General features: G+C 68.1%; 94 protein-coding genes, 5 tRNA genes, 3 pseudogenes and 2 riboswitches. Of the genes and pseudogenes, 47 read left to right on the top strand and 55 right to left on the bottom strand.

Going from position 1 to position 100,477, the window contains the following annotated elements:
- Positions 1 to 96 precede the first annotated feature (96 nt).
- Positions 97 to 498, bottom strand: a pseudogene (locus EV655_RS16165) (IS5 family transposase); the annotation flags it as partial.
- A gap of 22 nt (positions 499 to 520) precedes the next feature.
- Here EV655_RS16165 and EV655_RS16160 point away from each other — a divergent pair.
- The 7 genes and pseudogenes from EV655_RS16160 to EV655_RS16130 all read left to right on the top strand — a co-directional run bounded on the left by EV655_RS16160 (position 521) and on the right by EV655_RS16130 (position 5,467).
- The gene (locus EV655_RS16160) at positions 521 to 1,477 is read left to right on the top strand and encodes an ATP-binding cassette domain-containing protein (protein WP_132546393.1); all 957 of its coding nucleotides are present in this window, start codon (positions 521 to 523) and stop codon (positions 1,475 to 1,477) included.
- A 210-nt stretch (positions 1,478 to 1,687) separates the two neighbouring features.
- Positions 1,688 to 1,891: pseudogene (locus tag EV655_RS16155) on the top strand (vitamin B12 dependent-methionine synthase activation domain-containing protein); the annotation flags it as partial.
- Between the two features lie 34 nt (positions 1,892 to 1,925).
- A riboswitch (cobalamin riboswitch) is annotated at positions 1,926 to 2,129 on the top strand.
- Positions 2,130 to 2,239: 110 nt separating this feature from the next.
- Entirely contained in the window at positions 2,240 to 2,461 is a 222-nt protein-coding gene (nrdH, locus tag EV655_RS16150) for a glutaredoxin-like protein NrdH (protein ID WP_132546391.1), read from the top strand.
- A gap of 32 nt (positions 2,462 to 2,493) precedes the next feature.
- Positions 2,494 to 2,601, top strand: a pseudogene (locus EV655_RS16145) (class 1b ribonucleoside-diphosphate reductase subunit beta); the annotation flags it as partial.
- A 20-nt stretch (positions 2,602 to 2,621) separates the two neighbouring features.
- Complete coding sequence (locus tag EV655_RS16140; RefSeq protein ID WP_132546390.1) at positions 2,622 to 4,634, top strand: ribonucleoside triphosphate reductase; 2,013 nt, start codon at positions 2,622 to 2,624, stop codon at positions 4,632 to 4,634.
- Between the two features lie 13 nt (positions 4,635 to 4,647).
- Entirely contained in the window at positions 4,648 to 4,848 is a 201-nt protein-coding gene (gene nrdD / locus EV655_RS16135; protein WP_132546389.1) for an anaerobic ribonucleoside-triphosphate reductase, read from the top strand.
- The gene (locus tag EV655_RS16130; RefSeq protein ID WP_132546388.1) at positions 4,841 to 5,467 is read left to right on the top strand and encodes an anaerobic ribonucleoside-triphosphate reductase activating protein; all 627 of its coding nucleotides are present in this window, start codon (positions 4,841 to 4,843) and stop codon (positions 5,465 to 5,467) included. The genes nrdD and EV655_RS16130 overlap by 8 nt, the downstream gene beginning before the upstream one ends.
- Here the strand turns inward: EV655_RS16130 and EV655_RS16125 are convergent.
- Positions 5,437 to 6,849: a short-chain fatty acyl-CoA regulator family protein gene (locus EV655_RS16125; RefSeq protein ID WP_132546387.1), complete on the bottom strand. Its 1,413-nt coding sequence runs from the start codon at positions 6,847 to 6,849 to the stop codon at positions 5,437 to 5,439. The genes EV655_RS16130 and EV655_RS16125 overlap by 31 nt on opposite strands.
- Before the next feature lie 169 nt (positions 6,850 to 7,018).
- Here EV655_RS16125 and EV655_RS16120 point away from each other — a divergent pair, with 169 nt between their 5' ends.
- The 5 genes from EV655_RS16120 to metE all read left to right on the top strand — a co-directional run bounded on the left by EV655_RS16120 (position 7,019) and on the right by metE (position 13,428).
- Positions 7,019 to 7,387, top strand: coding sequence for an acyl-CoA thioesterase (locus tag EV655_RS16120; protein WP_207901999.1), 369 nt, complete (start codon positions 7,019 to 7,021; stop codon positions 7,385 to 7,387).
- Positions 7,384 to 8,916: an MmgE/PrpD family protein gene (locus tag EV655_RS16115; protein ID WP_243645110.1), complete on the top strand. Its 1,533-nt coding sequence runs from the start codon at positions 7,384 to 7,386 to the stop codon at positions 8,914 to 8,916. Before EV655_RS16120 ends, EV655_RS16115 begins: the two co-directional genes overlap by 4 nt.
- 3 nt (positions 8,917 to 8,919) lie before the next feature.
- The gene (prpC, locus tag EV655_RS16110; RefSeq protein ID WP_132546385.1) at positions 8,920 to 10,092 is read left to right on the top strand and encodes a bifunctional 2-methylcitrate synthase/citrate synthase; all 1,173 of its coding nucleotides are present in this window, start codon (positions 8,920 to 8,922) and stop codon (positions 10,090 to 10,092) included.
- Positions 10,093 to 10,095: 3 nt separating this feature from the next.
- A complete protein-coding gene (gene prpB / locus EV655_RS16105) occupies positions 10,096 to 11,007 on the top strand; it encodes a methylisocitrate lyase (RefSeq protein WP_132546384.1) in 912 nt (303 codons plus the stop codon).
- A gap of 141 nt (positions 11,008 to 11,148) precedes the next feature.
- The gene (metE, locus tag EV655_RS16100; RefSeq protein WP_132546383.1) at positions 11,149 to 13,428 is read left to right on the top strand and encodes a 5-methyltetrahydropteroyltriglutamate--homocysteine S-methyltransferase; all 2,280 of its coding nucleotides are present in this window, start codon (positions 11,149 to 11,151) and stop codon (positions 13,426 to 13,428) included.
- Positions 13,429 to 13,485: 57 nt separating this feature from the next.
- Here metE and EV655_RS16095 read toward each other — a convergent pair whose 3' ends face one another.
- The 7 genes from EV655_RS16095 to EV655_RS16070 all read right to left on the bottom strand — a co-directional run bounded on the left by EV655_RS16095 (position 13,486) and on the right by EV655_RS16070 (position 22,487).
- Positions 13,486 to 14,616: a BLUF domain-containing protein gene (locus EV655_RS16095; protein ID WP_132546382.1), complete on the bottom strand. Its 1,131-nt coding sequence runs from the start codon at positions 14,614 to 14,616 to the stop codon at positions 13,486 to 13,488.
- 107 nt (positions 14,617 to 14,723) lie between these two features.
- Positions 14,724 to 14,933, bottom strand: a riboswitch (cobalamin riboswitch).
- Between the two features lie 95 nt (positions 14,934 to 15,028).
- Entirely contained in the window at positions 15,029 to 15,688 is a 660-nt protein-coding gene (locus EV655_RS18920; protein WP_243645109.1) for a beta/alpha barrel domain-containing protein, read from the bottom strand.
- A 66-nt stretch (positions 15,689 to 15,754) separates the two neighbouring features.
- Positions 15,755 to 16,348: an isocitrate lyase/phosphoenolpyruvate mutase family protein gene (locus tag EV655_RS19040; RefSeq protein ID WP_279389346.1), complete on the bottom strand. Its 594-nt coding sequence runs from the start codon at positions 16,346 to 16,348 to the stop codon at positions 15,755 to 15,757.
- 437 nt (positions 16,349 to 16,785) lie between these two features.
- Positions 16,786 to 19,827 (bottom strand): efflux RND transporter permease subunit, encoded by a 3,042-nt coding sequence (locus EV655_RS16085; protein WP_132546381.1) that lies wholly within the window; start codon positions 19,825 to 19,827, stop codon positions 16,786 to 16,788.
- Complete coding sequence (locus tag EV655_RS16080; RefSeq protein ID WP_132546380.1) at positions 19,824 to 20,870, bottom strand: efflux RND transporter periplasmic adaptor subunit; 1,047 nt, start codon at positions 20,868 to 20,870, stop codon at positions 19,824 to 19,826. The genes EV655_RS16085 and EV655_RS16080 overlap by 4 nt, the downstream gene beginning before the upstream one ends.
- On the bottom strand, positions 20,867 to 21,919 hold the full coding sequence (locus EV655_RS16075; protein ID WP_132546379.1) for an efflux RND transporter periplasmic adaptor subunit: 1,053 nt from the start codon (positions 21,917 to 21,919) through the stop codon (positions 20,867 to 20,869). Before EV655_RS16075 ends, EV655_RS16080 begins: the two co-directional genes overlap by 4 nt.
- A gap of 10 nt (positions 21,920 to 21,929) precedes the next feature.
- Positions 21,930 to 22,487 carry a TetR/AcrR family transcriptional regulator gene (locus EV655_RS16070; RefSeq protein WP_132546378.1) on the bottom strand — a complete coding sequence of 186 codons (558 nt, stop codon included), beginning with the start codon at positions 22,485 to 22,487 and terminating at the stop codon, positions 21,930 to 21,932.
- A 199-nt stretch (positions 22,488 to 22,686) separates the two neighbouring features.
- On the opposite strand from EV655_RS16070, the gene EV655_RS16065 reads away from it, so the two are divergent.
- Genes EV655_RS16065 through EV655_RS16055 form a run of 3 tightly spaced genes read left to right on the top strand, consistent with a single transcriptional unit; the run spans position 22,687 to position 27,568 of the window.
- Positions 22,687 to 23,679 carry an HlyD family secretion protein gene (locus EV655_RS16065; protein WP_132546377.1) on the top strand — a complete coding sequence of 331 codons (993 nt, stop codon included), beginning with the start codon at positions 22,687 to 22,689 and terminating at the stop codon, positions 23,677 to 23,679.
- A 19-nt stretch (positions 23,680 to 23,698) separates the two neighbouring features.
- The gene (gene rbbA / locus EV655_RS16060) at positions 23,699 to 26,443 is read left to right on the top strand and encodes a ribosome-associated ATPase/putative transporter RbbA (RefSeq protein WP_132546376.1); all 2,745 of its coding nucleotides are present in this window, start codon (positions 23,699 to 23,701) and stop codon (positions 26,441 to 26,443) included.
- On the top strand, positions 26,444 to 27,568 hold the full coding sequence (locus tag EV655_RS16055; RefSeq protein WP_132546375.1) for an ABC transporter permease: 1,125 nt from the start codon (positions 26,444 to 26,446) through the stop codon (positions 27,566 to 27,568). It begins immediately after the preceding gene.
- A gap of 53 nt (positions 27,569 to 27,621) precedes the next feature.
- On the opposite strand, the gene murJ is transcribed toward EV655_RS16055, so the two are convergent.
- Positions 27,622 to 28,998, bottom strand: coding sequence for a murein biosynthesis integral membrane protein MurJ (gene murJ, locus EV655_RS16050; RefSeq protein WP_243645107.1), 1,377 nt, complete (start codon positions 28,996 to 28,998; stop codon positions 27,622 to 27,624).
- 135 nt (positions 28,999 to 29,133) lie between these two features.
- Here murJ and EV655_RS16045 point away from each other — a divergent pair, with 135 nt between their 5' ends.
- From EV655_RS16045 to EV655_RS16020, 4 genes are all read left to right on the top strand, one after another.
- Positions 29,134 to 30,909 (top strand): SLC13 family permease, encoded by a 1,776-nt coding sequence (locus EV655_RS16045; RefSeq protein ID WP_132546374.1) that lies wholly within the window; start codon positions 29,134 to 29,136, stop codon positions 30,907 to 30,909.
- Positions 30,910 to 31,760: 851 nt separating this feature from the next.
- Positions 31,761 to 31,955, top strand: coding sequence for a hypothetical protein (locus EV655_RS16030; protein ID WP_132546372.1), 195 nt, complete (start codon positions 31,761 to 31,763; stop codon positions 31,953 to 31,955).
- Positions 31,956 to 32,147: 192 nt separating this feature from the next.
- A tRNA-Ser gene (locus tag EV655_RS16025) sits at positions 32,148 to 32,237 on the top strand.
- A gap of 388 nt (positions 32,238 to 32,625) precedes the next feature.
- The gene (locus EV655_RS16020; protein ID WP_132546371.1) at positions 32,626 to 33,462 is read left to right on the top strand and encodes a protein NO VEIN domain-containing protein; all 837 of its coding nucleotides are present in this window, start codon (positions 32,626 to 32,628) and stop codon (positions 33,460 to 33,462) included.
- 3 nt (positions 33,463 to 33,465) lie between these two features.
- Here EV655_RS16020 and EV655_RS16015 read toward each other — a convergent pair whose 3' ends face one another.
- From EV655_RS16015 to hisD, 14 genes are all read right to left on the bottom strand, one after another.
- Positions 33,466 to 33,846, bottom strand: coding sequence for a hypothetical protein (locus EV655_RS16015; protein WP_424511321.1), 381 nt, complete (start codon positions 33,844 to 33,846; stop codon positions 33,466 to 33,468).
- Positions 33,846 to 35,171, bottom strand: a complete 1,326-nt coding sequence (locus EV655_RS16010) for a recombinase family protein (RefSeq protein ID WP_132546369.1) — start codon at positions 35,169 to 35,171, stop codon at positions 33,846 to 33,848. The genes EV655_RS16015 and EV655_RS16010 overlap by 1 nt, the downstream gene beginning before the upstream one ends.
- Positions 35,171 to 35,626: a DUF2924 domain-containing protein gene (locus EV655_RS16005; RefSeq protein WP_132546368.1), complete on the bottom strand. Its 456-nt coding sequence runs from the start codon at positions 35,624 to 35,626 to the stop codon at positions 35,171 to 35,173. The genes EV655_RS16010 and EV655_RS16005 overlap by 1 nt, the downstream gene beginning before the upstream one ends.
- A gap of 488 nt (positions 35,627 to 36,114) precedes the next feature.
- Positions 36,115 to 36,189, bottom strand: a tRNA-Phe gene (locus tag EV655_RS15990).
- An 80-nt stretch (positions 36,190 to 36,269) separates the two neighbouring features.
- Positions 36,270 to 36,452 carry a DNA gyrase inhibitor YacG gene (locus EV655_RS15985; RefSeq protein ID WP_132546366.1) on the bottom strand — a complete coding sequence of 61 codons (183 nt, stop codon included), beginning with the start codon at positions 36,450 to 36,452 and terminating at the stop codon, positions 36,270 to 36,272.
- Positions 36,449 to 37,492, bottom strand: a complete 1,044-nt coding sequence (locus tag EV655_RS15980; protein ID WP_132546365.1) for a ribonuclease E/G — start codon at positions 37,490 to 37,492, stop codon at positions 36,449 to 36,451. The genes EV655_RS15985 and EV655_RS15980 overlap by 4 nt, the downstream gene beginning before the upstream one ends.
- Positions 37,489 to 38,067, bottom strand: coding sequence for a Maf family protein (locus tag EV655_RS15975; protein WP_132546364.1), 579 nt, complete (start codon positions 38,065 to 38,067; stop codon positions 37,489 to 37,491). The genes EV655_RS15980 and EV655_RS15975 overlap by 4 nt, the downstream gene beginning before the upstream one ends.
- Before the next feature lie 3 nt (positions 38,068 to 38,070).
- Positions 38,071 to 38,289, bottom strand: a complete 219-nt coding sequence (gene infA / locus EV655_RS15970) for a translation initiation factor IF-1 (protein ID WP_037209844.1) — start codon at positions 38,287 to 38,289, stop codon at positions 38,071 to 38,073.
- Positions 38,290 to 38,357: 68 nt separating this feature from the next.
- Positions 38,358 to 39,251, bottom strand: coding sequence for a carbon-nitrogen hydrolase family protein (locus EV655_RS15965; protein ID WP_132546363.1), 894 nt, complete (start codon positions 39,249 to 39,251; stop codon positions 38,358 to 38,360).
- A complete protein-coding gene (locus EV655_RS15960; RefSeq protein ID WP_132546362.1) occupies positions 39,248 to 39,835 on the bottom strand; it encodes a GNAT family N-acetyltransferase in 588 nt (195 codons plus the stop codon). Before EV655_RS15960 ends, EV655_RS15965 begins: the two co-directional genes overlap by 4 nt.
- Positions 39,832 to 40,227: a ketosteroid isomerase-related protein gene (locus EV655_RS15955; RefSeq protein ID WP_132546361.1), complete on the bottom strand. Its 396-nt coding sequence runs from the start codon at positions 40,225 to 40,227 to the stop codon at positions 39,832 to 39,834. Before EV655_RS15955 ends, EV655_RS15960 begins: the two co-directional genes overlap by 4 nt.
- Positions 40,224 to 40,691: an arsenate-mycothiol transferase ArsC gene (locus EV655_RS15950; RefSeq protein ID WP_132546360.1), complete on the bottom strand. Its 468-nt coding sequence runs from the start codon at positions 40,689 to 40,691 to the stop codon at positions 40,224 to 40,226. Before EV655_RS15950 ends, EV655_RS15955 begins: the two co-directional genes overlap by 4 nt.
- A 1-nt stretch (position 40,692) precedes the next feature.
- Complete coding sequence (locus EV655_RS15945; protein ID WP_132546359.1) at positions 40,693 to 41,178, bottom strand: UPF0262 family protein; 486 nt, start codon at positions 41,176 to 41,178, stop codon at positions 40,693 to 40,695.
- Entirely contained in the window at positions 41,175 to 42,485 is a 1,311-nt protein-coding gene (gene hisD, locus EV655_RS15940) for a histidinol dehydrogenase (RefSeq protein ID WP_132546358.1), read from the bottom strand. Before hisD ends, EV655_RS15945 begins: the two co-directional genes overlap by 4 nt.
- A gap of 228 nt (positions 42,486 to 42,713) precedes the next feature.
- Between hisD and EV655_RS15935 the strand changes: the two genes are divergently transcribed.
- Entirely contained in the window at positions 42,714 to 43,088 is a 375-nt protein-coding gene (locus EV655_RS15935) for a c-type cytochrome (protein ID WP_132546357.1), read from the top strand.
- A gap of 22 nt (positions 43,089 to 43,110) precedes the next feature.
- On the opposite strand, the gene EV655_RS15930 is transcribed toward EV655_RS15935, so the two are convergent.
- The 3 genes from EV655_RS15930 to EV655_RS18750 are packed head-to-tail and all read right to left on the bottom strand — an operon-like array spanning position 43,111 to position 45,019.
- On the bottom strand, positions 43,111 to 43,599 hold the full coding sequence (locus tag EV655_RS15930) for a DUF2948 family protein (RefSeq protein ID WP_132546356.1): 489 nt from the start codon (positions 43,597 to 43,599) through the stop codon (positions 43,111 to 43,113).
- Complete coding sequence (gene murA, locus EV655_RS15925; RefSeq protein WP_132546355.1) at positions 43,596 to 44,864, bottom strand: UDP-N-acetylglucosamine 1-carboxyvinyltransferase; 1,269 nt, start codon at positions 44,862 to 44,864, stop codon at positions 43,596 to 43,598. Before murA ends, EV655_RS15930 begins: the two co-directional genes overlap by 4 nt.
- On the bottom strand, positions 44,864 to 45,019 hold the full coding sequence (locus EV655_RS18750) for a hypothetical protein (RefSeq protein ID WP_165905375.1): 156 nt from the start codon (positions 45,017 to 45,019) through the stop codon (positions 44,864 to 44,866). The genes murA and EV655_RS18750 overlap by 1 nt, the downstream gene beginning before the upstream one ends.
- A gap of 88 nt (positions 45,020 to 45,107) precedes the next feature.
- On the opposite strand from EV655_RS18750, the gene EV655_RS15920 reads away from it, so the two are divergent.
- Positions 45,108 to 45,182: transfer RNA gene (locus EV655_RS15920), tRNA-Thr, on the top strand.
- A gap of 105 nt (positions 45,183 to 45,287) precedes the next feature.
- Here EV655_RS15920 and EV655_RS15915 read toward each other — a convergent pair.
- The 6 genes from EV655_RS15915 to EV655_RS15890 form a co-directional block, all read right to left on the bottom strand.
- Positions 45,288 to 47,183: an acyl-CoA synthetase gene (locus EV655_RS15915; protein ID WP_132546354.1), complete on the bottom strand. Its 1,896-nt coding sequence runs from the start codon at positions 47,181 to 47,183 to the stop codon at positions 45,288 to 45,290.
- A 138-nt stretch (positions 47,184 to 47,321) separates the two neighbouring features.
- Positions 47,322 to 47,750 carry a peptidoglycan-binding protein LysM gene (lysM, locus tag EV655_RS15910; protein WP_132546353.1) on the bottom strand — a complete coding sequence of 143 codons (429 nt, stop codon included), beginning with the start codon at positions 47,748 to 47,750 and terminating at the stop codon, positions 47,322 to 47,324.
- 81 nt (positions 47,751 to 47,831) lie between these two features.
- Entirely contained in the window at positions 47,832 to 49,625 is a 1,794-nt protein-coding gene (locus tag EV655_RS15905; protein ID WP_132546352.1) for an ABC transporter transmembrane domain-containing protein, read from the bottom strand.
- Between the two features lie 106 nt (positions 49,626 to 49,731).
- Positions 49,732 to 49,805 (bottom strand) — tRNA-Gly (locus EV655_RS15900).
- A 54-nt stretch (positions 49,806 to 49,859) separates the two neighbouring features.
- On the bottom strand, positions 49,860 to 50,078 hold the full coding sequence (locus EV655_RS15895) for a DUF1127 domain-containing protein (RefSeq protein WP_132546351.1): 219 nt from the start codon (positions 50,076 to 50,078) through the stop codon (positions 49,860 to 49,862).
- A gap of 116 nt (positions 50,079 to 50,194) precedes the next feature.
- Positions 50,195 to 51,319: a Gfo/Idh/MocA family protein gene (locus EV655_RS15890; protein WP_132546350.1), complete on the bottom strand. Its 1,125-nt coding sequence runs from the start codon at positions 51,317 to 51,319 to the stop codon at positions 50,195 to 50,197.
- An 85-nt stretch (positions 51,320 to 51,404) separates the two neighbouring features.
- On the opposite strand from EV655_RS15890, the gene EV655_RS15885 reads away from it, so the two are divergent.
- The 9 genes from EV655_RS15885 to iolB all read left to right on the top strand — a co-directional run bounded on the left by EV655_RS15885 (position 51,405) and on the right by iolB (position 61,684).
- Entirely contained in the window at positions 51,405 to 52,220 is an 816-nt protein-coding gene (locus EV655_RS15885) for a MurR/RpiR family transcriptional regulator (protein ID WP_132546349.1), read from the top strand.
- Between the two features lie 130 nt (positions 52,221 to 52,350).
- Entirely contained in the window at positions 52,351 to 53,265 is a 915-nt protein-coding gene (locus EV655_RS15880; protein WP_132546348.1) for a sugar ABC transporter substrate-binding protein, read from the top strand.
- Positions 53,266 to 53,333: 68 nt separating this feature from the next.
- Positions 53,334 to 54,443, top strand: coding sequence for an ABC transporter permease (locus EV655_RS15875; RefSeq protein ID WP_132546347.1), 1,110 nt, complete (start codon positions 53,334 to 53,336; stop codon positions 54,441 to 54,443).
- Position 54,444: 1 nt separating this feature from the next.
- Complete coding sequence (locus EV655_RS15870) at positions 54,445 to 55,239, top strand: ATP-binding cassette domain-containing protein (RefSeq protein ID WP_132546346.1); 795 nt, start codon at positions 54,445 to 54,447, stop codon at positions 55,237 to 55,239.
- Complete coding sequence (gene iolG, locus EV655_RS15865) at positions 55,236 to 56,237, top strand: inositol 2-dehydrogenase (RefSeq protein ID WP_132546345.1); 1,002 nt, start codon at positions 55,236 to 55,238, stop codon at positions 56,235 to 56,237. Before EV655_RS15870 ends, iolG begins: the two co-directional genes overlap by 4 nt.
- A complete protein-coding gene (locus EV655_RS15860) occupies positions 56,237 to 58,147 on the top strand; it encodes a bifunctional 5-dehydro-2-deoxygluconokinase/5-dehydro-2-deoxyphosphogluconate aldolase (RefSeq protein WP_132546344.1) in 1,911 nt (636 codons plus the stop codon). Before iolG ends, EV655_RS15860 begins: the two co-directional genes overlap by 1 nt.
- A complete protein-coding gene (gene iolD, locus EV655_RS15855; protein WP_132546343.1) occupies positions 58,144 to 59,967 on the top strand; it encodes a 3D-(3,5/4)-trihydroxycyclohexane-1,2-dione acylhydrolase (decyclizing) in 1,824 nt (607 codons plus the stop codon). Before EV655_RS15860 ends, iolD begins: the two co-directional genes overlap by 4 nt.
- A complete protein-coding gene (iolE, locus tag EV655_RS15850) occupies positions 59,964 to 60,878 on the top strand; it encodes a myo-inosose-2 dehydratase (RefSeq protein WP_132546342.1) in 915 nt (304 codons plus the stop codon). Before iolD ends, iolE begins: the two co-directional genes overlap by 4 nt.
- Positions 60,875 to 61,684 (top strand): 5-deoxy-glucuronate isomerase, encoded by an 810-nt coding sequence (gene iolB / locus EV655_RS15845; RefSeq protein ID WP_132546341.1) that lies wholly within the window; start codon positions 60,875 to 60,877, stop codon positions 61,682 to 61,684. Before iolE ends, iolB begins: the two co-directional genes overlap by 4 nt.
- Positions 61,685 to 61,700: 16 nt before the next feature.
- Here the strand turns inward: iolB and EV655_RS15840 are convergent, their stop codons facing one another.
- Genes EV655_RS15840 through hutI form a run of 7 tightly spaced genes read right to left on the bottom strand, consistent with a single transcriptional unit; the run spans position 61,701 to position 70,084 of the window.
- Entirely contained in the window at positions 61,701 to 63,251 is a 1,551-nt protein-coding gene (locus EV655_RS15840) for a TRAP transporter large permease (RefSeq protein WP_207901997.1), read from the bottom strand.
- A complete protein-coding gene (locus EV655_RS15835; protein WP_132546340.1) occupies positions 63,248 to 63,745 on the bottom strand; it encodes a TRAP transporter small permease subunit in 498 nt (165 codons plus the stop codon). The genes EV655_RS15840 and EV655_RS15835 overlap by 4 nt, the downstream gene beginning before the upstream one ends.
- A gap of 59 nt (positions 63,746 to 63,804) precedes the next feature.
- Positions 63,805 to 64,890 carry a TRAP transporter substrate-binding protein gene (locus EV655_RS15830; RefSeq protein ID WP_132546339.1) on the bottom strand — a complete coding sequence of 362 codons (1,086 nt, stop codon included), beginning with the start codon at positions 64,888 to 64,890 and terminating at the stop codon, positions 63,805 to 63,807.
- A gap of 25 nt (positions 64,891 to 64,915) precedes the next feature.
- Positions 64,916 to 66,586, bottom strand: a complete 1,671-nt coding sequence (gene hutU / locus EV655_RS15825) for a urocanate hydratase (RefSeq protein ID WP_132546338.1) — start codon at positions 66,584 to 66,586, stop codon at positions 64,916 to 64,918.
- A complete protein-coding gene (hutG, locus tag EV655_RS15820; protein WP_132546337.1) occupies positions 66,583 to 67,371 on the bottom strand; it encodes an N-formylglutamate deformylase in 789 nt (262 codons plus the stop codon). Before hutG ends, hutU begins: the two co-directional genes overlap by 4 nt.
- Entirely contained in the window at positions 67,368 to 68,885 is a 1,518-nt protein-coding gene (gene hutH / locus EV655_RS15815; protein ID WP_132546336.1) for a histidine ammonia-lyase, read from the bottom strand. The genes hutG and hutH overlap by 4 nt, the downstream gene beginning before the upstream one ends.
- Positions 68,882 to 70,084, bottom strand: coding sequence for an imidazolonepropionase (gene hutI / locus EV655_RS15810; protein WP_132546335.1), 1,203 nt, complete (start codon positions 70,082 to 70,084; stop codon positions 68,882 to 68,884). Before hutI ends, hutH begins: the two co-directional genes overlap by 4 nt.
- Before the next feature lie 72 nt (positions 70,085 to 70,156).
- Here hutI and EV655_RS15805 point away from each other — a divergent pair, with 72 nt between their 5' ends.
- The 9 genes from EV655_RS15805 to EV655_RS15765 all read left to right on the top strand — a co-directional run bounded on the left by EV655_RS15805 (position 70,157) and on the right by EV655_RS15765 (position 80,263).
- The gene (locus EV655_RS15805; protein WP_132546334.1) at positions 70,157 to 71,527 is read left to right on the top strand and encodes a formimidoylglutamate deiminase; all 1,371 of its coding nucleotides are present in this window, start codon (positions 70,157 to 70,159) and stop codon (positions 71,525 to 71,527) included.
- Positions 71,524 to 72,225 carry a GntR family transcriptional regulator gene (locus EV655_RS15800; protein WP_132546333.1) on the top strand — a complete coding sequence of 234 codons (702 nt, stop codon included), beginning with the start codon at positions 71,524 to 71,526 and terminating at the stop codon, positions 72,223 to 72,225. Before EV655_RS15805 ends, EV655_RS15800 begins: the two co-directional genes overlap by 4 nt.
- A gap of 439 nt (positions 72,226 to 72,664) precedes the next feature.
- Positions 72,665 to 73,144 carry a helix-turn-helix domain-containing protein gene (locus EV655_RS18910; RefSeq protein WP_243645105.1) on the top strand — a complete coding sequence of 160 codons (480 nt, stop codon included), beginning with the start codon at positions 72,665 to 72,667 and terminating at the stop codon, positions 73,142 to 73,144.
- Positions 73,141 to 75,144 carry a hydrogenase 4 subunit B gene (gene hyfB / locus EV655_RS15790; protein WP_132546332.1) on the top strand — a complete coding sequence of 668 codons (2,004 nt, stop codon included), beginning with the start codon at positions 73,141 to 73,143 and terminating at the stop codon, positions 75,142 to 75,144. The genes EV655_RS18910 and hyfB overlap by 4 nt, the downstream gene beginning before the upstream one ends.
- Entirely contained in the window at positions 75,135 to 76,091 is a 957-nt protein-coding gene (locus EV655_RS15785; protein ID WP_132546331.1) for a respiratory chain complex I subunit 1 family protein, read from the top strand. The genes hyfB and EV655_RS15785 overlap by 10 nt, the downstream gene beginning before the upstream one ends.
- A 1-nt stretch (position 76,092) precedes the next feature.
- A complete protein-coding gene (locus EV655_RS15780) occupies positions 76,093 to 76,758 on the top strand; it encodes a hydrogenase-4 component E (RefSeq protein WP_132546330.1) in 666 nt (221 codons plus the stop codon).
- Positions 76,755 to 78,200, top strand: a complete 1,446-nt coding sequence (locus EV655_RS15775; RefSeq protein WP_132546329.1) for a hydrogenase 4 subunit F — start codon at positions 76,755 to 76,757, stop codon at positions 78,198 to 78,200. The genes EV655_RS15780 and EV655_RS15775 overlap by 4 nt, the downstream gene beginning before the upstream one ends.
- Before the next feature lie 7 nt (positions 78,201 to 78,207).
- A complete protein-coding gene (locus EV655_RS15770; protein WP_132546328.1) occupies positions 78,208 to 79,719 on the top strand; it encodes a hydrogenase large subunit in 1,512 nt (503 codons plus the stop codon).
- Positions 79,720 to 79,729: 10 nt separating this feature from the next.
- Complete coding sequence (locus tag EV655_RS15765; protein WP_132546327.1) at positions 79,730 to 80,263, top strand: NADH-quinone oxidoreductase subunit B family protein; 534 nt, start codon at positions 79,730 to 79,732, stop codon at positions 80,261 to 80,263.
- Positions 80,264 to 80,698: 435 nt separating this feature from the next.
- Here EV655_RS15765 and EV655_RS15760 read toward each other — a convergent pair whose 3' ends face one another.
- The 4 genes from EV655_RS15760 to EV655_RS15750 form a co-directional block, all read right to left on the bottom strand.
- Positions 80,699 to 81,781, bottom strand: a complete 1,083-nt coding sequence (locus tag EV655_RS15760; RefSeq protein ID WP_165905374.1) for an outer membrane protein assembly factor BamB family protein — start codon at positions 81,779 to 81,781, stop codon at positions 80,699 to 80,701.
- A complete protein-coding gene (locus tag EV655_RS15755; RefSeq protein ID WP_207901995.1) occupies positions 81,778 to 82,683 on the bottom strand; it encodes a hypothetical protein in 906 nt (301 codons plus the stop codon). The genes EV655_RS15760 and EV655_RS15755 overlap by 4 nt, the downstream gene beginning before the upstream one ends.
- Before the next feature lie 419 nt (positions 82,684 to 83,102).
- Positions 83,103 to 83,258, bottom strand: a complete 156-nt coding sequence (locus EV655_RS18745) for a hypothetical protein (RefSeq protein ID WP_165905373.1) — start codon at positions 83,256 to 83,258, stop codon at positions 83,103 to 83,105.
- A 168-nt stretch (positions 83,259 to 83,426) separates the two neighbouring features.
- The gene (locus EV655_RS15750; RefSeq protein ID WP_132546325.1) at positions 83,427 to 83,666 is read right to left on the bottom strand and encodes a hypothetical protein; all 240 of its coding nucleotides are present in this window, start codon (positions 83,664 to 83,666) and stop codon (positions 83,427 to 83,429) included.
- Between the two features lie 299 nt (positions 83,667 to 83,965).
- Between EV655_RS15750 and EV655_RS15745 the strand changes: the two genes are divergently transcribed.
- Positions 83,966 to 84,379, top strand: a complete 414-nt coding sequence (locus EV655_RS15745; RefSeq protein ID WP_132546324.1) for a hypothetical protein — start codon at positions 83,966 to 83,968, stop codon at positions 84,377 to 84,379.
- Between the two features lie 24 nt (positions 84,380 to 84,403).
- On the opposite strand, the gene EV655_RS15740 is transcribed toward EV655_RS15745, so the two are convergent.
- Complete coding sequence (locus EV655_RS15740; protein ID WP_132546323.1) at positions 84,404 to 85,549, bottom strand: hypothetical protein; 1,146 nt, start codon at positions 85,547 to 85,549, stop codon at positions 84,404 to 84,406.
- A gap of 384 nt (positions 85,550 to 85,933) precedes the next feature.
- Between EV655_RS15740 and EV655_RS15735 the strand changes: the two genes are divergently transcribed.
- Positions 85,934 to 86,620, top strand: a complete 687-nt coding sequence (locus EV655_RS15735) for a hypothetical protein (RefSeq protein ID WP_132546322.1) — start codon at positions 85,934 to 85,936, stop codon at positions 86,618 to 86,620.
- A 392-nt stretch (positions 86,621 to 87,012) separates the two neighbouring features.
- On the opposite strand, the gene EV655_RS18905 is transcribed toward EV655_RS15735, so the two are convergent.
- The 7 genes from EV655_RS18905 to EV655_RS15700 form a co-directional block, all read right to left on the bottom strand.
- Positions 87,013 to 87,282, bottom strand: coding sequence for a hypothetical protein (locus EV655_RS18905; protein ID WP_341540305.1), 270 nt, complete (start codon positions 87,280 to 87,282; stop codon positions 87,013 to 87,015).
- 9 nt (positions 87,283 to 87,291) lie between these two features.
- Positions 87,292 to 87,447 carry a diheme cytochrome c gene (locus EV655_RS18900; RefSeq protein WP_243645104.1) on the bottom strand — a complete coding sequence of 52 codons (156 nt, stop codon included), beginning with the start codon at positions 87,445 to 87,447 and terminating at the stop codon, positions 87,292 to 87,294.
- A 17-nt stretch (positions 87,448 to 87,464) separates the two neighbouring features.
- A complete protein-coding gene (locus EV655_RS15720) occupies positions 87,465 to 87,854 on the bottom strand; it encodes a DUF1924 domain-containing protein (RefSeq protein ID WP_132546320.1) in 390 nt (129 codons plus the stop codon).
- Complete coding sequence (locus EV655_RS15715; RefSeq protein ID WP_132546319.1) at positions 87,851 to 88,975, bottom strand: cytochrome b/b6 domain-containing protein; 1,125 nt, start codon at positions 88,973 to 88,975, stop codon at positions 87,851 to 87,853. The genes EV655_RS15720 and EV655_RS15715 overlap by 4 nt, the downstream gene beginning before the upstream one ends.
- Positions 88,976 to 89,061: 86 nt before the next feature.
- Positions 89,062 to 90,408, bottom strand: a complete 1,347-nt coding sequence (locus EV655_RS15710; protein ID WP_132546318.1) for a sensor histidine kinase — start codon at positions 90,406 to 90,408, stop codon at positions 89,062 to 89,064.
- Positions 90,405 to 91,076: a response regulator transcription factor gene (locus EV655_RS15705; protein ID WP_132546317.1), complete on the bottom strand. Its 672-nt coding sequence runs from the start codon at positions 91,074 to 91,076 to the stop codon at positions 90,405 to 90,407. Before EV655_RS15705 ends, EV655_RS15710 begins: the two co-directional genes overlap by 4 nt.
- Positions 91,076 to 91,345 carry a PepSY domain-containing protein gene (locus tag EV655_RS15700; protein ID WP_165905372.1) on the bottom strand — a complete coding sequence of 90 codons (270 nt, stop codon included), beginning with the start codon at positions 91,343 to 91,345 and terminating at the stop codon, positions 91,076 to 91,078. The genes EV655_RS15705 and EV655_RS15700 overlap by 1 nt, the downstream gene beginning before the upstream one ends.
- 173 nt (positions 91,346 to 91,518) lie before the next feature.
- Between EV655_RS15700 and EV655_RS15695 the strand changes: the two genes are divergently transcribed.
- Together EV655_RS15695 and EV655_RS15690 are read left to right on the top strand one after the other, a co-directional pair.
- Positions 91,519 to 91,818 (top strand): PepSY domain-containing protein, encoded by a 300-nt coding sequence (locus tag EV655_RS15695; RefSeq protein ID WP_132546315.1) that lies wholly within the window; start codon positions 91,519 to 91,521, stop codon positions 91,816 to 91,818.
- A gap of 14 nt (positions 91,819 to 91,832) precedes the next feature.
- Entirely contained in the window at positions 91,833 to 92,453 is a 621-nt protein-coding gene (locus EV655_RS15690; RefSeq protein WP_243645103.1) for a cytochrome b/b6 domain-containing protein, read from the top strand.
- Positions 92,454 to 92,510: 57 nt separating this feature from the next.
- Here the strand turns inward: EV655_RS15690 and EV655_RS15685 are convergent, their stop codons facing one another.
- From EV655_RS15685 to EV655_RS15675, 3 genes are all read right to left on the bottom strand, one after another.
- The gene (locus EV655_RS15685) at positions 92,511 to 93,854 is read right to left on the bottom strand and encodes an ATP-binding protein (RefSeq protein ID WP_132546313.1); all 1,344 of its coding nucleotides are present in this window, start codon (positions 93,852 to 93,854) and stop codon (positions 92,511 to 92,513) included.
- The gene (locus EV655_RS15680) at positions 93,851 to 94,561 is read right to left on the bottom strand and encodes a response regulator (RefSeq protein ID WP_132546312.1); all 711 of its coding nucleotides are present in this window, start codon (positions 94,559 to 94,561) and stop codon (positions 93,851 to 93,853) included. Before EV655_RS15680 ends, EV655_RS15685 begins: the two co-directional genes overlap by 4 nt.
- Before the next feature lie 818 nt (positions 94,562 to 95,379).
- Positions 95,380 to 95,456 (bottom strand) — tRNA-Arg (locus EV655_RS15675).
- 142 nt (positions 95,457 to 95,598) lie between these two features.
- Here EV655_RS15675 and EV655_RS15670 point away from each other — a divergent pair.
- From EV655_RS15670 to EV655_RS15655, 4 genes are all read left to right on the top strand, one after another.
- On the top strand, positions 95,599 to 95,781 hold the full coding sequence (locus EV655_RS15670) for a hypothetical protein (RefSeq protein WP_132546311.1): 183 nt from the start codon (positions 95,599 to 95,601) through the stop codon (positions 95,779 to 95,781).
- A gap of 340 nt (positions 95,782 to 96,121) precedes the next feature.
- Positions 96,122 to 98,461, top strand: coding sequence for a hypothetical protein (locus tag EV655_RS15665; protein ID WP_132546310.1), 2,340 nt, complete (start codon positions 96,122 to 96,124; stop codon positions 98,459 to 98,461).
- Complete coding sequence (locus EV655_RS15660) at positions 98,458 to 99,807, top strand: hypothetical protein (RefSeq protein WP_132546309.1); 1,350 nt, start codon at positions 98,458 to 98,460, stop codon at positions 99,805 to 99,807. Before EV655_RS15665 ends, EV655_RS15660 begins: the two co-directional genes overlap by 4 nt.
- A 137-nt stretch (positions 99,808 to 99,944) precedes the next feature.
- Positions 99,945 to 100,477: helix-turn-helix domain-containing protein (locus EV655_RS15655; protein WP_243645102.1), on the top strand; the 533-nt coding region annotated here is incomplete at its 3' end.

Raw genomic sequence — 100,477 nt, 5'->3', positions numbered from 1 at the left:
GACCGTGATAATCTCCGACATGACCGCCCTCCTTTGTGGATCGTCGCAGACCCACCTTGGCACATTGATGCCGTCGGGGGGCGGTCACATCATCAAAGCCACGCGGAGGGCCTCGTTGCGCGCGATCGCGCCTGCGCTGTCGGGTTTCCAGGGCTGGGCATTCTTGCGGGGCGGGATGACGGCCGCGGCGCCCCGGCCGGCAATGGCGTTGTGGCATTTGCGGGTGTCATAGGCACCATCTGCGGTGACGCTGCCGATCTCCTGCTCGGGCGGGATCTGGTCGAGCAGTTCCGGCAGCATGGGCGCATCGCCGACGTCGCTGCTCGTGAACTCCACTGCCCGGATTTCCAGTGTTTTCCCATCGATCCCAAGGTGAACCTTGCGCCAGACGCGGCGTTTGGCGCCACCATGCTTGCGCGCATTCCACTCGCCTTCGCCCTCGACCTTGATCCCGGTGCCGTCGATCAGCAGATGCAACGGCCCCTCCGAGCCACGATATCCGTTCGAGCTTTCGGGCGGCATGGCGCAGCGGCTGGCCATCGCCGCGGCCCGCGCCGGGAGCGCCGGGATCGTGTTGGCGGACGAGCCGACCAAGGGGCTCGACCTCGCCCGTAGCGACGAGGTGGCCGGGCACCTCTGCCATGTCACCGAGACTGGCGGCGCGCTTCTGACCATCACCCATGACCTGGAACTTGCCGAAGCCCTGGGCGGCGAGATCGTCGTGCTGCGCGAGGGCCGGGTGGTGGAATGCGGTACGGCGGCCCGGGTCCTGTCGGCGCCTGCCGCCGACTACACCATGGACCTGATCGCTGCCGAGCCCCGGCACTGGCCGATGCGCAACCGCGCCGCACCGGGCGCAGAGGTGCTGCGCGCCGAGGGGCTTGCCGTGGGACGTGGCCGGCGCATCCTCGCCTCCAGTCTCGACCTGACGTTCCGCGCGGGCGAGGTGGTGGGCCTCGCGGGACCGTCGGGGGTTGGCAAGTCCTCGCTTGGCGACACGCTTCTGGGCCTGATCGCCCCGGCCGCCGGCCGCGTCACCCGGGCCGCCGGCCTTGGCCCGCTGCGTTTCCAGAAGCTCTGGCAGGACCCGCCCGCAGCCTTCGCACCGCGCCTCGCGCTGGCCGACCTGATGGCGCGGCACCGGATAGCGCCGGACCGCCTGCCGCCGTTGATGGAGCGTCTCCGGCTCGATCCCGCCTTGCTCGACCGCAGGCCCGGAGAGGTGTCGGGCGGCGAGCTTCAGCGGCTTTCCATCGCGCGGGCACTCTTGCTCGACCCCGTCTTCCTGTTCGCCGACGAGCCGACTTCGCGCCTCGATCCCCTGACGCAACGCGAGTTAATCGCGCTGCTCACCGGTCTCGCCCGAGACCGCAATGTTGCGCTTCTGCTCGTCAGCCACCAGCCCGACCTGATCGGCAAGGCCGCCGACCGCGTCATCCGTCTCGACCTGCCGGCGGACGGCATGGCCGCCGCCTGACGCGGCACCGGCTCGGGCCAGCACCGCCGCCAGCCGCTCCCATTCCCCGTGCATGCTTGGCAGGCCGAGGCGCAGCAAGCGGCGCGACCAGGGAAAGATGTGCGACCAGACCCGCGCGCGGACCAGCCGCGCCTGGCCCTGCCATCGTTCAGCGCGTAGGGTCTATCCCCGCGGGTGCGGGGGAGCCTTCTCGAGCTTCTGATACTTCACCTGGCGATATGGCCCGGTTCCTCGGTCTGCGGTCTCTATATCGGCCATCCCGACAGTTTCTATTTCGGCGTCGGCAAGGTCGAGCGGGACCAGGTCGAGGACTGCGCGCGCCGCAAGGGCATGGACGTAGAAGAGGCCGAGCGCTGGCTGGCCCCGGTTCTGAACTACATCCACGGCGCAATACCTCGTGAAGAAGCCGCCTGAGAACACCATATATTGACAGGTAGCGCGATTCGATGCCTAATGTTTGTGTCATGGTTTTCCGGGGCGACCCGGGAACGAAAGAGGGAAGCCGGTGCGGATCCGAGAGGTCCAAATCCGGCGCTGCCCCCGCAACTGTAAGCGGCGAGCGACGCTGAACACGCCACTGGGACACGTCCCGGGAAGGTCGGCCGAGCATTGACCCGCAAGCCAGGAGACCTGCCGTGACGGACGACGACAACCAGAGGCGGAGGGCCTCGGGGTGCGTGTGCGATCCGTGGCGGGCTGGCCCGTCGCGATGGCTCTCGTGTCCCCAAGCCCGACCGGAAACGGCAGACAAAGGGGCGAGAGATGACCATCACGGTCTATTACAAACCGGCCTGCGTGCAGTGCACGGCCACAACGCGCGCGCTCGAGGCACGCGGGCTGAGCTTTGAGGTGATCGACCTGACCGAGGATGACGCGGCGTTGAGCCGCGTGACCGGGCTGGGCTATCGCCAAGTCCCGGTCGTGATCGCGGGCGAGGACCACTGGGCAGGGTTCCGCCCCGACCTCATCGGTCGGCTGGCCTGACATCGATGGGCGGGGTCGTCTACTATTCCTCCGCTTCGGGCAACACCGACAGCGAGAACCACGATTTCTTCTCGGGAAGCGGTTCCTCCTACGTCATCGGAAAGGCTGTGGCGACCGAGGACGATGACTGGGATTTCTGACCATGCAGACAGGTGACACCATGACCACGCTTTCCCCCAGATCCGTCGTCAACCGCGACGGGCAGACAGTTACATTCGACGCGGGCCGGATCGCGCGCGCCATCGCCCGCGCGGGCGAGGCCACGGGCGAGCTCGACGCCGCCGAGGCCGCGCGCCTGGCCGATCAGGTGGTGCGCGTGCTGTCCTACCGCCACGCGGGCGGCGCGCCGGGGATCGAGGACATCCAGGATGCCGTCGAACAGGCGCTGATCGGGGCCAATCGCATGGCCACGGTGCGCGCCTATGCCGTCTACCGCGAACAGCATGCCCGCCTGCGCGAGGACCGGCGCACGCTGGTCGATGTGGAACGCTCGATCAACGAGTATCTCGACCGGTCGGATTGGCGGGTGAACGCGAACGCCAACCAGGGCTATTCGCTGGGGGGCATGATCCTGAACACGTCCGGCAAGGTGACGGCGAATTACTGGCTGTCGCATATCTATCCGCCCGAGGTCGGCCAAGCGCATCGCGACGGCGACATCCATATCCACGACCTGGATATGTTCGCGGGCTATTGCGCGGGCTGGTCTTTGCGCACGCTGCTGCGCGAGGGGCTGAACGGCGTTCCCGGCACCATCGAATCTGGCCCGCCCGCCCATCTGTCCAGCGCCCTTGGCCAGATCGTCAATTTCCTGGGCACGTTGCAGAACGAATGGGCCGGCGCGCAGGCGTTCAGTTCCTTTGACACCTATCTGGCGCCTTACGTCCGGCGCGATCGCCTGACCTACGATCAGGTCCGGCAGGCGATGCAGGAATTCATCTACAACCTCAATGTCCCTTCGCGCTGGGGCACACAGACGCCCTTTACCAACCTTACCTTCGACTGGACCTGTCCCGAGGATCTGCGCGAACAAGTGCCGATTGTCGCCGGGCGCGAGGTTGATTTCACCTATGGCGATCTGCAGTCCGAAATGGACATGATCAACCGCGCCTATATGGAGGTGATGACTGCCGGTGACGCCAAGGGGCGGGTCTTCACCTTCCCGATCCCGACCTACAACATCACCCCTGACTTCCCCTGGGACAGCGAGAATGCCGGGTATCTCTTCGAGATGACGGCGAAATACGGGCTGCCCTATTTCCAGAACTTCGTAAACTCGGAGCTGGAGCCGCACATGGTCCGCTCGATGTGCTGCCGGTTGCAACTCGACCTGACCGAGCTTCTGAAACGCGGCAACGGGCTGTTCGGATCGGCCGAGCAGACCGGCAGCTTGGGTGTCGTCACCATCAACTGCGCCCGGCTGGGGCATCTGCACAAGGGCGACGAGGCGGCGCTGCTGGCCGCACTGGACCGGCTGGCCGGGATCGCGCGCACGAGCCTGGAGATCAAGCGCAAGGTGATCCAGCGCCATATCGACCTGGGCCTGTTTCCCTACACCAAGCGCTATCTCGGCACGCTCAGGAACCATTTCTCGACGCTCGGCGTGAACGGCGTGAACGAGATGATCCGCAATTTCACCGACGATGCGGAGGATATCTCGACAAAGTGGGGCCGGACCTTCGCCCTGCGATTCATGGACCATCTGCGCGCCCGAATGGTGGCCTATCAGGAAGAGACCGGGCACATGTACAATCTCGAGGCCACACCGGCCGAGGGCACGACCTACCGCTTCGCACGTGAGGACCGCAAGCGCTTCCCCGGCATCCTGCAGGCAGGGCCCGAGGATCAGCCCTACTACACCAACTCCACCCAACTGCCGGTGGGTTGGACCGCCGATCCCTTTGCCGCGCTGGAACACCAGGAGCCGCTTCAGGCGAAATACACCGGCGGCACCGTCCTGCACCTCTACATGGGCGCGCGGGTGTCCTCGGCCGAGGCCTGCAAGAAGCTGGTCAGGCGGGCGCTGGAGAACTTCCGCCTGCCCTACATCACCGTGACGCCCACCTTCTCGATCTGCCCGAAGCACGGCTACATCGCGGGCGAGCACGAGTTCTGCCCGATCTGCGACGCCGAACTGCGGGCGGCGAAACGCGCCCAACTCAAAGCAAGCTGAAGGAGACCCCCTGATGAACAAGCCCCTGACCATGTCCGATCTGGAATCCGATCTGGCCGACGAAATCGAGATCAACGACGAGGAACGCACCCGCTGCGAGGTCTGGACCCGCGTGATGGGCTATCACCGCCCCGTCGCCTCCTTCAACACCGGCAAGAAGGGCGAGGCGGCCGAACGCGTCTATTTCGACGAGGCCGAGGCGCGACTTGGCTGAGATCGCGGTCGCGGGGCTGGAGCCTCATTCCAGCGTCGACTGGCCCGGCGAACTGGTGGCGGTGCTGTTCTGTCAGGGTTGCCCCTGGGCCTGTCGGTACTGCCACAACACCACGCTGATCCCCGCGGAACCGGGTACGATCCCTTGGGCCGAGGTGGCGGCGTTCCTTGCCCGCCGCAGGGGCCTGCTGGACGGGGTCGTGATCTCGGGCGGCGAGCCGACGCTGCAAAAGGGTCTGGCGGAGGCGCTCAGCAACATCCGGGCGATGGGGTTCCGCACCGGGCTGCACACCGGCGGGCCTTACCCGGCCCGGCTGGCGCAGGCCTTGCCGCTGCTCGACTGGGTGGGGTTCGACGTCAAGGCGCCCTTCGATGCCTATGACCGGATCACCGGCGCCCCCGGCAGCGGGGCGAAGGCGCGCGAGAGCCTGATCCTGCTGCGCGACAGCGGCGTGGCGTTCGACCTGCGGACCACCGTGCACCCCGCGCTGTTAGGCGCCGTCGACCTGGCGCGCATGGATGCAGAGCTGGCGGCGCTCGGCCTGCCGCCCTCGCGCCGTCAACCTTTCCGTGCGGAAGGCTGCGCCGATCACGATCTCTGCGCCGCGGCCTGCGCGTAGGGAGCGAACTGCGCGCGGCTTGGGTCGACCGTCAGAGGCCGCCCCAGCATCGGAAAGGCGCGCTGCGAACAGCCCTCGCGCGGACAGACCTTGCACCCCGCCCCGATCGGCGTGACCGCTGCCGGATCGGCCAGATCGAGCCCCTTGGAATAGACCAGCCGCGAGGCATGGGCGATATCGCAGCCGAGCGCCACGGCGAATTCCTTGCCCGGCGAACCATAGCGCCCCCGCCGGCTGCGCACCGTGCGCGTGACCCAGAAATAGCGCCGCCCCTCGGGCATCTCGGCGATCTGGGTCAGGATATCGCCCGGATGGTCGAAGGCCGAATGGACGCGCCACAGCGGACAAGAGCCGCCGACCTTGGAAAAGTGGAAATCCGTCGCCGATTGCCGTTTCGAGATGTTGCCCGCCCGGTCCACCCGCAGGAAGAAGAACGGCACCCCCTGCGCGCCGGGCCGTTGCAGGCAGGACAGGCGGTGGCAGGTCGCCTCGAACCCGGTGCCGAACCGGTGGCCCAGCCAGTCGATGTCGTAGCCCGCCCCCTCGGCCGCGCGCCAGAACGCGCCATAGGGCATCAGCACCGCGCCCGCGAAATAGTTGGCCAGCCCGATCCGCGCCAGCCGCCGCGCCTCGTCGCCTGAAAAGGCCGCACCGGCGACCAGCCGGCCGATCTCGTCCTCGGCCTCGATCAAGCCGATTTGGGTCGCCGCCTGGAACGCCATCTGCCCGGGGCTCAGCCCGCCCGACAGCACCAGTTCGCGCCGCGCAGGATCGATGCGCCGCAGATCGCCGGTTTCCTCGTCATCCTTGCGCAACGTGATGTTGTGCCGGTTGCGCAGACGGGCGGCGAGACCGGGCAGGGGATCGCTAAGGCTGATGTGGGCGGCGTCGACCAGCCCCTCGGCCATCGCGTCGAGACCGTCGAAGAAATTGCGGTTGTCATAGAAGAAGTCCCGCACCTCTTCGAACGGCGCGGGCGTCGGCATCGCATCCGGGGCGCCCTGCGCCAGCGCCAGCGCGGCGGCGCGATCCTCGGCCTCGCGCGCGCGGCGGTGCAGCGCAATGAAGCGGCGGGCCAGCGCGGGGGCGTTGTCCACCAGGTCGCGCAGGTCCGACAGGCCGACCGCAGGCTCGCCCCCTTGCACCGCCTCGCGCAACTCGGCAAGCAGACGCGCGTCGCCCTCTTCCGAGAAAAGTTGGATGTCCAGCCCGAAGGCCGCGTTGATCTTCAGCAGCACCTGAACGGTCAGGGGCCGCTGGTTGCGCTCGATCTGGTTGAGATAGCTGGGCGAGATGTCGAGCTGCGCGGCCAGCGCCGCCTGGGTCAGGCCGCGCGCCTCGCGCAACTTGCGGAGACGTCCGCCAAGATAGGCCTTCTTCATCGCCGCGCCTTCGCAACCTTCGCAAAGTGCGCAAACCCCTTTGCAAGACTTCGCATTTTCAGTCGTTTCCATGCATTTCCGCCTTGTTTATGCCCGTTACAACTTCAGAGCAATGCAAAGGTTGTGAACAATGTCCGGGCAAGAGACGCATGCCGATCAGGCCCGCCGGATGACCGCGCTTATCTTTCCCGAGTCGGTCAATCCTCATGGCACGCTGTTCGCGGGTGCCGGGCTTGCGCTGATGAGCAAGGCGGCCTTCCTCGCAGCCAGCCGCCGGGCGCGGCGGCAAGTGGTGATGGCCGCCTCCGAAAAGATCGACTTCCGCACGCCCGTCCTGCCCGGGCAGGTTCTGGAACTGACGGCGACGGTCACCCGGGTCGGCCGAAGCTCGATGCGCGTGGTCGTGACCGGCGATGTCGAAACGCTGAGCACCGGCGCACGCCATGTCGCGATGACCGGGCAATTCGACATGGTGGCCGTCGACGCGGACGGCCGCCCCATCCCCATCGACATCCAGCAAACGGAGACACCCGCATGAAGGACGGAGCCCCACGCATGGGCCTGCACAGCCTGCGCACCCACAAATCCGCCGAGAACCTGGCCCGCGAGGACCAGCTTGCCTGGAAATTCGCCGAGATCGCGGCCGACCCGGTGGCGGTCGAGGACGACGTGGCCGAGATGATCGTCAACCGCATGATCGACAATGCCGCCGTGGCCGCGGCCTCGGTTGCGCGGCGGCCCGTCGCCTCGGCCCGGGCGCAGGCGCTGTGCCATCCCTACCGGCGCGGCGCGACCGTGTTCGGCATGCCGCATTCCACCCGTGTCTCGCCGGAATGGGCGGCCTGGGCCAACGGCGTGGCGGTGCGCGAACTCGACTTTCATGACACGTTTCTGGCCGCCGACTATTCGCATCCGGCCGACAACATTCCGCCGATCCTGGCGGTCGCCCAGCATTGCGGCATTTCCGGCCATGACCTCTTGCGCGGCATCGCCACGGGCTATGAGGTGCAAGTGAACCTGGTCAAGGCGATCTGCCTGCACGAGCACAAGATCGACCATATCGCGCACCTGGGCGTGTCCGCGGCGGCGGGCATCGGAACCGCGCTGAAGCTGCCGATCGAGGTGATTTATCAGGCGATCCAGCAGGCGCTGCACGTCACCACGACCACGCGCCAGTCCCGCAAGGGCGAGATCTCCAGCTGGAAGGCCTATGCCCCGGCCTTTGCCGGCAAGATGGCCATCGAGGCCGTGGACCGGGCGCTGCGCGGCGAAGGTGCCCCCAGCCCGGCATGGGAGGGCGAGGACGGCTTCATCGCCTGGATGCTGTCCGGACCCGAGGCCGAATACCGGGTTCCCCTGCCCGAGCGGGGCACGCCCAAGCGCGCGATCCTCGACACCTACACCAAGGAGCATTCGGCCGAATACCAAAGCCAGGCGCTGATCGACCTTGCCCGCCGGTTGCGTAGCGAGATCGGCGATCCGCGCGCGGTCGAAAGCATCGTGATCCACACCAGCCACCACACCCACTACGTGATCGGCACCGGGGCGAACGATCCCCAGAAGATGGACCCGAAGGCCAGCCGCGAGACGCTGGACCATTCGATCATGTATATCTTCGCCGTCGCGCTGGAGGACGGCGCCTGGCATCACGAACGCTCCTACGCGCCGGAACGTGCCGCCCGGCCTTCGACGGTGGATCTCTGGCACAAGGTCTCGACCGTCGAGGACGCCGAGTGGACGCGCCGCTATCACAGCCGCGATCCGCAGGAAAAGGCATTCGGCGGCCGGATCGTCGTGACGATGAAGGACGGGCAGGTGATCGAGGACGAGATCGCGCTGGCCGACGCGCACCCGGACGGCGCCCGCCCCTTCGAGCGGCCCCATTACGTCAAGAAGTTCCTGACGCTGTCAGAGGGCATCCTTGCGCCGGCCGAACAGCAGCGCTTCCTCGATGCCGCCGAGCATCTGGCCGAGATCCCGGCCGATGGGCTGGGCATCCTGAACTTTACCGTCGAGGACGACAGGCTCGGCACCCACCGCCCCACGGGCCTTTTCGAATGGAACTGAACGATGAGCGGCACCCTGACCAAGCCTAAGAAATCCGTTGCGCTGTCCGGCGTCGTGGCGGGCAACACCGCGCTGTGCAGCGTGGGCCGGACCGGCAACGACCTGCACTATCGCGGCTATGACATCCTCGACATCGCCGAGGCCTGCGATTTCGAGGAGATCGCGCATCTGCTGATCCACGGCCATCTGCCGACCGCGGCGGAACTGACCGCCTACCGCACCAAACTGCGTCGGCTGCGCGGCCTGCCAGCTGCCGTGCGCCAGACGCTGGAGGCGATCCCGGCAGCAACGCATCCGATGGACGTGCTGCGCTCGGGGGCCTCGGCCCTGGGTTGCGTTCTTCCCGAGGCGCACGACCACAATCCAGCGGGTGCGCGCGACATCGCCGACCGGCTGCTCGCGGTGCAGGGCTCGATGCTGCTCTACTGGATGCACTTTTCCCGGAGCGGCCGCCGCATCGAGGTGGAAACCGACGACATGTCGGTCGCCGGCAACTTCCTGCACCTGCTCCACGGAAGGCCGTCCAGCGAGGAACATGTACGCGCGATGCACACCACGCTGATCCTTTATGCCGAGCACGAGTTCAACGCCTCTACCTTCACCGCCCGCTCGATCGCGGGGACGGGCGCGGACATTTATTCGGCGATCACCGGGGCCATCGGTGCGCTCAGGGGGCCGAAACACGGAGGCGCGAACGAAGCCGCCTTCGAGATCCAGCGCCGCTATGCCACCCTCGATCAGGCCGAGGCGGACATCCGTGCCCGCGTCGCAAACAAGGAGGTCATCATCGGCTTCGGCCACCCGGTCTATACCGTCTCCGATCCCCGAAACGTGGTGATCAAGCGCGTCGCCCGGAGGCTGGCCGAGCACGAGGGTGCAACGCGGATGTTCGACATCGCCGAGCGGATCGAGACGGTGATGGCCGATGCCAAGGGGATGTTCCCCAATCTCGACTGGTTCTCGGCGGTTTCCTACCACCTGCTGGGCGTGCCGACGGAGCTGTTCACCCCGATCTTCGTCATCGCCCGCACCGCCGGCTGGGGCGCGCATGTGATCGAGCAGCGCGAGGACGGCAAGATCATCCGCCCCTCGGCCAATTACACCGGCCCCGAAAACCGCCGCTTTCTGCCCATCGACCAGCGCGGCGGGCTGATCACCGACCAGACGGAGGCCTGAGCGATGCCCTATCTCGTTGCGTCCGACCTGCCCGAGCGTCCCGCGCCGGCCCGGTTTCGCGCCGCCCTGTCGCGGCCCGGCATCCTGCGTCTGCCCGGCGCCCACAACGGCATGGCCGCGTTGCAGGCCAGAGCCGCCGGTTTCGAAGGCCTGTATCTGTCCGGCGCGGCGATGACCGCGCAGATGGGCCTGCCCGATCTTGGCATCATCACGGTGGACGAGGTCGCCTTCTTCATCCGCCAGATCGTGCGGGCCAGCGGCTTGCCGCTGCTGGTCGATGGCGACACCGGCTATGGCGAGGCGCTGAACGTCATGCACATGGTGCGGACATTCGAGGATGCCGGCGCGGCGGCGGTGCATCTGGAGGACCAGCTCCTGCCCAAGAAATGCGGGCATCTGAACGACAAGAGGCTGGCCGATCCGCAGGATATGGCCGCCAAGGTCGCCGCCGCCGCCCGCGCCCGGCGCGATCTCTTCATCATCGCCCGCACCGATGCGGCCGCGTCCGAAGGGATCGAGGGCGCAGTTGCCCGCGCGAAGCTCTATGTCGAGGCGGGTGCCGAGGCGATCTTCCCCGAGGCGCTGACCTCGGTCGAGATGTTCCGCGAGATGCGCGCGCGCCTGCCCGGGGTCAAACTGCTGGCCAACATGACCGAGTTCGGGCGCACCCCGTCGCTGACCGCGGACGAATTCCAGGATCTGGGCTTTGACATGGTGATCTGGCCGGTGTCCTCGCTCAGGGTGGCCAACAAGGCGCAGGAACGGCTGTATGCCGAGCTTGCGCGGGCGGGCTGCACCGACCGGCTGAAGCCCGAGATGCAGACGCGCGCCGAGCTTTACGAAACGATCGGCCTGAACGCCTATGAGGCGCTTGACCGGTCCATCGTGGCCAGCGTCGCCCCCGAACCTGTCTGACCGGCAGGGGTGGCAGACGGGCCGGGGGCCCGACGCCGCCCTGACATGCCCCCATCAATCGAACGGTGATCAATGACCCTTTTTCGCCAATCAAAGCCAGCCCTGTCTAGGGGCACCCTCGGATGGAGCAAGGAGAGACGCATGATCCAGTCCGCAAATCTGGGATTCCCGCGCATCGGCGCGCGGCGCGAGTTGAAGAAAGCTGTCGAGGCCTATTGGAGGGGCGATCTGACCGCCGAAGCGCTTGAAGAGACCGCCCGCGACCTGCGCGCCCGCCATTGGCAGGTGCAGCGAAAGGCCGGGATCGACGCCATCCCATGCAACGACTTCTCGTTCTACGACCAAGTGCTGGACGCCACCGCCATGCTGGGCGCCGTGCCTGCGCGGTTCGGCCATTCGGGCGGCGCGGTCGGCCTGGACACCTATTTCGCGATGGCCCGCGGCACCGATGAGGCACCGGCGATGGAGATGACCAAGTGGTTCGACACGAACTACCATTTCATCGTGCCCGAACTGAGCGACGGGATGCGGTTCGCGCTGTCCTCGTCCAAACCGGTAGATGAGTTCATCGAGGCCAAGCGCCTGGGGATCGCGACGCGGCCGGTGCTGATCGGCCCGGTGACCTGGTTGAGCCTGGCCAAGGCCAGGGGCGCCGACCTGGACCCGCTGGATTTCCTGCACGCCATCCTGCCGGTCTATGCGCAGGTTCTCGACGGCTTGGGGGCCGCCGGGGCCGAGTGGGTGCAGATCGATGAGCCGGTTCTGGTGCTCGATCTCTCCGACAAGCAGAGATCTGCTCTTCAAACGGCCTATGCCGCACTGGCCAGGGTCGGCCCGAAGATCATGCTGGCCAGTTATTTCGGCAGCTTGGGCGACAATGGCGCGCTGGCGATGGGCCTGCCGGTGGCGGGCGTGCATGTCGATCTGGTGCGCGCGCCGGGGCAGTTGGACGCCCTGTTGCCGCTGGCCGGCGACAAGGTGGTGTCGCTGGGCCTGATCGACGGGCGCAATGTCTGGCGCGCCGATCTCTCGCGCAAGCTGGCGCAAGCCAAACCGGCGCTTGCGGCGCTGGGGCCGGACCGGATCGAGATCGCACCGTCCTGTTCGCTGCTGCATGTCCCTGTCGATCTGGAACAGGAAGAGGCGCTGGACGAGGAACTGAAGGGTTGGCTGGCCTTCGCGGTGCAGAAGTTGTCCGAAACACGGACGCTGACCCGCGCGCTGGGGGAAGGCCGTGCTGCGGTGGCCGCGCAAATGGCCGAATCCGACAGCGCCGCCGCCGCGCGCCGCGCCTCGACCCGTATCCACGATGCGACCGTTCTGGCGCGGGCCGATGCCATCACGCCCGACGACCTGAAACGGACAAGCCCGTACCCCGAGAGGCGCAAGGCGCAGGCGGCGCGGCTCAACCTGCCGCCCTTCCCGACCACCACCATCGGGTCCTTTCCGCAGACCGCCGAGGTGCGCAAGGCCCGCGCCGCGTACCGCAGGGGCGAAATGAGCGATGTCGACTACGACGCGTTTCTCAAGGAGGAAACCCGCGCCTGCATTGCCGAGCAGGAGGCGCTGGGTCTTGATATGCTTGTCCATGGCGAATTCGAACGCAACGACATGGTGGAATATTTCGGCGAGAACCTCGCCGGTTTTGCCTTCACCAAATTCGGTTGGGTGCAAAGCTATGGCTCGCGCTGCGTGAAACCGCCGCTGATCTACGGCGACGTATCGCGCCCCGCGCCGATGACGGTGGACTGGTCGGCCTATGCCCAGTCGCTGACCGAACGGCCGATGAAGGGCATGCTGACCGGGCCGGTGACCATCCTGCAATGGTCCTTCGTCCGCGACGACCAGCCGCGCGAGGCGACCTGCCGCCAGATCGCGCTGGCCATCCGCGACGAGGTCGCCGACCTGGAGGCCGCCGGCCTTCCGGCGATCCAGATCGACGAACCGGCCTTCCGCGAGGGGCTGCCGCTGCGCCATGCTGACTGGACGGACTACCTGAACTGGGCGGTGGATGCGTTCCGGCTGTCGTCGTCGGGGGTGCGCGACGACACCCAGATTCAAACCCACATGTGCTATTCCGAGTTCAACGACATCATCGCGGCCATCGCCGAGATGGATGCCGACGTGATCTCGATCGAGACCTCGCGCTCCAACATGGAGCTTCTCGAGGTGTTTGGGCAGTTCAAATACCCCAACGAGATCGGGCCGGGCATCTGGGACATCCACTCCCCCCGCGTGCCGCCCGAGGCCGAGATCGCCGCGCTGTTGCGCAAGGCCGCCGAGGTCATCCCCGCCGAACACCTCTGGGTGAACCCCGATTGCGGGCTCAAGACCCGCGGCTGGCCCGAGGTGAAGGCGTCGCTTGCCAATCTGGTGGCAGCGGCGCGGGGGATGCGGCAGACGGCCCTCGCGGCCGAATAGGACCAAGGACGACCATGCGCAGGCGGGCTCTCTCCTGCGCATCGTCGGTATGCGCGTTCAGCGCCCACCCACGGGCGGCGGCGCAGCAGCCAGAGCCGAGACCGCCGGCCAGTCGACCCCCTGGCCCGGCAATGGCGCGCGGGCCTGGGTCAGGAACTCCAGCCGGTCCGGCCATTCCGAGAGGGCGCCAGAAATTCGGCCGCACAGCAGGACAGCGCGCCCCGGCCGATCCCCGACCAGTTTCGTCACAAGCGCCCCGGCGCGCCGCGCATCGCCCGCGTCGAACCCGATCCGTCCGCCATAGACGAGGATGGGGCAGTCTCCGGTGGCCTCCAGAACAGCCGTCAGGGTCTGCGCAGCGGCCGAGGGCACGAACTTCACCGAATAGCCCGCGGCGCGCAGCAGGTCGGCCTTGACGATCGCGCCGGTGATCTCCGTCGCGTGTTCGGGCACCAGAACGACGACCGCGCCTCGCGACAGCACCGGTTCGGCCGCACGGCCCGCGCGCAGCAGCAGTCGATTGAGCCGGACGGTCGCCATCGTGACCTCGAGCCCCGAAAAGCGATCTTCTGCCCAGCCCTCGGCAAGCGCGTTGCAGACCGTGTCGGCAAAAGCCGCCCGTGCCCTCGGAAAGGTCCGCAGGACCTCTGGCAGGGGCGGGAGGTCGTGGTCGCCGCCCCGGGCGAGCGGCTGGACGAGCTCTGCCGCGAGATCGTCCCAGACCGGACCGCCGAGCCCGTCTGCCAGGTAGAGCCTGGCGGCGGCATCGAACGCGCGCGCCACCTCTTCCGCGCCGGGTCCGCCAGAGCCTCCTGCGGTCAGTGGAACCATGAGCGAGGACCCGTCGGGCGCCCTGGGGCCGATGACGCGCATCGACCAGTCCGAGAACCGGCGCCGGCCGATCCAACCCGCGCTCAGAACGGTCACGGCCGCGTGCCTTGGGTCCCGCTCGATCCGGGCCATCAGGGCGCAGACCTCGGTCGCGGGGCCTTCGAGCCACTGAAGGAACACCCCGTGTCCATAGATCAGAACGCCCGACACGCCCCGTTCCAGGTTGTGGGCGGCCGATGCTTCGGCGAGCCCTTCCACCTCGGACCGGCTCAGGTCGCGACAGGACCGGCTGACATAGGCCAGTCTGAACACGCCCGTTTCATCCGTCCTTGCGGGAAGCTCTTCGGTCAGCAGCATCCATGCGGTCTCCGCCCTGGGCGTCGGGGGTCCGTGGCATGGTGCAGCGGATGGATCCGGCGGCTCGGGCCGATCTGCACCGTGTCCTCCGGGGCACCCCGCCCGTTGTCAACACCAAGCAGATGGCAGGTCTCCTGGCTCGTGGGTCGTCGCCTGTCCGGGCCTTCCCGGGCATATCACCCAGTGGCGTTTCCGGACCCGCTCGCCACATACAGTTGCGGGGGCAGCCACGGCTTCGGGACATGTCCCCTACCGCGTTCCCTTTTCACGCGACCCCCGCAGCACGGGGACCGCGAACCATCTCACGCGATGGTAGAAGACCGCGGTCCCCTTGTCGAAGGAAACCTGGCGCCTGCTACACCGCAAACGGCCGCGCATCCCGATGCGCGACCGTCCGTCGGGTTTCGGACGATCACTCCGCCGCGAACTGGTTCATCGTGTTGGCCGCGCCGCCCGCCTTCAGCGCCCGGTTGCCCGCGACCATTTCCTTGAACGTGTCGCCCAGGTCCGAGCCCACCTCGTGCTGGTGCTTGACCGCCGAGATGCCGCGCCGGATTTCCTCGCGCTGCACGGACGCGACATAGGCCAGCATCTTGTCCTCGCCGAAATAGCCGCGGCTGAGTTCGTCCACCGACTTCGCCGTCAGGTGGAAGGTCGGCAGGGTGATAAGATTGTGGAACACGCCCGCCCGGGTCGAGATGTCGGCCTGGAAGCCCTTGAGCCGCGCATCGGCCTCGCGCCCCAGATCGGTGTCGTCGAACGCGGGATTCATCAGGTCGTTGCCCTCGAGATAGTCGGCCTCGGCGATCCTACCCTCGGCCAGCCATTGCGCGCGGACCTGCTTGCGCAGGTTCAGAGTCCAGTTGAACGAGGGCGAGTTGTTGTAGGTCAGCTTGGCGTTCGGCACGACCGCGCGGATCTCTGCCACCATGTCGGCGATCTCGTCCACGTTGGGCGTGTCGGTCTCGATCCACAACAGGTCTGCGCCGCCTTGGGTCAGCGAGGCGATGCAGTCCTCGACCACGCGCGCCCGGCCGGTGCCCTCCTCGAAGGCAAACAGGCCGTTGGGCATGCGCACGGGGCGTACGAACCGGCCGTCGCGGCAGAGCGCCAGATCGCCCTCGCGGATCGGGCTGTCCTAGATGATCGGCTCCACCTTGAGCCACTTGAGGTAGTCCCACGCCAGATCGCCCGGCTGCTGGCTGACCGGCACGTTCTGCGTCAGCCCCGCGCCCAGGCTGTCGGTGCGCGCCACGACAACCCCGTCATCCACGCCCAGTTCCTCGAAGGCCAGCCGGCAGGCGCGCAGCTTCTCGATGAAGTCCTCGCGCGGCACGGTCACCTTGCCGTCCTGGTGGCCGCATTGTTTGGCATACGAGACCTGGTTCTCGATCTGCAGGCAGCAGGCGCCGGCCTTGATCAGATCCTTGGCCAGAAGATAGGTGGCGTGCTCGTTGCCGAAGCCCGCGTCGATATCGGCGATGATCGGCACGACATGCGACTCGAACCCGTCGATCGCAGCGATCGCGGCCTTTTCGGCCGCGGCGTCGCCGACGGCACGTGCAGCCCTGGGCCCCCTGCGATCCCTGGTTCGCCAGGCCCGTGTCGGACCCGCCCGGATTACCTGCCGTGCCTGCGGGCACCGCGATGCCGTCTCCGGTATACCGACACCGGCGAGCACTGCGACTGGCTGCGCGGGCTGTTCGCGGGCGAGATGCCCACCGACGCGCATGCGGCCCTTGTGAGACGGGCGCGCTGTCTCGAGCTGCGGTGACACTTGGAGGTACATCGCGCATCGAGTTTGAGCTGGAGCCACATCATCTCACTATTTTCATCAGAATTGTGTTCGGCTCCTCGGCTCGAGTGGCGGGAATGCGCAGGTAGCGACCGGCGAACCTGAGGGTCACCAAGCAGGGCAGACAAGCCAGGTCGGCCCATATGAGGCATTCTGTTACGAGCCTTGGTCGGAGCGCCGTTTCCGAAATGCTGCCATTCGCCGCGCCTGCAAGATTGGCTGACACATCGCTGCGGAGTGCTCTGGCCGCTTGGTCACAAACTTGGGGGGCTGCGCATCGCCCAAACGCAGGTCTCGCCAAGACCGCACGCTGTTTTGACTGGAAATCGCATGTTGTTTGAAATGGGCAGGCGCGGGTAATTACCCTGACCTTGTCATCGAGCAGGCGCCTTGACCCGGAACACGGCAAGGTAAAGCGCGGGCACGAACAGCAGGGTGATCACCGTGCCCGCGATGATGCCGCCCATCATCGCATAGGCCATCGGCCCCCAGAACACCTGCCGCGAGATCGGGATCAGCGCCAGGCTGGCCGCCGCCGCGGTCAGCAGGATCGGCCGGGCGCGGCTGTCGCTGGCCTGGTAGACGGCCTCCCACGCGGCCATGCCGCGCCCGCGCAGGACCTCGATCTCGCTGACCAGGATGATGGAATTGCGGATCAGGATGCCGGCCAGCGCCAGAACGCCCAGGATCGCGACGAATCCCAGCGGCGCGCCCGAGGGCACCAGCGCGGCCACCACCCCGATCAGGCCCAGCGGTGCCGCGCACAGCACGACGAAGGACAGCCGGAACCCCTGCATCTGGACCATGATCAGCGTCAGCATGACCAGCAGCATCACCGGCACCACCGCCGCAATGGGCCCCTGGCTGGCGGCGCTTTCCTCGACCGACCCGCCCAGTTCGACCGCATAGCCCGGCGGCAGCGTTTCGGCAAAGGCCGCGATATCCTCGGCCAGCGCGGCCACCACCGTGGCGGGCTGATCGTCGGTTGCCACGGCGGCCTGCACCGTGATCGTGGGCATCCGGTCGCGCTGGTGCACCTCGGGTTGCTCGGTGCCGTAATCGAAGGTCGCCACCGCGCGCAGCGGGATCGTGACCCCCGACGCCGTCCCGATCTGCAGGCTTTCCAGTTTCTCGACGGACCGCCGCGCCTCGGCATCGCCACGGGCGAGGATGTCGATCAGGTAGTCCGCATCGCGCAGCTCGGTCACCTGGGCGCCGTCATAGATCTCGTCCAGCGCCGTGGCGATATCGCTCGACGTCACGCCCAACTGCCGCGCCTTGTCCTGCAACAGGTTCACCCGGACCACGCGGGCCGGTTCGTTCCAGTCCAGCACGATGTAATCCAGCCGCGGGTCGGTCGCGACCACGGCGGCCAGTTCCCGGCCCAGTTCGGGCAGCCGGTCGATATCGGGGCCGGACAGACGGTATTGCACCGGGCGGCCCACGGGCGGGCCGATTTCCAGCAGTTTCACATAGGCGTCCACGCCGGGGAATTCGGTCCGCACCAGCGCCTCCAGCTCGGCCCGCAGCGCGTCGCGCGCCTTTACCGAAGGGGTCTGGATCACGATCTGCCCGACATTCGGACCCGGTGTGGCGATGTCGTAGGACAGGACGAATCGCGGCGCGCCGCGGCCCACATAGGACGACCAGAACAGCACGTTCTCGTGGTCCTCCAGATGCGCCTCCAGCCGGTCCATCTCGGCCCGGGTGGCTTCGATCGAGGCATTGCGCGGCATGGCGATGTCCACGATCAGTTCCGGCCGGTCGGAATTCGGGAAGAACTGCTGTTCCACGAACCGCATCCCCCAGATCGAGGTGGCGAACACCGCCAGCGTGACCGCGATGGTCACCCAGCGCGCCCGCATCGCGGCCCGCAGGACGATGCGAAAGACCCGGCGCGGCAGGCCGCCTGTCTCGTCGTGGGGTTTCATCTGTTTGGGCAGGATCGTGACCCCGATCAGCGGCGTGAACAGCACCGCCACGATCCACGACACGGTCAGCGATACCGCGATCACGACGAACAGCGAAAAGGTGAATTCCCCCGCCGCCGAGCTGTTGAACCCGATGGGGATGAACCCCGCCACCGTGACCAGCGTGCCCGACAGCATCGGAAAGGCGATCGAGGTCCACGCAAACGACGCCGCCCTGGGCAGGTCGTCGCCCCGTTCGAGGCGCGAAATCATCGTTTCGATCGCGATCATCGCATCATCGACCAAAAGCCCCAGCGAGATGATCAGCGCCCCCAGCGAGATGCGCTGCAGCGTGATCCCGTACAGGTGCATCACCAGGAAGGTGATCGCCAGAACCAGCGGTACCGCCAGCGTCACCACCAGCCCCGCCCGCAGGCCAAGGCTGACGAAGCTGACCGCCAGCACGATCAGGATCGCCTCGATCAGCGCCTGTATGAAATGGCCCACGGCGTCCTCGACCGCGTGGGGCTGGTCGGCGACCTGGTGGATTTCCAGCCCCACCGGCAGGCCGGCCTGAATCCGCGCCATCAGCGCGCGCAACTCTTCGCCGAACTCCAGGATATTGGCGCCCTGGCGCATGCCGATGGCCATGCCCACGGCCTCCTGCCCGTTGAAGCGAAAGACGGTCGCGGGCGGGTCCACATAGGCGCGGCGGATCTCGGCCACGTCCGACAGCCGGAAGAACCGGTCGCCCACGCGCAGGTTGATCTGTTGCAGGCTGCCGGTGCCGGTGAACGCGCCGCCGACCCGGACTAGTACCCGCTCGGGGCCGGCCTGGATTTCGCCCGAGGGCAGGATCGCGTTCTGGGCGGCCAGCGTGGCCTGCACCTGCTGCTGGTTCAGGCCCAGCGCCGCCAGCCGGTCGGTGTCGAATTCCAGGTAGATCACCTCGTCGCGGGTGCCGAACAGCTCGACCTTGCCGGCGTCGTCCAGCCGCTGCACCTGCCGGCGGACTTCTTCGGCATGATCGCGCACCTCGCGCGGGGTGAACCCGTCGGACGTGAAGGCGTAGATGTTGCCAAATACGTCACCGAAATCGTCGTTGAAGGTGAAGCCCGCGAATTCCTGCGGAAACTCTCCGCGGATGTCGGACATCATGTTGCGCACGTCCTGCCAGATGCGCGGCAAGTCTTCGGGCTCGGTGTTGTCGCGCAGTTCGAGATACACGATGGATTCGCCCGGACGGGTAATCGAGCGGGTGAAATCCAGCTCGGGCAGTTCGGCCAGCTTCTTCTCGATCCGGTCGGTGACCTGGTCCAGCGTCTGTTCCACATCCGCGCCGGGCAGCGCGGCCGAAACGATCATCTTCTTGATGGAAAAGCTGGGATCCTCTTCCCGGCCGAGATCGAGATAGGCCAAGGCCCCCGCCACCAGCGATACGATCATCAGGAACCACACCAACGACCGGTGCCTGAGCGCCCAGTCGGACAGGTTGAATCCGCTCATGGCTGCACCTGCGGGCCGACCGCCTGCCCGTCCTTCAGTGAATGGATGCCCTTCAGCACGACTTCTTCCCCGGGGGCCAGCCCGCCGGTGATCTGCACCTGTTCGCCCAGCCGGGCGCCCAGCGTCACCGGGCGGCGCACGACCCTGTCGTTGGCACGATCCACCACCCAGACCGCGGGCGCATCCCCGGGCGCCAGGATCGCGGCCAGCGGCAGGCTGACGCCCGAGGCCGCGTCACGGGCCGGGCGCACGCGGACCAGCGCGCCCAGCCGAAAGCCGCCGGGCGGATCGGCCAGCGCGAGGTGGACCCGCCGCGTGCGGGTGCTGCGATCGGCCTCGGGGTCGATCCGGTCAAGGGTGGCCCGCGCGGTCAGGTCGGGCTGGGCGATCAGCGACACGTCGAAGGGTGTACCGGGGGCAAGCCGGGCCAGGTCGCGTTCGGTCACGTCGATCTCGACCTCCAGCCGGTCGGTCGCGGCCAGCCGCAGCACCGGCTCTCCGGCGGACAGCGTCGCGCCCGGTTCGGCATGGATCTCGGTGATCACCCCGTCATGCGGGGCGGTCAGCGTGGCGTCCTTCAGCCGGTCGCGGGCCTGCGCCAGCGTGGCCTCGGCCTGTTCCATCTGCGCCTCGGCCCCGGCCAGCGCGCGTTCGGCATCCTCCAGCCGCGTTTCGCTGTCCACGGCACGGGCGACAAGGGCCTCAGCCCGGTCGCGCGCATCCCGCGCCGACCGCAGCTGCGCGTCAGCCATGATGATCCCGGCCTCGGCGGCCCGCCGGTCGGCCTCCAGCTCCTCGGGGTCCAACTGGGCCAGCGTGTCGCCGACGGCGACTAGGTCGCCGCGGTCCACCGGGCGCGCGGCGACCGTGCCCAGCAGCGGAAAGCCAAGGTCGGCCTCGATCCGCGCGGTCACGGTGCCGACATAGGCGGCCGCATCGGCGCGTTGCAGTTCCACGATCTCGGACACGACGGGGCGCGGCGCGCCGGTGTCCGCCCATGCCGGGCCCGCGGCAAGCAGCACCAGCCAAAGCAGGTGTTTCATCGGGCGTCCTCCACCGGCTGCACGACACGGCCCGGAAACAGCAGGTGCGCCCCGCGCGCGACCACCAGCGTGCCGGGCGCCAGCCCGTTGTCCAGCACGACGCGCCCGGCTTCGAACCGCGCGACCGCGATCGGGGTCAGAGAGACCGCCATCGTGTCCGGGTCGACGACCCAGACGGCCGGGCCGGTTTCGGTGGCGGCGATCGCGCTGTGCGGCAGCACGATCTGCGGCTCGCCCGCAAAGCGCACGGTTCCCACCACCGCATCGCCAAAGCCCGCCACGTCGGGCGGCTCCAGAACCGAGACCGTCACCGCGACCGTGCCGCGCGCGGTATCGACCAGGGGCGAAATCTCGCGCACCTGCCCGGCAAAGCTGCGCTCGGGGTGGTCGATCAGGGTCAGGCGCACCTCGGAGGGCGGATCGCCGGACACCAGCAACGCCTCGGGCACGTCGAACAGCGCATCCAGCGCGTCGCCCACCGCCAGCCGGATCACCGGCTGGGCGGCGCCGATGACCTCGCCCGGCTCGCCCAGCCGTTCGATCACCGTGGCCGCGTCGGACGCCATGAGAACCGTGTCGTTCACCGCCTTGCGGGCAAGGTCCAGCGCGGCCTCGGCCTGGGCCAGGCTGCCCTGGGCGATGTTCAGCGCGTCCTCGGCCTCGTCGCGGGCGATCCTTGTGGTCGCGCCGCGCGCCAGCAGGCGGTCCTGGCGTTCGAAATCCTCTTTCGCCTGCCGGAAATCGGCCTGCGCGCTGGCCAGTGCGGCCTGCGCCGCGCGCAGCGCCTGTTCCTGTTGCGCCGCCTCCAGCCGCGCCAGCACCGCGCCCGCCGCGACCCGGTCCCCGGCCTCGACCGGCACCGCGGCCAACCGCCCTCCGGTGGCAAAGGCGACATCGACCGGTTCGCGCGCCACGATCTCGCCGGTGAGCGAGAATTCCCGCGGCTCGGCGCGTTTCTCGACGGTAACGATCTCGACGGTCAGGGGCGGCGCGGCCGATGCGGGCAGCGCCAGAACCAGACCAGCCAGCATCAGGGACATGCGGATCATGCGGAACCTCCTACACACCGGGCAGGGCCTCGATCAACGCGTCGATCCGGTCGGCGATGGCCATCCGCTCGGCCGGCGGCACCGGGCAGATGTCGAAAAGGGTAAAGAACTGCAGCCCCTCGATGGCGCACCAGATCGTCAGCGCCCCGGCGGGGTCGGTGGTTTCGGCGGCGATTTCGGCCCATTCCGCGGCGAACACCTCGCGCAGCTTGGCGTTTTCGGCGGGGTTCTCGGCATGGGCGGCGGTCAGCGCGACCCGCACCGGGTCGGGGCCCTGCAGCCGCGCGCGCATGGTGGCGTTGATCGCGCGCAGCGTCGGGTTCGGACGGCCGCCGAACCGGGTGCGATGCGCGTCGATCTCTGCCCGCACCCTGTCGATGAACCGTTGCAGCATCCCGTCCAGCAGTGCCTGCTTGGACGGGAAATGGTACAGCACGCCCCCCTTGCTCAGCCCGGATTCGCGCGCGGCGGCGTCCAGCGTCAGATGCCGGGCGCCCTCGCGCAGGGCCACCGCCTCGGCGGCGTCCAGGATGCGGCTGCGCGCGTTACGTTGGGGGCCGCCGGTCATGGAACACCTCATTTACTTTACCGACTGGTCGGTATATCTCGTGGCTGCCCGGGTCAAGCCGCCATGGCGCGAATGGCGCCTCTATCGCATGGCGGGTTTCGCTGCTGCGCAGAGGTGGATTTCTTGCGACTGCAGCATGGCGCTGCGATGAAGGCAGGGCGGCCCGGTCCCGGGCAGAACGGATGGAATGGAGCGCGACATGCAGAAAAAGACGATTCTGGCGCTGGTGGCGGTGGCCCTGGCGGCGGGGGGCGGTCTGATCACCCTGACCGGCAAGGGCAGCGACCTGCCCGACGGGTTCGCCTCGGGCAACGGGCGCATCGAGGCCGCGCAGGTCGATGTCGCGACCAAGATCGCCGGGCGTCTGTCCGAGGTCTTTGTCGCCGAGGGCGACCTGGTCGAGACCGGTCACGAACTGGCCCGGATCGACACCGCGCAACTGAACGCGCAGCTGATGCGCGCAAAGGCCGATATCGCCAGCGCGGAAAGCCAGGTGGCCGCGGCCGAGGCCGGGGTCGAACAAGCCAAGGCCCGGCTGATCCTTGCCGAAAAGGAACTGGCCCGGGCCGAAAGCCTGATGGATCAGGGCCATACCAGCACAGAGGTCTACGACACACGCGTGAGCGAGACCGCCGTCGCCCGCGCCAACCTTGTCGCGGCGCAGGCCAACCGGGTCTCTGCCGAACGCGCGGTGGATGCGGCCCGAGCGGCCGCGCAAGAGGTGCAAAGCATGATCGACGACGCGGTGCTGAACGCGCCGACGGTTGGGCGGGTGCTGTACCAGTTGGCCGAACCGGGCGAGGTGCTGGGCAGCGGCGGAAAGGTGCTGACGCTGGTCGACCTGTCCGATGTCTACATGGAGATCTTCCTGCCCTCGTCGCAGGCGCATCGCGTTGGCATCGGGACCGAGGCGCGGGTGGTGCTGGATATCCTCGATGACATCGCCATCCCGGCGACAGTCAGCTTCGTCTCGCCGGAGTCGCAATTCACCCCGAAAGAGGTCGAGACCCGCGAAGAGCGCGACAAGCTGATGTTCCGGGTCAAGCTGCGCATCCCGCAAGAGCTGGTGATGGACTATGTCGAGCAGGTGAAAACGGGTATCCGCGGCGTGGGCTATGTGCGGCTGGCCGGCGAAACGCAGCCCGATTGGCCCGAAGCGTTGCAGTCCCTGCCGCCCCAGGCGTTGAACTGATCGGCGCAGGGGGAGCGATATGTCAGATACCCCCGAACCGATCGCCCGCGTCGCGGGTGTCTCGCACGGCTACGGCGATGTGCGGGCGCTCGACGCCATCACCCTGGACATTCCCGCGGGCCGCATGGTGGGTGTGCTGGGTCCGGATGGCGTGGGCAAATCCACCTTGCTGGCGCTGGTTTCGGGGGCGCGCAAGCTGCAGACCGGCAGCTTGACCGTTCTGGGCGGCGACATGGCCGACGCCCGACACCGCACCGCGGTCGGGCCCCGCATCGCCTACATGCCGCAGGGGTTGGGCAAGAACCTCTATACCGATCTCAGCGTGCGCGAGAACCTGGATTTCTTCGGCCGCCTGTTCGGGCAGGGCCGGGCCGAACGGGCGGCGCGCATCGCGCGGCTGACACGCGCGACCGCGCTGGAGACGTTTCTCGACCGTCCGGCGGGCAAGTTGTCGGGCGGGATGAAACAAAAGCTGGGCCTGTGCTGCGCACTGATTCACGATCCCGACCTTCTTATCCTGGACGAGCCGACCACCGGCGTCGATCCGCTGTCGCGCCGCCAGTTCTGGGAGTTGATCGACGCGATCCGTGCCGAGCGGCCGGGGATGAGCGTGCTGGTCTCGACCGCCTACATGGACGAGGCCGACCGCTTCGACTGGCTGGTGGCGATGGATGGGGGCCGGGTGCTGGACACCGGCACACCGGCCGACCTGAAGGCCAGGACCGGCAGCGACAGCCTGGAGGCCGCCTTCGTGCGGATGCTGCCCCCGGACCGGCGCGGCGGTGGGGGCGAATTGATCATTCCGCCCCGCCCGCAGAATGGCGACGAGGGCCCTGCCATCGTCGCTCGGGGCCTGACCCGGCGTTTTGGCGATTTCACCGCGGTCGATCATGTCAGCTTTGAAATCCAGCGGGGCGAGATATTCGGATTTCTCGGCTCCAACGGCTGCGGCAAGACCACCACGATGAAGATGCTGACCGGGCTGCTGGAGGCCACCGAGGGAGAGGCGTTCCTGTTCGGCCGCCCCGTCGATGCGGACAATCTGGCGACACGCAAGCGGGTTGGCTTCATGAGTCAGGCTTTCTCGCTTTATGGCGAGTTGACGGTCATGCAGAACCTGAAACTGCACGCGCGCCTGTTCCACCTGTCGCCGGAAAGGACCGCGTCCCGGATTTCGGAATTGCTGACCCGGTTCGGCCTGACCGACCAGGCCGATGCGCACGCAGGGGCCCTGCCGCTGGGCATCCGGCAGCGCCTGTCGCTGGCCGTGGCGGTGTTGCACGAACCGGATATGCTGATCCTGGACGAACCGACCTCGGGCGTCGATCCCGTGGCGCGGGACGAGTTCTGGGAGCTGTTGCTCGAACTGTCGCGCCGCGACCAGGTGACGATTTTCATCTCGACCCATTTCATGAACGAGGCGCTGCGCTGCGACCGCATCTCGCTGATGCATGCGGGGCAGGTGCTGGTCTATGACGCGCCCGACGCGCTGGTCGCCGCCAAGGGGGCGGCGACGCTGGAAGAGGCGTTCATTTCCTATATCGAGGACGCTGTCGGAACGGATGGTGACGCTGCGCCGGACCGCAAGGCCCTGGCCGATACGCCACCGGGGGCCGCCCGGGACAAACCACTGTCGCGTTTCAGCCCCGGCCGGCTGTTGGCCTACAGCATGCGCGAGCTGATGGAGGTCATGCGCGACCCGGTGCGGCTCGCCTTTGCCTTTCTCGGCAGTTCGATCCTGCTGCTGGTGATCGCCTATGGCGTTTCCCTGGATGTCGAGGACATGCGCTATGCCGCGCTGGACCTGGAGCAGACGCCGCAAAGCCGGGCCTACCTGCGCAATTTCGAAGGATCGCGCTATTTCCTGGAAACCGAACCCTTGGGCAGCGTGGCAGAGATGGAGCGGCGCCTGCGCGCGGGCGACATCACCCTCGCGATCGAGATCCCGCCGGGGTTTGGCCGCGACCTGCTGAAGGGCAACACGCCCGGCGTCTCAGCCTGGATCGACGGGGCAAACACCATCCGCGCGGGCACGGTCGAGGGCTACGTGGCGGGTGCGCATTACAGCTACCTGGCCGATCTTGCCCGCGGCGCGGGCATCGACCCCGAGGCGCAGCAGGTGGCGATCATCGAGCCGCGCTATAGGTTCAACCCCAGTTTCGAGAGCATCTATGCAATAGGCCCCAAGGCGCCTGCGATGCTGCTGCTGTTCTTTCCGGCGGTGCTGATGGCTGTCAGCATGGCGCGCGAAAAGGAAATCGGCACGATCACCAATTTCTACGTCACGCCGACCAACCGTCTGGAATTCCTGGTGGGCAAGCAGTTGCCCTATATCGCCATCGGCTTCGTGAATTTCATGCTGCTGACATTCTTCGTGGTCGTGGTGATGGGCGTCCCGCTGAAGGGCAGCCTGCTGGCCCTGTCGCTGGGCGCGCTCCTTTATGCGGTGGCGGCCAGCGGGTTCGGCCTGATGATCTCGTCGATGACCCGCACGCAGGTGGCCGCGGTCTTTGCGACCACGATCCTCGCGATGTTGCCCACGCAACAGTTCTCGGGGTTGTTGCAGCCGGTTTCCACGCTTGAGGGCGGGAGCCGTTTCATCGGGCAGGTCTGGCCCGCGACCTATTACATGCATCTCAGCGTCGGCGCCTTCACCAAGGGGCTGGAGTTTCGCGACCTCACCCGCGACCTGATCGCGCTCGCCTGTTTCACGCCCGTTTTCGTGGCCGTCGCCGCGTTGTTCCTGAAAAAGCAGGAGAAATAGATGCAAAGCCTGCTGAACGTATTCTGGCTGGGCATCAAGGAGTTGCGGAGCGTCTTCAGCGACATGTTGCTGGTCGCGCTGATCGTCTATTCCTTCAGCTTTGCCATCTACTCGCAGGCCAACGCCGTGTCCGAGACGGTGCACAACGCGTCCGTCGGGGTGGTCGACGAGGACGACTCGACCCTGTCGCGCAGCATCCGCAGCGCGTTGATGCCGCCCTATTTCCAGGCCCCGGAACGGATCGCGGCGCGCGAGGTCGATCGGGCGATGGAACAGGACAGGTTCATGTTCGTTCTGTCGATCCCGCCCGGGTTCGAGGAGGACGTGCGCGCGGGCCGTCAGCCCACCCTCCAGGTCGACATCGACGCGACCGCCGTGTCGCAGGCCAGCCTCGGCGCGGGCTACATTCAAAGCATCGCGCTGGCCGAGGTGAACCGCTACGCCGCTCGTGCCGATGTGCAAACCGAGTACCCGGTGGTGCTGGTCAATCGCCGGGCCTTCAACCCCAACGGCACCCAAAGCTGGTTCGCCGCCATCGTGTCGCTGTTGGACCAACTGTCGATGCTGACCATCATCCTGACCGGCGCGGCACTGCTGCGCGAGCGCGAGCATGGAACGATCGAACACCTGCTGGTCATGCCGCTGCGCGCGGTCGAGATCGCGCTGGCAAAGGTCTGGGCGAATGGATTGATCATCCTCGTTGCCTTCACCCTGTCGGTACTGGTCGTGGTAGAGGGGCTGATGCAGGTGCCCATCGCAGGCTCGCACCTGCTGCTGATCGCGGGCACCACCGTTTACCTGTTCGCCGCCGCAGCCATCGGCATCTTTCTGGGTACCGTCGCACGGACCATGGCGCAGTTTTCGCTGCTTATCATGATGACAATCATCCCGATGATGATGCTGTCGGGCGGCATGACCCCGATCGAAAGCCAGCCCGCCGCGATCCAGCCCTTCACATGGTTCCTGCCCTCGCGCCACTACATGACCTTTGCCCAGGCGGTGGTGTTTCGCGGCGCCGGGTTCGAAATCGTCTGGCCGCAATTCCTGACCGTCGCGGGGCTGGGCGGGGTTTTCCTGGCCGCGAGCCTTGCGCTGTTCCGGCGCTCGATCTCCACCAGCCGCTAAGGTGCGAACCGCGAGTGAAGGCCGGAACAGGCTCACTTATGATAGATTTCCACCTATTGTGGGGTTGACCACCAGATCGCCAGTGCGGACACGAACCCCGATGCGATCAGGATCGTGCTCGACCTCACCGAGGGGCCGCGGAGGAAGCCACACGCCCGGCCGGTGCGAAACAGCAGCGCCGCGTAGAGAGCAAGTCCGACCGACGTCGCCAATGCAAGGCCGGCGGCCCCGAGCCATGGCGCGAGGGCGATCTTGAGCGCGATGTTGACGAGGGTCGCTGCGGCCAGAAGCCGGAGCGGCGTGCGAGTGTCGCCGCGGCCGTGGAAACCGGCGACGAGAGAGCGCAGCGCAAGCGCCGGAACCAGACCGAGGGCGTAGGCCGCGAGGATGGCCGCCGAGGCCTCGGCCGCTGCCAGATCGAAGGCGCCCCGGACGAACAGAATACGGATGGCCCAGTCGCCGAGCGTCGCCATCATCACCGCGACCGGTACGCCCACCATGAGGCAGATCAGAACCGCCCGGTCGAGCACGCCGCGCATGCCGGCCTCGTCGCCCAGGCCCGCACGCCGCCCGATATCGGGCAGGATGACCGTCCCGAGCGCCACGCCGATCAGGCCGATGGGCAACTGGTAGAGCCGGTCGGCGTAGTAGAGATGCGAGAGCGATCCGGCGGGCAGGAAGGTGGCGATGATCGTGTCCGCGAAGATCGCCACCTGCAGCGCGCCCGAGGTCAGGATCGCGGGACCGAGGCGGCGGAACACGAGGCGCGTGTCGGGCGACAAGCCCAGCCTGGGACGTGGCAGGGGCAGGCCCGCGCGCCAGGCGGTTCCGGCCAGCAGCGCCACCTGCGCCACGCCCGACGCCATGACGCCCCAGGCGGCGGCGTGGGCGGCACTGGGGAAGTGCATGGCCATCAGCAGCGCGCCGATCATGAAGAGGTTGAGCAGGATCGGGGCCGCCGCTGGCGCCGCGAAGCGGTCGCGCCCGTTCAGCAGGGCCGCGAAGAACGCGACCAGCGACATGCAGAGCAGGTAGGGAAAGGTGATCCGCGTGAGCGTGACGACCAGTGGCCAGGTCTCGTCCGCAGGCGACAGGCCGGGGGCGAGCACCGCCAGCATCCCTCCCGTGGCCCCAAGCGCCAGCGCCAGAAGCGCGAGGTTGGCGAGGGTCAGCCAGCCAAGAGTCTCCGCGCCAAGCCGCGTGCTGTCACATCCGCCTGCGTCGGCGGCGGCCCAGGTCGGCAGGAAGGCGGCGTTGAAGGCGCCCTCGGCCAGGATCGCCCGGAAATGGTTCGGCAGGCGGAAGGCCAGCATGAAGGCGTCCGCAACCGGTCCGGCCCCCAGCGTCGCCGCCAGAACGATGTCGCGCAGGAAGCCGAGGATCCGGCTTGCCAGCGTCAGCCCGGACACGGTGCCGAGTTTGCGCAGCATGCGGCGCACTCATCCCTCAGGCGGAGCCGTCATGCACCGCGTTGAAAGGCGATGTGCCGGCGGTTCTCGATTGCAAACACGACCCGCCATAGCGTTGATTGCGCGAATACGCCACCGCCTTCGAGGGAGTCGCCCATGGGCCTCGACCAGATCTTCGTTCTCGTTCTCGTCGGGGTCGTGTTCCTGAGCTTCCTCAGGGAATTCTATCCGCCCGAGGTGACGGCGCTCGGCGCCTCGGCGGCGCTTCTCGCGACGGGGATCATCGAAACACGCGACTTCCTGACGGTCTTCGGCTCGTCGGCACCCATCACCATCGCCATGATGTTCATCATCTCGGCCGCGCTGGAACGCACCGGGGTTCTGGCGATCCTGGGCGAGATTCTGAAACGTCAGGCGCGGGGGTCCTTTCTGCGGGCAATGCTGATGATGATGGTGGTCACCGTCGCCGCCTCGGCCTTCATGAACAATACGCCCGTGGTGATCCTCCTGACGCCGATCATGATCTCGGTCGCCGCCTCTGTGGGCGTCGCGCCCTCGCGGCTGCTGATTCCGCTCTCGTTTTCGGCGATTTTCGGGGGCACCCTGACATTGGTCGGCACCTCGACCAACATCCTTATGAGCGGTGTGGCGCGTGACGCCGGACAGCCCGCGATCACGATGTTCGAGATGACGCTGCCCGGGCTGGTCTTCGCCGCGGTCGGGATGGTCTACATGCTGCTCGCCGGGCGGTATCTGCTGCCCGACCGCGTCTCGCTGTCGAGCCTGATCGGGCAGGAGGGCAGGCGTCGCTTTTTCGCGCGGCTGCTGATCCCGCAGGGATCGAAATATGTCGGAAAGCGGCTGGCCGAGTTGCCATTCAACACCGCCGAGACGCGCATCCTCGACGTGGTGCGGGGCGAGGTTTCGATGCGCCGGACACTGGATGAGTTGACGCTCGAGCCCGGCGACCGGATCGTGCTCAAGACCGGGACGGGCGAGATCCTGGGCCTGAAGGAGAACGGCCAGGTCGAGTTCCGCGACATCGACGATCACGCGCTGGAACCCGTGACCGCCGAGCAGACCGTCACTATGGAAGCAAGCGTCGGACCGAAATCCCATCTGCGCGGGCGGCCGATCAGGGATCTGAAGCTGCGCCGGACATACGGCGTCTACCTTATGGCGGTGCATCGCGCCGAACAGAACATTTCGGAGGATCTGCCGGAACTGCGGCTGCGTTTCGCCGACACGCTGCTGCTGGAGGGCCCGCCCGAGGGCATCCAGAGGCTGATGGAGGATGGAGGGATCATCAACCTGTCGGCCCCTTCGGAACGTCCGACCCGCCGGTCCAAGGCACCGATCGCCATTGCCACGATCCTGGGCGTGATGCTGCTGGCCACGGTCGGGGTGATGGACATCGCCGGGCTGGCGGTGATCGGGGCGGTGATCGTTATGATGACCCGCTGCGTCGACCCCGAAGAGGCGTTCGACGCCATCGACTGGCGCATCCTGTTCCTGATCTTCGGCATGCTGGGCCTGTCCATGGGGATGGAAGAGACTGGCACCGCGCGCGCAATCGTCGAAGCGGTGGTAGGCACCGTCGGCGGGATCGGCCCGCTTGCCATCCTCGCCGCCGTCTATGTCCTGACCAGCGCGCTGACCGAGATGGTCTCGAACAACGCGGTCGCGGTGCTGATCGGCCCGATCGTCATCGCGCTCGCCATTCAGCTCGGTTTCGACCCGCGCCCCTTCATCATGGCGGTGATGTTCGCCGCCTCGGCCAGTTTTGCGACACCCATCGGCTACCAGACCAACACCTTCGTCTACGGTGCCGGGGGCTACAAGTTCTCCGACTTCATCAGGGTGGGGCTACCGCTGAACATCATCTTCGCCGTGGTCGCGGTGCTGGTCATCCCGATCTTCTTTCCGTTCTGATGGCGCCCAGGGTCACGCTGCAGTGAAATCGTGCACGAAGTCGGTGGCGGGCCTGGCGCCGATCTCGGCGGGTTTGCCGCCCTGCTCGATGCGGCCCATCGACATGACGACGACGAGATCGGCCAGCTCCATCGCTTCCTCCTGGTCATGGGTCACGAAGGCCGTGGATCTTCCGCGGGCCCCGGCGCAACTCCTTGCGGTTCCTGGTGTCGCGCGCGCCGAAGGGCTCAGCCCTGCATTCAGTCGTTGAATCGTGGTCATGCGGATGAGGTCCTTGGGCAGGTGCCGGGGCGCCGTGTAATGGGTTGATTTCGTTGTGGTGTGGGGACAGGACGCGCCGGGATCAGCTCGCCACTAGAGCGAAGCCAGTAGGCCAGCACGTCGTGTTCGGCATTTGCCATTGAGCTTGCGGAGGAACTCCGTCCAGATCGGCTCGGCCTCGGATGCGCCAATCTCCAGGCCCAAAACCCGATCATCTCGCGCAGCAGATCGGCATCGGGGGTCTTCTCGACGAAGTCGCGCAGGTTCATCCTTTCGGTGGTCCTCGGGGGAATCTCCGCTCCAGGTTGGTGTCAGCAACCAGACCCTACCGGAACATCCCCGGTGACCACCTCAGCCAGAACCTACACCACGCTCAGGGGCAGCATCTTGCCTGTGTGGCACGTGGCCTTGGCGATTGGCCCGGACAAGCCGGCGCCAAGGGTCGTGCAGGCGCCGTGAGTGTCACGTCTCCACTCGCCCGGACGCCAGGACCAACGGACCAGCCTGCACCCGGTCGCGGTCGTGGTGGCGGGCAACTTCCCACCGGGGCAGTCGGTGCCGTGCAGGAACAGGGTCGCGAAGGTGCAGGTGTGCTGGTCGGGGGCCTTCTCGCCGAGTTCGGCGTCGCCCCGGCTCGGATCGAGCGGATGATCGAAGGGCGCGGCGGATCGGCCGTGGACGAGCACGCCTCGGAATCCTTCGCCTTCGAGGCGGACGCCGCAATCGACAATTCGGGTTGTCTCGAATGGCTGGAGGCGCAAGCTCTGGAGATCGCGCTCGGCTGATCGCCGCTGCGGCGGAACGTGGCGCGAACATCGCGCTGGCCCGTTCACGCTTTTTGCACGCTTCCGGCGTGCACGGGCCGTCCCCGTCACAATATACGCGCAAAAATCACAATATTTTGTGTCGCTTGTGATTTTTGAAGCACGGCAAAATTCGCCTTGTTTTATTGAGGCCTAGCGCATAAACACGTCCGCGGAGACGTGGCCGAGTGGTCGAAGGCGCTCCCCTGCTAAGGGAGTAGGCGGGAAACCGTCTCGTGGGTTCGAATCCCATCGTCTCCGCCACATTCAGATACTGAATCCGTCTAGGGGCCCCGATTGGGGCCTTTTTTCTTTTTGTTTCAAAGGGCGTTGGCAGGGCCATCCGCCCTTCGGAGACTCAGCGGTTGACGCAGAATGGGTCTCCGAATGGCCCGTGTCTCTCTTCGAGCGCCCCTTGGTGGTCACGGGACGGCCCAAAACATCCCTGAAATTCCAATGGGTTGCCGCGTTCATGGGTTCGCCCCGTTCGCGAAATAATCCGGTGACGGAGACCGACACGAAGGCGCAGGGCGGTCAGAAGGACGGCTCCGTGGCGGCCGATCCCGAAGTCGGGCGGCAGCGTTCGAAGCGAGGAAGGACCCTGCCGGAAGTCTCTGATGACAAACAGACTTCGTGCCCATAGCCTGGCGCAATGTCGAACGGGCCTTGGACGGATGAAGAGAACGACCTGATCGTCGCGGATTACTTCGCGATGCTGGCCGATGACATCTCCGCGCGCCGCTACCGCAAGGCCGAGCATCGCCGGGCACTCCTGCCGCTGCTGAACGACCGGTCGGAGGGATCAGTCGAGTTCAAGCACCAGAACATCAGTGCGGTGCTGAAGGGGCTCGGCGAGGCCTGGCTCCCCGGCTACAAACCCGCGTTCAACTTCCAGATGACCTTGGTGGATGCCGTGGCGCGGTGGCTGGCGCTGAACCCGGCCTGGCTCGGGCGCCAACCTGGGCTGCAAACAACCACCGCCCTACGCGAGGCGGCGCAGATCTGGGTGGGGCCGCCGCCGACGCTGTCGAACCAGCCGCCTCCGCAGGAGCTGGACCAGATGCTGCACATCGCCCGCAAGTTCGACGTGGCGGGTCGGGACGAGCGCAACCGGGCCCTCGGCCGCGCCGGCGAGGAGCGCGTGCTGGCGCATGAGCGCGCGGCCTTGCGGACCGCGGGACGGGACGATCTGGCGCGCAAGGTGCGCTGGGTGTCGGACGAGGATGGCGACGGCGCGGGCTACGACATCGCGAGTTTCGCCCCGGACGGGCTACCGCGGCTGATCGAGGTCAAGACGACGAACGGATGGGAGCGCACGCCCTTCCACATCACCCGCAACGAGCTGGCCGTGGCCGAGGAGCGTCGGTCGGAATGGCGTCTGTTCCGCCTGTGGAATTTCTCACGCGAGCCGAAGGCGTTCGAACTGCACCCGCCGCTTGACGCGCATGTCTCGCTGACGGCGACAACGTTTCAAGCGAGCTTTCACTGAGTCTCAGTCGAACATCCGCTCCGGCTGTTCGTGCCACGGCAGGGCCGCGACGTCGGTCAGTTTCAACAGGGTCACGGCGGGCACCTCGCGCTTGTAGACCAGTCGCTTGAGGACACCCGGCGCGAGATAGGCGAGCCGCAGCTGGCGGCTGACATGGCGTTCGGCCAGCCCCACGGCTTTTGCCAGATCGGTGACCGTATTGAACTCGCCAGCTTCCATGCGCCGCCGCCAGCCCCACGCCCGGCCAATGGCGCGCAGGATATGCGGATCCTGCGTCCGGTCTTCGCTGGGCAGATAGGTGGCGGGCGGCATGATCTTCGGCCTGCCGTTCTGCTTGCGGACCTTGAGCGGCACGAAGATCTGGATGGACTCGTCGGAGTTCATCATTCTGCCGCCACCTTCTTTCGTGGCGCCATCATGTCGCGCATAACGCCCGAGACGCCGTCGGTCCGGACATCGATCACCAGCCCCTCGGACGTCACGGTGACCCGGCGCACCAGCAACTGTACGATCCGGGTCTGCTCCGCAGGGAACAACTGGCCCCAGACGTCATCGAACGTCTGCAGCGCGGAGATCACGTCGGCCTCGGCGAAGGCGTGACCCTCGCGCGCCAAGTGGGCGATGACCTGTGCCGTGATTGACGGGGCGCGCATCACCCGCCGCAACTCGGTCACCACGGCCGCTTCCACGAGGTCGGCAGGAAGGCGGCGCGGGATGCCCGCGTCGCTGGGTTCGCGATTTTTGATGGCGTCCATCGAGACGTAGTACCGGTATCGCCGCGCGCCCTTCTTCGTGCTGCTCGGGGTCATGGCGGCACCTGTGGCCGTAAAGATCAGCCCCTTGAGCAGCGCGGGCGCCTGCGCGCGGGTGTTGTTGGCGCGCTTTCGCGGGTTCTGCCGCAAGATGGCATGGACCTGATCCCAAAGCTGCTCGTCGATGATGGCCTGATGCTCGCCGGGATAGGCCTTCCCCTTGTGGACGGCGTCGCCGCGATAGACGCGGTTCACCAGCACCCTGTAGAGGTATCCCTTGTCGACCAAGGTGCCCTGCTTGTTGCGCAGCCCTTTGCGGCGCAGTTCGCGCGCCAGCACGGTCGCTGAGCCGACCTCGACAAACCGTTCGAAGATGCCGCGCACGGTGGCGGCCTCTTCCTCGTTCACCGCGAGTTTGCGGTCCTTCACATCGTACCCGAGCGGGACGTAGCCGCCCATCCACATGCCCTTCATGCGGGAGGCGCGGACCTTGTCCCGGATGCGCTCGGCCGTCACCTCGCGCTCGAACTGGGCGAAGGAAAGCAGGATGTTCAGCGTCAGCCGCCCCATCGACGTCGTCGTTTTGAACGACTGCGTCACCGACACGAAGGTCACGCCGTTGCGGTCGAAGACCTCGACCAGCTTCGAGAAGTCCATCAGCGACCGCGACAGGCGGTCGATCTTGTAGACGACCACCACATCGATCAGGCCGTCTTCGATGTCGGCCAGAAGCAACTTGAGGCCGGGCCTTTCCAGCGTCCCGCCCGAGATGCCGCCATCGTCATACTGATCGCGGACCAGCACCCAGCCTTCGGAGCGCTGGCTAGCGATGAAGGCCTCGCAGGCCTCGCGTTGGGCATGCAGGCTGTTGAATTCCTGCTCCAGCCCTTCCTCGGACGACTTGCGCGTGTAGATGGCGCAGCGCTGGCGGCGGACGTGATTTGCGCGTTGATCCATCAATCATTCCCCCGCTTTCGTTCGCGCAACCCGAAAAAGCGATAGCCATTCCAGCGCGTCCCGGTGATTGCCCGCGCAATCGCGGACAGGGATTTGTACGGTCGCCCTTGCCACTCGAACCCGTCCCGCAAGACCGTGATCGTGTGCTCGACCCCGTTCCATTCGCGGATCAGCCTCGTGCCGACCACGGGATTGCGAGGATCGGCGATCTGGCTCTTGCGTGTCAGGGTCCCGCCGACCTCGTCGGCCAGCAAGTCCAGCATGCGCCGGGTTTCGCGATCAGGACCGCCATACGTCAGCTCCTGGATGCGGTAGGCCAACCGGGTCTCGAGGAACGCTCGGCTGTTGTTCGGTGCCGCCGTGGCAAAGATCGTTTGCCACTCCGCCTTCAACTGGGTGACGGACATGGACTTCAGCGCGGCCAGGCGCGCGGGGATGGGATCGGGCTTCGTCATGCGTTTCTCCGGTGAGTTAGAGTTGCATGACGGCATTGGTCGTCGGGATAGTGTAGGCAACCTTCTCCAGTATTGTCAGATACTTCCGACCCATCCTGCCCGAGAAGCCGGACCAGCCCGAGCGCCAGCAGGCCGCACAGTTCAGTGCGGCGCTCGGCGGGGATCATCTGGTCGGGAGGAAGCGGGTTCGGGCGTTTCATGTCTCGGTAGCCGTGCTCGGTGGTGTCGTTACCGGTCAAAAGCCACCCAGCTGGCGGAGTTGGGATGCACCGAACAGGAGATCATGGCGATCACCGGCCACCGGACCAGCAAGGAAGTGACGCGCTACACCAGAGCGGCGAGTCAAAAAAACCCGCGCCGAAAGAGCCCTTCGCCGCCTGTCAGGAGAACAAAGCTAAGACAAAAGTGTCCCACCTTTTCCCGACATGTCCGCCAGCGGGACAAAATCGGAGCCTAAGCGTCTGATTTTCTTTTGAGATTTCTAATAGTGGTGCCCGGGGGCGGAATCGAACCACCGACACGAGGATTTTCAATCCACTGCTCTACCCCTGAGCTACCCGGGCACGGGTGAAGCGGAGGCGCTTCAGGTGGCGTGTTTCTAGACGCCGGGCGCGGGACTGTCCAGAGGGTTTCGGGCAGAAAATCAGTGCGGTTTCATCGGCTGTTGCGATACCTCGCGCGCCGCCTCTTCGAGGTCCTCGGGGCTGTCGGCCGGCACCGCATAGCTGCCCGAAAGCCACTTGCCGAGATCCACGTCAGCGCAGCGGCGCGAGCAGAACGGGCGGTAGGCGGGGTCGGCGGGCTTGTTGCAGATCGGACAGGTCATCGGGGCAGGGCCTCGGTCAGGGGCAGGCGTTCGCGCTTGCGGGTCAGTTCGGCATGGCCCAGCGGGGTCCAGCCGACGAGGGTGGTTTCCACCGGATCGGCGCGGAAGGCCGCTGTCAGCACCTGGTCCAGCGCGGTGCGGTCCTTTTTCGGCATCGGCGCGAAGTCGACGACGATCTGGCCCGCCAGCCCGCGGACCCGCAACAGCCGCGGCAGGGCGCGGGCGGCGGCGATGTTCGCCTTGAGACCGGCCGCGGGCGAGGTGTCGGGGCCGGTATTGACGTCGACCGCAACCAGCGCGCGCGTCGGCTGGACATAGACGCGCCCGCCGCCGGGCAGCGGCGCGGGCCCTGCAAGCGCCTCGATCGCCTCCAGCACGCCTGTCTCGGCGAAACTGCCGGGCCGGTCGATCACCTCGTCGGGGTCGGGCTCGGCCCAGTCGCGCCAGGCGCGGGTATGGGCGTCGGGGGCGTCTAGCAACAGTTCCGGCGGCCCCTCGGCGGGCTCGGCCAGGATGTCCTGGGCCAGGGTACGCATGATCGCGATATCCTCGGCGATGGCGTCTTCGGCGACATCCGCGCAGGCCGACCGCAGGATCACGCCCAGATGGGCCGCGGCCCCCGCCATCGCGTCATGGGCGATTTCCAGCAGGCGGTCGCGCTCGTCCTCGTCGCGGATCGTGCGCGAGACGTTGAAGCCGGGTGCATCGGGGGTGACGATGGCGTAGCGGCTCTTGAACAGCAGCCGCGGCGTCACCGGGACGGCCTTGCCCTCTTCGGCATAGCCCGTGACCTGCACCAGAAGCCCCTGCCCCGGCTTCAAGCCCTTGGCCTGCCGCAGGAAGGCCGAGCCGTCGGGCAGGCGCAGGAACACGCCGCCCTGCCCCTTGACCTGACGATCCACCACGGCACGCAGGATCGCGCCCGGCGCTGGCCGGTCGTCGGGCGGGTCGATCAACAGGTCGTCAAGCTGGCCATCGACCATCAGCGCTGCGGCCTTGCGGCCCGCAACCTCGTCGAGGATGACACTGCGCCCCTTCATCGGGCGGCCCCGCAGGCCGGATAACCCGCCCCCGCCAGCAACGCCGCCGTCTCGGCCAGCGGCAGACCCACGACCGCCGAGAACGAGCCATTGATCCACGGCACGAAGGCCCCGGCCATCCCCTGGATTCCATAGCCGCCGGCCTTGCCCTGCCATTCCCCCGAGGCGAGATAGGCGTTCAGTTCGGTATCAGAGAGGTTCTTGAACTTGACCGCAGTCACCACGTCACGCTCCCATAGCCGGTCGCCGAGTCGCAGGGCGACGGCGGTGATCACGCGGTGCCGACGGCCCGACAACGCCAGCAGGAACTGCGCGGCCTCGCCGGCATCCGCAGGCTTGCCCAGGATGCGGCGGCCCAGCGCCACGGTTGTATCGGCGCACAGCACCAGCTCGTCCGGGGCGGCCTCGACGGCGCGGGCCTTTTCGGTGGCCATGCGTGCGCAATAGGGGCGCGGCTCTTCGCCCTTTCGGGGGGTTTCGTCGATATCGGCAGCGCGCACCGCATCGGGCACGACGCCGATCTGCGCCAGAAGATCCTTCCGGCGCGGACTGGCTGAGCCGAGGATCAGCCGCAACGCTTACTTGAAGCGGTAGTTGATCCGACCCTTGGTCAGATCATAGGGGGTCATCTCGACCTGCACCCGGTCGCCGGCCAGAACGCGGATGCGGTTCTTGCGCATCTTGCCTGCCGTGTGCGCGATGATCTCATGGCCGTTTTCAAGCTCGACCCGGAATGTCGCGTTCGGCAGGAGTTCCTTCACGACACCAGGGAATTCGAGCATTTCTTCCTTGGCCATGAACACTCCATCTCATGTTACCCGCCATGTCGCGGGCGCCAAGTAGATGCTCCTGATTAATCAATATTTCAAGCCGTAAATGCATCGAATGGTGACGAAACGACCGGGAAGGTGCGGGCGTCCTGCTCGGGCCAGTGGGCGAGGTTCAGGACCGCGCCTTCGGTACGGACCCGTTCGATGGCGGCCCGGTCGGCCTCGGCATAGGTCCAGCCGGGGGCGTTCGGCGCGCCCTCGGCCAGCACGCCGGTCGGCGGGAAACCGAGGTCGGGCGGGCCGTAAATCGCTGCGGCACCGGCATTTTCATCGACCGCGGGGCACCAGGCGGCCGGGCCCACGGTGGGCGCCTGCACCACGACGCATTGCCCCTCCAGCGCGCGGGCCATGGCGCCCACGCGCACCCGCCAATACCCCGCCAGCGTGTCGGTGCAGGACGGCACCAGAAGGATCTCGGCCCCGGCCGCGACAAGGGCACGGCCGAGCAGCGGGAATTCGGAATCATAGCAGATCAGCACCCCGATCCGACCCAGCGCGGTGTCGAACAGCGTCAGCGGCCCACCCGGGCGCACGTCCCAGACCTCGCGCTCGAAGCGGGTCATGATCTGCTTGTCCTGATGGCCGGTCTGGCCCCTTGGCCCGAAGAACCGGGCCCGGTTCACGGGGCGTTCCCCGCACCAGACCGGCGCGCTGGCGGCAAGGATATGCACCCCGTGCGACATCGCGAGCCGGGCGTGCAGCCCGTCGGCCGCCTCGATCAGGTCGGACACGACCCTGAGCGAGCGTTCCAGATCGCCCGCCGCATCCGGCCCGGCAAGCGAGGCCAGTTCCATCGCGCCGTATTCCGGAAAGACCAGCAGATCCGCCCCCTGCCCCGCCGCCTCGGCCACCCAGCCCGACAGCTTGTCCTCGTAGCTGGCCCAACTGTCGTGCCAGTCGATCGGGTACGCGGCGGCGGCGATCCTCATAGCGGCTTGATCCAGAATTGCAGGTCGTGACGTGTGGCGGCGGGCTGGTCGATGTCCTTCCAGGCGAATTGCGCCACGACGCCGTCGAGTCGATCATAGCCGCGCTTCTTCCAGAAGGCGTCGAGCGGACGGTAGTCGGCTGGCCTCAGCGGATGGTCAGCGGGGCGGACCACGCTGCAAAAGGTGCAGAACCGGCGGCCGAGCCTGCGGCCATGCGCCTCGCGCGCGGCGAAGAAGGCATGCCCCGCCCCCTGCCCGCGATATTCGGGCAAGAGCACGCTTTCGGCGCAGTAGAAGACCTGGGCAAGATCATAGCCCGTGCCCGCGAAGGCCGCGGCGAAATCGTCGGCGTGGTCTTCCAGCGGCGTGCCGGTCGAGGCGCCGACGATCCGGCCGCCGTCGAACGCCGCCACCAGGATCGCGCGTGGGTTGTCGCGGTAGGTCGCAAGATAGCGCCGTTCATAGGCCAGATCCCCGTCGTAGAGATAGGGCCAGTCGCGGAACACCCGGATGCGCAGGGCGGCCAGGTCGTCGAGGGCGGCCTCGACTTCCGCGCCGGTGAGGGTGCGGAAGTCCAGCGTCATTTCACCTGCCGCAGCCAGTCGGCAAGGTTGTAATAGGTGGTCACGCGCGCGATCTTGCCGTGCTTCAGCGTGAAGAACGACCCCGCCGGCAGGCGGTAGGTCTGGCCGCGCGCGGGCGGCAGGCCCTCGTCGGTCTCCAGGTAGGTGCCGTTCACCACGTATTCGGCGGCGGCGCGCGTGCCGTCGTCATTGGCGAAGATCACCATGTCGGTCAGGGTCTCGCGGTAGCAGCGGGACATGTGCGCGCAGAATTCCGCAAAGGCGGGCTTGCCGCGGCGGATCACGCCCTCGTTGACGTGGTGGTCCACGTCCTCGGACAGTTCCGCCAGCATGGCGTCGATGTCGCCTGCGTTGAAGGCGGCGAAATAGCGGTCGATCGCGTCGCGGCTCATGGCTTGCTCCCTTGGGTTGGCGGACCGAAGCGGCCGATCAGCCGCTCGACGATCTGGTCGCGGGTCTGGCGATAGGCGGCCAGCTTGTCGGCCCGGGTCTCGCCCAGGCCGGTGGGGTCCAGCACCGGCCAGTATTCCACGTCGAGATGGTAGTAGCGCGTCAACTCCTGCGCCCGGCGCAGGCTGGCGGGCGACATGGCAATGATCAGGTCATAGCTCGACAGGTCATCGCCCCATTCCTCCATCTCGTCAAAGGACCGCGCCTGGTGGCGGTCGATCTCGACGCCGATCTCCTCGCAGACGGCGACGGAAAAACCGTCCACCTCGCGGTCGTTCCTGACCCCCACGGACTGGACATAGGTGTCGGTTCCATAGAATTTCTTCATGATCCCCTCGGCCATCGGCGAGCGGACCGAGTTGTGATCGCAGCAGAACAGCACCGACGAGGGGATCGTGCCGGCCACCTCAACCCCCGAAATGCAGGACGCATACCAGGGTGAAGAGGCGCCGGGCGGTGTCGATGTCAAGCTCGGCCTTGCCGTCGAGACGTTCCTGCAGCAGCCGCGCGCCCTCGTTGTGGATGCCGCGCCGGGCCATGTCGATCGCCTCGATCTGGCTGGGGGGCAGGCGCTTGACCGCCTCGAAATAGCTTTCGCAGATCTGCCAGTAATCCTTGACCGCCTGCCGGAAGGGCGACAGCGACAGGTGGAACTCGGCCGCCGGATCACCCGCCTCGGTCTTCACGTCGAAGACCAGCCGCTTTTCCCGGATCGACAGCACCAGCCGGTAGGGTCCGGCGGGCGCGGACCGGTCATCGCGGCCGGGCAGCGCGAAGGAATTGTCCTCCATCAGGTCGAACAGCGCGACCTTGCGTTCCTGCTCGATCTCGGGTGTGGGGGGCGGCAGGTTCGTGTCGTCCAGTTCGACATGGATCAGGCGCGCGGTGTTCATGCGCTTTCCTCGTTCAGCCGGTCAAGCCGGGCACGGACGGACAGGCCATGCGCCTCGAGGCTTTCCGAGATGGCCAGCGTCTCGGCGGCGGGGCCGATCGCCTTCAGCGCCTCGGGCGTCATGCGGGCGACGGTTGTCCGCTTCATGAAATCCAGAACCGACAGGCCGGATGAAAAGCGGGCCGAGCGCGCGGTCGGCAGCACGTGGTTCGGCCCGCCGATATAGTCGCCGATCGCCTCGGGCGTCCATGGACCGAGGAAGATCGCGCCGGCATGGGTGATCCGGGCGGCCAGCGCGTCGGCATCGGCCACGCAGAGTTCCAGATGCTCGGGGGCCACGCGGTTCGACAGCTCGGCCGCCTCGGTCAGATCGCGCACGGTGATGACCGCGCCATAGTCGCGCCAGCTTGCCCCGGCGATCGTGCGGCGTTCCAGCGTTTCCAGCCGCCTGTCCACCGCCGCCGCCACCGCCCGGCCGAACGCGGCGTCGTCGGTGATCAGGATCGACTGGGCGCTTTCGTCATGCTCGGCCTGGGACAGCAGGTCGAGCGCCAGCCAGTCGGGATCGTTGTCGCGGTCCGCGATCACCAGGATTTCCGACGGCCCCGCGATCATGTCGATACCGACCTTGCCGAACACCCGCCGCTTGGCCGCCGCCACATAGGCGTTGCCGGGGCCGGTGATCTTGTCGACGGGCCGGATCGTCTGCGTGCCATAGGCCATGGCCGCGATGGCCTGCGCACCGCCGATCCGGTAGACGGTATCAACCCCTGACAGCCGGGCCGCCAGCAAGACCAGCGGGTTGGACTTGCCATCGGGCGTGGGCGCGCAGATCACCAGCCGTTCGACGCCCGCCACCTGCGCCGGAATCGCGTTCATCAGCACCGAGGACGGATAGCTTGCCAGCCCCCCCGGCACGTAGAGCCCCGCCGCCGAGACCGGCGTCCAGCGCCAGCCCAGCGTCGCACCCTCGGGGTCGGTCCATTGCACGTCCTCGGGCATCTGGCGGACGTGATAGGCCCGGATACGCTCGGCGGCGCGTTCCAGTGCCGCGCGTTCTGCCGTCGGCACCCTGGCACATTCCCTGTCGATCTCGTCCTGGGAAAAGGCCAGCGTCGCCGGGCTGAGCGCCAGCCGGTCGAAGCGCGCGGTCAGTTCGATCAGCGCGGCGTCGCCCATGGCGCGCACGTCGGCGATGATCTCGGAGACGACGGCATCCACATCGGGGCAGTCCTCGCGCTTGGCGCCGAGAAGCGCGGCGAACTCCGCCTCGAAGGTCGCAGAAGTGCTGTCCAGGAATACCGGCATGTCGTCCCCCGTGAGCCTGTCGCGCCCGTGTGTAACGGCAATTCCGCGCAGGGGGAACACCCCAATAGGGATGCCGGCCGCACCGTTGCGTTGCGCCCCGTCAATGCGCGCCGCGCGAACGGGGCCCTAGGCTCTGGCTGTTGCGCGCGCGGGCCCGCAAGGGGGCGGGACTTCGCATCCGGAAACGAAGGAGGATGACCGATGATCAAGGCAACATAGACCCTCGCGATCCTGGCCGCAGCGGCGCTTGCCGCCGGGCCCGCGCCGGCCGACGAGACCGGCAAGGCGGAATACATGCGGGCCTGCGCGTCCTGTCATGGCGAAAGCGGTCTCGGCCAGGGGCCGATCGCCGAATTCCTGACGATCCCCGTTCCGGGGCTGAACCGCCTGTCGGCCGAGAATGACGGCGCGTTCCCGATGCTCCAGGTGATCCAGATCATCGACGGGCGGACCGGCGTGCGCAGCCATGGCGAGCCGATGCCGATCTGGGGTGATCTGTTCAAGACGCCGCTGGTGGGCGGAATGGGCGACTACGGCGCCGAGGTCATCGTGCGCGGGCGAGTCCTGTCGATCGCCTATTACCTGGAGTCGATCCAGGAATGACACATGAAGACCAGGCGCCGCGCTAATCCTCGGGATGGTGCGGCGCCTTGCCCGACGGCGCCTCGTAGGGCCGGGTGACGTCATGCAGCGTCACCTCGAGACATTCGACATCAATCGCGATGGCGCCATCGCCCGCCAGCGTCAGGATCACCCGCCCGGCGCCGTCCTCGCCCGGCTCGAACGCGATCGACAGTACTGAAAGCACCAGTTCCGGGTCGCGCCGGTCAAAGCCCTGGCTGGCCACAAGGCGCACATCCTCGACGGTCAGCACCGATTGTACGCGCTCGTAGCTGCGGTGGTGACGCTCGGCCGCGTCGCGGATTTCCCAGCGGAACCGGTTCAGCAAAAGCGCAAGGCGCCGCCCGCGCCGGTCCCAGCGCATCTCGGTTGCGGGCAGCACCGCATCCTGCACCAGCGCCGAAATCACGCCCAGATCGTCGGGCGCGACCGCCAGCAGGTGCAGGGGTTGTTCCGCCCCTTCGGCAAAACGCGCGTCGCGCGGCCCGGTCATTGCCCCCCCACCCTCTCGATATGGGCGCCGCAGGCGCCGAGTTTCTGTTCCACCTTCTCGTAGCCGCGGTCCAGATGGTAGACGCGGCTGACCACCGTCTCGCCCTCGGCCGCCAGCGCGGCAAGGATCAGCGACACGCTGGCCCGCAGGTCGGTCGCCATCACCGGCGCGCCCTTCAGCCGTTCTATCCCCGTCACCCGGGCGGTGCCGCCCTGAACCTCGATCCGCGCGCCCATCCGCACCAGTTCGGGCGCATGCATGAAGCGGTTCTCGAAGATCGTCTCTTCCAGTTCACTGACGCCTTCGGCGGTGCACAAGAGCGCCATCATCTGCGCCTGAAGGTCGGTGGGAAAGCCCGGAAACGCCTCGGTCCGGACATTGACCGCGTTCACCCGGTCGTTCCGGCGGACGACGCGGATGCCGCGTTCGGTCTGCTCGCAAGAGACCCCCGCCTCTTCCAGCTTGTCGGCAAAGGCCCGCACCAGTTCCAGCCGCCCGCCGAGGCAGGTCACCTCGCCCCCGGTGATCGCGGGGGCCAGCATGTAGGTGCCCAGCTCGATCCTGTCGGTCACCACCTGGTGGGTGGCGCCCCCTAGCGCCGCCACGCCGTCGATGGTGATTGTATCGGTGCCCTCGCCGTCGATCTGCGCCCCCATCGCGCGCAGGCAGCGGGCAAGATCGACGATCTCGGGCTCGCGCGCGGCGTTCTTCAGCACCGTGGTGCCACGTGCCAGCGTCGCCGCCATCAGCACGTTCTCGGTGGCGCCGACCGAGACCTTGGGAAACGCGACCACCGCGCCTTTCAGCCCCCCAGGCGCCTTGGCATGCACATAGCCATCGCGCAGATCGAGCACGGCCCCCAGCGCCTCGAGCGCGCCAAGGTGCAGGTCCACGGGCCGCGCGCCGATCGCGCAGCCGCCGGGCAACGAGACCTGCGCCTGCCCGCAGCGCGCCAGCAGCGGCCCAAGCACCAGGATCGAGGCGCGCATCTTGCGCACGATGTCATAGTCCGCCCGGGTGCCGGTCAGGTCGTGCGACGACAGCGCCAGCACCTTGCCCCGGTGCAGCGCCGAAACCTCGGCGCCCAGCGACTGCAACAGCGTTGTCATGGTGCGGATGTCCGACAGTCGGGGCGTGTTTGTCAGCGTCAGCGGCGCATCGGTCAACAGCGTCGCGGGCATGAGCGCCAGGCAGGCGTTCTTGGCCCCCGCGATGGGAATGTCGCCATGAAGGGGCCCGCCCCCCCGGATCAGTATCTGGTCCATCAGCCCTGCTCTTTCTGCCCGGCGGCGCTGGCGGCACCGCGGGCCCGCGCCTGCGCCTTGCGCCGGGCGAGGTTCGCCTTGAGCGCCTGCTTGAGGCGGTCCTCGCGCGGCGCAGCCGCCTTGTCCGCACCCGTTTTCGGGGATTTTCCGTTCATGGAACCCTCTCTACCGCAGGGGCCAAAAAGCGTCCAGATAGCGCTTGCGTCGGAACCCGATTGCGTCTAATCAGCCGCCCACGCGACGGCCGCAGTAGCTCAGTGGTAGAGCGCACCCTTGGTAAGGGTGAGGTCGGGAGTTCAATCCTCCCCTGCGGCACCATTGCGGCACCCGGCAAAGACCGATCCCCTTGATGTTGTCACGCGCACCCGATCCGTGCGAGTTTCGCGTGCACGGGCCGCTAGCGTTGCAGCTTTGGCGCGGGCCTCACTGCCTCCATTCCCACGGCGCGGTAAAATTGCCAAGCACATGGCGCACCGCCGCGTCGTCTTCGCCCCCCTGCCGTTCGAGATGGGCGACGAGGCCGCGCTTGCGGTCCTCGACCACCTCGGCGACCCGTACGGCCAGCCCCGCCTCGGACAGCGCGGCATCATAGACCCGCTGGATCGCGCGCTTCCTGAGGTCTGGCTTGAACACCTTGCCGACCGCGGTCTTGGGCAGTTCGTCCAGGATCTCGACATGCTTGGGGATCGCGGCACGTTCGTGGATATGGACGCGGGCATAGTCCAGCAGGTCCTCGGGCGTGGCGGTCGCACCCTGCACCAGTTCCACATAGGCACAGGGCAGTTCGCCCGCAAAGGCGTCGGGCTGGCCGATGGCACCCACGAAGGCCACGTCGCGGTGGCCGGCCAGCGCCTGCTCGATCTCGGCGGGGTCGATATTGTGGCCGCCCCGGATGATGATGTCCTTGGCGCGGCCGGTGATGTAGAGATAGCCATCGGCGTCGAACCGGCCCAGATCGCCGGTACGCAGGAACTGGCCGTCGGCGTAGAGCCCAAGGTTCTTGGACGCATCCGTATAGGTCGCCCCCGCGAGCACGCCGGGATTGGCCACGCAGATCTCGCCCACCTCGTCGATGTCACATTCGGCGATCACGTTGCCCTCGGCATCGCATTTCAGGATGCGCACCTGGGTATAGGGAAACGGCAACCCGACCGAGCCGATCTTCTTGGCCCCGTCCGGCGGGTTGATCGACACGAGGCAGGTCGCCTCGGTCAGCCCGTAGCCCTCGCAGATCGTGACGCCGGTGGCCTTTTCAAAGCGGTTGTAAAGCTCGATGGGCAACGGCGCCGAGCCCGAGAACGCGTAGCGCAGGGTCGAGACATCGGCGTCCACCTTGCGCTGCATCAGCGCGGCGATGGCGGTGGGCACGGTAATGACGAAGGTCACACCCCAACGCTCGATCAGCTTCCAGAAATTGTCGAAGACACCGTCGCCCCGATAGCCCGCGGGCGTGGGCAGCACGACATGCGCGCCCGCGGCGATCACCGACATCAGCACCGGATAGGCCGCAAAGACATGAAAAAGCGGCAAGGGGCAGATCAGCGTGTCCTGTTCCGAGAACAGCAGACGATGGCCCAGCCAGCCGTTATAGACCATCCCCGAAACCGTGTGCCGGGCGATCTTGGGCATCCCCGTGGTGCCGCCGGTGTGGAACAGCGCGGCGATCCGGTCCTCGGTGTGGTCGGCAAAGTCCAGCCCGTCGGCGCGTTCCTTCGCCAGTTCCTTGTGGAAATCCATCAGGTCGGCGTGGTGGTTGTCGGGGTTCTTGGGCCGGATCAGCGGCACGATCAGCCTCTTGATCCCGGTCAGATAGCGCAGCAGGTCCACTTCGAGCACCGTGTCCACGCAGGGCGCGTGGCGCACCGCCTCGGCGACCTTCTGGCCCACATCGGTCTTGGGGAACGTCCTCAGCGTGACCACAACCTTGGCCCCGGTCTCGCGCAGGATCGCGGCGATCTGTTCGGCCTCGAGAAGCGGGTTGATCGGGTTGACGATCCCGGCCACGGCGCCGCCCAGCAACGTCACCGCCGTCTCGGTGCAGTTGGGCAGGATATAGGCGATGACGTCGTCCTGTTGCACGCCGAGACGGCGGAAAAGGTTCGCCGCCTGGGTAACGCGGGCGTGAAGCTCGCGCCAACTCAGCGTTTCGGCAGGAGCCCCGGGATCGGACAACAACTGGAACGACAGCGCCGGGCGGGAAGGATGTGCCCTGGCGGTCGCGCTCACGAATTCGTGGATGCTCCGCGGCAGCTGGCGGTCGTTCCAGACGGACTCGGCCTCGATCGCGTCGCGATCGGCGCGTGAGGCATAGGCTGCCATCGTCGCTCCTCCCAGGGAACCGTTCCTGCCGGTCCCTCTTCTCCCTGTCGGAAGGTGAGGATGGCCGCAAAATCCGTTCGCCGCAAGATGTCGCGCGACACCGTCAACGCGACGTCAAACGGCGGACGGTTCTTGCCCTCAGTCCTGCGGGATGCGCAGCACCTGGCCGGGATAGATCTTGTCGGGATCGGTCAGCATCGGCTTGTTGGCCTCGAAGATCTCGGTGTAGCGGGCGCCGTTGCCCAGGGTCTTCTCGGCGATCTTCCACAGGCTGTCGCCCTTGACGACAGTGTGGAAAACAGGATCGGCACCGCCAGCCTCGTCCTCGACCTCGGCCACGCCGTCGATGTTGCCGACCGCCAGCATGACCTTTTCCTTGGCCTCCTGGCTCTTTGGCGTGCCCTTGACCTTGACCTTGTCGCCCTCGACCTCGATCTCCAGTCCCTCGGCATCAAGGCCGAGATCGGCGATCTCCTTGCTCAGTTCCTCGGCGCTGGGGGCCTCGGCGGCCTCGGCGCGGCCGCTGAGCTTCTTGCCCGCGTTCTTCATGAATTTCCACAAACCCATCTCTGTCGTCCTCCGCGACAATCGTTAACGATGCCGCAGCCTAGACCGGGTTCTGCAACAAGCAAACGAAAACGCCGCGGCTCAGGCCGCGCTTTCGATGCCATCGGTGAATTGCAGCCGGGCAAGGCGCGCGTAAAGCCCGCCCTGGGCGACCAGCGCCTCATGCGTGCCCTCGGCGACAACCCGGCCCGCATCAAACACGAGGATGCGGTCGGCCTTCTTCACCGTGGCCAGCCGGTGCGCCACGATCAGCGTGGTGCGCGTTGCCGCCAATTCATCGACCGCGTGCTGGACGGCGCGTTCGGATTCCGCATCCAGCGCCGAGGTCGCCTCGTCCAGCAGCAGGACCGGCGCGTCGCGCAGGATCGCGCGGGCGATGGCGATGCGCTGCTTCTGCCCGCCCGACAGCATGATGCCGCGTTCGCCCACATAGGTCTCATAGCCATCGGGCAGCGCGGTCAGGAAATCGTGCGCAGCCGCAGCCCGGGCGGCGGCCTCGACCTCGGCATCGGTCGCCTCGGGCCGGCCGAAACGGATATTCTCGCGCGCGGTGGCGGCAAAGATCACCGGGTCCTGCGGCACCAGCGCGATGTGGTGGCGGAAAGTGGCCCGCGTGGTGTCGCGCAGATCCACCCCATCCAGCAGGATGCGCCCTCCCTGCGGATCGTAGAACCGCAGCAGAAGCTGGATGATCGTGGATTTTCCCGCCCCCGAGGGACCGACCAGCGCCACGGTCTCGCCCGGCCGCACATGCAGGTTCACCCCGTCAAGCGCCGCGATGCCCGGGCGCGAGGGATAGTGGAAAAGCACGCTGTCGAACCGGATGTCGCCACGGATGCGCGCGGGCAGCGCCACGGGGCGCGCGGGGTCATTGACGCTGTCCTCGGCGGTCAGCAGTTCCACCAGGCGTTCGGTTGCCCCCGCAGCGCGCTGCAACTCGCCCCAGACCTCGGTCATCGCGCCCACGGCGCCCGCGACCATCACCGAGTAGATCACGAACTGGACAAGTTCACCCACCGTCATCGCGTCGGCGCGCACGTCCCGCGCGCCCACCCACAGCACGCCGACGATGCCCGCGAAGACCAGGAAGATCACGATCACGGTCATTACCGCGCGCGTGCCGATCCGCTGTTTCGCGGCGACAAAGCTTTTCTCGGTCACGTCGTGAAAGGTGCTGCGGCTGGCCGCCTCGTGGGTGAAGGCCTGCACCGTCTGCACCGACAGCAACGCCTCGGAGGCGTTGCCGGACGACACCGCGATCCAGTCCTGATTCTCGCGCGACAACCGCCGCAGCCTCCGGCCCAGCAGTACGATCGGCACGATCACCGCGGGAACAAGGACCAGCACCGCGCTGGTCAGCTTGGCCGAGGTGGCCAGCATCAGCACCAGCCCGCCGAAAAAGATCAGCACGTTGCGCAGCGCCACCGACACCGAAGACCCGATCACCGACAGGATCAGCGTGGTGTCGGTGGTGATCCGGCTAAGCACCTCGCCGGTCATGGTCCGTTCGTAGAAGGCGGGGCTCATCCCGATCATGCGGTCGAAGACGGCGGTGCGGATGTCGGCCACCACCCGTTCGCCCAGCCGGGTGACAAGGTAATAGCGCAGCGCCGTACCCAGTGCGAGCAGCCCCGCAATGGCCAGCGCCGCCGCGAAATAGCTGTCCAGAAGGGCAGCGGCCTCGGTCTCGAACGCATCCACCACGCGGCGCACCGCCACGGGCAGGACCAGCGACACCGCTGCCGTCAGCACCAGCACCGTCAACGCGGCGCCCAGCATCCCCTTGTAGGGCGTGACGAAGGGCCAAAGCGCCTTGAGCGCCCCGATCCGCTTCGATTTCGCGCGCTCTTCGTCCAGCTTCGCCCTTGGGGGCATCGTTCGCTCCTGCTTGTTCCGGGGTGTTGTAGGGCCGGACGGCAGGGACAACAAGCCGCAGGCGCCGATTTCACGGCGCCGGGGACGGCCAGGGGCGGGACGGGGCTGGAGCGGGTAGACGGAATCGAACCGACATAGCCTGCTTGGAAGGCAGGGGCTTTACCATTAAGCTATACCCGCGTGTGTCCGTGACTAGGGCACGTCCGCGCGACGGTCAAGCCGGATGTCGGCGTCCTATCGGATCCGGCGCGCGGATTCGACAGCGATGCGGGCGATGTCACCGCGGCCGATGCCGAGATCGTCGAGTTCCCGATCGCTCAGCGCCGACAGTTCGTGAAAGGTGGCGCGACGGGCGGCGTAGAACCGCGCCCAGCCATGCAGGGCATTGGCCGTCCGCGAAAGTTTGTCGGCGACTCCGCCGCGGGTCGTGAACGCATGGGTCACGAAGGACATCATATCTCTCCAGTATCGGGTTGCGGCCGAGAGATAGACGTTTTCTGCACCCGCACAATGACCACCGTGGAAATGCCGCCATGCAGCACCCGCATGGCGCGAAACGCGGTCGGATTTCAGCCGAGAGTCACCCGCCGGCCGCCCTCAGCCCCGCTTTGGGCGATGGCGTGGATGACGCGCTCGATCCCCAGGGCATGGGCGAAGCCGGGATGGGCCACGCGCCCGCCCGCGATGGCACGCAGGAGTTCCGCCGCCTCTATGGTCTTGAGATCCAGAAAGCCAAGCTGGTGGCCGGGCGCGGGCACGAAGCGGCCATAGGGCGCGTGCTCGGGGCCGGTCAGGATGGTGCGAAAGCCCTGCTCGGCCTTCGGTCCCTCGTTGACGTAAAGCTGAAGCTCGTTCATCCGCTCCTGCGCGAAGGCGATCATCCCCTTGGTGCCGTGCACCTCGACATCCAGCCGATTCTTGCGCCCCCAGGCCGAACGCGAGGCCGAGATCGACCCCTGCGCACCGTTCGCGAACCGCAGGATCGCGGTCGCGGTGTCCTCGTTCTCGACCGCAGCGCGGCCCGACCCATCCGCCAGCGGACGGTCGGCATGCACGATCTGGGTGTCGGCGATCAGGCTTTCGATCGGCCCCGCCAGGGCAAGGACCAGCGACACGAGATGACAGCCCAGATCGCCCAGCGCCCCCAGCCCCGCATCGGCCAGCCGTGCGCGCCAGGTCCAGGGAAGGTCGGGATCGGCCTGGTAATCCTCGTCCACCCAGCCGCGAACATGCACGACGCGGCCGATCCGACCCGCCCCGACCAGACGTTTCGCATGCAGGATCGCCGGGTTGTGCAGGTAGTTGTAGCCGACCAGCGTGATCCGGCCCGCGGCGCGCGCGGCCGCCTCCATCCGTTCCGCATCGGCCAGCGTCAGCGCCATCGGCTTTTCGCACCAGACATGCTTGCCCGCCTGCAGCGCGGCGATCGCCATCTCCGCATGCAGGTTGTTCGGCGTGGTGATCGACACGATGTCGATCGCGGGATCGGCCACGATCTCGCGCCAGTCGGCCGTGGCGCGGACGAACCCGAACTGCGCGGCGAACCGGGCTGCCTTGTCGGCGGGCGTGTCGCACAGGCACTCCAGCCGCACCTCCGGCACGTCACCCATCACCGCGCGCACCGACCGGAACGCCAGCGCATGCGTCTTGCCCATGAAGCCCGTGCCGATCAGCCCGATCCCCAGCGCCGTCATGGTTGGCCCTTCCCTTGATGGATTATTTGTTCCATCATTTCTATGATATTTCGCAATCGTTCCGTCAACACGGATTGGAGGCTCCATGCGCCAGCGCCCTGCCCCCCGCAGCGTCGAGGGGTTCCACGATCGGCTGCTCGAGATCCAGGAGGGGCTGCCAAAGCGGCTGCGGCAATGCGCGGAATACCTGGCCGCGCATACCGACCGGATCGCGGTCTCGACCGTGGCCGAGATCGCGGCGGCAGCGGGCGTGCAGCCCTCGGCGGTGATGCGGTTCTGCCAGCTCATGGGGTTCTCGGGCTATTCCGAGATGCAGAAGCTGTTCCGCGACAGCCTCACCGCGGCATGGCCCGATTACCGCGAGCGGCTGAAGGGCCTGCGCGACAGTGGCGCGGGCAGTCCCTCGGCGCTGCTGGCGGAATTCGCCGAGGCCGGGACAAGATCTCTGGAAGCCCTTGTTTCCAATGTTGATTCACGCCAGCTTGACCGGGCGGTGAAAGTGATCTCCGAGGCGCGGACGGTGCATGTGGCCGGGCTCAGGCGCGCCTTTCCGGTCGCCGCCTACCTGGCCTATGCCTTCGAAAAGATGGAGCGGCCCGCAATGCTGCACAGCCGCACCGCGAACCTTGATGCGCGCCACGCGGTGCGCGAGGGCGACGCGCTGATCGCCATCACCTTCGCCCCCTACAGCGCGGCAACGGTGGACCTGGCCGAGCATTGCACCGCCCGGGGCGTGCCCGTGGTGGCGATCACCGATACCGCGCTCAGCCCCCTGATGCAGCTTGACGCGATCAGCCTGATGGTGCGCGAGGTCGACTTCGGCGCGTTCCGCGCGCTGTCTGCAACGCTCGCGCTGGCCACCACGCTGGCAGTCGCCTCTGGCGCGAAGATGCTGGACTAATCGTGCTGGATTGACAGAAATAGAATTTTAATTCCATTATTTTTCCACGCGATGAATTCGATTCGACAACGAACGGACTCGCGTCGGCCGACGGTACGCCGCCGGACCGGGATCTATCAGGGAGGACAACATGAACCGCATCCTTGCACCGCTGGCCGCGGTCGCCATTGCCGCGCCGGCCTTTGCCGCCGACATCATCGTGGTCAGCCATGGCCAGGCCAACGATCCATTCTGGTCGGTGGTCAAGAACGGCGTCGACAAGGCCGCCGCCGATACCGGCGCCAATGTCGACTACCGCGCACCGGAAACCTTCGACATGGTCGCGATGGGCCAGCTCATCGACGCCGCCGTGAACCAGGAACCCGATGGGCTGGTGGTCTCGATTCCCGATGCCGACGCGCTGGGCCCGTCGATCGAACGGGCGGTCGCGGCCGGCATCCCGGTGATCTCGATGAATTCGGGCGCGGATGTCGCCAGGGGCCTGGGCGCGCTGCTGCATGTCGGCCAGGACGAGTTCGACGCGGGCAAGGCCGCGGGCGCCAGACTGGCCGAGATGGGCGGCACCAAGGCGATCTGCGTGAACCACGAGGTCGGCAATGTCTCGCTCGACCTGCGCTGCGAGGGCTTCGCCGAAGGTTTCGGCGGAGAGACGACCGTCCTGCCCACCACCAACGACCCAGCCGAGGTCGCGGCCAAGGTACGCGCTGCCCTCGACTCCGACCCCGACATCGACACGGTGATGGCGCTGGGCGCGTCGCTGGCGGGCGAGCCGTCGGCCGAGGCGGTCAAGGCCGCAGGCCGGGACGAGGTGAACGTCGCGACCTTCGACATGTCGGCCGGGTTCCTGCAGATGGTGGCCGATGGCGACGCCGCCTTCGCGATCGACCAGCAGCAGTTCCTGCAAGGCTACCTGCCGGTCGTGTTCCTGAACCTGCATGCACAATACGGGCTGATCCCGGGCGGCGACGTGCCCTCGGGGCCGAACCTGATCACCGCCGACAAGGCCGCCCAGGTGGTCGAACTGTCGGCTCAGGGCATCCGCTGATCGGTGCGGCGTGAACGGGGGCGGCCGCACGCCGGCCGCCCCGGCATCGCAAGCGAGGGAGGAGACCGATGCCCGCGGACAGCGCACCAACGGGCGCCGACGAGCGCCTGAAGACCGAGCCGTTCCTGGCCCGCCTGATGAAGCGCCCCGAACTCGGCGCCATCGCCGGGGTCGTGCTGGTGACGGTATTCTTCCTGATCGTGGCCGATCCCGCGATGTTCACGCTGGCCGGCGTGCTGAACTTCCTCAGCCCCGCAGCGCAGCTCGGCATCCTTGCCATCGGCGCCGCGATGCTGATGGTCGGGGGCGAGTTCGACCTGTCGGTCGGCTCGATGGTGGCTTTCGCGGGGCTGGTCTTCGGGGCCTGCGTCGTGACCTTCGGGATGCCGCTGATCCTGGCGATCCCGCTGACGCTGGCCTTCGCGGCACTTTGCGGGGCGTTCAACGGGCAGATCGTGCTCAAGACCGGCCTGCCCTCCTTCATCGTGACGCTGGCCTTCCTGTTCATCTATCGTGGGCTGTCGCTGGTGGGCCTGAAATGGGCGACCGACGGCTCGACGCAGCTGCGCGGCGTGCGCGACGCGGTCGAGGGCGATGTGCTGGCCCCGCTCTTCTCGGGCGACGCCTTCCCGGGCCTGTTCGTGATGCTGGCCGAGGCCGGGCTGATCGACACGTTCAAGAACGGCATGCCCAAGGTCCAGGGCATCCCGGTCGAGATCCTGTGGTTCATCGCGGTGGCGCTGGTGGCGACCTACATCCTGCTGAAAACCGCTGCCGGGAACTGGATCTTCGCATCGGGGGGCGATGCGACCGCGGCGTCGAACTCGGGCGTTCCCGTGCGCCGGGTCAAGCTGACGCTGTTCATGTTCACCGCCGCCTGCGCGGCGCTGGTGGCCATCATCACCGTGCTCGACAGCGGCTCGACCGACGCGCGCCGCGGCTTTCAGAAGGAGTTCGAGGCGATCATCGCGGCCGTCATCGGCGGCTGCCTGCTGACCGGCGGCTACGGCTCGGCCATCGGTGCGTTCTTCGGCGCGATCATCTTCGGCATGGTGCTGATCGGGCTGACCTACACGAATATCGACCAGGACTGGTACCTGGTCTTCCTGGGCGGCATGCTGCTGATCGCGGTGCTGTTCAACAACATGATCCGCAAGCGCGTCACCGGGGAGCGCTGAGATGAACACGCGCACCACCCACGAACCGATCCTCCACATGGAGAACATCGAAAAGCATTTCGGCAACGTGATCGCGCTGGCGGGCGTCTCCTTCGACGTCGCCCCCGGCGAATGCCACTGCCTGCTGGGCGACAACGGCGCGGGCAAGTCGACCTTCATCAAGACGATGTCGGGCGTGCACAAGCCGACCGCGGGCAGCATCCATTTCCAGGGCCGCCCGATGAGTTTCGACAGCCCGCGCGACGCGATGGAGGCGGGCATCGCCACGGTCTATCAGGACCTCGCGATGATCCCGCTGATGAGCGTGGCGCGGAACTTCTTCATGGGGCGCGAGCCGACGGTGGGCTGGGGGCCACTGAAACGGTTCGACACCGAAACGGCGAACCGCGTCACCATGGAGGAAATGCGGCGGCTCGGCATCAACCTGCGCGGCCCCGACCAGGCGGTGGGCACGCTGTCGGGGGGCGAACGGCAGACGGTGGCCATCGCGCGGGCGGTCTATTTCGGCGCCAAGGTGCTGATCCTCGACGAGCCGACCTCGGCGCTGGGGGTGCGGCAGACGGCGAACGTGCTGGCCACCATCGACAAGGTGCGCAAGCAGGGCGTCGCGGTGGTCTTCATCACCCACAACGTGCGCCACGCGATGGCGGTGGGCGACCGCTTCACGGTCCTGAACCGCGGCAAGACGCTGGGCACCGCCCAGCGCGGCCAGATCACGCCGGACGAGTTGCAGGACCTGATGGCCGGCGGGCAGGAAATGGCGGAACTCGAAGGGTCCCTGGGAGGAACGGTATGAGCGTGAGGATCGCGGTTCTGGGGGCGGGCCGGATCGGGCAAGTCCACGCGGCGGCCATCGCCTCGGTGCCGGGGGCCACGCTGGTGGCCGTGGCCGACCCGGTCGCCGAGGTGGCCCGGGCGGTCGCCGACCGCCACGGCTGCGCGGTGCGGATCATCGACGAGATCGCGGCCGCGGACGATATCGACGCGGTGGCGATCTGCACGCCGACCGACACCCATGCGGACCTGATCGAACGTTTTGCCCGCACGGGCAAGGCGGTCTTCTGCGAGAAACCCGTGGACCTGTCGGTCGACCGGGTGAAGGCCTGCCTGAAGGTGGTCGAAGAGACGGGCACGACGCTGATGGTCGGTTTCAACCGCCGCTTCGACCCCGATTTCCGCGCGCTCAAGGCCGCGATCGACGCGGGCCGCATCGGCACGGTCGAGATGGTGGCGATCACCTCGCGCGATCCCGGCCCGCCGCCCCATGCCTATATCGAGCGCTCGGGCGGCATCTTCCGCGACATGACGATCCACGATTTCGACATCGCCCGCTGGCTGCTCGACGAGCCCGTCGAGACGGTGTTCGCCCAGGGCTCGGTGCTGGTCGACCCGAAGATCGGCGAGCTGGGCGATTACGACAGCGCGAACGTCATCCTCGTCACGGCCGGCGGCCGGCAGGCCACGATCTCGAACTCGCGCCGCGCCGCCTATGGCTACGACCAGCGGATCGAGGTGCTGGGCTCGGAGGGCGCCGTCGCGGCCGAGAACCCGCACGCGGCCCGGATCGAGGTCGCGACCGCCACGGGCTATGCCCGCCCGCCGCTGCTGAACTTCTTCATGGACCGCTACACCGCCGCCTACGCCGCCGAGATCGCGGCCTTTGTCGCCTGCATCCGCGACGGCACGCCGCCGCCCACCACCGGCGAGGACGGGCTGATGGCGCTGGCGCTGGCCGAGGCGGCGCTGGTCTCGGCACGCGAGGGGCGCGCGGTCAAGGTCGCCGAGGTGCTCTGATGGCGCGGGATCTCGACCTGATCACCATCGGGCGGTCGTCGGTCGACCTTTACGGCGGGCAGGTCGGCGGGCGGCTCGAGGACATGCGCAGCTTCGACAAGTATGTCGGCGGCTCGCCCACCAACATGGCGGTCGGCACCGCCCGGCTGGGGCTGAAATCTGCGGTCATCACCGGGGTCGGCGACGAGCACATGGGCCGCTTCATCCGCGAGGAACTGGCGCGCGAGGGGGTCGACACCACGGGCGTCAAGACCGACCCCGAGCGGCTGACCGCGCTGGTGATCCTCGGCATCCGCGACGAGCACCGCTTTCCGCTGATCTTCTACCGCGAGAACTGCGCCGACATGGGCCTGTGCGAGGCCGATATCGACCCGGATTTCATCGTCCGCGCCCGTGCCGTGGTGTCGACCGGCACGCACCTGTCGCACCCGCGCACCGAGGCCGCGGTGCTCAAGGCGCTGCGGCTGGCCCGCGAGGGCGGCGCGCGCACCGCCCTTGACATCGACTACCGGCCGAACCTCTGGGGGCTCGCGGGACACGGCTCGGGCGAGGAGCGTTTCATCGAAAGCGCCGCGGTAACCGCCAGGCTGCAGGCGACGCTGCCCCTCTTCGACCTGATCGTGGGCACCGAAGAGGAATTCCACATCGCGGGCGGCAGCACCGACACGCTGGCGGCGCTGAACGCCGTCCGCGCGGTCACGGGCGCCACTCTGGTCTGCAAGCGCGGACCGATGGGCGCGGTGGCGTTCACCGGCGCCATCCCCGACAGTCTCGACAACGGCGAAACCGGACCCGGGTTCCCGATCGAGGTGTTCAACGTGCTCGGCGCGGGCGACGGGTTCATGTCCGGCCTGCTGAGGGGCTGGCTCGACGGGGCCGACTGGCCGACCGCGCTGACCTATGCGAACGCCTGCGGCGCCTTTGCCGTCAGCCGCCATGGCTGCGCTCCGGCCTATCCCAGCTGGACGGAACTGCAATTCTTCCTTCGGCGCGGAATCCGGGACAAGGCGCTGCGTCACGATGCCGATCTGGAACAGGTGCACTGGGCCACGACGCGCAAGCGCGACTGGCCCGACCTGCGCGTCTTCGCCTTCGATCACCGCAAGCAGCTGGAGGACATCCCCGGCGCCACGCCCGCCAAGATCGGCGCGTTCAAGACGCTGTGCCTTCAGGCCTGTGCCGAGGTGGCCGGCGGCGCCCCCGGCCATGGACTTCTGTGCGACGGCCGCCTGGGGCGCGAGGCGCTTTTCGCCGCCGCAGGGCGCGGGCTGTGGATCGGGCGCCCCGTCGAATGGCCGGGCTCGCGGCCGCTGCGGCTGGAACCCGAGCTCGGCGCCGATTTCGGCGGCCTGTCGGAATGGCCCGCCGAACACGTCGTCAAGGTGCTATGCTTCTGCCACCCCGACGACGACGCGGCGATGTGGGCCGACCAGGAAGAGACGCTGCGCCGGCTCTTCGCCGCCTGCCGCCGCAACCGGCTGGACTTCCTGCTGGAAGTGATCCCCTCCCGGGCCGGGCCGATGGCCGACGACACCACCGCCCGCGTCATCGCCCGGGTCTACGGCGCGGGCATCTTCCCCGACTGGTGGAAGCTGGAGCCGATGCGCTCGGACGCCGCCTGGGCCGCGGCCTGCGCCGCCATCGAAGCGCACGACCCCCATACCCGCGGCATCGTGGTCCTCGGCCTTGGCGAAGATGCCGAAAGCCTGGCCGAAAGCTTCCGCAGCGCCGCCCGCTTCCCGCTGGTCAAGGGTTTCGCCGTGGGCCGCACGATCTTCGCCGAGGCGGCCGATCGTTTCATGGCGGGCACCATCACCGAGGCCGAGGCCGTCGCGCTGATGGCCCGCAACTACCGCACCCTCTGCCGCGCCTGGGACGAGGCGCGCGCCGCCGCATCGGAGGCCGCATGACCACGATCCGACTGACCGCCGCGCAGGCGCTGGTCCGCTACCTCTCCGCACAGATGACCGAGGAGGGCGCACCCTTCCTCGCCGGCGTCTGGGCGATCTTCGGCCATGGCAACGTCGCCGGGCTGGGCGAGGCGCTTTATGCCGCGCGCGACACCCTGCCCACATGGCGCGGCCATAACGAGCAGTCCATGGCGCATGCCGCCATCGCCTATGCGAAACAGCTGCGCCGCCGCCGGGCGATGGCGGTGACCTCGTCGATCGGGCCGGGGGCCACCAACATGGTCACGGCCGCGGCGCTCGCCCATGTGAACCGGCTGCCGGTGCTGTTCCTGCCGGGCGACGTGTTCGCGGGCCGCGGCCCCGACCCGGTGCTGCAACAGATCGAGGATTTCGCCGACGGCACGGTCAGCGTCAACGACTGCTTCCGCCCCGTCAGCCGCTATTTCGACCGGATCACCCGGCCCGAGCAGTTGCTGACCGCCCTGCCCCGGGCGATGCGCGTGATGACCGACCCGGCCGACTGCGGCCCCGTGACGCTGGCGCTCTGCCAGGACGTGCAGGCCGAGGCGCATGACTGGCCCGAGCACTTCTTTGCGCCACAGGTCTGGCGCATCCGCCGCCCCCAGCCCGACCCCGCCGAGATCGAGGCCGCCGCGGCAGTCCTTGAAACCGCGAAACGCCCGGTGATCGTCGCGGGCGGCGGCGTGCACTACGCCGAGGCCCACATGGCGCTCGACACCTTCGCGACCGCCCACGGCATCCCCGTGGTCGAGACCCAGGCGGGTAAATCGGCGCTGCCTTGGGACCACCCGCTGAACCTCGGCCCGGTGGGCGTCACCGGGGGCGAGCCCGCCAACACGGTCTGCGAAACCGCCGACGTGATCCTGGGCGTCGGCACCCGCTTCCAGGATTTCACCACCGGGTCCCGGGCGCTGTTCAAGGCGCCCGGCCGCAGGCTGATCAGCCTGAACGTGAATGCCTATGACGCGGTGAAGCACGGCGCGCTGCCGGTCTGCGGCGACGCCCGGGACGGGCTGGCGGCGCTGGGTCGCGCACTGGGCGAGTTCCGGGCCGCGCCCCCGGACCCGGCGCTCAAATCCGACTGGTTCGCCCGGGTCGACCCGCTGACCGACCCGCCGCCCGAGGGCAACGCGCTGCCCACCGACCAACAGGTGATCGGCGCCGTGCAACGCGCCGCGGGCCCCGAAACGGTCGTGATGTGCGCCGCGGGCACCATGCCGGGCGAGCTGCACAAGCTGTGGAAGGCGGGCCGCCCCGGCAGCTACCACATGGAATACGGCTATTCCTGCATGGGCTACGAGATCGCGGGCGCCATGGGCATCAAGATGGCAGAGCCCGACCGCGACGTGGTCTGCGTGCTGGGCGATGGCAGCTACATGATGATGAATTCCGAGCTTGCGACCGCCGTGATGATGGGCATCAGGATCACCGTCGTGATCGCCGACAACCGCGGCTTCGGCTGCATCAACCGGCTGCAGATGGCGACCGGCGGGGCCGAGTTCAACAACCTGCTGGACCACGCCGTGCACGAGAGCCCGGCCAATATCGACTTCGCCGCGCATGCCGCGGCGATGGGCGCGGCGGCGGTCCATGTCGGCAGCATCGCCGAGCTGGAAGAGGCGCTGGCCCGCGCGAAGGCGGCCGACGGCCCCTTTGTCGTGGTGACCGACACCGACCCCTACCCGTCCACGCCCCATGGCGGGCACTGGTGGGATGTCGCTGTCCCCGAGGTCAGCCCCCGTGCGGCGGTCAACGAGGCCCGCGCCGCCTACGAGGCGCATCTGAAGGAGCGCCCATGATCCGCTTCGGCACCAACCCGATCGCCTGGTCGAACGACGACGACCAGAGCCTCGGCGCGCATATCCCGCTGGAGACCTGCCTGTCCGACGCCGCCCGGATCGGCTTTGACGGCATCGAGAATGGCCACAAGTTCCCGTGGGACGCGGCGGACCTTCGCGCCGTGCTCGCGCCCCATGGCCTGGCCTTCGTCTCGGCCTGGTATTCGCTGAACCTGCTCAGGCACTCCGCCGAGGAAGAGATCGCGCGGATCCAGCCCCATCTCGACCGGCTCAAGGCGATGGGCTGCAGCGTCTGCATCGCCTGCGAGACCTCGAACGCGATCCATGGGAACGACGCGGTGCCGCTCTCGGCCGCGCCGGTGCTGCCCCGCCAGGATTGGCCCGAATTCGGCGCCAAGGTCGAGGCGTTGGCCCGCCATTGCGCGGCCGAGGGCGTGCCGCTGGTCTATCACCACCACATGGGCACCGTGGTCGAGACGCCCGCCGAACTCGACCTCTTCATGTCCCATACCGGCCCGGCGACGAAGCTGTTGTTCGACACGGGGCACTTCTTTTTCGGCGGCAACGGGGTGGACCCGGCGCCCTGGCTCGCCCGCCACGCGGACCGGGTGGCCCATGTCCACGCCAAGAACGTGCGGCCTGCGATCATGGCCGAGGTCCGTGCCCAGGGGCTGAGCTTCCTCGAAGGGGTGCGCCGCGGCGTCTTCACCGTGCCGGGCGATCCCGAGGGTGGCGTCGATTTCGGCCCCTGCCTTTCGGTGCTGGCCCAGGCGGGCTATGACGGCTGGATCGTGATCGAAGCCGAGCAGGACCCGGAGGTGCGCGACCCGGTCACCTACCAGTCGATGGGGCTGCGGACGCTGAAGGCGCTGGCCGCCGAAACCGGATTGCTGAGCGAGGGCGCGGCATGAGCGGGCTGTTGCGAAAACCGGTGGGCCTGTCGGGCAAGGTCCATGCGATCACGCCGGCCGATGCGGGCTGGTCCTATGTGGGCTTCGACCTCTGGCGGCTCGCGCCCGGCGAAACCGCGGCCGAGGCGACGGGTGATCGCGAGGCGATCCTGGTGCTTGTCGAGGGCAAGGCGGCGGTCGCGGGCGGCGGCCGCGACTTCGGCGAGCTGGGCGACCGGATGGACGTCTTCGAAAAGACCCCGCCGCACTGCGTCTACGTGCCGAACGGGGCCGAGTGGCGCGCGACCGCGACCACGCCCTGCACGCTGGCCGTCTGCACCGCGCCCGGCAAGGGCGGGCACTCGGCGCAGGTCATCGGCCCCGCGGGCATAACGCTGACCCCCCGCGGCAAGGGCACCAACACACGCCACATCAACGCCATCGCGATGGAAGAGCGCGACGTGGCCGACAGCCTGCTGGTCACCGAGGTGTTCACGCCCGCGGGGCACTGGTCGTCCTATCCGCCGCACCGGCATGACGAGGACGATTACCCGGCCATGACCTACCTGGAAGAGACCTACTACCACCGGCTGAACCCGACCCAGGGCTTCGGCATCCAGCGGGTGTTCACCGAGGACGGCACGCTGGACGAGACGATGGCGGTCTCGGATCACGACGTGGTGCTGGTGCCGCGCGGGCATCACCCCTGCGGCGCGCCCTACGGCTACGAGATGTATTACCTGAACGTGATGGCCGGGCCGCTGCGGAAATGGCGGTTCCGGAACCATCCCGACCACGACTGGATCTACCAGCGCGACAGCGCCTGACCCGCCGCCGCCCGGCTCAGAACACCGCCGCCGGCAACCAGGTCGCGATGGGCGGCATCAGCCAGACGATCACCACGCCCAGCACCTGCAACAGGATGAAGGGCGCGACGCCGCGATAGATCTGGGCGGTCGAGACCTCAGGCGGCGCGGCGCCGCGCAGGTAGAACAGCGAGAACCCGAAGGGCGGCGTCAGGAAGCTGGTCTGGAGGTTGATCGCGATCAGCACGCCCAGCCAGATCGGATCATGCCCCATCAGGATCAGGCTGGGCGAGACCAGCGGCAGCACGATCACCGCGATCTCGACGAAATCGAGGAAGAAGCCGAGCACGAAGATGAACGCCATGGCAAAGACCAGCGCGCCGGTCGCGCCGCCAGGCATCGCCGACAGGATCGCCGCCACCCGTTCCTCGCCGCCCAGGCCGATGAAGACCAGCGAGAACATGCCCGCCGCCAGGATCGTGGCGAAGATCATCGCGGTCATGGTCATGGTCGAAAGCGTGGCCTCGTGCAGCATGCGTCCCCGCAACGTGCCGCGCAGCGCAAGCAGGATGCCCAGCGCCCCCAGCGCCGTCAGCACCCCGTAGCCGATCCCCGCCGCGATCTCGACCGGCCCCAGGTCGCTGCGTTGGAGCCGCACCGGGAACAGCCCCGCAAGGACGCCCAGCGCGATCAGCGCGCCCGCGCCCAGCAGGATCAGCCGCCGGTTCTGCCCCGCCCGGTGCCCGGCCATCAGAAGCGCACCGATCGCACCGACCGCCGCCGCCTCGGTGGGCGTTGCGACGCCGCCGAGGATCGCCCCCAGCACGGCAAAGATCAGCAGCACGGGCGGCAGGATCGCCCGCAGCATCTCGGCCCCGCCGGGCCGCGCCTGCCCCAGCGCCGCGGGCGGCATGTCGGCCGGACGTATCAGGCCACGCGCGAGGATGTAGAGCAGGTAGAGGGCGACCAGCACCAGCCCCGGCAGCAGCGCGGCGGCGAAGAACTGGCCGACCGACAGCGCCTCGACCGCGAAGCGGCCCTGTTCGTATTGCGCCTGCTGGTAGGCGTTCGACATCACGTCCGCCAGGATGATCAGCAGCGTGGAGGGCGGTATGATCTGCCCCAGCGTCCCCGCCGTGCACACGATCCCCGAGGCCACCCGCGCGTCATACCCCGCCCGCAGCATGGTCGGCAGCGCGATCATGCCCATCGCCACCACCGTCGCGCCGACGATCCCGGTCGAGGCCGCGAGCAGCGCGCCCACCAGAACGACCGAGATGCCGAGCCCCCCGCGCAAGCCGCCGAAGGCCCGCCCCATCGTGTCGAGCAACTCCTCGGCGATGCGGCTTTTCTCCAGCACCGCGCCCATCAGTACGAACAGCGGAATCGCGATCAGCACCTGGTTCGACAACAGCCCGAACACCCGCTGCCCCAGCGCGCCCAACAGCGAGATGTCCATCGCCCCCAGCGCCCAGCCCAGATAGGCGAACAGGATCGCCACGCCCGCGATCGAGAACGCCACCGGAAAGCCCAGCAGGATCGCCCCCATCAGCGCCGCGAACATCACGAGGTCGAGATACTCCGTCACGCGCGCGCCCCCGGCCGCAGAAGCCGGATCAGGATCGCCAGCGATTGCAGAATCACGAGGATGCAGAAGGCCGGGATCAGCGATTTCATCAGGAACACCGCCTCGATGCCGCCGACCGAGATCGGGCCTTCGAGGATCCTCCACGAGTTCCGCACCGAGGGCCAGGACCAGTAGAGCAGTGCGGCCATCGACGGCAACAGCAGCACCGCGTGGCCGAAAATGTCGATCCGCCGCCGCGCCCCGGGGCTGGCCCTGGCGTAGAACACGTCTACCCGCACGTGCTTGTCCACCAGAAGCGTGTAGCCCGCGGCCAGCATGAACAGCGTCGCGTGCAGGTAGAGCACGCTTTCCTGCACCGCGATCGAGTTCACGCCGAAGACGTAGCGGCCGACCACGATGGCGAACTGCACCATGACCATCGCGACGGCCAGCCAGCGCAGGCCCAGCGCCAGCCCCCGGTTGATGCCGTCCAGAATGTCCGCGACGCGCCCCATGCCGCCCCCTGCCCCGCTGCCGGGCGCCCGGGGACACACCCCCGGGCGCGCCGCAAGTCTCAGTAGCCCATCACCGCCGCGCGGGCGTTCATCTGCCCGTTGTCGGCATAGGTCATGTAGCCGCCCACCAGATCGCGGTAGCTGACGAAGCTTTCGGTGATGCGCCGGACGAGTTCGTCGTCGTTCTGGCGCAGCTCGTCGATCACCTCGGCCGCGGCGGTGCCCATCGCGGCGATCACGTCGTCGGGGAAGCGCCGGACCTGCACGCCCTCGTCCGCGACCAGCTTCTTCAGCGACAGCGCGTGCTTGGTGGTGTATTCGGTCCAGACCGGGTTGTAGAGGCTTTCGCAGGCGAAGGCGACGGCCTGTTTCAGATCGTCCGGCAGCGCCTCGTAGGCGGCCATGTTGACCCCGCATTCCTCGGCCGAGGACGGCTCGCCCACGCCCGGCCAGTAATAGTTCTTGGCGACCTGGAAATAGCCCAGCGCGCTGTCGGTCCAGGGCCCGATGAACTCGCCCGCGTCCAGCGCGCCGGTCTGCAGCGCCTGGAACATCGCCGGCCCGCTCATCGCCTCGGACGCCATGCCGAGCTTCGAGGCCATTTCCGAGGCCAGCCCCGTGGTGCGGAACTTCAGCCCCTTGAGGTCCTCGGCCGAATTGATCTCGGTGCGGAACCAGCCGCCCCATTGCGGCCCCGAATTGCCGCAGAGGAAGGGCTTGATGCCGAAGCGGCCATACATCTCGTCATAAAGCGCCTGCCCGCCGCCGTGGTAAAGCCAGCCCACCTGTTCGTCCGCGCGCAGGCCGAAGGGCTGCGAGCCGAACAAGAGGATCCCCTTGGACTTCGACCCCCAGTAGGCAGGCACGGCGTGGTAAAGCTCGGCCGTGCCCTCGCTGACCGCGTCGAACACGCCGGGGCCCGGTACGATCTCGCCCGCGGCGTAAAGCGTGACCGCGATGCGCCCGCCCGACAGCGTGGTGATCCGGTCGGCCAGCATCTGCGCGGCCACCCCCGGCCCCGGCAGGTTCTTGGGCCAGGCCGTGACCATCTTCCACTGGCGGATGTCCTGCGCGATGGCAGGCGCGGCAAGCGCGCTGGCCGCGGCCCCGGCCGCGCCGGCCGTCAGGAATGTGCGTCGTTCCATCTGTCTTCCCTCTCTGCTGGTGTGGTTATCCGAGTATGCCGGGCAATCTGAGCCCGTGGTCGCGCGCGCAGTCGAGTGCGATCTCATAGCCCGCATCCGCATGGCGCCAGACGCCCGAGGCGGGATCGTTCCACAGCACGCGTTCCAGCCGGCGCGCGGCCTCTGGCGTGCCGTCGGCGCAGATCACCATGCCCGCATGCTGCGAGAACCCCATGCCGACGCCGCCGCCGTGATGAAGGCTGACCCAGGTCGCGCCCGAGGCGGTGTTGACCAGCGCGTTCAGCAGCGGCCAGTCGCTGACCGCGTCCGAGCCGTCCCGCATCGCTTCGGTCTCGCGGTTGGGCGAGGCGACCGAGCCCGCGTCGAGGTGGTCGCGCCCGATCACGATCGGCGCCTTCAGCTCGCCGCTGGCGACCATCTCGTTGAAGGCCAGGCCCGCCCGGTGGCGCTCGCCCAGCCCCAGCCAGCAGATCCGCGCGGGCAGGCCCTGGAAGGCGATCCGGTCGCGCGCCATGTCCAGCCACTGGTGCAGATGCGCGTTCTCGGGGAACAGCTCCTTGATCTTCGTATCGGTGCGGTAGATGTCCTCGGGGTCGCCCGACAGCGCGCACCAGCGGAACGGCCCCACGCCCCGGCAGAACAGCGGGCGGATATAGGCGGGCACGAAGCCGGGGAAGGCAAAGGCGTCCTCCAGGCCTTCCTCCAGCGCCATCTGGCGGATGTTGTTGCCGTAATCCAGCACCGGCACGCCGTCCTTCCAGAAGCCCACCATCGCCTCGACCTGGGTCTTCATCGAGGCCCGCGCGGCCCGTTCCACCGCCCTGGGATCGGTCTCGCGGCGCGCACGCCAGTCGTCCAGCGTCCAGCCCGCGGGCAGATAGCCGTTCAGCGGATCATGCGCGCTGGTTTGGTCGGTGACGATGTCGGGCCGGACGCCGCGGGCGCGCAGGTCGGGGAACACCTCGGCCGCGTTGCCCAGCAGGCCCACGGACTTCGCCTCGCCCGCCTTCGTCCAGCGGGCGACCATCTCCAGCGCCTCGTCCAGGCTGTCGGTCTGCTCGTCGAGGTAACGGGTGCGGCGGCGGAACGCGATGCGGTCGGGGTCGCATTCCACGGCCAGACAGCAGGCCCCGGCAAAGACCGCCGCCAGCGGCTGCGCGCCGCCCATGCCGCCCAGACCGCCCGTCAGGATCCAGCGCCCGCGCAAGGTCCCGCCGTAATGCTGGCGCCCGGCCTCGGCGAAGGTCTCGTAGGTGCCCTGAACGATGCCCTGGGTACCGATGTAGATCCACGACCCGGCCGTCATCTGGCCGTACATCATGAGCCCCTTGCGGTCGAGCTCGTGGAAATGGTCCCAGGTCGCCCAGTGCGGCACGAGGTTCGAGTTGGCGATCAGCACGCGCGGCGCATCGGCATGCGTGCGGACGATCGCCACCGGCTTGCCCGACTGCACCACCAGTGTCTCGTCGGCCTCCAGCGATCTCAGGCTGGCCACGATCCGGTCGAAATCCTCCCAGGTCCGGGCCGCCCGCCCGATGCCGCCATAGACCACCAGCTCGTGCGGGTTCTCGGCCACGTCCGGGTGCAGGTTGTTCATCAGCATCCGCAAGGGCGCCTCGGTCTGCCAGCTTTTCGCGGTCAGTTCGGGCCCCGTGGGCGGATAGACGTCGCGGGTGTTCTTGCGGGGGTCGGTCACGCGGGCCTCCATGCGCGCAGGGTTTCGAGGATCGCCCGCAGGTGCGGACGAAGGCGCCCGGAACTCTCGTCGTCATAGGCCCAGGGCGCACGTTCCAGCATGTAGGTGGACTGCGCCAGTTCCATCTGGACGGCGTGCAGCCCCTCGGCCGGGCGGCCATAGTGGCGCGTGGTCCAGCCGCCGCGGAACCGGCCGTTCAGGACCGTGGTCAGGCCGGTCGCCGCCTCGCAGCGTGCCAGAACCGCGGCCTCGATGCCGGGCGCGCAGGTACGGCCGCCATCGGTGCCGATGTTGAAATCGGGCAGCGTGCCGGGAAACAGGAACGGGATGCGCGAGCGGATCGAGTGGCAATCGTAGAGGATCGCGAAACCGTGGCGCGCCCGCACCCGGTCGAGTTCGGCCGCCAGCGCCGCGTGGTAGGGCGCGTGAAAGGCGTCGCGCCGCCGGGCGATCTCGGCCGCGTCGGGGGCGTGGCCCTCGCGCCAGATCGGCCGCCCGTCGAAATCGGTCAGCGGGCACAGAGTCGTGGCGTTCTGCCCCGGATAGAGGCTTTCGCCCGAGGGGTCGCGGTTCGCGTCGATCACGTAGCGGTGGATGCGGGTCCGGACCGTGGTCACGTCCCCGACCAGCCCTGCGTAGAGCCGGTGGATGTGCCAGTCCGTATCGGCCAGTTCCCGCCCCCGGTCGTTCAGCCGCTCGCGGATACCGTCCGGCAGATCGGTACCGGTATGGGGCAGGCCCAGCACCAAGGGGCTGTCGCCCCGCTTGACCTCGAAGACACTCATGGCACCAGCTCCAGTCCCGCCGCCCGCGCCAGCGCGTCGCCCCGGACCAGCCGGGCGGCGGCCTCGATATCGCCCGCCAGGTAGCGGTCAGGCCCAAGGGTCGGTACCTCTATCCGAAGCGTGGCCAGTGCCGCCCGCAACGGCCCGGAGGTCGCCAGCGGTGCGCGGAACTCGACCCCCTGCGCGGCGCACATCGCCTCGACGCCCAGGATCACCGAGAGGTTGGTGTTCATCCGGGCCAGCCGCCGCGCGCCATGGGCGGCCATGCTGACATGGTCCTCCTGGTTGGCCGAGGTCGGGGTCGAATCCGTCGAACAGGGGTTGGCCAGGTGCTTGTTCTCGCTCATCAGCGCGGCGGTGGTGACCTCGGCGATCATCAGGCCCGAGTTCAACCCCGGCGCGGGCGTCAGGAACGGCGGCAGGTCGAAGCTGAGCGCGGGGTCGACCATCAAGGCCACGCGCCGCTGGGCGATGGCGCCGATCTCGGCCAGCGCCAGCGCGATCTGGTCGGCGGCGAAGGCCACGGGCTCGGCGTGGAAATTCCCGCCCGACAGGATCCCGCCCTCGGTCACCAGCGGGTTGTCGGTGACCGCGTTGGCCTCGATTTCCAGCGTGCGCCCGGCGAAGCGCATCAGGTCCAGCGCCGCGCCCGCCACCTGCGGCTGGCAGCGGATGCAATAGGGGTCCTGCACGCGGGTATCGCCCTCGCGGTGGCTGTCGCGGATCGCGCTGCCCGCCATCAGCGCCCGCATCGCGGCGGCCACCGCGATCTGGCCGGGCTGGCCGCGCAGGGCGTGGATCTCGGCACGCAGCGGCTGGGTCGAGCCCATGATCGCGTCGGTCGCCATCGCCGCCGTGACCACCGAGGCGCGCAGCAGGGTGCCCGCGTCGAACAGCGCGGCCAGCGCGCAGGCGGTCGAGAACTGGGTGCCGTTGATCAGCGCCAGCCCCTCCTTCGGGCCGAGGACCACGGGCGCAAGCCCCGCGCGGGCCAGCGCCGCGCCGCCGGCCATCCGTTCGCCGCCCACCACCGCCTCGCCCGCGCCGATCATCACCGCCGCCAGATGGGCCAGCGGCGCCAGGTCGCCCGAGGCCCCGACCGAGCCCTGCACCGGGATCACGGGCGTGACCCCCGCGGCCATCATCGCCTCGATCAGCGCGCAGATCTCCCAGCGCACGCCCGAGGCGCCGCGGCCGAGCGACAGCAATTTCAGCGCCATCATCAGCCGCGTGGTGGGCGCGTCCAGCGCCTCGCCCACGCCGCAGCAATGGCTGAGGATCAGGTTGCGCTGCAGCGCCTCGGTATCGGCGGGGTCGATCCGCACCGAGGCGAGCTTGCCGAAGCCGGTGTTGACGCCATAGACGGGCGCCGCGCCCGTGGCGGCCTCGCGCACCCGGGCGGCGGCGGCCTCGACCGCGGGCCGCGCCTCCGGGTCAAGCCGCACGCCCGCCCCGCGCCAGACCGCCGCGAGCGTGGCAAGGTCGGTCTCGCCGGGGCGCAGGATCAGGCTCATGCCCGCCCCCCGAAGATCCGGGCATGCAGGGGGTTGCCGCCGATCCGGTAGGACAATTCCGCCGGGTCCGCCACGTCCCAGACCGCGAGATCGGCGCGCATGCCCGGCGCGATCACCCCGCAATCGTCCAGCCCCAGCGCCCGCGCGGCGTTGCGCGTCGTGCCCGCCAGCGCCTCGGCCGGGGTCAGGCGAAACAGCGCGCAGGCCATGTTCATCGCCAGCAGCAGCGAGCCCATGGGCGAGGACCCCGGGTTCCAGTCGGTCGCCACTGCAATCGGCACGCCCGCGGCCCGGAACGCCGCCACCGGCGGCGCCTGCCCTTCGCGCAGGGTGTAGAACGCGCCGGGCAGGAGCACCGCGACCGTCCCCGCGGCGGCCATCGCGGCGGCATCGGCATCGGTCGCGTATTCTAGGTGATCGGCCGAAAGCGCGCCGCGCTCTGCGGCCAGCGCCGCCCCGCCCAGATGGCTCAACTGCTCGGCATGGAGCTTCACCGGCAGGCCCAGCGCCGCCGCCCGGTCGAAGACCCGCGCGATCTGGGTGGGCGAGAAGGCGATCCCCTCGCAGAACCCGTCCACCGCATCGACCAGCCCCTCGGCATGGGCGGCGTCCAGCGCGGGCAGGCAGACCTGCGCGACATAGGCGTCCGCATCCTGCCCCGCGGGCACCGCGTGGGCGCCGAGGAAGCTGGTGACAACGCGCACGGGGCGCATCTCGCCGATCTCGCGCGCGACACGCAGCATCTTCAGTTCGGTCTCGATGTCGAGCCCATAGCCTGACTTGACCTCGATCACCGCGACGCCTTCGGCGATCAGCGCATCCGCCCGGGCCAGCGCCGCCTCCAGCAGCGCGGCCTCGTCCGCCGCGCGGGTGGCCGCGACGGTCGCGGCGATGCCCCCGCCCGCCCGCGCGATGTCCGCGTAGCTGGCCCCTTCCAGCCGCATCTCGAATTCGCGCGCACGGTTGCCGCCATGGACGATATGGGTGTGGCAGTCGACCAGCGCAGGCGTCACCAGACGCGCGCCGAAATCGGTCCGGGGCGCCCGGGCGAACTCTGCCGGGCACTCGGCCATCGGCCCGACCCAGTCGATCCGGCCCCCGCGCACCGCGATCCCGGCCTGCCTGACCAGCCCATAGCCGCCGTCCGGCCCGGCCATCGTGGCCACCGTCTCGGCGGTGAAGAGCGCGGGGTCGGGCATCGTCAGGGCCTTGTCATGCGGACAAAATCCATTAATATGTTGCTACTTAATTTTGTCAATGGAGAGCATCGGGTGCAGATCCTCCACGCCGGTCAGGCCCTTGCCGCCGAGGGCTGGCAGGACGACGTCGAGATCGAGATCGGCCCGGACGGCAGAATCGCCACGCTCGGCCCGCAGCGGCGCGCCCCCGACGCCCGCGTCGACCTTGCCCTGCCCGCGCCCGCGAACCTGCACAGCCACGCCTTCCAGAGGGCGATGGCGGGGCTGACCGAGGCGCGGGGCCCCGACCCGTCCGACACATTCTGGACCTGGCGGCGGCTGATGTACCGCTTTCTCGACCGGTTGACGCCCGACGATGTCGAGGCGATCGCGGCACTGGCCTTCATGGAGATGGCCGAGGCGGGCTTCGGCGCGGTGGCCGAGTTCCACTACCTGCACCACGCCCCCGGCGGCACGCCCTATGCCTGTCTCGCCGAGATGTGCGAACGGATCGTCGCGGCCGCCGCCCGCACCGGGCTTGGCCTGACGCTGCTGCCGGTGCTCTATCGCCATGGCGGCTGCGACCGCCGCCCGCTGGACGGCGGCCAGCGCCGCTTTGGCAACGACCCCGACGGTTTCGCCCGCCTGGTCGAGGGGGCCGAGGCCGCGCTGGCCGCCGCCGGCCGCCCCGACGACCGGATCGGCATCGCCCCCCATTCGCTGCGCGCGGTCGACCCCGCGGCGCTGGCCGAGGCCGCGGCGCTCAGGCCCGGCGCGCCGGTGCACATGCACCTGGCCGAACAGGTCGCCGAGGTGGCCGAGGTCGAGGCGCATCTGGGCGCCCGCCCGGTGACCTGGCTTCTGGACAACGCCCCCATCGACGGGCGCTGGTGCCTGATCCACTGCACCCAGACCACGCCCGCGGAAACCGCCCGCCTGGCCCGGTCGGGCGCGGTTGCCGGGCTTTGCCCGATCACCGAGTCGAGCCTCGGCGACGGCATCTTCGATGCGACGGGGTTGCAGGCAGCGGATGGCACCTTCGGGGTGGGTACGGATTCCAACATCCATATCGCGCTGCTCGACGAGTTGCGCACGCTGGATTACTCCCAGCGCCTGCGCGACCGCAGCCGCGCGGCGCTGGCCACCGCCGACCGCTCGACCGGCCGCGTCCTGTTCGAAACGGCCGCCGCCGCGGGCGCGCGGGCGGCAGGACGCGCGGCGGGCGTGCTGGCGCCGGGGCATGTCGCTGACATTCTCGGGATCGCGACCGGGAATCCCTGGGTCGCCGGGCGGCGGGGCGACACGGTACTCGATTGCCTCATCTTCACCGGCCACGGTCCGCGCGCGATCACCGACCTTTGGAGCGCCGGCCGCCACATCGTCCGCGAGGGCCGCCACATCGACCGCACGCGGATCACCGCCACCTACATGGCCACCATCGCCCGGCTGGGAGAGGGGATTTGACCGGCGCGACGCGGCAATCCTGGACCGAGGTGCGCGACCGCATCCATGCGCTGATCCTCAATTCCACCTACGCGCCCGGAGACAAGCTGCCCCGCGACGAGGACATCGCCCGTGTATTCGGCTGCGCCCGTTCGACCGTGCACCGGGCGATGCGCGCCCTTGCCGATAGCGGCATCGTCGAGCGCCGCCGCAAGGGCGGGACAACGGTACGGCGGGAACGGGTCACCCGCGCCACGCTCGACATTCCCATAACCCGGCGTGAGGTCGAGCAGAAGGGCGCGGTTTATGGCTACCGCCTGATCCGACGCAAGGTCCAGCAGACGCCGCCCGAGGTCGTCGCCCGGTTCGGCCTGCCCGCCCCCTGCCGCATGCTGCGGGTCGAGGCGCTGCACAGCGCGGACGGTGCGCCTTATATCCTAGAGGATCGCTGGATCTCGCTCGACACCGTGCCAGAGATCGCCGAGGTCGACCTGGAAGCGATCAGCGCCAATGAATGGCTGGTGCTGAACCGCCCCTACAGCCGCTGCGACCTGCGGTTTCACGCTGTGAATGCCAGTGCCGCGGACGCAAGGATGCTTGAAACGGGGCTTGGCGAGGCGCTTCTGGTGATCGAGCGGACCACCTGGATCGGCGCGGCGCCCATCACGCATCTGCGCGCCATCACCCGGCCGGGCTATCATCTTTGCGCGCAGATCTGAGGCGCCTCCAGCCAGCGGCAGGTACGATCGGCCCCGCCCCCGCTGCGCGGTTCGATGCCACCGCCAGCCGGACCCTGTGACCGGCAAGCGTCCGCAAGCCCCACATCGGCAACCGGACCTTCAGCAGACTGGCCGGGATTTGCAGAACAACTCGCCCACTTTCACGCCCTGAACCGAGAAAACCCGCCCGAGCGTCGCCATCGTGGCAAATCCGCAACCTGGCCTCAACGATATCACTCTCCTGGCGTTCCACCCGCCGATCCCGGAGAACGCTTGGCCGTTCCCGCGGCAACTGTGTTGCAGGGGTTTTCAACACGCGACCCCGGCGCCGGGTTCGGAATTCTCTCCAGAGCGGCGGGCCGCTCTCCACAAAGCCCTTCGGGCACAGGGCATGCCGTCCGACAAGCGTCATCGAAACAGACCGCGGCACCCGCCAGACATGAAGGATCATGATCCAGAACGGTTTTCGGACACGGACGACCATTGGTCGGCTCGCGCCGCGGTTGATGACGACCATTTGCACCTGATCCGGATATTGCAGAATCCCCCAGACAAGCTGTATGATAATTCCAAATTGATGTTTTATACATCAACTCTCTTCCACGAGGTATCGATCGACATGATCACCGGGCCACAGATCAAGGCAGCACGGGCGCTTCTTGGGGTCGATCAGAAGACCCTGGCCCGGATGGCCGGGCTGTCGGTGCCCACCATCCAGCGAATGGAGGCAAACAAGGGAAATGTGCGCGGTGTGGTCGACAGCCTGACCCGCATCATCACGGCGCTGGAGACGGCAGGCATAGAACTGATCGCCGAGGGCGGGCCCAGCACCGGTTGCGGCCGGGGCGTTCGGCTGCGGGAACGCGCAGGCGAACGCCCGGACGCCGTTGCACCGGGGAGCATTGGAGACGCCGGATGATCGCTTTCGCGGTCTGCAGCGTGCTGTGTCTTCTGGGGCTGTCGCTGGCGGCAATCGGCATGCGGGACATCCGGGCGGCGTCGGCGATCGTCTATGGCGCAAGCGGCGTACTTTGTGCGGGCCTGGTGGTGGTTGGGCTTCGGGTGCTGGCGACGCAGGCCGACGCGGAAAGCATGCGCGTTCCCGTCGGATTGCCCTGGCTGGGTGCCCATCTGCAGATCGACGCGCTTGCGGCGGTGTTTCTGGTGCTGCTCGGCACCGGCGGCGCTGCGGCAAGCCTTTATGCCATCGGCTACGGCCGGCACGAACATGCGCCGCTGCGGGTGCTGCCGTTCTATCCCGGCTTCCTGGGGGCGATGACGCTGGTGGTGCTGGCAGCCGACGCTTTCACCTTCCTGCTGTCTTGGGAGGTGATGTCGCTGCTGTCCTGGGCGATGGTGCTGACCCATCACCGCGAAGAAGAGACGCGCAGCGCGGCCTATCTTTATCTGGTGATGGCCAGCCTTGGCACGATGATGCTGCTTCTGGCCTTCGGCCTGATGGCGGGCGCCGCGGGTGGTTACGAGTTCGCGGCGATGCGCGAGGCCGAGCGCAGTCCGGGGGTGGCGGCTTTGGTGCTGGGGCTGATGATGGTTGGCGCGGGGTCCAAGGCGGGGCTTGTGCCGCTCCATGTCTGGCTGCCGGTCGCGCATCCGGCAGCCCCCAGCCACGTCTCGGCACTGATGAGCGGCGTGATGACCAAGGTTGCCGTCTACGGCTTCGTTCGCGTCGCGTTCGACCTGCTGGACCCGGTTGTCTGGTGGATGAGCGTGCCGGTGATCGTGGCGGGCGCAGGCACCGCGGTGATGGGCATCCTGTTTGCCAATGTCGACGCGGACGCCAAGCGGATACTGGCCTATTCGACGATCGAGAATATCGGCGTCATCTTCGCGGCGCTCGGCCTTGCGCTGGCCTTCCGGGCGAACGGAATGGACGTGCTGGCGGCGCTGGCACTGACCGCCGGGCTGATCCATGCGATGAACCACATGCTGTTCAAGAGCCTGCTCTTCATGGTCGCGGGCGCCGTACTGACCGCCACCGGGCGGCAGGATCTCGACGCGCTTGGCGGGCTGATCCACCGGATGCCGAAGACCGCGCTGCTGGCGCTGGTGGGCGTTACCGCGATCGCGGCCCTGCCGCCGCTCAACGGCTTCGTCTCGGAATGGCTGCTGTTCCAGGCCGTGCTGCAAAGCCCGAACCTGACCCAGCCCGGGCTGCAGTTCCTGGTGCCGGCGGCGGGCGGCTTGCTGGCGCTGGCGGCAGCGCTGGCGGCGGCCTGTTTCGTTCGCTTCTTCGGCGTGATCTTCCTCGGCCGTCCGCGCACGAATATGGCCCGCGATGCGGCCGAGACCGACCGCTGGTCGCTGGCGGCGATGGCCGGGCTGGCGCTGCTCTGCGTCCTTGCGGGGGTCGTGCCGGGCCTTCTGATCGACCTGATCGCGCCCGCCATCGATCTGGTTCTGGGCGCGCGGATGCCGGCTCAGGCGGACAATGCCTGGTTCACCCTGGTCCCGGTGGCAGAGGTGCAAAGCAGCTATAGCGGTTTCCTCGTCATGGTTTTCGTCGCGATCTCGGGCGGCGCGGCGGCCGCGGCGGTGTACCGGTTCTCGTCGCGACGGACGCGGCGCGCCCCGGCCTGGGATTGCGGCTTTCCCGATGCCGATCCGATCACGCAATACGGTGCGGGCAGCTTTGCGCAGCCGATCCGCCGGGTGATGGCGCCGATGATCGCCGCGCGCGAGACGGTGATCATGCCGCCGCCGGGCGACATGGGGCCGGCGCGCCACAGCGTGGTGACCGAAGACCTTGCCTGGACACGCCTCTACCTGCCGCTGAGCGCACTTGTCGGCCTGGCTGCGACCCGTCTGAACGCGCTGCAGTTTCTCACGATCCGGCGCTATCTGGCGCTGGTCTTTGCGTCATTGATCCTGTTGCTGACGGGGCTGACCATATGGAACTGATCGGCAATCTCGTGCTGCAAGGGGTGCAGATGCTGGTCGTGCTGGCTCTGGCACCCGGACTGACCGGACTGATCGTCAAGGTCAAGGCGCGGCTGATGCGCCGGCGGGGGCCCTCGATCCTGCAACCCTATCGCGATCTGGCGCGGCTGATGCGCAAGGACGTGGTGCTGGCGGACAACGCGTCGTGGCTGTTCCGCGCCGCGCCCTACATGATCTTCTCCGCGACCTGGGTGGCAGCGGCGTTGGTGCCGACCTTTGCCATCGGTCTCCAGTTCAGCTGGACCGCCGACCTGATCGCGCTTGTGGCGCTTCTGGGCAGCGCGCGGTTCTTCCTGGCGCTCGCCAGCTTGGATGTCGGCACGAGTTTCGGCGGCCTCGGCGCGTCGCGCGAGATGATGATCGGGGCGATCGCCGAGCCGGCCATGCTGCTGGCCGTGTTCACCGTCGCGCTGATCGCGGGATCGACGCAATTGTCGAACGTCGTCGCGTTCATGTCCTCGGGCGAGATGGGCATCCGCGTGTCGATGGGCATGGCGCTGATCGCGCTGATCATCGTGGCCATCGCGGAAAACGCCCGCATCCCGGTCGACAACCCGGCGACCCACCTGGAACTGACCATGGTGCACGAGGCGATGGTGCTGGAATATTCCGGCCGTCACCTGGCGATGATCGAACTCGCCGCGGCGCTGAAGCTCCTGCTCTATGTCGCACTGATCGGCTGCCTTGCCGCGCCCTGGGGGATCGCCCCGGCCGATGCCGGGCCCGCCGGTTTCGTGACCGGGTTCCTGTTCTTCCTTGCAAAGCTTGCGGCCGGCGGAACGCTGTTGGCGATCTTCGAGACGTCGGTCGCGAAGATGCGGGTGTTCCGTATTCCCGACTTTCTGGGTGTCGGGCTGATGCTGGGGCTGCTGGGAACGCTTCTTCTGTTCGTGTCGAGGAGCCTCTGAGATGGACGGCTACGCCTTCGACATCGCGCATCTCTTGTCCGGCAGCCTGGTGCTGGTCAGCTTCATGATGATCTACCAGGACCGGATCTATGCCCTGCTCAACACCTTCGCGATGCAGGCCGTGGTCCTGGCGCTGGCGGTGGCCTGGCAGGCGTTCATCCAGGGTGCACCGCATCTGTACGCGACGGCGGCGATTGCACTGGTCTTCAAGGCGATGATCGTCCCCTGGGCGCTGCACCGGATGGTGGCACGAATGGGGATTCAGCGCCAGGTCGAGACGGTCACAGGCGTCGTGCCCACGATGCTGGCGGGCATGGGTCTGGTGGCGTTGTCGATCCTGCTGATGCTGCAACTGACCGCCGCGGCCGAAAGCGCACTGGCACGCGAGGATCTCGCCTTTGCGCTGTCAGTGATCCTGCTGGGCATGCTGATGATGGTGACACGGCGCAACGCGGTGACGCAGGTGGTGGGCTTCATGTCGCTGGAAAACGGGCTGATCCTGGCCGCCGCCGGGGCGCAGGGGATGCCGCTGGTGGTGGAGATCAGCGTCGCGTTTTCGGTGCTGATCGCGATGATCGTGATCGGCGTGTTCCTGTTCCGTATTCGCGAGCGGTTCGACTCGGTGGATGTCGAGACGATGGGCGAGTTCCGGGGAGACCGGCCATGACCGGGGCCGACGCGCTTGTCGCCGTTCTGGCGGTGCCGGTCGGGGCCGCCGCGCTGCTGGCATTGCTGCCGGGCTATCGGGCGGGCGCATGGATCAATGTCGCGGCCAGTTTCCTTGCGTTTCTTGCTGCTGCCGCGCTGGTGGTGCTGGACAGGCCGGCGCCGGGCGATCTCCTCCATGTGGACGATCTCAACATCGTCTTCATCGTGCTGAACACCTTCGTCGGGGCCACCGCCGCCACCTTTTCGGCCGGCTATATCGGCCAGGAACTGAAAAGCGGCCACCTGACGCCGGTCAACCTGCGGTTCTACCATGCCATGTACCAGACGATGATGTTCGGCATGAACCTGGCGCTGGTGTCGAACAATATCGGCCTGATGTGGGTGGCGATCGAGCTTGCCACCCTGACCACGGTCCTCATGGTCGGCCTCTACCGCACCCACGAGGCGCTGGAGGCGGCCTGGAAGTACTTCATCCTCGGCTCGGTGGGCATTGCGCTGGCTTTGTTCGGCACGATCCTCGTCTACATGGCGGCGCAGCCGGTTCTGGGCGAAGGCACGCCCGCGATGGTCTGGACCAACCTGATCGGGGCGGCGGCACGCTTCGATCCGGCGATGCTGAACGTGGCCTTCGTGTTCCTGCTGGTGGGCTACGGGACCAAGGTGGGGCTTGCCCCCTTCCACGCCTGGCTGCCGGACGCCCATGCCGAAGGCCCGACCCCCATCTCGGCTGTATTGTCGGGGCTTCTGCTGAACGTGGCGCTCTATGCGGTGTTGCGCTTCAAGCTGTTGATGACCGCCAACGAGGCCGCCCTTGCACCGGGGCCGCTGATGATCGGGCTGGGACTTCTGTCGCTGGTCTTTGCCGCCTTCATGCTGTACCGCCGCCGCGACATCAAACGGCTGTTTGCCTATTCCTCGATCGAGCACATGGGCATCATCGTCTTCGCATTCGGCATCGGCGGGCCGCTCGCCAATTTCGCGGGGCTGCTGCACATGGTGATGCATTCCCTGACCAAATCGGCCATATTCTTCGCCGTCGGCAATGTCGCACAGATCAAGGGCACCCAGCGACTGGCCGATATCCGCGGCCTGACGCAAAGCCATCCGGCGCTCGGCTGGGGTCTGGTTCTGGCGGTGCTCTCGATCGCCGGGATGCCGCCTTCGGGCGTGTTCATGAGCGAGTTCCTGATCGTGACCACCAGCTTTGCCCGGATGCCGCTCATGGCGCTGATCCTGGTGTTCGGCCTGGTGCTCGCCTTCGGGGCGCTGCTGTTGCGGCTGACCGGGATCGCCTTCGGCGAGCCAACGGGACAGAACGCGCCGATGCAGGGCTCTCTGGTGCCGCTCTGGCTGCATCTGGCGCTGGTCTATCTGATCGGTCTGCACATGCCGCAGGCGATGGTCGACTGGTTCCAGGCGGTGGCGGGAGTGTTGGGATGAGGCAAGCATGACCGACCTGCCCGGACTCGACTGGACCCGCTCCCGCGATTTTCGCACGGCGCCGCTGGCCGCAACCGGGGTCAAGGCGACCGAATGGATCGCGCTTGGCCGGGCACTTGCCGCGGGCCGGTTCGCGCTGCTCGGTCTCTGGGGCGAAACCGACGCCGTATGTCTTGCGCTGCATGACGCGGACGCCCGCGCCGTTGCGGTGGCACGCCTTGCGGGGGTGCACGACGGCTTTCCGTCCATCGGCGCCCGCCATGCCCCGGCGCAACGGCTGGAGCGCGCGGCGGCCGATCTCTACGGGTACGAGCTGCACGGCGCCGAGGACCGGCGCCCCTGGCTCGACCATGGTCACTGGGACATCGCCCATCCGCTGGGCAAGCCCACACCGCATGCCGGTCCCGCGCCCTATGCCTTCCTGCCGGTCGCGGGCGAGAGCCTTCACCAGGTGCCTGTTGGACCGGTGCATGCCGGGATCATCGAGCCCGGGCATTTCCGCTTTACGGCGCAGGGCGAGACCGTGGTACGGCTGGAACAGCGTCTGGGCTATGTCCACAAGGGCATCGACCGGCTGATGCAGGGGGCGACGCTGGAGCGCGGGGCAGAGCTGGCCGGCCGGACCAGCGGCGACAGTACCGTCGCCTATGCCTTCGCCTTTGCGCAGGCGGCCGAGGCGGCGCTGTCGGTCGCGGTGCCGCCGCGCGCCCTGTACCTGCGCGGGCTGATGGCGGAACTGGAACGGCTGGCCAATCACCTGGGCGACATCGGGGCGATCTGCAACGATGCCGCCTTCGCGATGATGCTGGCACAGACCGGCGCGCTTCGCGAGCAGGTGCTGCGGGTCGCGGGATCGGTCTTCGGTCACCGCTTCATGCGTGACCGGATCGTGCCCGGCGGCGTGACGGTGGATCTCGACACTGGCGGTGCGGCCGAAATCCAGGCCCTGATCCAGATGCTCCGGGCGCGCTTCCCGGCGCTTGTCGAGCTTTATGACAATACGCCATCGCTGCTGGACCGGACCGTGGCGACCGGACGGCTGGACCCCGGCCTCGCCCACCGCTTTGCCGCGGGCGGCTATGTCGGCCGGGCCTCGGGACGCGACTTCGACGCCCGGCGCGACCTGCGCTATGCCCCTTACGACAGCCTGCGGCTTGAGGTGCCGGTGCGCACCGATGGCGACATCAACGCCCGGATATGGATCCGGATCAGGGAAGTGGAACAAAGCTGTTCCCTGATCACCCAGATCCTCAATGCTTTGCCGCCGGGACCGGTGCGGGCGCCGGTCAGCCCCGCCGGGGGCCCACGCTCGGGTCTTGGCCTTGTCGAGGGGTTCCGCGGTGACATTCTGGTCTGGTTGGCGCTCGATGCGCAAGGCACCATCGCGCGCTGCCACATGCGCGATCCGTCCTGGTTCCAGTGGCCGCTTCTCGAGGCTGCGATCGAGGGCGACATCATCGCCGACTTTCCGCTCTGCAACAAATCCTTCAACTGCTCGTATTCCGGGCAAGATCTGTGAGGGAGACGCCGTGCTTCGCTTTCTGCTCGACGGCCTGATCCGGGCTCCGATGACCGAGCCCGCCCCCGAGCCCGGCCAGGCGGCGCGCGACGAACTCGGCGCGGCGCTTGCCCGGGCGGTCCGCACGAGGCTTGGGCGCAGCCTGTCGATCCGCGCGGTCGATGCCGGATCCTGCAATGGCTGCGAACTTGAAATCCACGCCCTGAGCAACCCGTTCTACGATCTCGAACGGTTCGGGCTGCATTTCGTCGCCTCGCCGCGGCATGCCGACGTGCTGCTGGTCACGGGGCCTGTGACGCGCAACATGGCCGAGGCGCTCAGGCGCACATTTGACGCCACCCCGGCGCCGAAATGGGTGATCGCCGTGGGCGAGTGTGCCAAGGACGGCGGCTGCTTCGCCGGCAGCTACGCCATCGCCGGCGGGGTCGCGGCGGTGCTGCCCGTCGACCTGCACATCCCCGGCTGCCCGCCCGCCCCGCTGGCGTTGCTCGACGGCCTGCTCGCGCTTGTCGAACGGCAAGGCGCCGGATCCGGACCGGGATGAGCGATCGCGCCCACCGGCCAGCTCACGGAACATGGACGCGCTTCCCCGGCAGCGGAGTGCGGCAACCGGATGCGGAACCGCTGCAACGCGGCGGCGCAATCCGACTGCTCGCCGCACGGCCCGCGCAAAGCCTGCTCCTGCCGCCTCGCCGAAGCAGGCTGCTGGCATCAGGAGACCGAGGCGGTCACCGGGCGCCCAGAAAGTCAGGCACCGGCGTGCAGAAGCGAAGGGCCCGCATCGCCCGCGGCGAAGACCCGCCGCCGGTGTACCCCCTCCCGGATCGACGCATCGCCGGGCGGATGGCCGGGATCCGGCACGCACAACAGGCAGTCGCAAGCCGGGACCGAATCGCGCGCGCCCAATCGGTCCTGATGATGTGACCGCCCCCCAGTGCAACGGATTTGCTCGCTCGCATGGTCAACCCATGCCGGTCCGTCAGCGGGCGAACGGCATCCGTGTCATGCGCAGGCTGCCATCCGTCATCGGAAAGACCACACGGCGGTCGCCGACGGGCAGGACCGCGTGGCGCACCCGTCCTGGAACCCGCCCCTGGCCGCGCAGATCTCCGCTCGCGAGGTCGAGCAGCCGCAGCGTGTCGTCCATGTCGAGCGTATAGAGCAGGCCCGCCCGGCTGGTCAGTTCGGCCATCAGCGACGCCCAATCCCCGCCGCCGGGGCGATAGTCGGTCGTCTGGTGGCGCCACCGCACTGCCCCCGACAGGATGTCGATCGCGTAGATCCAGCCCGTGGGCGACCACAGGCAGGCCAGATCGCCGGCCAGGTGGTGCGAATTGATGAAGTTGCCGGCCACGAACTGCCACAGGATGCTTCCGTCGTCCGGCGCGATACCGAAAAGCTGCTCCTTGTAGCTGCCCGCGACGAGTATCCCGTCGGCGGCGTGGATCTGGCGCAGGTATTGCCACAACCCGCGCCGCTCCTGCGCCCAGACGCGGCGCCCCGTTGCCAGGTCGAGGCAGTAGAGCACGCCGTCGCCCGGCCCGGCGAAGACGCGCCCACCCGAAATGCAGGGCGCATAGCTGGCCAGCGTATCGGGAATGGCCGCGAAACGCCAACGTTCCGCGCCGCTCTGCAGGTCGCGGGCGACGATCTCGTGTCCGTCACCGAAAACCACCGTGTCCGGGTCCACGGCCGGCACCCCGGTCTGGATCCGCGCGACGTGCCGCCATAGTTCGCGCCCGTCCTCGCGGCCAAGGCAGGCGATCCCGGCGCGGCCGCCGACGACTACCCGGTCGCCTTGCAGCCGGGGCCGGAACACGGCCGGCCCGGGCAGGCCGTGCGGACGCTCCCAGAGCGGTGTGCCGGTGCCGGGCGAGACGCAGCCCGCCGTCCTAGTGCCGCAGAAGTAAAGCCGGCCGCTGTCCAGCGCCGGGGGGCCGAGCGCCGCGTTGCCGGTGCGCCAGTCCCGCACCGTCTCGAGGGGCTGCGCCGCGGCAGCCCCCCGACCGGACAGCAGCAGCGCGGGCGCCGCCGCCAGCAGGCTTCGCCGCGGCAGCCTCACTCGCAAGGCGCCCCCTGCCGCACCCACTCGAACAGGATCAACGTGTTGGGGTGGTCGCGATCCTCCACGGGGCTGATGCCCGGCGGCATGCGGTTCTCGGTCAGGTGCTGCAACAGCGGGCTGGCCTCGGGCGCGCCGGGGATCACGATCTTCGTCGCGTTCTCGACCCCCTTGGCGACCGAATCCGCCCCCAGCATGATGCCCCTGAACGAGGTCAGGTCCATCTCGTGGAAGCTGGGAGGTTCATGGTTCGACATGTGGCAGTCGGTGCAGGCCGGCGCGTCGGACCCGAAGGCCCCCTCGGTGGCGAACAGCGGCAGAACATTGTCATTGAAATACTGGTCGTCCACCGCACCGTCGCGGATCCATGCCTCCACCAGTTCGATGTTGGGCGACCGTGTGGGCACCTGGAAATTGGTGCCGAACGGCATCCGGTTGTTGCGCAGCCGGCGGCCCAGGATGCCCTTCGCGGGATTGTTGCCCGGGGTGATGATCGGCCGCGCCGGGGCCTCGGTCGACCCGGTGCGGATGCCGTCGCATGACGACAGGTCGAGCCCGCGATAGCTCTTTGCCGGGTCCGCGCTGGAATGGCAGACCACGCAGGCCGGCCCGGGGCCGAACGCGTTCGGCGTGTGCATCAGCATGTTCACGTAGCTGTAGGGGATCGATAGTCCCCGCCCGATGATGAGGTCCTCGACCACCGAGGTGTCGGCATCAAATGTCCCGGTCCCGTCCGACAGGTCAATGGCCAGCTTCTGCGCCAGCGTGAGCATCTGTTCCTCGTGCTCTTCGTGGTCGTCATCGTCGTCGCCCGGGTCAGCATGCGCCACCTGCGCCAGCGCGGCGCCGGCACAGAACAAGAGCCCGATCATCGTCCGGTGAAAATCCTTCAAGGTCGTCATCCGTTCCCTCCCTGACCAAAACACGATTGCGTGCGGGCGACGCCGTCGGTCCCCTCAAGAGCCACGCCTCCCTCCGGAAAGCTCACGCAATTGACGGATCGTTGGTCAAGATGTCCGAAACGACTTCAACCCTGGGCTGAGATGGGCGCAAGGCATTGAAAAAAATGGCTTCATGTTGGTTCGGATCTATTCCGTCTCCAGAAACACGGAGGCCCAAGATGCGCCTTTTTGTGCATGACCGCCATGCGTTAATGGCATGCCTTGGCAAGCAGGACGGCCCGCCGGGCGCCGTCCATCATGTTGCCAAAAAAGGATAATTCTTCGGTGAGGCCGGTCGGGGGCGGCCAGGCGGCCGCTGCGCCGTGCCGCGAGCGTCGGACAGGCCCGCAGCAATGTAAACAAAAGTGCAATCGGCGCCATCAATCCCAGATTTGCGCGCGGTGCTCGCCGTCCCTGCACGGGATCGCGGTGCCGTCTGCCGCCGAGCCGACGCCCAGGTCGATGAACTCGTCCATGAACAGCGCGAGAAACTCCGCCCGGGTCTTGACCCCGGACTTGTGCAGAATCGCGCTCATCTGCGCTTTTACGGTGCCTTCGCGGGTGCCGCGCAAGGTCGCGATTTCCGAGATCCGCAGCCCGCGAAACGCAAGCAGGGCGACGTCGCGCTCGGCCTGCGACAGCGCCCATTGGTCGAACTTGGCGCAGACCAGATCGTCGAACGAGGCGCGCAGGGCCGACAGGGTCTAGTCCTTGTTCTCGCCCAGGGTGCGAAGGGCGCGTTCGTATTCGGCGCCAGTTCGCAAGCTTGCGAGCAGGAAGCCGACGGCCAGGCTTTCGACTCCCAGGTGCAGCGCATCCACGAGACCAGGGAGGGATTTCCGCGAGGCCAGTTCGAAGAGGTCGTACAGCACGTCGCCGGCAAAGAAGGTAGCACAGCCGACCTGCATGGCGCGCATCCCCGGCCTTGGCTTCAAGCTCTGCATTCCCCGTGCCTCGTCAGACAGCCGGCGCCGGTCCACGCCTCGTTTCCCGTCGGCACCCTAGGGCCCGGCGCAGCCGCCCGCACCACGCGCATCGTCGCATGACGGGGCGCAGGCAGGAGAGGACAAGGAGATATTCTATATGTCGCAGTCGACTCCAGCCATCATTCCGCGGCTCGGAAAGGGAAAAAGAAGACCGTCGAAAGACCACCTGCCTGTGGTACCTTTTTCGGAAGTTCGGCACTCTCTCGTCATTGACCAGCCCCTCCCCTTGCGCCGAAAGTCCGATCCCGAGGCCCGCCATGAAAGCCCTGGAAACCGATCCCGACCTCCTTCGAGCCGAGGCAGCGCGTCTCTCGCACTGGGACGGATGGGCGCGCTTCGTCGAGACCTATTTCGACTGGACGAAGGCGCCCGAACGGACGGTGGACCAGATCGAGCAGGATCTGCAGCGTCCGCCCGTGGCGGGGCACGGCCATATCTGGGAGCCCTTCGCCGGAAACTACGACGTCCCACCAGCGCTGGAGATCTTGTTCGGACAGCTCAGCGAAGAGATCTTCGCGCGGCTGGAACCAGAGGCCCATCGGGAGAACCTCGCCCATCCTGAGCGCTTCGGCCGGAAATGCGCGGCTTGCCGGGTCTTCACGCGGACCGAGGCCCGGAACTGCGCGTTCTGCGGCGCGCCCCTGCTTCGGATGCCCCTCTCCGACGACTAGGTAGGGTATCCGGCCCCGGCGGCTTCAGTCGACATGGGTGAAGAACTCCTCTCCCGCCCAGCCACACCAGCCCTCGCCGCAGATCCGGACCCACGTATCGCCGTTCTCGTCGGTTGCGGTCACACCCGGTTCGAACCGCTGTCCGGCCTCCACCTTGCCCATGTATCCAGAGCGCACCGAGGGCTCCAGGAAGACGTTCACCTCCGGATAGGCGGCCTCGACATAGCGCGCGCGGTTGGGCGCGATCGGGGCCTGACGACGCAGATGGTGAGCCACGGCCCAGCCGCATTGTGCACCGGCACAGAGATCGGCCCAGAGCAGCCCCTCGCTACGGTCGAGCCCGCGCACCCGCAGATCGGTCGCTCCGGGCAAGAGCCGGATCACTTCAAGGGCTCCGGCAGAGGGCGCCTCAAGCAAGAGCAGCGCCTGGTCCTCCGGGATCTCGACCCGGTAGAAGAACTGGTCGAAACCGGTCATCTCGGCCTCGGCCGACTCGGACAGACGGTCTTCGATCCATGCCTCGTCTGGGGCCTCGGCGCTGTCCTCCGCACTCCCGGCGCCGCCACCGACCGGCGCGCGCGGCGCCGAAAGGCCCTGGGCAAGCGCGCGCATCGCCGCCTCGACCGCAACTGCGTCCGCAGCATCCTCGACCGAGACCATCCAGCGGCCGGAGACGAAATAGGCCGCGACCTGCATTTCGGTCCTGACCTTTCCGACAACGGTCTTCTTCGTCTGTTCGACGACGAAGATCCGCGAGTCCGAACCGAGACCCAGGGGGCGGTTTTCGACCAGCCTGTAGGTCGTGCCCTGATCCGAGTGCTGAGCGATACCCTCCATGTAGCGGGCAAAGCTCGCCGCACCTGCACTGGCCTTGTCGGCATCCCGGACCATCGTCGTCCGCACGAAAAGCGTCGTCCGCCGGCCACCGGTGAATTGCGGATGGGAAAAGGCCGCCTTGGTCCCGAACTCCATGTAGGCCGAATTCATTCCGTCGTATGTCCGCTTGCCGCTATCCCAGGTGCCCTGCCAGCCTGCCGCGCGCAACACGTCACCCGCGGCCAGCGACATCGCCTCGCTGGTCTCCACGAAAGTGGCCAGATCCTCGTCCGACCAGGAGGAATGGGCAGTGAGGTCAACCCCACCGATGCTGTAGGTCGGTCCCGCGCCCAAGGGCGGTGCAGCCGCAAACGTTGCCAGTGCGACAATCACCGCGAGACAAGCAGGCCGGACACCAGTCGGCGGCAAAAGAACCGGACGAGCGACATCTCGTCCCCGAACAGCAAACTGCATGACGCCCCCCTTTTGGAGCAGACCGCCGGGTCCGAGCCGGCGTTGTCCTCGGAACCGTCCACGGCGCTGCCCCTCCTACGCCCGCGCCCTTGCGCGATGCACCTGACTGCGCATAGCGTAGCAGGCGCGCGCCCTGCGACGGATACGGAAATGCCTGCCTGACCCATTTGTCGCGGCCGGTCTCGGACCTGGCCAGGAACACGGTCTCAGGCGGTTCGCACCGCCCGGCCCATCGAACCGCAAATTCGAAGCGAAGGCATTGCCATGACATACCACCACATACTGAACAGGGCGCTGGCGGTCTGCCTGTGCACCATCTCCGGGCTTGTCGCATCCGGGTCCGCGGGACAGGCCGGAGAACTCGCAAGCCGATGCGAGCGTCTTCACCCCGGCGTCGAGAACGAACCTTACCGGGTGCAATGCTATGCCGAGCACATGGACGATATCCGCTTCGCACGCGAGCAGATCGGCGCGTTTTTGCAGACGGCGACCGCGATCCGCGGGACTGCGCGACGGGGCACCGAGGCCACCTACGAGTGCGGCGTTTCGATGGGCCGGCAGGAGGTAGAGCCGAGCGTGCTGACCGACGGCACCTGCTCGGCGCCGTGGAACGACTGGGTCAGGTCGCGCAACCGTTATCTCGAACTTCATTGCGCGCTGCACTACGGGTCTCTGGACGACGAGGTTCGGCGCAACAGGGATGATGCGCTGGCCCATTGGACCGACTATGACGCCTGCTTCACCGCGCATATCCCCGAGCAATACCGGAGAGAGAGCTTCAAGGACCGGGAAAGCTTCGTCGCCGAACTGAATCGCCGGACCCGTGAATTCAACAACTCGGGCCAGCCGGGCGAGTTCCTGGATCTGCAGAAGGCCTGCGACGCGCTCTTGCGCAAGATCGCACGGGACAGTCCGGACCTGATCGGTGTGTTCGACCTGCGTTGCAACTGACTGACCCGCCACCATTCCACGGACAGTCCCCGCTGCCGCTCACCCTGGCTCTGCTGATGGCATGGATGCCACCCTCCCGGCGGCATCACACTATGCCGATGTGATTGCTGTGACCCCTGATGCTCCTTCCGACTTAGGCCAGAGTCCTTGGTTGAACCTCGTGCGGTTGCGTTAACGGAACATCGGGCGATCTGCGCAGGGGCCCGGTTGCGCGAAGCCGATCGCCCATTGCGAACCGCCGGTTCTGGCGGATGATCCGCGCGGTCCGGCACGACAGGCGGTGCGCCGCATCGAGCCGCCCCAGATCATCTCCATCCACGCCTTCAGGGGCATCCTCACATGCCGAACCCTAGCGACTCCGGGATCACCGGGGCCGTGCCGCCGGCGGGGCGTCAGTCGTCCTCGAAATAGCCACGCTCGGCGCCGCGATGGCAGGACACGCAATTCGCCATAGACTTGGCCTTCTCCATCATGCGCGGGGTCACCTCATCGCTGTGCTTGCGCTTGAACCAAGGCAATTCACTGATCCGGAGCGGCGTCGCGGTATCCGACAGGCCCCGGATGCGCGGCGCGGCGGCCCCGACCAGATAGGCCTCGATCTCGGCGCGGGTGGCCGCGTCGAGCTGGGCGTTCTCGCCGAAATGGTTCTCCAGGTCGCCAATGATCGCGCGTCAGGACCGCGCGGGCAGGAAGCCGGCGGGATAGGCCATATGGCAGGCGGAACATTCCTCCAGCGTGGCGGGATGGGTCACGGGGGGCATGTAGTCGTCGTCGGCCAGCGCCGGGCTGGCGGCGAGGACGAAGGCGAGGATCAATGAACGGATCATGGTTTCTTCCTTCCGGGTCAGAGGCTGGCAAGCCAGGCAACGATGTCGGCCTTTTCGGCGGCGGTGCAGTCGCGCCCCAGCACGCTGTCGCAGTTGCGTCCCAGCCATTTCTCGACCTCCTTGGTCTCGGTCAGGCGCACGGGGTTGACCGAAGGCGCAAGGGGCTCGATCACCTTGCCGGTGCGGGCCTGCCCCGGGCTGCGCGGATCCCTGGTGTGACAGGACGTGCAGGAGGGCGTCTCGGGCTTGCCGCCGGTGTGGTCGGCCATGAAGAACGCCGCGCCCGCCGCGGGGTCGGCTGCGCGGCCGGCCTCGGCCTCGTATGTGGCGATCAGTTGGGCGGGCGAGGTATCCTGCGCCAGCGCGGGCGCTGCGGACAGGACGAAAAGGGCGATCAGTCGTTTCATTCGGCGGTCTCCTTCGGGATTGAAATGGCAAACGGGCTGAAGCGGCCGGTCGCGGCATCGGCGTGACAGGCGGCGCAGTTCGCACGGCTGAAGATCGGCGCGCGGTCGAACAGCGCGTCGGGCAGGTCGCCGTGCAGGCGTTTCCAGGCGGGGGCTTCGGTCAGCGTGGCCGGGGCCTCGGGATCGGTGCGGGCGAAAATGCGCGCGGGCGCGGTGTCCACGGTCTCGGCGGAATGGGCGGTCAGCCAGGCCTCGATCTCGGCGGCGTCGCCCGCGTCGACCCAGGCGTTCTCGCCGAAATGGTCGTCGAGCCCGGCCATCAACTGCTTCCACGATCTGGCGGGCAGGAGGCTGGGGTGGTAGGCCATGTGACAGGCGCCACATTCCGCGGCGACCAGCGGATCGATTTCGGCGACCGGCAGGTTCGGCGCGGGCCGCGCCGAGAGTGCGGCGACGGCAAGGGCGATGGTTGCGGCGAGACCGGCGAGCACGACGAGCGCGCGGCGGCCCTTTGGCGTCGCCTCGGCGGGCGAGGCGTCGCCGGGACGCACCTGCTTCAGCCCGGTCAGCATGGCGCGGGTGAGGTTTTCGCTTTCGCGGCGGCTTTCGACGACGACGCCGCCCACATGCAGCGCGATCATCGCGAGCACGACAAGGGCGACGGCCTCATGCGCCGCGCGCGCGGCGCGGCCGGCCTCGGTGCCAAGATCGGCGGCGAGCGGGCCGAGGCGCAGCCAGCCGCCGAGGATCGCAAGGCCGCTGAAGGCGAGCGCCAGGATGGCGGCGAACATCGCCAGCACCATCAGCGCGCCCAGCGGGTTGTGGCCGCGATGGCGGCCGTCCGTGCCGCGAAGATGGGCGACCAGCGCAGCGGGGCGCGGCAGGAAATCGGCAAAGCGCGCATGCGCGGTGCCGTAGAGGCCCCAGATGATCCGCGCGATCACGAGCGCGGCGGCCCCCAACCCGCAGGCGAGGTGCACCGCGGCCCAGCGTGCATCGGCGAGAAAGCCGGTGAGGGCCGCCCCGCCGATGCAGAGGACAAGCGCCCAGTGGAACAGGCGAACCCAGACATCCCAGACGGGAACGAGGGGGAACGGGGAGAGACTCGTTCGGGGTGACATGGGCGCTGACCTTCCACCGGGCAACCGTCGCGCGGTCTTCGCACGGGCTGGCTGACGCGGGCCTGACCGCGCCTGTCAGCGAAGTGTCAGGAAGGATCGGCTCCGGGCAGGGTGAGCAGCGCCGCGAGCCCGGGATCGGCGGCGCTGAGGTCAAGCGTGCCGTCCAGCGCCTCGACGATGTCCCGCGCGATGGCGAGACCGAGGCCCGAGCCGCGCGTGTCGGCCCGCGCGCCGCGCGCCATCAGTGCCTCGATCCGGTCAGGGGCGATTCCGGGACCGTCGTCGCGAATGACGATCTCGATCTGTTGGCCGCTGGGGCGTCCGGCGATCTCCACGCAGGACCGGGCGTGGCGCGCGGCGTTCTCGATCAGAGCGCCCAACGCCTCGGAGAGATCGGCGGAATCGGCGGCGGCGATCAGCCCCTCGGGCAGATCCACGCGCCAGTCAAGCCGCGCCCCGTCCTCGGTTCGGCGGATCACGCGCAGCAGCCCGGCGACGGCGTCGGCGAGATCGGCGCGGGCCTGGCGCCCCCGCATGGCGACGCGCGTGCGCGCAAGTTCGCGGTCGACATGGGCACGCATGGCGCAGGCGATCTCCTCGACCGCATCGGCCGCGGCGCCGCGCCCCCCGGCCCTGAGCCGCCCCGCCTCGCCCATCAGCGCCTGAAGCGGCGTCTTGAGCCCGTGCGCGAGGTCACCGGCACGGGTGCGGGCACGCTCGACCTCCTGTTCCCGCGCCGCAAGAAGGTCGTCCACCTCGGCCGCCAGCGGCTGCACTTCGGCCGGGAAATCGGCGCCCAGCCGCCGCTCCCGCCCCGAGCGGATGTCGGCAACGCGGGCCCGGATCGCCCCAAGCGGGCGCAGGCCCACGGCGATCTGCGCCCAGCCCGCGGCGATCAGCGCCGCGGCCAGCACTGCCGAATAGGGCGCGAGGTCGCGCAGGAAATCGGCGCGCGCCACCGCCAGGGCGGTCCGGTCCATCGCCACGGCCGCACGCATCACGCCACCGCCCAGCCGCGCGGGCAGGGTCACGCTGCGCTCGATGGCCAGAAGCGGCTGGTCCACAGGCCCAACGAGGGTATGCACATGCTCGGCCCCGTCGCCCAGCGTGTCCGCGGGAAGCGGGATCTCGTAGTCCCAGAGCGAGCGCGAGCGCAGTACCTGCCCCTCGGCTGCGATCTGCCAGTAAAGCCCCCCATAGACCCGACGAAAGCGCGGATCGGCGGGATCGGTGGCCAGTTCCAGCGCGCCATCGGTCCCGCGCTCCACCCCCGCCAGAACCTGGTCGAGCTGCACCGACAGCTCGGCCAGCGCCCGGCGCTCGACATGCGCGCCGAAGAGGGCGGCAAGGCCCAGCGACGACACGACGATCGCCAGCGTCACCGCGACCGCCCCGGCCAGCGCCAGCCGCAGCCGCAGCGACAGCCGCGTCATGGCGCGTCTTCCACGCCGTCGAGGAAATAGCCAAAGCCCCGCCGTGTGCCGATCACGCCCGGCCCCAGCTTGCGCCGCAGCCGCGCGACCAGCGCCTCCAGAGCATTGGCCTCGCGCGAATCGTCGTCGCCGTAGAGATGTTCCAGCAGTTCCGTCGGTGGCACGACGCGGTCGCGGTGCAGCATCAGGTAGGCGAGCAGGCGGTATTCCAGCGCGGTGGCCGGCACCGGCACGCCGCGCAAGGAAACCGTCATCCGGTTGGTGTCGAGCGCGAGGTCGCCCGCCTCCTGCACCGCGCTGCCGCGCCCGGCCGACCGGCGCACCAGCGCGCGGGCACGCGCCACCAGTTCTTCCATGCGGAAGGGCTTGGGCAGGTAGTCGTCGGCGCCCGCGTCGATCCCCTCGACCCGTTCGGTCCAGGTGCCGCGCGCGGTCAGCACCAGTACCGGCATCTCGCGTCCATTCGCCCGCCAACGTTTCAGAACACTCAGCCCGTCGAGCCCCGGCAGCCCGAGATCCAGCACCACCAGCCCATAATCCTCGGTGTCGCCAAGGAACCATGCCTCTTCGCCGTCTCCGCAGGTCTCGACCCGGAAACCGGCGGCGCCGAGCGCGGCGGACAGGTCGGCCGCGATCCGGGGGTCGTCCTCGACGGTCAGCACGCGCATCAGTCGTCCTCGAACGCATGCTCCAGCACATCGCCGGAGGCGGCATCGACCAGCACCTCGACGATCCGGCCGGCGGGCGTGATCAGTTCCATCTCGTAGACCAGCCGGCCGTCCTCGCGCTCCAGCTCGACCTCCAGGAGGCGGGCGTCGAAGCGGTCCTCCACCCCGGGCAGGATCACGTGCAGGGGCCGGATCTCGCCGCGTTCCAGCGCCGCGCGCGCACGGTCGTGGTCGCGGTCGCGCTCCGCCCCGGCGGGGGCAGCGAGCAAGAGCGCGGAAGCGAAGAGGAGAACGGAATGTTTCATGGCGACATCTCTACACTGCCCCGGCTGACAGGACGCTGACAAGCGCGCTCAGGCCCGTGTCAGGTGCGCCGGGATAGAACGTCGTTACAGCCGTCGGCCTGCGTGCCGGCACACCCGAACCGGAAAGGAAAATCCCAATGAAACGCACGCTTCTGTTCACCGCCGTACTGGCCACGGCCGCCGGACTGTCCGCCCTCGGTGCGGCGCAGGCCGCGCCCGACACGCCGCAGGCCATGACGCAATCGGCCCAGTGGATGCCGCTGGCCGAGCTGATCGAGAAGCTGGAGAACCAAGGGTACACCGTGCTCGAAGCCGAGCGCGAGGATGGCCGCTACTGGGAGGTCAAGATGCGCGACGCGAACGGGATGGTGGTCGAGGCCTATCTCGACCCGGCCACCGGCGCCCCCGCCGAACGGTCCGGCCGGGGCGCTGACTGATGGCGAACCAAACCATGCAAGAGACCGCTCTGATCCGGGTCTGGGACCCGGTGGTGCGCATCGGACACTGGGTGCTGGTGGCGGCGTTCGCCACCGCCTATCTGACCGAGGGCGAGCCGGAATGGCTGCACACCTGGGCCGGCTATGCCATCGCGGCCACCGTTCTGCTCCGTGTCTTCTGGGGGCTGATCGGCCCGGAGCGCGCCCGGTTCTCGGATTTCGTGACCGGGCCGGGCAAGGTCGTCGCCTATCTCAAGGGGCTGGTCTCGGGCAAGGCCGAGCGGCATCTCGGCCACAGCCCGGCCGGCGGCGCGATGACCGTGGCGCTGCTGGCCATGCTGGGCGTCACGGCGTTTTCCGGCATGGCGACGCTGGCCGCCGAGGAGGGCAAAGGCCCGCTTGCCAGGGTGATCGCGCAGGGCGAAAGCGCGGAGCATGGCGCACCTGATGACCACGAGGCGCATGGAGAGGAGGAGCACGAAGGGGGCGAGACCGTCTGGGAAGAGGTCCACGAATCCGCCGCCACCCTGTCGCTCGTGCTGATCCTGCTGCATCTCGGCGGTGTGGCCTGGGCCAGCATGGTCCATCGCGAGAACCTGGCCCATGCAATGATCTCCGGCGACAAGAGACCCTGATCGGCGGGCGAGACGACGGGCCGCGGGCGCCCCGCCTGCGGCCCTCCTGTCGGCCGGTCAATCGGGACGTCCGGACACCGGCTCCGGGATCCCCGCCTCCCTCGTCTCGGGAATCCCGATCCAGGCTTCGAGGCCGCCGCCCCCGCGGTTCTGAAGATCCAGCACCCAGCCGTTTGCCCGCGCCAGTTCCTTGGCGATGGCAAGCCCGAGTCCCGCGCCTCCGGTCGCGGGGCTGCGGGAATCGTCGAGCCGCTGGAAGGGCTCCGTCATCACCTGCAGGCGGTCGACGGGGATGCCGGGACCACGGTCGAGCACGCCCAGCCGGACCGTGCCGCCCTCGCGCCGGGCAACGAGGGCGATGCCCGGACCGGGCGCATAGCGGAGCGCATTCTGCAAGAGGTTCCCCAGCGCGCGGCGCAGCGCGAGCGGCGGCGCGGCCACCGTGCCGGAAACGGGCGTGATCTCGACCGGATGGTCGGGCCCGGCGTGATCCGCAGCGACCCCTTCGAACAGCGCCGCGATCTCCAGCCGCTGCGGCGGTTCGCGGCCAAGCCCGCGGGCAAGGTCCAGCACGTCCCCGATCAGCACGTTCATCCGCTCGACATCGCGGTCGAGCCGGTCCAGATGCGCCGCCTCGGCCGAGCCGCGCATCAGCGCCAGCGACAGCCGCATCCGGGCAAGCGGCGAGCGCAGGTCGTGCGACACCCCGGCCAGCAGGGTCGTGCGCGCGGCCAGCAGATCGCGGATCTGCCATACCATGCCGTTGAAATGCCGGCTGAGCGAGGCCAGTTCGCGCGGTCCGTCCTCGGGCAGGAGTGGCGCGTCGCCTCCCGACCCGAAGGTCGCCATCGCCCGTTCCAGTCGCAGGATCGGCTGCGTGAGGCGCCGCGCGATCCAGGCCGACAGCCCCAGTGCGAGCACGAGCCCGGCCACGACGCCGAGGGCGATCACCGTCTCGGGCTCGCTGTTGTAGCGGCTTTGCGGGAAGCCGAACGCAAGCTCTTGCGCACCGGCGGGCAGGTTTGCCCAATACCAGGCCTCGCCGTCACGCTCCTCGCGATGGAGATGGACCCGGTCGCCGCTGCGCCGGGCAAGGGCTGCCTCGAGAAACAGGATGCAGGGCGGATGGAACTCCGCGACCGGGTCGTAGTCGATGGCAGGCGCCAGAACCAGGCCGTGGCTCTCCCGCAGTTCCCGCTCCAGCGCGGGCCGCGTTTCGGGTGGCAGCTCGGACCATGTCTGGGCCGCCAGCACCATCAGCCCCGCGAAATCGTCCGCCGCCCGCAGCAGCATCGGCATCGCGACAAGCGCCACGAAGAGCCCCGCGAGCAGCAGTTCGAACAGGGCGAACGCCCCGGTCATCCACAGCGTATGCCGCCGAACGAGGCTGGGCGCGCTCATGACCGGTCGCCCGCCGGATTGAAGAGATAGCCAGACCCGCGCACCGTGCGGATATAGTGCGGGGCACCCGCGTCGGCCTCGATCTTGCGCCTGAGCCGCGTCACCCGGTTGTCGATGCTGCGGTCGAACGGGTCGCGGTCGTGGCCCTGGATCAGGTCGATCAGGGTGTCGCGCGTGAGCACCCGGTTCGGGTGCCGCACGAACGCCTCGAGCAGGTCGTATTCCGCAGTCGTCAGCGCAAGCTCGTCCGGGCCGCGCCAGAGCAGCCGCGCCGCCACGTCCAGCCGGAAGGGGCCGAACCGGAATTCCGTGCCGCCGGCCGTCTGGGGGCCGGTCTGGCGGCGCAGGAGCGCCCGCAGCCGCGCCAGAAGCTCGCGCGGGTTGAACGGCTTGGCCATGTAGTCATCGGCCCCGACCTCCAGCCCGATGATCCGGTCCATGTCCTCGCCGCGGGCCGACAGCATCAGCACCGGCACGTCGCGCTCGGCCCGGATCTGGCGCAGGATCGACAACCCGTCCTCGCCCGGCAGCATCAGGTCGAGCACCAGCGCGTCAGGCCACCGGGCCGCCACCGCGGCGCGCATGCCTGCCGCGTCGCCTGCCGAGCGTGCCCGGAACCCGTTCGTTTCAAGATAGGTCTGCAGGAGATCGCACAACTCCTGGTCGTCATCAACGATCAGAACCGAGGGCAACTGGGGCTCGGCCATGGGATGCCTCCGGCAGGTCCCGCCACGCCGCTTGCGACATACTGCGACAGAGTGCGACACTCTCCGACGCGGCCGGGATACGGTCGATACACCCGCAGCTTAGACCGGAACCGTCGAAAGGATAAACACCATGAAGGCCGCAGGCAGGTTCGGGCTGTCGCTTCTGGTTCTGGCGGTTCTCGCAGGGCCGACGGCGGCGCAACCGACTGGCGGAACGGCGGACGGGCGGAAGGAGACACGACCGCGGCCCCCCGTTTCGGACGATGCAAGGGTCCCCGGGGACAAGCCGTGCCTGATACTTCTGTGTCAGCGTCCCGGTCGTGTCGAGCTGCGCCAGTTCCTCGCCGTTGACGACCTTCACGCGCGCAACCTGGTCCGCCTCGTCAACACGCAGGATCACGTAGCGGCGCGACGGGGACAGCTCCTCATTCCAGACTTGAAGGTTGTTTGCCTTCTGGGCATAGGTATCGAACATCTGGCCCACAAAGCGCGGCTGTGTCTTCTTGAAACTCGGGGGCACAGGGTAGCCCAGTGCGCGGCAGACGTGCTCCTTGACGACCTTCGACCGCGTCCTAAGTGCGTACCCGGCTAGACTGATGCCGCGCAGCCGCTCATCAAGCAGGGATTCAAGCTCGGGCGTGGGAACCCACAGGTCTGGGTCGCCAACTTTAATTGGGTCATAGATCGTGAGCCCACTTGCCGCGATAGCCTGTTTGTAGTCCCTGCCCATTGCCCAACCACGCTGAAATCAATTTCAGCGCCTGAGTAGCAGCAATGGCGGATATGTGCCAGATTTGAATGGCTTGAGGGAAGGGAGTTGGCGACCCCGCCAGGACTTGAACCCGGAACCTAGCGCTTAGAAGGCGCTTGCTCTATCCAGTTGAGCTACGGGGCCGTGACGCCGTGATAACGGTTCGGAAAACGGTTCGCAACGCGCACCGGAAAATCTACCCGCCTGTTTCCTCTCATCTTTTCGGCCCCAGAGCCTCCGCTTAAAAGTCGGCTGCTCTATCCAGCTGAGCTATGGGTCCTTGTGCGTGGGACGACCTTTAAACGTCCTCCTCGACGCCTTCAAGGTAATCGCGCGCCGTGGCCTTCTACCGGTTTCGTGGACAGCGGGTTATGGCATCATCAAGGGCGGCGAAATGGCGCTGGCGACTTATGATCCCGCCGCCTATTGCGCCTATGGCGCGGAATTGCGCAAGGAATTCCAGACCTAAGAGGGCGGCGAGGCCATGGACGTACTCTAGCCGGCGGAGTGAACTCCGCCGGTCCCGGGCGGCGCGGTGGGCCCGGTTCCCTCAGGCCCGCCGCGCCGTGTCCGACCGACTTGGCGTGCAAGGCGAAGCCCCGCGCCTGTTGACCCAGATCATTGCCCTTCCCCTGCTCGTCGTCACAGCGTGAATTCGGTCCATGTCGGCGTTTCGATCGTGGTCCGGGCCAATATCGTTAGCGCGGTGAGAGAGTGACATGTCGGGAAGCGGTCTTCGCCGGATCAGTGCGGCCGTTCATCTGGGCCTTGCAACGATATGCGCCGCGACAATCGCTCCGATAGCGCCGTTGGCGGTCTGCACCCTGGTCGGTTTGCCCGCGCATGCCGACCCCCTTGATCCCTATTCTCTGGGCGAAGCGACGGTTTCGCTTCCGTTGGGCTGGGCGGTGACGGGCGCGGCGCGCGATCACGGGGTTGATCTGGCCGGGCCGGGGGGCGAGGTTCTGATGGCGTTCTGGTGGTTCCCCGACGAGCCGCTGGCGCCCGAACCCGACACGCTTCTGTTCGAGATGCGCAGCTTTCCCGCCGGGCCTGCGCTGGTGCAGACGCAGCGGATCGGGCGTCTTGCCAGCGCCAGCGTGGTCTTCGAGCATGCCAATGCCGAGGGCGAGCGGCTGATCCTGCGGCTGGAAGGCGAGGGGATGGACCCAGCCGCCCTGCTGGCGCAGCTGCTGGATCTGGCCGGGCAGGTGCACTTTGCCGGGCAGGCGGCCGCAGCGGTATCGGCTCCGGGATCGGGGCCGGGACTGGCGGCGAACCATACCGACCCGGCCAGCGGGCTTGCGCTGCATGTGCCCGAAGGCTGGAGCCGCTACGGCGCCGATCTGCCGGGGCTGCGGCTGATCGCGCTGATGCCACAGGGGGCGGATGCGCTGGTGCAGGTGGCGGTGGCCCGCCCGCAGGGTGGGCGCGATGCGGCGCAGGTGCTGGCCGAGTACGAGACGCTGCTGTATCGCGAGGCGGTGATCCCGCGCCAGATCGAGGCCGAGCGCGATGTGACGCTGGCGGGCCTGCCCGGGCGCAGCACGACGGTCCTGGCGCGGCTCTATTCCATCGGCGGTCTGAGCCTGCCCTATGAGCGCGGGCTGGCCACGCTGTCGCGGGCGGGCGACGCGGACCGCGCGGTGCTGGTGCTGCAGGTCCATCACCCCGAGGCCGGGGCGTATCTGGTGGCATTGCTGGAGGGCGTGCGCCAGAGCGTCGCCCTCGCCCCCGAGCGCCATCATGCCGACAGCCCGGACGTCCCGACGCCGATGGCACAGCTCCGGCCGCCGCAGGCCCCACCCCCCATGGCCGCGGTCCCGGCGGACCCGCCGCCCGCGCAGACGCCCACGCAGACCGGCCCCGCCCCGCGAACACCGTCCGCCACGCCGGGCTGGGAGGCGGTGCTCGCGCAGGTCGGGGCGCTGCTGGGCAAGGCGGACTGCGCCCCGGCGGACCCGGCCGGGCTTGCGGCCAGCGGGGCGCTTGCGGAACTCGGCCTTGCCCCGCAGCATGGCGCGCGCTGCGGGCCGCTTGCGCTTTATGCCGTGACCCTGCCGGTCGATCCGCGCGGCGGCGCCGCGGGCTTGCTCGGCCTCGCCGCGCAACGCGCCCAGGCCGCCCAGGGCGCCCCCCTCGCCCTGGTCGATCCCGCCCGCCGCGCCGTGATGGCCATCGAGCCGGGACCAAACGGGCTCTCGGTCAGGGTGCTGGAACTGGGCGCGGATACCACGTCCGGCGAAGCCGCCATCGACCCCGCCAGGGCATTCGGCCGCGCCGAAGCATTCCGCCAGATCGCCGCACGATCGCCGATCGAGGCGCTCGGCCATCGGGTCTCTGACGGGGCGGCGCTTCAGATCGCGCAGATCGCCCTGATCTTCGACCCCGAGGGCCGGGCAGAGCGCCTTGCCCCGGTGCTGGGGGGCGCCATCACCTCGCTGTACGGCTTGGGCAGCGCCGCGCCGGTTGCCGCCTTTTACCATCCCTTCGCCGATATCGCCCTGCTGACGGTATGGGATGCCGCCTTCGAGCGCATCGAGGCCGTGGAGATGGTACCGGGCGCCCCTCTGCGCGGCCTCGCCCCCCCGCTGGACGCTGCGCCGGGCTGGCAGGTGCTGGGCCTGTCGGCGCCGGTCGCGCTCGGGCTGAATGCCGCGCGCACCCATGCCGCGCTGGGGGCCGATTGCGCCGCGGGTGCAGGGTCCGAAAGCTGCCCCTGGGGCGGGCATGACGAAGAGGGATTTGGCGTGCTGGCCACACTTGCGATGGTGCTTTGGACCCGGTCACAGGTCCAGGCCATGACCGTCGTCGAGGCCGGGACGAGCGAGGCCGCCGCCGCGCGGGACGCCTGGAACGCGCTTTACGGCGAGTTCGGGCTGGCGCAGGGCAGGGCGCAGGGGCTGTCGGATACCGACCGGCGCGCTTTCGAGGGCCTGCCCGCCGATCTGTGGCACGGATTCCGGCCCGCCGCCTTCGGTGGGGCCGAGGGGCGGGCGATGCTGATCCTGCATGCGAAAGACCGCCCCGATCTGTTCATCGCCGTCGAAGCGGCCGCCTCGGGTGACGCGCCGCTAACCTCTGCCAGCCTGCTGACCTTTTCGGGTTTTCAGAGCAATCTCGACCTGATCGAGGAGCGCGTGAAATGAACCGCCTTGCCGCCGTCGCGCTGATTGCCCTGGCTCTGTCGCCCCTGCCCGCAGTGGCGCAGAACGCGGGCGATACGGCGGTGCTGTCGCATGGCACGGAGATCGCCATCGGCCCGACCGAAAACGCCCTGATCCGCGGCGGCGATATCGTCACCCGCGCGGATGTCGGAAAGGTCGTCGAATTCACGGGCGGGCATTTCTCGGACAGCGCCGCACGGATCGAGGCCAAACTGGCCGACATGCAGCGTCAGGCCTATGACAAGGGCATCCCCTGGAAGGACAGGAGGAACATCAAGCTGGACCTGAAATCGTCCGAACTGGGCGACCGCGCGGCACAGAACGCCAAGCGCGCCGACTGGATCGGCAAGGCCGGAAATCTGCTGAAGGCGATGGATGTCACGTCCACCGTCGCGAAGACTGCCGGGTATCTGTGGGAAGGCGACACGACCGGGGCGAAGACGGTCATCGTCGATGATGTCATCAAGAAGACCCTGGAATTCGGAGGCGGCGCGGTTGGAACACTTGGCGGGCCCGTCGGTGGCATTGTCGGCACCACGCTTGCCACGGAATTCCACGATCGCAACATCAAGCCGGGACTCGAACGCGTCGAGGCCGACGAACGCCAGCGGGAATATGACGAACGCTACCGCAGCACGCCCTGGATGCAGAAGATCGAGGTTCTGGGCACCGATGGCAGGATGCGCGTGCTTGCCGAAGACCAGTATGTCGACAGGACGACCGGCCTTGTCCAGGTCCGTAGCCCAGCCGAGCAAGCAGCCCATGTGGCAGAGTTGCGCAAGGTCTGGCAGGACCGCAAGGCATTGGAAAGCCTCGACGAGCGGCTGCGCCTGGGCGAGATCGACCACGCGCATTACGAGCGCATGATCCGCGACTACGCCGCGCGCGAACCCTATCGGCAATGGAATCCGGACGAGGCGGAGGCACGTCTGGAGGCCGCGGACCGCATGCGCGAAGAGGCCGAACGGATGGCCGTGGAACAGGACCAGGAAACCGGGTTCCGCGCCCAGCGGGTCACCGCGTCCTTCCTGGTCGAGGAATCCTATGGCTCGACGCAGGCGAATTTCGAGTTCTGGAATGTCGGCGCACGCGAACCCGGGCGCGAGGGGGTCACCGTGAGCTTCGTGCTGATAACGGCAGTGACCGGAGAGGTCGAACGTCACACGGCCACGGGAACCTTCACCGGGGGTCCGGACGGGGTGATGTATCTCGACGTGCCCGACGAGGGACTGGTGACTTGCTACCTGTCGATGGGGCGCACACTGACCTGCGAAGGGGTCACCGCGACCGTTGCCAACCCCTCGGCCTTCGACGGCTGGCCCGGATAGCCGGGAACAGGATCTGCCCGCGCGGGGCGGTCTGCCGGCCTTCGGCTGCTTGCGCTTTTTCAAGGAGCGGGTTTGCGCCAGTGTTCGCCACCTGACGGAAGACTCCCGTCGGTGAGTGGTTGTGTCACTATGGAGGCATGAGACGTTACGACATCTGCCTGTATCTCGGCCCCGCTGATCGCGAGCAACTCATGGCGCTCTGCGGCAATCGAAACACGCCGCGCAAGGGTGTCTGGCGTGCGGAGATCGTGCTGGCGACGGCCGACGGTTGCGGCACCAGCGAGATCATGCGGCGCGCCAGGACGTCGAAGCCAACGGTCTGGCGCTGGCAGGAGCGTTATCTCGACGAAGGCATCGAGGGGCCGCAGCGCGACAAGACCCGGCCCCCGCGGGTGCCGACGTTGCCGAGGGAGACGCGGCTGAAGGTGATCGCCATGACGGTTAAGGAGACGCCGCCCGATGCCACGCACTGGAGCCGGTCGACCATGGACGAGGCGGTGGGCATCTCGCCATCGAGCGTGGGGCGCATCTGGGCCGAGGCAGGACTGAAACCGCATCTGACGAAGGGCTTCAAGGGGCATTGTTGCAGAACTCTCGCCGTGAAGGATTCACATCACGAATCCATGCGGTTAGACGGGTGGCATGAGCAAGCCCAAGCCCGCCCGTTACC

The organism is Rhodovulum euryhalinum (genome assembly GCF_004342445.1).
Taxonomy (GTDB): Bacteria; Pseudomonadota; Alphaproteobacteria; order Rhodobacterales; family Rhodobacteraceae; genus Rhodovulum; species Rhodovulum euryhalinum.
The sequence above is the reverse complement of the archived record's forward strand: the minus strand, read 5'-3'. Positions and strand labels throughout refer to the sequence as shown.

What these genes read in the sequence shown, in the direction of transcription:
- EV655_RS15930 (WP_132546356.1), bottom strand. Translation starts at nt 43,599, where the DNA reads ATGACCGGGCCGCGCGACGCGCGTTTTGCCGAAGGGGCGGAACAACCC.
- murJ (WP_243645107.1), bottom strand. Translation starts at nt 28,998, where the DNA reads ATGCTGCGCAAACTCGGCACCGTGTCCGGGCTGACGCTGGCAAGCCGG.
- EV655_RS16075 (WP_132546379.1), bottom strand. Translation starts at nt 21,919, where the DNA reads ATGATCCGCATGTCCCTGATGCTGGCTGGTCTGGTTCTGGCGCTGCCC.
- EV655_RS15915 (WP_132546354.1), bottom strand. Translation starts at nt 47,183, where the DNA reads ATGGCAGCCTATGCCTCACGCGCCGATCGCGACGCGATCGAGGCCGAG.
- EV655_RS16085 (WP_132546381.1), bottom strand. Translation starts at nt 19,827, where the DNA reads ATGAGCGGATTCAACCTGTCCGACTGGGCGCTCAGGCACCGGTCGTTG.
- rbbA (WP_132546376.1), top strand. Translation starts at nt 23,699, where the DNA reads ATGTCAGATACCCCCGAACCGATCGCCCGCGTCGCGGGTGTCTCGCAC.
- EV655_RS15775 (WP_132546329.1), top strand. Translation starts at nt 76,755, where the DNA reads ATGACCGGGGCCGACGCGCTTGTCGCCGTTCTGGCGGTGCCGGTCGGG.
- EV655_RS15720 (WP_132546320.1), bottom strand. Translation starts at nt 87,854, where the DNA reads ATGAAACGACTGATCGCCCTTTTCGTCCTGTCCGCAGCGCCCGCGCTG.
- EV655_RS16070 (WP_132546378.1), bottom strand. Translation starts at nt 22,487, where the DNA reads ATGACCGGCGGCCCCCAACGTAACGCGCGCAGCCGCATCCTGGACGCC.
- iolB (WP_132546341.1), top strand. Translation starts at nt 60,875, where the DNA reads ATGAGCGGGCTGTTGCGAAAACCGGTGGGCCTGTCGGGCAAGGTCCAT.
- EV655_RS18920 (WP_243645109.1), bottom strand. Translation starts at nt 15,688, where the DNA reads ATGCCCAACGGCCTGTTTGCCTTCGAGGAGGGCACCGGCCGGGCGCGC.
- nrdD (WP_132546389.1), top strand. Translation starts at nt 4,648, where the DNA reads ATGAACAAGCCCCTGACCATGTCCGATCTGGAATCCGATCTGGCCGAC.
- EV655_RS15780 (WP_132546330.1), top strand. Translation starts at nt 76,093, where the DNA reads ATGGACGGCTACGCCTTCGACATCGCGCATCTCTTGTCCGGCAGCCTG.
- EV655_RS16095 (WP_132546382.1), bottom strand. Translation starts at nt 14,616, where the DNA reads ATGCTGCTGACCGAAGAGCTTCCCGCAAGGACGGATGAAACGGGCGTG.
- EV655_RS15945 (WP_132546359.1), bottom strand. Translation starts at nt 41,178, where the DNA reads ATGAACACCGCGCGCCTGATCCATGTCGAACTGGACGACACGAACCTG.
- EV655_RS15895 (WP_132546351.1), bottom strand. Translation starts at nt 50,078, where the DNA reads ATGTCCTTCGTGACCCATGCGTTCACGACCCGCGGCGGAGTCGCCGAC.
- EV655_RS15890 (WP_132546350.1), bottom strand. Translation starts at nt 51,319, where the DNA reads ATGACGGCGCTGGGGATCGGGCTGATCGGCACGGGCTTCATGGGCAAG.
- EV655_RS15835 (WP_132546340.1), bottom strand. Translation starts at nt 63,745, where the DNA reads ATGGGGCGCGTCGCGGACATTCTGGACGGCATCAACCGGGGGCTGGCG.
- EV655_RS15750 (WP_132546325.1), bottom strand. Translation starts at nt 83,666, where the DNA reads ATGCAGAGCTTGAAGCCAAGGCCGGGGATGCGCGCCATGCAGGTCGGC.
- EV655_RS15680 (WP_132546312.1), bottom strand. Translation starts at nt 94,561, where the DNA reads ATGGCCGAGCCCCAGTTGCCCTCGGTTCTGATCGTTGATGACGACCAG.
- EV655_RS16020 (WP_132546371.1), top strand. Translation starts at nt 32,626, where the DNA reads ATGTCGAACGGGCCTTGGACGGATGAAGAGAACGACCTGATCGTCGCG.
- EV655_RS15885 (WP_132546349.1), top strand. Translation starts at nt 51,405, where the DNA reads ATGCGCCAGCGCCCTGCCCCCCGCAGCGTCGAGGGGTTCCACGATCGG.
- EV655_RS15685 (WP_132546313.1), bottom strand. Translation starts at nt 93,854, where the DNA reads ATGAGCGCGCCCAGCCTCGTTCGGCGGCATACGCTGTGGATGACCGGG.
- metE (WP_132546383.1), top strand. Translation starts at nt 11,149, where the DNA reads ATGATCCAGTCCGCAAATCTGGGATTCCCGCGCATCGGCGCGCGGCGC.
- infA (WP_037209844.1), bottom strand. Translation starts at nt 38,289, where the DNA reads ATGGCCAAGGAAGAAATGCTCGAATTCCCTGGTGTCGTGAAGGAACTC.
- EV655_RS15880 (WP_132546348.1), top strand. Translation starts at nt 52,351, where the DNA reads ATGAACCGCATCCTTGCACCGCTGGCCGCGGTCGCCATTGCCGCGCCG.
- EV655_RS15875 (WP_132546347.1), top strand. Translation starts at nt 53,334, where the DNA reads ATGCCCGCGGACAGCGCACCAACGGGCGCCGACGAGCGCCTGAAGACC.
- EV655_RS16005 (WP_132546368.1), bottom strand. Translation starts at nt 35,626, where the DNA reads ATGACGAAGCCCGATCCCATCCCCGCGCGCCTGGCCGCGCTGAAGTCC.
- lysM (WP_132546353.1), bottom strand. Translation starts at nt 47,750, where the DNA reads ATGGGTTTGTGGAAATTCATGAAGAACGCGGGCAAGAAGCTCAGCGGC.
- EV655_RS15705 (WP_132546317.1), bottom strand. Translation starts at nt 91,076, where the DNA reads ATGCGCGTGCTGACCGTCGAGGACGACCCCCGGATCGCGGCCGACCTG.
- EV655_RS15690 (WP_243645103.1), top strand. Translation starts at nt 91,833, where the DNA reads ATGCAAGAGACCGCTCTGATCCGGGTCTGGGACCCGGTGGTGCGCATC.
- EV655_RS16125 (WP_132546387.1), bottom strand. Translation starts at nt 6,849, where the DNA reads ATGAAGAAGGCCTATCTTGGCGGACGTCTCCGCAAGTTGCGCGAGGCG.
- hutG (WP_132546337.1), bottom strand. Translation starts at nt 67,371, where the DNA reads ATGAGTGTCTTCGAGGTCAAGCGGGGCGACAGCCCCTTGGTGCTGGGC.
- EV655_RS15980 (WP_132546365.1), bottom strand. Translation starts at nt 37,492, where the DNA reads ATGAAGGGGCGCAGTGTCATCCTCGACGAGGTTGCGGGCCGCAAGGCC.
- prpC (WP_132546385.1), top strand. Translation starts at nt 8,920, where the DNA reads ATGAGCGGCACCCTGACCAAGCCTAAGAAATCCGTTGCGCTGTCCGGC.
- EV655_RS16120 (WP_207901999.1), top strand. Translation starts at nt 7,019, where the DNA reads ATGACCGCGCTTATCTTTCCCGAGTCGGTCAATCCTCATGGCACGCTG.
- EV655_RS19040 (WP_279389346.1), bottom strand. Translation starts at nt 16,348, where the DNA reads ATGCGCGTCGGTGGGCATCTCGCCCGCGAACAGCCCGCGCAGCCAGTC.
- EV655_RS15755 (WP_207901995.1), bottom strand. Translation starts at nt 82,683, where the DNA reads ATGACGACCTTGAAGGATTTTCACCGGACGATGATCGGGCTCTTGTTC.
- EV655_RS16015 (WP_424511321.1), bottom strand. Translation starts at nt 33,846, where the DNA reads ATGAACTCCGACGAGTCCATCCAGATCTTCGTGCCGCTCAAGGTCCGC.
- EV655_RS15770 (WP_132546328.1), top strand. Translation starts at nt 78,208, where the DNA reads ATGACCGACCTGCCCGGACTCGACTGGACCCGCTCCCGCGATTTTCGC.
- EV655_RS16115 (WP_243645110.1), top strand. Translation starts at nt 7,384, where the DNA reads ATGAAGGACGGAGCCCCACGCATGGGCCTGCACAGCCTGCGCACCCAC.
- EV655_RS15965 (WP_132546363.1), bottom strand. Translation starts at nt 39,251, where the DNA reads ATGAGGATCGCCGCCGCCGCGTACCCGATCGACTGGCACGACAGTTGG.
- EV655_RS16055 (WP_132546375.1), top strand. Translation starts at nt 26,444, where the DNA reads ATGCAAAGCCTGCTGAACGTATTCTGGCTGGGCATCAAGGAGTTGCGG.
- EV655_RS15955 (WP_132546361.1), bottom strand. Translation starts at nt 40,227, where the DNA reads ATGAGCCGCGACGCGATCGACCGCTATTTCGCCGCCTTCAACGCAGGC.
- EV655_RS16160 (WP_132546393.1), top strand. Translation starts at nt 521, where the DNA reads ATGGCGCAGCGGCTGGCCATCGCCGCGGCCCGCGCCGGGAGCGCCGGG.
- EV655_RS16010 (WP_132546369.1), bottom strand. Translation starts at nt 35,171, where the DNA reads ATGGATCAACGCGCAAATCACGTCCGCCGCCAGCGCTGCGCCATCTAC.
- EV655_RS15745 (WP_132546324.1), top strand. Translation starts at nt 83,966, where the DNA reads ATGAAAGCCCTGGAAACCGATCCCGACCTCCTTCGAGCCGAGGCAGCG.
- EV655_RS15870 (WP_132546346.1), top strand. Translation starts at nt 54,445, where the DNA reads ATGAACACGCGCACCACCCACGAACCGATCCTCCACATGGAGAACATC.
- EV655_RS18750 (WP_165905375.1), bottom strand. Translation starts at nt 45,019, where the DNA reads ATGAACGGAAAATCCCCGAAAACGGGTGCGGACAAGGCGGCTGCGCCG.
- hisD (WP_132546358.1), bottom strand. Translation starts at nt 42,485, where the DNA reads ATGCCGGTATTCCTGGACAGCACTTCTGCGACCTTCGAGGCGGAGTTC.
- prpB (WP_132546384.1), top strand. Translation starts at nt 10,096, where the DNA reads ATGCCCTATCTCGTTGCGTCCGACCTGCCCGAGCGTCCCGCGCCGGCC.
- hutH (WP_132546336.1), bottom strand. Translation starts at nt 68,885, where the DNA reads ATGAGCCTGATCCTGCGCCCCGGCGAGACCGACCTTGCCACGCTCGCG.
- EV655_RS15735 (WP_132546322.1), top strand. Translation starts at nt 85,934, where the DNA reads ATGACATACCACCACATACTGAACAGGGCGCTGGCGGTCTGCCTGTGC.
- EV655_RS15715 (WP_132546319.1), bottom strand. Translation starts at nt 88,975, where the DNA reads ATGTCACCCCGAACGAGTCTCTCCCCGTTCCCCCTCGTTCCCGTCTGG.
- iolE (WP_132546342.1), top strand. Translation starts at nt 59,964, where the DNA reads ATGATCCGCTTCGGCACCAACCCGATCGCCTGGTCGAACGACGACGAC.
- nrdH (WP_132546391.1), top strand. Translation starts at nt 2,240, where the DNA reads ATGACCATCACGGTCTATTACAAACCGGCCTGCGTGCAGTGCACGGCC.
- EV655_RS15960 (WP_132546362.1), bottom strand. Translation starts at nt 39,835, where the DNA reads ATGACGCTGGACTTCCGCACCCTCACCGGCGCGGAAGTCGAGGCCGCC.
- EV655_RS15695 (WP_132546315.1), top strand. Translation starts at nt 91,519, where the DNA reads ATGAAACGCACGCTTCTGTTCACCGCCGTACTGGCCACGGCCGCCGGA.
- EV655_RS16045 (WP_132546374.1), top strand. Translation starts at nt 29,134, where the DNA reads ATGGGCCTCGACCAGATCTTCGTTCTCGTTCTCGTCGGGGTCGTGTTC.
- EV655_RS16065 (WP_132546377.1), top strand. Translation starts at nt 22,687, where the DNA reads ATGCAGAAAAAGACGATTCTGGCGCTGGTGGCGGTGGCCCTGGCGGCG.
- EV655_RS15710 (WP_132546318.1), bottom strand. Translation starts at nt 90,408, where the DNA reads ATGACGCGGCTGTCGCTGCGGCTGCGGCTGGCGCTGGCCGGGGCGGTC.
- iolG (WP_132546345.1), top strand. Translation starts at nt 55,236, where the DNA reads ATGAGCGTGAGGATCGCGGTTCTGGGGGCGGGCCGGATCGGGCAAGTC.
- EV655_RS15660 (WP_132546309.1), top strand. Translation starts at nt 98,458, where the DNA reads ATGAACCGCCTTGCCGCCGTCGCGCTGATTGCCCTGGCTCTGTCGCCC.
- iolD (WP_132546343.1), top strand. Translation starts at nt 58,144, where the DNA reads ATGACCACGATCCGACTGACCGCCGCGCAGGCGCTGGTCCGCTACCTC.
- EV655_RS15905 (WP_132546352.1), bottom strand. Translation starts at nt 49,625, where the DNA reads ATGCCCCCAAGGGCGAAGCTGGACGAAGAGCGCGCGAAATCGAAGCGG.
- EV655_RS15785 (WP_132546331.1), top strand. Translation starts at nt 75,135, where the DNA reads ATGGAACTGATCGGCAATCTCGTGCTGCAAGGGGTGCAGATGCTGGTC.
- EV655_RS15830 (WP_132546339.1), bottom strand. Translation starts at nt 64,890, where the DNA reads ATGGAACGACGCACATTCCTGACGGCCGGCGCGGCCGGGGCCGCGGCC.
- murA (WP_132546355.1), bottom strand. Translation starts at nt 44,864, where the DNA reads ATGGACCAGATACTGATCCGGGGGGGCGGGCCCCTTCATGGCGACATT.
- EV655_RS16140 (WP_132546390.1), top strand. Translation starts at nt 2,622, where the DNA reads ATGACCACGCTTTCCCCCAGATCCGTCGTCAACCGCGACGGGCAGACA.
- EV655_RS18910 (WP_243645105.1), top strand. Translation starts at nt 72,665, where the DNA reads ATGAAGGATCATGATCCAGAACGGTTTTCGGACACGGACGACCATTGG.
- EV655_RS15985 (WP_132546366.1), bottom strand. Translation starts at nt 36,452, where the DNA reads ATGACCTGTCCGATCTGCAACAAGCCCGCCGACCCCGCCTACCGCCCG.
- hyfB (WP_132546332.1), top strand. Translation starts at nt 73,141, where the DNA reads ATGATCGCTTTCGCGGTCTGCAGCGTGCTGTGTCTTCTGGGGCTGTCG.
- EV655_RS18900 (WP_243645104.1), bottom strand. Translation starts at nt 87,447, where the DNA reads ATGATCCGTTCATTGATCCTCGCCTTCGTCCTCGCCGCCAGCCCGGCG.
- EV655_RS18745 (WP_165905373.1), bottom strand. Translation starts at nt 83,258, where the DNA reads ATGAGCGCGATTCTGCACAAGTCCGGGGTCAAGACCCGGGCGGAGTTT.
- EV655_RS15860 (WP_132546344.1), top strand. Translation starts at nt 56,237, where the DNA reads ATGGCGCGGGATCTCGACCTGATCACCATCGGGCGGTCGTCGGTCGAC.
- EV655_RS16080 (WP_132546380.1), bottom strand. Translation starts at nt 20,870, where the DNA reads ATGAAACACCTGCTTTGGCTGGTGCTGCTTGCCGCGGGCCCGGCATGG.
- hutI (WP_132546335.1), bottom strand. Translation starts at nt 70,084, where the DNA reads ATGCCCGACCCCGCGCTCTTCACCGCCGAGACGGTGGCCACGATGGCC.